Annotated in this window: 111 protein-coding genes and 1 tRNA gene (1 of these 112 running past the window's edge); 24 read left to right on the plus strand and 88 right to left on the minus strand. The window is 50.3% G+C overall.

Annotated features, from left to right (window positions below):
• Positions 1–238: 238 nt before the first annotated feature.
• From J2Z70_RS03285 to J2Z70_RS03335, 11 genes are all read right to left on the minus strand, one after another.
• Complete coding sequence (locus tag J2Z70_RS03285; protein WP_209869361.1) at positions 239–1,930, minus strand: YifB family Mg chelatase-like AAA ATPase; 1,692 nt, start codon at positions 1,928–1,930, stop codon at positions 239–241.
• 210 nt (positions 1,931–2,140) lie between these two features.
• A complete protein-coding gene (locus J2Z70_RS03290) occupies positions 2,141–2,650 on the minus strand; it encodes a metallophosphoesterase (protein ID WP_209869363.1) in 510 nt (169 codons plus the stop codon).
• Between the two features lie 34 nt (positions 2,651–2,684).
• Positions 2,685–2,966: a hypothetical protein gene (locus tag J2Z70_RS03295; RefSeq protein WP_083677976.1), complete on the minus strand. Its 282-nt coding sequence runs from the start codon at positions 2,964–2,966 to the stop codon at positions 2,685–2,687.
• Positions 2,967–3,234: 268 nt separating this feature from the next.
• Positions 3,235–3,621, minus strand: coding sequence for a YraN family protein (locus J2Z70_RS03300; RefSeq protein ID WP_342592983.1), 387 nt, complete (start codon positions 3,619–3,621; stop codon positions 3,235–3,237).
• On the minus strand, positions 3,618–3,920 hold the full coding sequence (locus J2Z70_RS03305) for an EscU/YscU/HrcU family type III secretion system export apparatus switch protein (protein ID WP_036724639.1): 303 nt from the start codon (positions 3,918–3,920) through the stop codon (positions 3,618–3,620). The genes J2Z70_RS03300 and J2Z70_RS03305 overlap by 4 nt, the downstream gene beginning before the upstream one ends.
• A complete protein-coding gene (locus J2Z70_RS03310) occupies positions 3,917–6,040 on the minus strand; it encodes a TrbL/VirB6 family protein (RefSeq protein WP_209869365.1) in 2,124 nt (707 codons plus the stop codon). The genes J2Z70_RS03305 and J2Z70_RS03310 overlap by 4 nt, the downstream gene beginning before the upstream one ends.
• A 167-nt stretch (positions 6,041–6,207) precedes the next feature.
• Positions 6,208–6,825, minus strand: coding sequence for a ribonuclease HII (locus J2Z70_RS03315; protein ID WP_209870183.1), 618 nt, complete (start codon positions 6,823–6,825; stop codon positions 6,208–6,210).
• A 419-nt stretch (positions 6,826–7,244) separates the two neighbouring features.
• Positions 7,245–8,108: a ribosome biogenesis GTPase YlqF gene (ylqF, locus tag J2Z70_RS03320; protein WP_036733575.1), complete on the minus strand. Its 864-nt coding sequence runs from the start codon at positions 8,106–8,108 to the stop codon at positions 7,245–7,247.
• 38 nt (positions 8,109–8,146) lie between these two features.
• Positions 8,147–8,767, minus strand: a complete 621-nt coding sequence (gene lepB, locus J2Z70_RS03325) for a signal peptidase I (RefSeq protein WP_036733573.1) — start codon at positions 8,765–8,767, stop codon at positions 8,147–8,149.
• Between the two features lie 256 nt (positions 8,768–9,023).
• Positions 9,024–9,368: a 50S ribosomal protein L19 gene (rplS, locus tag J2Z70_RS03330; protein ID WP_036701215.1), complete on the minus strand. Its 345-nt coding sequence runs from the start codon at positions 9,366–9,368 to the stop codon at positions 9,024–9,026.
• Between the two features lie 146 nt (positions 9,369–9,514).
• On the minus strand, positions 9,515–9,898 hold the full coding sequence (locus J2Z70_RS03335; protein ID WP_209869367.1) for a hypothetical protein: 384 nt from the start codon (positions 9,896–9,898) through the stop codon (positions 9,515–9,517).
• Positions 9,899–10,087: 189 nt separating this feature from the next.
• On the opposite strand from J2Z70_RS03335, the gene J2Z70_RS03340 reads away from it, so the two are divergent.
• Positions 10,088–11,035 carry a DUF4097 family beta strand repeat-containing protein gene (locus J2Z70_RS03340; RefSeq protein ID WP_209869370.1) on the plus strand — a complete coding sequence of 316 codons (948 nt, stop codon included), beginning with the start codon at positions 10,088–10,090 and terminating at the stop codon, positions 11,033–11,035.
• A 75-nt stretch (positions 11,036–11,110) separates the two neighbouring features.
• Here the strand turns inward: J2Z70_RS03340 and J2Z70_RS03345 are convergent, their stop codons facing one another.
• The gene (locus J2Z70_RS03345) at positions 11,111–11,368 is read right to left on the minus strand and encodes an LSm family protein (RefSeq protein WP_036733567.1); all 258 of its coding nucleotides are present in this window, start codon (positions 11,366–11,368) and stop codon (positions 11,111–11,113) included.
• Positions 11,369–11,596: 228 nt separating this feature from the next.
• Between J2Z70_RS03345 and J2Z70_RS03350 the strand changes: the two genes are divergently transcribed.
• On the plus strand, positions 11,597–11,791 hold the full coding sequence (locus J2Z70_RS03350) for a hypothetical protein (protein WP_036733564.1): 195 nt from the start codon (positions 11,597–11,599) through the stop codon (positions 11,789–11,791).
• Positions 11,792–11,892: 101 nt separating this feature from the next.
• Here the strand turns inward: J2Z70_RS03350 and J2Z70_RS03355 are convergent.
• The 10 genes from J2Z70_RS03355 to J2Z70_RS03395 form a co-directional block, all read right to left on the minus strand.
• Positions 11,893–11,966, minus strand: a tRNA-Pro gene (locus J2Z70_RS03355).
• A 547-nt stretch (positions 11,967–12,513) separates the two neighbouring features.
• Entirely contained in the window at positions 12,514–12,639 is a 126-nt protein-coding gene (locus tag J2Z70_RS33590; RefSeq protein ID WP_268748501.1) for a hypothetical protein, read from the minus strand.
• Positions 12,640–12,892: 253 nt separating this feature from the next.
• Complete coding sequence (gene trmD / locus J2Z70_RS03360) at positions 12,893–13,681, minus strand: tRNA (guanosine(37)-N1)-methyltransferase TrmD (protein WP_036733614.1); 789 nt, start codon at positions 13,679–13,681, stop codon at positions 12,893–12,895.
• Positions 13,681–14,205 (minus strand): ribosome maturation factor RimM, encoded by a 525-nt coding sequence (gene rimM, locus J2Z70_RS03365; protein WP_209869373.1) that lies wholly within the window; start codon positions 14,203–14,205, stop codon positions 13,681–13,683. The genes trmD and rimM overlap by 1 nt, the downstream gene beginning before the upstream one ends.
• 104 nt (positions 14,206–14,309) lie before the next feature.
• Positions 14,310–14,540 (minus strand): KH domain-containing protein, encoded by a 231-nt coding sequence (locus J2Z70_RS03370; RefSeq protein ID WP_020432321.1) that lies wholly within the window; start codon positions 14,538–14,540, stop codon positions 14,310–14,312.
• A 22-nt stretch (positions 14,541–14,562) separates the two neighbouring features.
• Positions 14,563–14,835: a 30S ribosomal protein S16 gene (gene rpsP / locus J2Z70_RS03375; protein ID WP_036701203.1), complete on the minus strand. Its 273-nt coding sequence runs from the start codon at positions 14,833–14,835 to the stop codon at positions 14,563–14,565.
• 373 nt (positions 14,836–15,208) lie between these two features.
• A complete protein-coding gene (ffh, locus tag J2Z70_RS03380; RefSeq protein WP_036701200.1) occupies positions 15,209–16,600 on the minus strand; it encodes a signal recognition particle protein in 1,392 nt (463 codons plus the stop codon).
• 21 nt (positions 16,601–16,621) lie between these two features.
• Positions 16,622–16,978: a putative DNA-binding protein gene (locus tag J2Z70_RS03385; RefSeq protein ID WP_209869376.1), complete on the minus strand. Its 357-nt coding sequence runs from the start codon at positions 16,976–16,978 to the stop codon at positions 16,622–16,624.
• A 170-nt stretch (positions 16,979–17,148) separates the two neighbouring features.
• The gene (trhA, locus tag J2Z70_RS03390) at positions 17,149–17,796 is read right to left on the minus strand and encodes a PAQR family membrane homeostasis protein TrhA (RefSeq protein ID WP_209869378.1); all 648 of its coding nucleotides are present in this window, start codon (positions 17,794–17,796) and stop codon (positions 17,149–17,151) included.
• A 145-nt stretch (positions 17,797–17,941) separates the two neighbouring features.
• A complete protein-coding gene (locus J2Z70_RS03395) occupies positions 17,942–19,459 on the minus strand; it encodes a carboxypeptidase M32 (RefSeq protein ID WP_209869382.1) in 1,518 nt (505 codons plus the stop codon).
• A 231-nt stretch (positions 19,460–19,690) separates the two neighbouring features.
• Between J2Z70_RS03395 and J2Z70_RS03400 the strand changes: the two genes are divergently transcribed.
• From J2Z70_RS03400 to J2Z70_RS03410, 3 genes are all read left to right on the plus strand, one after another.
• Positions 19,691–20,254 carry a beta-class carbonic anhydrase gene (locus J2Z70_RS03400; RefSeq protein WP_036733547.1) on the plus strand — a complete coding sequence of 188 codons (564 nt, stop codon included), beginning with the start codon at positions 19,691–19,693 and terminating at the stop codon, positions 20,252–20,254.
• Between the two features lie 213 nt (positions 20,255–20,467).
• Positions 20,468–20,902, plus strand: a complete 435-nt coding sequence (locus J2Z70_RS03405) for a hypothetical protein (protein ID WP_200869617.1) — start codon at positions 20,468–20,470, stop codon at positions 20,900–20,902.
• A complete protein-coding gene (locus tag J2Z70_RS03410; protein ID WP_036701193.1) occupies positions 20,902–21,189 on the plus strand; it encodes a YxcD family protein in 288 nt (95 codons plus the stop codon). The genes J2Z70_RS03405 and J2Z70_RS03410 overlap by 1 nt, the downstream gene beginning before the upstream one ends.
• 130 nt (positions 21,190–21,319) lie before the next feature.
• Here J2Z70_RS03410 and J2Z70_RS03415 read toward each other — a convergent pair whose 3' ends face one another.
• Genes J2Z70_RS03415 through J2Z70_RS03425 form a run of 3 tightly spaced genes read right to left on the minus strand, consistent with a single transcriptional unit; the run spans position 21,320 to position 24,732 of the window.
• Positions 21,320–22,276, minus strand: coding sequence for a pectinesterase family protein (locus tag J2Z70_RS03415; protein ID WP_209869384.1), 957 nt, complete (start codon positions 22,274–22,276; stop codon positions 21,320–21,322).
• A gap of 55 nt (positions 22,277–22,331) precedes the next feature.
• Positions 22,332–23,834, minus strand: coding sequence for an extracellular solute-binding protein (locus J2Z70_RS03420; protein WP_209869387.1), 1,503 nt, complete (start codon positions 23,832–23,834; stop codon positions 22,332–22,334).
• A 40-nt stretch (positions 23,835–23,874) separates the two neighbouring features.
• A complete protein-coding gene (locus tag J2Z70_RS03425) occupies positions 23,875–24,732 on the minus strand; it encodes an ABC transporter permease (RefSeq protein ID WP_209870186.1) in 858 nt (285 codons plus the stop codon).
• Between the two features lie 380 nt (positions 24,733–25,112).
• On the opposite strand from J2Z70_RS03425, the gene J2Z70_RS03430 reads away from it, so the two are divergent.
• Positions 25,113–25,997 carry a carbohydrate ABC transporter permease gene (locus tag J2Z70_RS03430; protein ID WP_209869390.1) on the plus strand — a complete coding sequence of 295 codons (885 nt, stop codon included), beginning with the start codon at positions 25,113–25,115 and terminating at the stop codon, positions 25,995–25,997.
• Positions 25,998–26,138: 141 nt separating this feature from the next.
• On the opposite strand, the gene J2Z70_RS03435 is transcribed toward J2Z70_RS03430, so the two are convergent.
• The 3 genes from J2Z70_RS03435 to J2Z70_RS03445 form a co-directional block, all read right to left on the minus strand.
• A complete protein-coding gene (locus J2Z70_RS03435) occupies positions 26,139–28,394 on the minus strand; it encodes an AraC family transcriptional regulator (protein ID WP_209869393.1) in 2,256 nt (751 codons plus the stop codon).
• 196 nt (positions 28,395–28,590) lie between these two features.
• A complete protein-coding gene (locus J2Z70_RS03440) occupies positions 28,591–28,959 on the minus strand; it encodes a hypothetical protein (protein ID WP_209869396.1) in 369 nt (122 codons plus the stop codon).
• A gap of 620 nt (positions 28,960–29,579) precedes the next feature.
• Positions 29,580–30,419 carry a DegV family protein gene (locus J2Z70_RS03445; protein WP_036733524.1) on the minus strand — a complete coding sequence of 280 codons (840 nt, stop codon included), beginning with the start codon at positions 30,417–30,419 and terminating at the stop codon, positions 29,580–29,582.
• A 151-nt stretch (positions 30,420–30,570) separates the two neighbouring features.
• On the opposite strand from J2Z70_RS03445, the gene J2Z70_RS03450 reads away from it, so the two are divergent.
• The gene (locus J2Z70_RS03450) at positions 30,571–30,798 is read left to right on the plus strand and encodes a hypothetical protein (protein ID WP_209869398.1); all 228 of its coding nucleotides are present in this window, start codon (positions 30,571–30,573) and stop codon (positions 30,796–30,798) included.
• 199 nt (positions 30,799–30,997) lie between these two features.
• On the opposite strand, the gene J2Z70_RS03455 is transcribed toward J2Z70_RS03450, so the two are convergent.
• Positions 30,998–31,867, minus strand: a complete 870-nt coding sequence (locus J2Z70_RS03455) for a phosphotransferase family protein (protein WP_209869401.1) — start codon at positions 31,865–31,867, stop codon at positions 30,998–31,000.
• A 143-nt stretch (positions 31,868–32,010) separates the two neighbouring features.
• Between J2Z70_RS03455 and J2Z70_RS03460 the strand changes: the two genes are divergently transcribed.
• Positions 32,011–32,820, plus strand: coding sequence for an alpha/beta fold hydrolase (locus J2Z70_RS03460; RefSeq protein WP_209869404.1), 810 nt, complete (start codon positions 32,011–32,013; stop codon positions 32,818–32,820).
• A 101-nt stretch (positions 32,821–32,921) separates the two neighbouring features.
• Here J2Z70_RS03460 and J2Z70_RS03465 read toward each other — a convergent pair whose 3' ends face one another.
• A complete protein-coding gene (locus tag J2Z70_RS03465) occupies positions 32,922–33,611 on the minus strand; it encodes a metal-dependent hydrolase (protein ID WP_209869408.1) in 690 nt (229 codons plus the stop codon).
• Between the two features lie 226 nt (positions 33,612–33,837).
• Between J2Z70_RS03465 and J2Z70_RS03470 the strand changes: the two genes are divergently transcribed.
• Positions 33,838–34,605: a PaaX family transcriptional regulator C-terminal domain-containing protein gene (locus J2Z70_RS03470; RefSeq protein ID WP_209869411.1), complete on the plus strand. Its 768-nt coding sequence runs from the start codon at positions 33,838–33,840 to the stop codon at positions 34,603–34,605.
• 48 nt (positions 34,606–34,653) lie between these two features.
• Here J2Z70_RS03470 and J2Z70_RS03475 read toward each other — a convergent pair whose 3' ends face one another.
• Positions 34,654–36,756, minus strand: coding sequence for a thioredoxin domain-containing protein (locus tag J2Z70_RS03475; RefSeq protein ID WP_425355094.1), 2,103 nt, complete (start codon positions 36,754–36,756; stop codon positions 34,654–34,656).
• A 171-nt stretch (positions 36,757–36,927) separates the two neighbouring features.
• Positions 36,928–38,736, minus strand: a complete 1,809-nt coding sequence (locus J2Z70_RS03480; protein ID WP_209869417.1) for a copper amine oxidase N-terminal domain-containing protein — start codon at positions 38,734–38,736, stop codon at positions 36,928–36,930.
• A 264-nt stretch (positions 38,737–39,000) separates the two neighbouring features.
• On the opposite strand from J2Z70_RS03480, the gene J2Z70_RS03485 reads away from it, so the two are divergent.
• The gene (locus tag J2Z70_RS03485; RefSeq protein WP_209869420.1) at positions 39,001–39,219 is read left to right on the plus strand and encodes a helix-turn-helix domain-containing protein; all 219 of its coding nucleotides are present in this window, start codon (positions 39,001–39,003) and stop codon (positions 39,217–39,219) included.
• A gap of 225 nt (positions 39,220–39,444) precedes the next feature.
• On the opposite strand, the gene J2Z70_RS03490 is transcribed toward J2Z70_RS03485, so the two are convergent.
• The 7 genes from J2Z70_RS03490 to J2Z70_RS03520 all read right to left on the minus strand — a co-directional run bounded on the left by J2Z70_RS03490 (position 39,445) and on the right by J2Z70_RS03520 (position 44,761).
• Positions 39,445–40,173: a GNAT family N-acetyltransferase gene (locus J2Z70_RS03490; protein ID WP_209869424.1), complete on the minus strand. Its 729-nt coding sequence runs from the start codon at positions 40,171–40,173 to the stop codon at positions 39,445–39,447.
• A 35-nt stretch (positions 40,174–40,208) separates the two neighbouring features.
• Entirely contained in the window at positions 40,209–41,603 is a 1,395-nt protein-coding gene (locus tag J2Z70_RS03495) for an ADP-ribosylglycohydrolase family protein (RefSeq protein ID WP_209869427.1), read from the minus strand.
• Positions 41,588–42,106: a hypothetical protein gene (locus J2Z70_RS03500; protein WP_209869430.1), complete on the minus strand. Its 519-nt coding sequence runs from the start codon at positions 42,104–42,106 to the stop codon at positions 41,588–41,590. Before J2Z70_RS03500 ends, J2Z70_RS03495 begins: the two co-directional genes overlap by 16 nt.
• 95 nt (positions 42,107–42,201) lie before the next feature.
• The gene (locus J2Z70_RS03505; protein ID WP_209869433.1) at positions 42,202–42,741 is read right to left on the minus strand and encodes a nucleoside/nucleotide kinase family protein; all 540 of its coding nucleotides are present in this window, start codon (positions 42,739–42,741) and stop codon (positions 42,202–42,204) included.
• A complete protein-coding gene (locus J2Z70_RS03510; RefSeq protein ID WP_209870188.1) occupies positions 42,738–43,061 on the minus strand; it encodes a hypothetical protein in 324 nt (107 codons plus the stop codon). Before J2Z70_RS03510 ends, J2Z70_RS03505 begins: the two co-directional genes overlap by 4 nt.
• 32 nt (positions 43,062–43,093) lie before the next feature.
• The gene (locus J2Z70_RS03515; RefSeq protein WP_209869435.1) at positions 43,094–43,759 is read right to left on the minus strand and encodes a hypothetical protein; all 666 of its coding nucleotides are present in this window, start codon (positions 43,757–43,759) and stop codon (positions 43,094–43,096) included.
• 75 nt (positions 43,760–43,834) lie between these two features.
• Positions 43,835–44,761, minus strand: coding sequence for a helix-turn-helix transcriptional regulator (locus tag J2Z70_RS03520; RefSeq protein ID WP_209869437.1), 927 nt, complete (start codon positions 44,759–44,761; stop codon positions 43,835–43,837).
• Positions 44,762–44,860: 99 nt separating this feature from the next.
• Between J2Z70_RS03520 and J2Z70_RS03525 the strand changes: the two genes are divergently transcribed.
• Positions 44,861–45,343 carry an effector binding domain-containing protein gene (locus tag J2Z70_RS03525; protein ID WP_209869439.1) on the plus strand — a complete coding sequence of 161 codons (483 nt, stop codon included), beginning with the start codon at positions 44,861–44,863 and terminating at the stop codon, positions 45,341–45,343.
• A gap of 136 nt (positions 45,344–45,479) precedes the next feature.
• On the opposite strand, the gene J2Z70_RS03530 is transcribed toward J2Z70_RS03525, so the two are convergent.
• From J2Z70_RS03530 to J2Z70_RS03560, 7 genes are all read right to left on the minus strand, one after another.
• The gene (locus J2Z70_RS03530; protein ID WP_209869442.1) at positions 45,480–45,992 is read right to left on the minus strand and encodes a DUF1648 domain-containing protein; all 513 of its coding nucleotides are present in this window, start codon (positions 45,990–45,992) and stop codon (positions 45,480–45,482) included.
• 530 nt (positions 45,993–46,522) lie between these two features.
• Positions 46,523–47,071 (minus strand): putative immunity protein, encoded by a 549-nt coding sequence (locus J2Z70_RS03535; protein WP_209869444.1) that lies wholly within the window; start codon positions 47,069–47,071, stop codon positions 46,523–46,525.
• Between the two features lie 96 nt (positions 47,072–47,167).
• Positions 47,168–48,094, minus strand: coding sequence for a hypothetical protein (locus J2Z70_RS03540; RefSeq protein WP_209869446.1), 927 nt, complete (start codon positions 48,092–48,094; stop codon positions 47,168–47,170).
• 172 nt (positions 48,095–48,266) lie between these two features.
• Positions 48,267–48,959 (minus strand): methyltransferase domain-containing protein, encoded by a 693-nt coding sequence (locus tag J2Z70_RS03545; RefSeq protein ID WP_209869448.1) that lies wholly within the window; start codon positions 48,957–48,959, stop codon positions 48,267–48,269.
• Between the two features lie 17 nt (positions 48,960–48,976).
• Complete coding sequence (locus tag J2Z70_RS03550) at positions 48,977–49,672, minus strand: metallophosphoesterase family protein (protein WP_209869450.1); 696 nt, start codon at positions 49,670–49,672, stop codon at positions 48,977–48,979.
• Between the two features lie 14 nt (positions 49,673–49,686).
• Positions 49,687–50,187 carry a hypothetical protein gene (locus J2Z70_RS03555; protein ID WP_209869452.1) on the minus strand — a complete coding sequence of 167 codons (501 nt, stop codon included), beginning with the start codon at positions 50,185–50,187 and terminating at the stop codon, positions 49,687–49,689.
• Positions 50,188–50,234: 47 nt separating this feature from the next.
• Positions 50,235–51,713, minus strand: a complete 1,479-nt coding sequence (locus J2Z70_RS03560; RefSeq protein ID WP_209869454.1) for a serine hydrolase domain-containing protein — start codon at positions 51,711–51,713, stop codon at positions 50,235–50,237.
• Between the two features lie 202 nt (positions 51,714–51,915).
• Here J2Z70_RS03560 and J2Z70_RS03565 point away from each other — a divergent pair, with 202 nt between their 5' ends.
• The 5 genes from J2Z70_RS03565 to J2Z70_RS03585 all read left to right on the plus strand — a co-directional run bounded on the left by J2Z70_RS03565 (position 51,916) and on the right by J2Z70_RS03585 (position 55,931).
• A complete protein-coding gene (locus tag J2Z70_RS03565; protein WP_209869456.1) occupies positions 51,916–53,766 on the plus strand; it encodes a M28 family peptidase in 1,851 nt (616 codons plus the stop codon).
• 139 nt (positions 53,767–53,905) lie between these two features.
• On the plus strand, positions 53,906–54,298 hold the full coding sequence (locus J2Z70_RS03570; RefSeq protein ID WP_209869458.1) for a hypothetical protein: 393 nt from the start codon (positions 53,906–53,908) through the stop codon (positions 54,296–54,298).
• A 186-nt stretch (positions 54,299–54,484) separates the two neighbouring features.
• The gene (locus tag J2Z70_RS03575; RefSeq protein WP_209869461.1) at positions 54,485–54,622 is read left to right on the plus strand and encodes a hypothetical protein; all 138 of its coding nucleotides are present in this window, start codon (positions 54,485–54,487) and stop codon (positions 54,620–54,622) included.
• Between the two features lie 79 nt (positions 54,623–54,701).
• The gene (locus tag J2Z70_RS03580) at positions 54,702–55,523 is read left to right on the plus strand and encodes an inositol monophosphatase family protein (RefSeq protein ID WP_209869463.1); all 822 of its coding nucleotides are present in this window, start codon (positions 54,702–54,704) and stop codon (positions 55,521–55,523) included.
• Between the two features lie 57 nt (positions 55,524–55,580).
• Entirely contained in the window at positions 55,581–55,931 is a 351-nt protein-coding gene (locus tag J2Z70_RS03585) for a VOC family protein (protein WP_209869466.1), read from the plus strand.
• Here the strand turns inward: J2Z70_RS03585 and J2Z70_RS03590 are convergent.
• The 4 genes from J2Z70_RS03590 to J2Z70_RS03605 form a co-directional block, all read right to left on the minus strand.
• Positions 55,906–56,313, minus strand: coding sequence for a VOC family protein (locus J2Z70_RS03590; RefSeq protein WP_209869469.1), 408 nt, complete (start codon positions 56,311–56,313; stop codon positions 55,906–55,908). The genes J2Z70_RS03585 and J2Z70_RS03590 overlap by 26 nt on opposite strands.
• Positions 56,314–56,332: 19 nt before the next feature.
• Entirely contained in the window at positions 56,333–56,509 is a 177-nt protein-coding gene (locus tag J2Z70_RS03595; RefSeq protein ID WP_155991703.1) for a hypothetical protein, read from the minus strand.
• Positions 56,510–56,708: 199 nt separating this feature from the next.
• Entirely contained in the window at positions 56,709–56,999 is a 291-nt protein-coding gene (locus J2Z70_RS03600) for a DUF6809 family protein (protein ID WP_209869472.1), read from the minus strand.
• A 276-nt stretch (positions 57,000–57,275) separates the two neighbouring features.
• Positions 57,276–58,562, minus strand: coding sequence for an amidohydrolase (locus J2Z70_RS03605; RefSeq protein ID WP_209869475.1), 1,287 nt, complete (start codon positions 58,560–58,562; stop codon positions 57,276–57,278).
• A gap of 78 nt (positions 58,563–58,640) precedes the next feature.
• Here J2Z70_RS03605 and J2Z70_RS03610 point away from each other — a divergent pair, with 78 nt between their 5' ends.
• Positions 58,641–59,636: a MerR family transcriptional regulator gene (locus tag J2Z70_RS03610; RefSeq protein ID WP_209869477.1), complete on the plus strand. Its 996-nt coding sequence runs from the start codon at positions 58,641–58,643 to the stop codon at positions 59,634–59,636.
• 28 nt (positions 59,637–59,664) lie between these two features.
• Here J2Z70_RS03610 and J2Z70_RS03615 read toward each other — a convergent pair whose 3' ends face one another.
• Together J2Z70_RS03615 and J2Z70_RS03620 are read right to left on the minus strand one after the other, a co-directional pair.
• Positions 59,665–60,393 (minus strand): SDR family oxidoreductase, encoded by a 729-nt coding sequence (locus J2Z70_RS03615; RefSeq protein ID WP_209869480.1) that lies wholly within the window; start codon positions 60,391–60,393, stop codon positions 59,665–59,667.
• A gap of 134 nt (positions 60,394–60,527) precedes the next feature.
• Positions 60,528–61,424 (minus strand): helix-turn-helix domain-containing protein, encoded by an 897-nt coding sequence (locus tag J2Z70_RS03620; protein WP_245367964.1) that lies wholly within the window; start codon positions 61,422–61,424, stop codon positions 60,528–60,530.
• A gap of 276 nt (positions 61,425–61,700) precedes the next feature.
• Here J2Z70_RS03620 and J2Z70_RS03625 point away from each other — a divergent pair, with 276 nt between their 5' ends.
• Complete coding sequence (locus J2Z70_RS03625) at positions 61,701–62,054, plus strand: hypothetical protein (RefSeq protein ID WP_209869488.1); 354 nt, start codon at positions 61,701–61,703, stop codon at positions 62,052–62,054.
• A gap of 303 nt (positions 62,055–62,357) precedes the next feature.
• Here the strand turns inward: J2Z70_RS03625 and J2Z70_RS03630 are convergent, their stop codons facing one another.
• Both J2Z70_RS03630 and J2Z70_RS03635 read right to left on the minus strand, forming a co-directional pair.
• Complete coding sequence (locus J2Z70_RS03630) at positions 62,358–63,683, minus strand: sensor histidine kinase (RefSeq protein WP_209869491.1); 1,326 nt, start codon at positions 63,681–63,683, stop codon at positions 62,358–62,360.
• A gap of 2 nt (positions 63,684–63,685) precedes the next feature.
• On the minus strand, positions 63,686–64,399 hold the full coding sequence (locus J2Z70_RS03635) for a response regulator transcription factor (protein ID WP_209869493.1): 714 nt from the start codon (positions 64,397–64,399) through the stop codon (positions 63,686–63,688).
• 196 nt (positions 64,400–64,595) lie between these two features.
• Between J2Z70_RS03635 and J2Z70_RS03640 the strand changes: the two genes are divergently transcribed.
• On the plus strand, positions 64,596–65,501 hold the full coding sequence (locus J2Z70_RS03640) for a S1 family peptidase (RefSeq protein ID WP_209869496.1): 906 nt from the start codon (positions 64,596–64,598) through the stop codon (positions 65,499–65,501).
• A gap of 89 nt (positions 65,502–65,590) precedes the next feature.
• Here the strand turns inward: J2Z70_RS03640 and J2Z70_RS03645 are convergent, their stop codons facing one another.
• Both J2Z70_RS03645 and J2Z70_RS03650 read right to left on the minus strand, forming a co-directional pair.
• The gene (locus tag J2Z70_RS03645) at positions 65,591–66,085 is read right to left on the minus strand and encodes a hypothetical protein (RefSeq protein WP_209869500.1); all 495 of its coding nucleotides are present in this window, start codon (positions 66,083–66,085) and stop codon (positions 65,591–65,593) included.
• Between the two features lie 111 nt (positions 66,086–66,196).
• Complete coding sequence (locus J2Z70_RS03650; RefSeq protein ID WP_209869502.1) at positions 66,197–66,775, minus strand: TetR/AcrR family transcriptional regulator; 579 nt, start codon at positions 66,773–66,775, stop codon at positions 66,197–66,199.
• A 169-nt stretch (positions 66,776–66,944) separates the two neighbouring features.
• Between J2Z70_RS03650 and J2Z70_RS03655 the strand changes: the two genes are divergently transcribed.
• Positions 66,945–67,931, plus strand: coding sequence for an NADP-dependent oxidoreductase (locus tag J2Z70_RS03655; RefSeq protein WP_209869503.1), 987 nt, complete (start codon positions 66,945–66,947; stop codon positions 67,929–67,931).
• A gap of 566 nt (positions 67,932–68,497) precedes the next feature.
• Here the strand turns inward: J2Z70_RS03655 and J2Z70_RS03660 are convergent.
• The 14 genes from J2Z70_RS03660 to J2Z70_RS03725 form a co-directional block, all read right to left on the minus strand.
• Positions 68,498–68,956 (minus strand): DUF6756 family protein, encoded by a 459-nt coding sequence (locus J2Z70_RS03660; protein ID WP_209869507.1) that lies wholly within the window; start codon positions 68,954–68,956, stop codon positions 68,498–68,500.
• Positions 68,957–69,012: 56 nt separating this feature from the next.
• Complete coding sequence (locus J2Z70_RS03665; protein WP_209869510.1) at positions 69,013–69,402, minus strand: GyrI-like domain-containing protein; 390 nt, start codon at positions 69,400–69,402, stop codon at positions 69,013–69,015.
• Between the two features lie 477 nt (positions 69,403–69,879).
• Positions 69,880–72,003 (minus strand): alpha-L-rhamnosidase-related protein, encoded by a 2,124-nt coding sequence (locus tag J2Z70_RS03670; protein ID WP_209869514.1) that lies wholly within the window; start codon positions 72,001–72,003, stop codon positions 69,880–69,882.
• Between the two features lie 17 nt (positions 72,004–72,020).
• Positions 72,021–72,848 carry a carbohydrate ABC transporter permease gene (locus J2Z70_RS03675; protein WP_209869517.1) on the minus strand — a complete coding sequence of 276 codons (828 nt, stop codon included), beginning with the start codon at positions 72,846–72,848 and terminating at the stop codon, positions 72,021–72,023.
• Positions 72,849–72,866: 18 nt separating this feature from the next.
• Complete coding sequence (locus J2Z70_RS03680; protein WP_209869520.1) at positions 72,867–74,783, minus strand: ABC transporter permease subunit; 1,917 nt, start codon at positions 74,781–74,783, stop codon at positions 72,867–72,869.
• A 102-nt stretch (positions 74,784–74,885) separates the two neighbouring features.
• A complete protein-coding gene (locus J2Z70_RS03685; RefSeq protein ID WP_209869523.1) occupies positions 74,886–76,538 on the minus strand; it encodes an ABC transporter substrate-binding protein in 1,653 nt (550 codons plus the stop codon).
• Between the two features lie 258 nt (positions 76,539–76,796).
• The gene (locus tag J2Z70_RS03690) at positions 76,797–77,906 is read right to left on the minus strand and encodes a GntR family transcriptional regulator (protein ID WP_209869525.1); all 1,110 of its coding nucleotides are present in this window, start codon (positions 77,904–77,906) and stop codon (positions 76,797–76,799) included.
• A 127-nt stretch (positions 77,907–78,033) separates the two neighbouring features.
• Positions 78,034–80,433, minus strand: a complete 2,400-nt coding sequence (locus tag J2Z70_RS03695) for a family 78 glycoside hydrolase catalytic domain (RefSeq protein ID WP_209869527.1) — start codon at positions 80,431–80,433, stop codon at positions 78,034–78,036.
• 206 nt (positions 80,434–80,639) lie between these two features.
• Positions 80,640–81,716, minus strand: coding sequence for an alpha/beta hydrolase family protein (locus J2Z70_RS03700; RefSeq protein WP_209869529.1), 1,077 nt, complete (start codon positions 81,714–81,716; stop codon positions 80,640–80,642).
• A gap of 43 nt (positions 81,717–81,759) precedes the next feature.
• Positions 81,760–83,859: an alpha-amylase family protein gene (locus J2Z70_RS03705; RefSeq protein ID WP_209869532.1), complete on the minus strand. Its 2,100-nt coding sequence runs from the start codon at positions 83,857–83,859 to the stop codon at positions 81,760–81,762.
• Positions 83,860–83,875: 16 nt separating this feature from the next.
• Entirely contained in the window at positions 83,876–85,420 is a 1,545-nt protein-coding gene (locus tag J2Z70_RS03710) for an extracellular solute-binding protein (RefSeq protein WP_245367988.1), read from the minus strand.
• A gap of 201 nt (positions 85,421–85,621) precedes the next feature.
• Positions 85,622–87,124, minus strand: coding sequence for a response regulator (locus J2Z70_RS03715; RefSeq protein ID WP_209869538.1), 1,503 nt, complete (start codon positions 87,122–87,124; stop codon positions 85,622–85,624).
• A complete protein-coding gene (locus J2Z70_RS03720; protein WP_209869540.1) occupies positions 87,102–88,961 on the minus strand; it encodes a cache domain-containing sensor histidine kinase in 1,860 nt (619 codons plus the stop codon). Before J2Z70_RS03720 ends, J2Z70_RS03715 begins: the two co-directional genes overlap by 23 nt.
• Before the next feature lie 80 nt (positions 88,962–89,041).
• Positions 89,042–89,932 carry an AraC family transcriptional regulator gene (locus tag J2Z70_RS03725; protein WP_209869543.1) on the minus strand — a complete coding sequence of 297 codons (891 nt, stop codon included), beginning with the start codon at positions 89,930–89,932 and terminating at the stop codon, positions 89,042–89,044.
• A gap of 133 nt (positions 89,933–90,065) precedes the next feature.
• Here J2Z70_RS03725 and J2Z70_RS03730 point away from each other — a divergent pair, with 133 nt between their 5' ends.
• A complete protein-coding gene (locus J2Z70_RS03730; RefSeq protein WP_209869546.1) occupies positions 90,066–92,315 on the plus strand; it encodes an alpha-L-rhamnosidase in 2,250 nt (749 codons plus the stop codon).
• Positions 92,316–92,500: 185 nt separating this feature from the next.
• On the opposite strand, the gene J2Z70_RS03735 is transcribed toward J2Z70_RS03730, so the two are convergent.
• The 10 genes from J2Z70_RS03735 to J2Z70_RS03780 form a co-directional block, all read right to left on the minus strand.
• Positions 92,501–93,727 carry a glycoside hydrolase family 5 protein gene (locus tag J2Z70_RS03735; RefSeq protein WP_209869550.1) on the minus strand — a complete coding sequence of 409 codons (1,227 nt, stop codon included), beginning with the start codon at positions 93,725–93,727 and terminating at the stop codon, positions 92,501–92,503.
• Positions 93,728–93,781: 54 nt separating this feature from the next.
• Positions 93,782–94,270, minus strand: a complete 489-nt coding sequence (locus tag J2Z70_RS03740; RefSeq protein ID WP_209869553.1) for a hypothetical protein — start codon at positions 94,268–94,270, stop codon at positions 93,782–93,784.
• Positions 94,271–94,359: 89 nt separating this feature from the next.
• On the minus strand, positions 94,360–96,942 hold the full coding sequence (locus J2Z70_RS03745; protein WP_209869556.1) for a glycosyl hydrolase: 2,583 nt from the start codon (positions 96,940–96,942) through the stop codon (positions 94,360–94,362).
• Positions 96,943–97,418: 476 nt separating this feature from the next.
• Positions 97,419–98,000: a hypothetical protein gene (locus J2Z70_RS03750; protein WP_245367965.1), complete on the minus strand. Its 582-nt coding sequence runs from the start codon at positions 97,998–98,000 to the stop codon at positions 97,419–97,421.
• A gap of 139 nt (positions 98,001–98,139) precedes the next feature.
• On the minus strand, positions 98,140–99,543 hold the full coding sequence (locus tag J2Z70_RS03755) for a M56 family metallopeptidase (protein WP_209869558.1): 1,404 nt from the start codon (positions 99,541–99,543) through the stop codon (positions 98,140–98,142).
• Positions 99,544–99,569: 26 nt separating this feature from the next.
• Positions 99,570–99,929 carry a BlaI/MecI/CopY family transcriptional regulator gene (locus J2Z70_RS03760; RefSeq protein WP_209869561.1) on the minus strand — a complete coding sequence of 120 codons (360 nt, stop codon included), beginning with the start codon at positions 99,927–99,929 and terminating at the stop codon, positions 99,570–99,572.
• Between the two features lie 107 nt (positions 99,930–100,036).
• Positions 100,037–101,797: an ABC transporter ATP-binding protein gene (locus tag J2Z70_RS03765; protein WP_209869564.1), complete on the minus strand. Its 1,761-nt coding sequence runs from the start codon at positions 101,795–101,797 to the stop codon at positions 100,037–100,039.
• On the minus strand, positions 101,794–103,536 hold the full coding sequence (locus tag J2Z70_RS03770) for an ABC transporter ATP-binding protein (protein ID WP_209869567.1): 1,743 nt from the start codon (positions 103,534–103,536) through the stop codon (positions 101,794–101,796). Before J2Z70_RS03770 ends, J2Z70_RS03765 begins: the two co-directional genes overlap by 4 nt.
• Before the next feature lie 281 nt (positions 103,537–103,817).
• Positions 103,818–104,912, minus strand: a complete 1,095-nt coding sequence (locus J2Z70_RS03775; RefSeq protein WP_209869570.1) for a radical SAM/SPASM domain-containing protein — start codon at positions 104,910–104,912, stop codon at positions 103,818–103,820.
• A gap of 9 nt (positions 104,913–104,921) precedes the next feature.
• Positions 104,922–105,200: a PqqD family protein gene (locus tag J2Z70_RS03780; RefSeq protein WP_209869574.1), complete on the minus strand. Its 279-nt coding sequence runs from the start codon at positions 105,198–105,200 to the stop codon at positions 104,922–104,924.
• Between the two features lie 243 nt (positions 105,201–105,443).
• Between J2Z70_RS03780 and J2Z70_RS03785 the strand changes: the two genes are divergently transcribed.
• Together J2Z70_RS03785 and J2Z70_RS03790 are read left to right on the plus strand one after the other, a co-directional pair.
• A complete protein-coding gene (locus tag J2Z70_RS03785; protein WP_209869577.1) occupies positions 105,444–106,196 on the plus strand; it encodes a LytR/AlgR family response regulator transcription factor in 753 nt (250 codons plus the stop codon).
• A gap of 2 nt (positions 106,197–106,198) precedes the next feature.
• On the plus strand, positions 106,199–106,897 hold the full coding sequence (locus tag J2Z70_RS03790) for a sensor histidine kinase (protein WP_209869580.1): 699 nt from the start codon (positions 106,199–106,201) through the stop codon (positions 106,895–106,897).
• 51 nt (positions 106,898–106,948) lie between these two features.
• On the opposite strand, the gene J2Z70_RS03795 is transcribed toward J2Z70_RS03790, so the two are convergent.
• Complete coding sequence (locus J2Z70_RS03795) at positions 106,949–108,112, minus strand: MFS transporter (protein ID WP_209869583.1); 1,164 nt, start codon at positions 108,110–108,112, stop codon at positions 106,949–106,951.
• Between the two features lie 130 nt (positions 108,113–108,242).
• Between J2Z70_RS03795 and J2Z70_RS03800 the strand changes: the two genes are divergently transcribed.
• Entirely contained in the window at positions 108,243–109,139 is an 897-nt protein-coding gene (locus J2Z70_RS03800; RefSeq protein WP_209869586.1) for a LysR family transcriptional regulator, read from the plus strand.
• Between the two features lie 194 nt (positions 109,140–109,333).
• Here J2Z70_RS03800 and J2Z70_RS03805 read toward each other — a convergent pair whose 3' ends face one another.
• The 7 genes from J2Z70_RS03805 to J2Z70_RS03835 form a co-directional block, all read right to left on the minus strand.
• On the minus strand, positions 109,334–110,185 hold the full coding sequence (locus J2Z70_RS03805; RefSeq protein WP_076083270.1) for a MurR/RpiR family transcriptional regulator: 852 nt from the start codon (positions 110,183–110,185) through the stop codon (positions 109,334–109,336).
• A gap of 61 nt (positions 110,186–110,246) precedes the next feature.
• Complete coding sequence (locus J2Z70_RS33840; protein WP_342592985.1) at positions 110,247–111,308, minus strand: DUF871 domain-containing protein; 1,062 nt, start codon at positions 111,306–111,308, stop codon at positions 110,247–110,249.
• Between the two features lie 19 nt (positions 111,309–111,327).
• Complete coding sequence (locus J2Z70_RS03815; RefSeq protein ID WP_036733397.1) at positions 111,328–112,746, minus strand: PTS transporter subunit EIIC; 1,419 nt, start codon at positions 112,744–112,746, stop codon at positions 111,328–111,330.
• Between the two features lie 26 nt (positions 112,747–112,772).
• On the minus strand, positions 112,773–113,660 hold the full coding sequence (murQ, locus tag J2Z70_RS03820) for an N-acetylmuramic acid 6-phosphate etherase (protein ID WP_036733394.1): 888 nt from the start codon (positions 113,658–113,660) through the stop codon (positions 112,773–112,775).
• Between the two features lie 428 nt (positions 113,661–114,088).
• Positions 114,089–114,523 (minus strand): beta/alpha barrel domain-containing protein, encoded by a 435-nt coding sequence (locus J2Z70_RS03825; RefSeq protein WP_209869589.1) that lies wholly within the window; start codon positions 114,521–114,523, stop codon positions 114,089–114,091.
• 39 nt (positions 114,524–114,562) lie between these two features.
• A complete protein-coding gene (locus J2Z70_RS33095; protein WP_245367966.1) occupies positions 114,563–114,889 on the minus strand; it encodes a tyrosine-type recombinase/integrase in 327 nt (108 codons plus the stop codon).
• 340 nt (positions 114,890–115,229) lie between these two features.
• On the minus strand, positions 115,230–115,343 hold the final stretch of the coding sequence (locus tag J2Z70_RS03835) for a hypothetical protein (RefSeq protein ID WP_209869592.1). 195 nt of this gene lie beyond the right edge of the window; the window shows 114 of its 309 coding nt (coding positions 196–309); its start codon lies off the right edge, out of view; it ends in the stop codon at positions 115,230–115,232.

Below are 115,343 nucleotides of genomic sequence, written 5' to 3' on the forward strand. Positions count from 1 at the left end.
GGAAACGGCATTGCCGTCCTTTTAAAGGACGATACCGTTTCAGCATGCCCTCCCCTGCCCGGCGGCCCCGGACGGGGGTTTTGGCGTGTCAGGCTACCCGTGGTAACATCGAAGTTGAATTGAACGTGCTGTAAGAATAGCTTCACAAGTGGAAACGGCATTGCCGTCCTTTTAAAGGACGATACCGTTTCAGCATGCCCTCCCCTGCCCGGCGGCCCCGGACGGGGGTTTTGGCGTGTCAGGCTTCTTCCTCCACCATGACCTGCCTGTCCAGATTGCGGTATTGGACCGCTTCGGCCAGATGCGCAGCGCCAATCTCCTCCGCCGCTTCCAGATCGGCTATCGTGCGGGCCAGCTTAATAATCCGGTCATGCGCCCGCATGCTGAGCCCGAGACTCTCGAGAATACTGTCCAGCAGCATCTCCTCTTCCGGCCGCAGCGCAGCATAACGGCGAAGCGCCGCCCCGGACAGCTCGCTGTTCCAGGAGATCGGCAGGATGCTATACCGCTCCGCCTGAATCGCCTGAGCCCGCAGAACCTGAGAGCGCATCTGTGCCGTCGAGACCGGAGGTACACTCCTGTCGCCTTCTCTTGGATGCGGCACATCAACCTGCATATCCATCCGGTCCAGCAGCGGGCCCGAGATTTTGCGCCGGTACTGGGCGATTTTGGCCGGACTGCAGCTGCACCGCTGATGCGTGTTGCCACTACCAAGAAATCCGCACATGCAGGGATTCATGGAGCAAGCGAGCAAGAACTGGGCTGGGAAAGTGAAGGATGCCCGCGCCCGGCTAATGGTGACAACCCCATCCTCCAGCGGCTGGCGGAGCACTTCAAGCACAGTACGGGAGAACTCGGGCAGCTCGTCCAGGAAGAGAATACCGCGGTGTGCGAGACTAACCTCACCCGGCTTCGGAATCCCGCCCCCGCCGATCAATCCGGCTGCCGAGATGGTATGATGCGGTGAACGAAACGGGCGGTCACGCAGCAACCCGCTCCCTCCGTCCCTAAGCTTCCCGGCAGCACTGAATATCTTCATCACCTCAAGCGATTCTTGATCGTTAAGATCGGGAAGAATTCCGGGTAACCGCTTAATCAGCATAGTCTTCCCCGTACCTGGAGGGCCGATCAGAATAATATTGTGCATTCCCGCTGCCGCAATCGTAAGGGCACGCTTCACATGATTCTGGCCGATAACATCGATGTAATCTTCATTCATTGGCTGCTTCACCGCAAGCAGGGATGGAATATTCTCCGCTGGCTCAGAATGGTATCTCAAATGGTCCAGGGACAGCGCCAGAACGGGCGGACGCTTCCTGGAGGCCGCATCAGCGCTTACAGATACCGATACCGGAAACGGTAAATCAGCCTGCGGCAGATCAGGCCCGGCCACTTCGGATTGTTCCACCAGATTCGGCGGAGGAAGCTGACCAGGCTGAGGCAGCTCCCGCAAATGCCCGGCAGTGTACACCTTCATTCCTGCGATCAACGCAGCTTCAGCCGCATTGCCGGGCGGTACCAGAACAGCATGAATCCCGGCTTGCCGCGCAGCCTGGGCCATGGATAATACCCCATTTACCGGCCGCAGACTTCCGTCGAGCGCAAGCTCACCAATCAGCAGCATCTGCCCGGCTTCCGGCATAACAAGCTGGCCGCTGGTCGTCAGTATCCCAAGGGCAATCGCCAGATCAAACGCCGTGCCCTCCTTGCGCAGGTCCGCCGGGGCCAGATTAATCGTCACCCGCTGTTGGGGATAGCTGTAACCGCAATTCTTGACGGCGGACCGTACTCGCTCCACCGCTTCCCTGACTGCCGAATCCGGCAGGCCGATAATATGGGTCTGCGGCAAGCCGTTAGCCAGATCCACCTCCACTCCGATCATTACACCTTCAATGCCATACAGGCATGCGCTATGCATTTTTCCGTACACAAATAAGCACCTCTTCTCCAGAAATACACCCTTAGCGGGCGTTCGTTTCCAGGAAAAAAGGTGCTTCCTCTTTTTCCGTAAGCTCAATTACACTCAGTATAACTAAAACCCTACACAACATGCAAGGTTATTGCGCATATAGTGCTGCACAAAAATCAGCTTTTAATCGTCTTGCATAAATATGCAACTATGACCAAAGAATCATTTTATTCAGCCTTCTTCGCTGGCTACCACCGAATCCCTTATCTGTTCAAAGGACAGCGGGGTGTAATTCCAGTGCTCCACACAAATATTAAAGTGATGATTGCCCTCATATTTCTGTCCATGAATATGACCATGCACATTCACGTAAGGCATATGCTTGTTCATATACATCGGCTCATGCGAGAGCAGAAAAAACTCCTTGTATATCAGCGGATACTCACTGACCTCATCAAATCCGGCTTCCAGCCACCAGCCTCGTCCGCGTCCACGGTCATGATTGCCAAGAATCAGTATTTTGTACCCGTTCAGGGCAGACACAATGCTACGGGTATCCTCTTGATTCCTGAAAGAAAAGTCACCCAGATGAAAAATCGTGTCCTCCTCTCTTACGACTGCATTCCAGTTCGCAACCATCACCTTGTCCATCTCTTCCGCACTGGCAAAAGGCCGCGATTCAAAATCAATGATCAGCTTGTGGCCAAAATGATGATCTGAGGTAAAAAATACGTTGGACAAGATCGCTCCCCGCTTTCGCTAAGTGCTGGATTGCTTATTCATTCCACTTCCGTTTGGCTCCGCGCCGGTTCACATCCATTTGTATTAATTCCGCCACCGGCGGAGCTTCCTCGTGTTCGATCAGCCATTTGCGCATTTCCTTAATGGCCTCCACTTGCCCGTTACCCTTGTCACGCCAGGTCAGCAGCTCAATCACATTGATGACCAGTGACAAGAGGCTGCTATTGCTGTCTTGGGTTTTCTCAGCACGCATCTTGTGGAATAACGCTTCATTCTCCCAGTCAATCAATATCTCTTCCGCTATTGCAGGCCGCATAACGGTAAATGTCTTATTACAATTACTGCAGCATACAACGGATAAGGGCTCTGCGCCAAGTTCCGCTACTATATTATGCTCACAATTTTGGCAAGTAAAGCTTACCTGTATATTCATTGATTGATTCCTCATTCCGGCAGCCCTCCTCATGGTGGCATTAAAAGTTACACTAATGTTTACCCACTTCTTTTGAGAAATGACCCATGAAGTCCGGCATCTGTCAAGGATAATTGTTAAATTTTACACGGTTTTTGCAAAACAGAGACAGCTAAAAGACTTCCCGGAGATGCCGCAGGGAGGCGATGCTTAAATCCGGCTGAAGCTGTACAGCAATCACATCGAAAGCAATTGCAGCCGGCTGCAGTCCCTGCATGTGCAGGTAGACCCGGGCTGTCTCTCTCACCTGACGGATTTTGCGTGCATCGACCGATTCCTCCGCAGTGCCCTGCACGGCTGAGCCGCTCCGGCTGCGCACCTCAATGAAGACCAGAACGCCTTCATACTCCGCGATAATATCCAGCTCTCCGCTACGGCAGCGCCAGTTATAATCCCGGATGAGGTAGCCCCGCGAAGTCAGATACATCCGGGCCGCCTGCTCGGCAGCAGCGCCTTTCTCCTGACGGGTGTAGGTTCTGCCGTCTCCGTTATGGCTCACTTCTGTCTCCGTTCACCAGCTGTCCGGTCACTCTGGTATACATAGCTGAGAATCTCTGCCACCAGCTGATAGAGCTGAGGCGGAATCTGCTGGTCCAGATCGAGCTTCGACAGCACCTCTACCAGCGCCGCATCCTCCTGCACCGCTACTCCGTTTTCCTTTGCCTTTTGCAGGATGATGTCCGCTACCGAGCCTTGCCCCTTAGCGACAACCACTGGCGCATCGCTCTGGCCCGGAATATATTTGAGCGCCACTGCCTTCTTGAGATTCTGCGGAACCTTCTGCTCAGACTCACTCATATGCGGTAATCTACTCCTTTGTACTCCTGCGGAGCATAATCGGACGGCTTCACCGCAGCAGCGGCCACGCTCCGTTCCGGCAATGCTTCCGTACGCAGGCTGGACAATTGATAGCCTATGCCTTCGACCGCTGCCTTCATCTCCTCGCGGCGGCCCTCCAGCAGCTCCAGTACCCAAGGTTCATCGTTATGCAGCTTCAGGCTGACGATGCGGTCGACCACCTGCACATCGACCATCGTCTGGCCGAGCTGCTTCATGTCCAGATCGAACCACAAGCGGCAATTCGCCGCGTCGAGCTCCCCTTTGCTGCCACGCCGCGACTGGATCTGGACAGAGGCCGTCTCCCGGCCATCCGGACCCTGCAGCGGCAGGAACATCGTCACCTGCGCGAACGGTGCGGTGCGGTCTGTATTCAGCAGCAGCTGCTGGCCTGTAAGCTGCTGCACCAGCTGGCCCGCGGCTTCCTTCACCGCGGGCGGGGCCTCGCTGCTGCCCAGTACCTGCAGCAGCACGCCCTTGAGCGTACCGGCGGCATCTTCTGCGCCGCCGGACGCTGCCTGCGCGGTGTGCGCCCCGCCGCCGCGCAGGATCTGCTGCTCGTGCTCCGCACCGAGCAGCTTCAAGATCCGCCCCACCCAGGGGTCTGTCCCCTGGGTGGCGGCGGGTCCCCCCTGCGGCGGCGCAGCCGCAGGGGTTGCACTGCCGCCCGCCGCGCCGGAGGCGGGCGGCGCTTCGGCGAGCTGCGGCAGAGTGCCGCGCAGCTCGGAGAGCACGCCCTGCAGCTTCGCGAGCAGGGCCGGCCCCGCAGCGCTCTGCGCCTGCGCGGCAACGCCCGCGCCCTCACGCACTCCAGCTGCAATTCCCGCACCTTCACGCGTTCCTGCCGCGTTCCCCGCGCTTTCTCGCACTCCAGCTGCGTTCCCCGCACCTTCACGCGTTCCTGCCGCGTTCCCCGCTCTTTCTCGCACTCCAGCTGCGTCCCCCGCACCTTCACGCGCTCCAGCCGCGTTCCCTGCGCTTTCTCGCACTCCAGCCACGTTCCCCGCTCCTTCACGCGCTCCGGCTCCACTTCCCGCGCCTTCGCTACGCACTCCAGCCGCATTTCCCGCACCCTCATGCGCTCCCGCTGTGTTCCCCACACCTTCTCGCGTTCCAGCTGCGTTCCCCGCACCCTCACGCGCTCCTGCTGCGATCCCCGCTCCTTCGCCGCGCGTTCCCGCTACAGCACCCGATCCAGCCGTATTCCCAGAACCTTCTCGCGCTCCAACCGCATTCCCGCTTCCTGCCGGCTCCGCATCTCCCGTCGGTACTAACGCAGCTTGTCCATTGGCACTGCCAGCAGCCTGCGAAGTCCCCGCATTAGCGGTTACTCCTGCCTGAGTAGTCACCCCGGCAGCTCCTCCCGGAAGAGCACCGGCTGCTGGAGTATTACCAGCCAGGCCGGCATTGGCTCCGCCTGCCAGCAGCCCACCCGCAGGTCTGCTATTCCCCGCAGCTTGACCTGATCCGTCGCCGTCTCCCCCTTGCTGCACCCAGACGTTCAGCGCAGTCTCCAGCTTCGCCAGCAGATCATGCAGCTTCGGTCCGAATACAGCCTGCTGCAGCCCCTTCACCGTCTCAGCCGTTACAGGCAAACCTCGCTTCACTGAGATTACAGCCGCCTCCAGCCACTCTGAGGCAGGGACACCGGGAGGTTTGGCGTTCATGACTGCGTCCAGCTTCGCTGCAGTCTCCTTGGTGAAGGCCAGCCCTCCGGCCTGCATCGCTTGAACAATCTCCCGTCCCGCCTTGGAATTGGCAAGTCCAAGCGACTCCAGTGCCTCGCCCATACTCTGCGGCGAGACCATAGCCGCCTCCCCCAGAGAGACCGGCTTAAGCACCGGCAATCCGCCTTCTCCTGGTGCACCCACCTGCAGGTTCAGCGTCTGACCGGCTGCCAGCGGTGTTTCCAGTTCAGCCCGTACAGGCGTTCCCTGAATCTGCACCACAGCTTCTTTTCCGGAATCGGATACGCTTAGCACAACGCCGCGAACAACCTGACCTTCCTTAAGCTCTACAGATTTGGCCTCCCCCGCCTTGCTGTCGCCAAGCAAACCGCGAACCAGTGATCCGATGTTCATGTTGTCCGCCTCCCTTCTTTCTATTTATATCGGTATTTCGCCTTCATTTGTGATTATCGGGATGATACGCCAAGTGGAAACTGCTATGCCATCCTTTTAGAGGACGGCACCGTTTCAGCGAGAAATAGAAGGATAATGTAGACGTGAAACCATACATTCTTATATTTTTAGAATAAAGACAACTGTTCCTGCTCGGCAAGAATATTGCCAATGAAGCTGCGCCGGTGCATCGGAGTTACACCCAGTGCCTTGATCTGTTCGCGGTGCAGCTTGGTAGCATATCCTTTATGTACTTTGATCCCGTAATCCGGGTATAATTCCTCCCACAAGCCCTCACAGAGCCGGTCACGTGTCACCTTGGCTACAATGGAGGCGGCAGCAATCGACTGGCTGTTGGCATCCCCTTTAATGATGGCACGCTGCGGCAAGGGCAGGTCCACCTTCTCCGCATCAATCAGCATATAGTCCGGCTGCTGGCTTAATCCCTCTACCGCCAGGCGCATCGCCAGACGCGAAGCCTGCTTAATATTGATTTCATCGATCACCGCCGCCTCCACATGCCCTAAGCTTACCGCTAGCGCCTGCTCAATAATGGTCTCATACAGAGCTTCCCGCTTTTTGGCCGTCAGCTTCTTGGAGTCATCCACACCCTCAATAATCAGCCCAGCCGGCAAAATTACCGCTGCGGCCACCACATCTCCGAACAAACAGCCCCGCCCCACTTCATCCACACCTGCGATGTGAAGGAAGGATTGTTCCCAGCCTTCTTTTTCATACCCAAGCATATCGATCTCACTCACTGTCTCTCCACCTGCCCATTAAAATTAAAGTAAGCCACATCTATGATCTTCCTACGAATATATGACAGAATTCGAATCCCATAAGAACTTCGAACTTGCACTCATTTCCATCCAATCCCAGTCTCAGAATCTTAAAATTCTGCACTGAATACAACAATCCCTTCATTAATACTGCGCAAATCCAAAAAAGTTGTATGAATAACAGCATTTCTCTTCCCTCAAGCTGCCCAAACGAGGACATTCCTGCATTTCATACAACACTTTTGCTACTCCGCCCCTTATCAATAGAGAAGAGTTGCTATTCTTACAACATTGCTTCGCACACCGCCCTATTCCCCATCTACACGCAAAAAAAGAACCACCCCACATTCACGGATGGCTCTTCCATTCCACATTACATTCTACTATTCAGGTGTCTCCAGCGTGAAACGTCCAAGCTTCCCTGCACGAAGCTCATGCAGCAGCGCGCGTGAAGCCTTCTCCAGATCTACTCGGCCACCGCTCATCAGACAACCGCGCTTACGCCCGACTGCTTCCATAACAGCCACGATTTCGTCCGGGTTCTCTAAGTCCTCCGGCAGCTTACTGATATCGAAGCGTTCCTGAAACCGGCTTCCGTAATCCTTCACCAGATACTTCACCGCATAATAAGCGATATCCTCAATATTCAGGATCTCTTCCTTAATGGCCCCGGTTACTGCCAGCTTATAGCCTACCGTCTGGTCCTCGAATTTCGGCCAGAGAATCCCTGGCGTATCCAGCAGTTCCAGACTGCCGCCGGTTTTAATCCATTGCTGACCCTTGGTAACCCCCGGACGGTCACCGGTAATCGCAATATTTTTTCCAGCCATCCGGTTAATGAGAGTCGATTTGCCTACGTTGGGAATGCCCACAATCAGTGCCCGCATCGCACGCGGATTCATGCCCTTGGCAATTTGCCGGTCGATCTTGTCCTTCAGCAGCAGCTTCACCTGCTCCGGAATTTCTTTGATCCCGGTGCCAGTAGAAGCATCTACCGGATAGGCAACATGACCCTGCGCCTTGAAGTAAGCCAGCCACTTGCGTGTAGCTTCCGGATCGGCCAGATCCGCTTTGTTCAGAATAATCAGCCTTGGCTTGTCCCGCAAAATATCGTCAATCATCGGATTGCGGCTCGAGATCGGCAGACGGGAATCAAGCAGTTCTATTGCAACATCAATTAGCTTCAGCTTATCCTCGATTTGCCGTCTAGCCCTCGTCATATGACCAGGAAACCATTGAATGGCCAATGCCGTCACCTCCTTTGACTTCTGTCAGCTTAAAATAATTAATGATTTATCAATGAGATATTCTTCACCGGCCAGAAAATAAGGTCTGCACGGCCGACAATATCCCCCAGCGGCACATAACCGATCATCCGGCTGTCCGTACTGTCAGAGCGGTTATCCCCCATTACGAACACATGGCCTTCCGGCACCTTGTTGTCCGTAAACTGCTCATTCGGGAAGTTCTTATTGTTGTACAAGATGTTGTTATTATGCGCATCATCAATCGCGCTCTGGATATACGTCTCGTTCACAGGCTCTCCGTTAACTGTAACGACATCCCCTTCAACTGTGACTGTATCGCCTGCCACACCAATGACACGTTTAATGAAATCCCGGCCCTCAGAGGGCACATGGAACACAATGACTTCCCCGCGCTCCGGCTTGCGGATATCGTAGAGAATTTCATTAACAATCACACGTTCTCCGGTATGGAAGTTAGGCTTCATGGAAGGGCCGTCTACGATAAACGGTTTGAACAAAAGCCAGCGTATTAGAATAACCAGAACCAATGCAATCGCTATCGCTTTAATCCATTCCAGGACTTCATTCTTTGGCTTCCGGGGGCTCTGGCCGTTAGAATCAATCACTTCGCCTTGCCCTTGCTGCAAATCCTGCTGCATAGTTCACCGTCCTCTCCATCAGTTGTTATCTCCACTATACAATACAAAAAAGCTCCTGCCAAAAACTCCCCCGCGATTACTCCTTCAGGAGGCCTTTTCGGAGAAGCTGTTCCTAAGGCACATATGTCTAAAAACCCCACAAAGTGATGCTTTAACTTCGGGCTTACTCAGGCACTTTGCGGGGATCCACAATTCTTTAATCACAAGAAATAAACGAAAGGGGCTTGAATTCAAGCCCCTTTCCTTTGTCACTATTCTAGCGACGAATTTCTTTAATTCTTGCAGCTTTACCGCGCAGGTCACGAAGATAATACAGCTTCGCACGACGCACTTTACCACGGCGAGCCACTTCGATTTTCTCGAGTTTAGGGGAGTTGACTGGGAATGTTCTTTCCACACCAACACCATAAGAGATTTTACGAACCGTAAAAGTCTCACCGATACCGCCGCCGCGACGTTTAATTACAACGCCTTCGAACAGCTGGATACGCTCACGAGTTCCTTCGATAACTTTTACATGCACCTTCAAAGTGTCACCCGGGCGAAAACTCGGGATATCTTTACGAAGTTGCTCTTGTGTAATTGCTTGTAGGATATTCATTAAGGACTTCCTCCTTCCGTACAGGTGTTCTTGCCTCTTCCGGAGAGCCATTGCTCTCCCTCATTATCCGCAGAGGACCACCGTATTCCACACAACAGAAGTAATATTATCATAAAAGACAGGCTCATGCAACATATATTTATTATTTAAAGCGGCAGCATATCCCGTTTCTTCGCCTTCACCTTGCAGTCCTTGCAGAGTCCGACCACACTTCCGTCATCCTGGGCATAAAAAATCAGCTTGCCGTTCTTCTTCTTACAGGAGGAGCACTGCTGATCCGCAGCATTCTGCTTGGCCTTACGGTGCCCTTCCATAGAAATCACATTACTGGCCTTCCCTTGCTTCGGCGCTTCAGACTGTTCTTGGCTTATCCGGCTGCGGTACACGGTATAGACAACTGCACCCACCAACACAACGATCAGGAATGCTGCATACTGCATTTGGCTCATCCGCCCCTCTGACTTGTTCAGTCCAAATAGTAAACAGACCGTCTCCTGGGTCTGCTTCCGTGCCGGCCCTCCAGCTGTCACATTTCATTCTTCCGGTCCTTCATCTAACGACAGTGTACCATAATGCCTCTCTAAAATGTAGTAGCTAAGCTTACTGGACTATAGTCCAGTAGAACAACCCGCCGCCAGGCTGTTATCCAGTGTTTTCCCATAATATATAATACTGAGTATACATAAGCAAATAATCATGCCTTTAGGAGGATATATATAATGAAGAAACATCACAGCACAGCAATTATTGCAGCAATGGCCGTATTTTCTATTGCACTTGCCGGCTGCCGGGAGCTTCCCGGCAAGGAAGCGGCAGATAACCAAATGGAGCAGACGATCTCCGGCAGCTTCAAGCAGGAGGCGGCAGAAGCCGTGAAGCAGAGTCTCAGCGATGCCAGTGCTGCTGTCGGTGACGCCATCCAGAACACAGCAGGTATGATTGAAGAGCAGATGAATACTAGCGGAGTCAGCCGGGAGTTCTCCACCTCCCTGCCGATTGCTTCGGCTTCCGTCCTTAAGCTAGATAATGCGGTGGGGGAAGTTGAAGTAGTACCCGCTTCAGGTGATGAGATCACAGTGCAGGCCACCGTCATTGTCCATGAGCAGACAGGCCACAAGCTGGTATCCGGAGTGCTGGATCATACGGAAGTCTCTATTGAACATAAAGGAGACGCGCTAATCGTCTCTGCTCATGGTGAAGGCAATTCGAAGAGAAACCTCTGGGAATGGGCGCAGCATGAGTATGGGGATTCCAACTTCAGCATTAATTATGTAATAGGGATTCCAGAGACCGTTGACCGGTTTGAGATTGATAATAATGTAGGCACCGTCCAGCTCCGCGGGCTTGAGGGAACTTTTGAGATTAACAGCAATGTCGGCAGCATCATCCTTCAAGACACCGTATTCACAGGCAAGTCCAGTGTGGAGTCAAATACGGGAAGTATTGAGCTTGGGGTATCCGGCATGACAAAGGGCAGCAGTCTCAAGGCCAAGAGCGATATTGGAAGAATCTCCGCCGATCTGTCAGCATCAACCGCATGTACGGTCAAAGCCCGCAGTGAGCTCGGCCATATCTCCGGCACCGACAACGGTACACCCAAGGATTATAACGGCGGCGGTCCGCTGGTATCGTTAACCACGCAGATCGGAGCCATATCTGTTAATTAGATCATCCTATAGTGACGCAAAAAGTGGGCCTTCCTGACTTCCAGGAGCCCACTTTTTGTGTTGTTCAGGCTATCGTCAGATTAACGCAATTGCCAGAAGCGTGAACAGGCTTAAGGTAAGGATCTGGCTGCCGTAGCCATAGTATCCGCCATAGTAGTTCCCTGCACCGCCCGGATAGAAGGCCGAAGTTTGCATTCTGCCATTGCCTTTTGTTTTCAGATACACATTATTCCGGTCCACATCCACAATAATTCCTTCATGGCGTTTGCCGTCAGTAGTCATAATGCGTACACGCTTATTCTTGCAATGGAGACAATTATAATAAGCTTCCATCTGCTGTTTCCTCCTTAATCGTGGTTCTGTATCTTATGAGGGGAGGGATAAGCCGGTAACGGCTATCGTCACGCAGCAATTGTCTATATGTAAAATAGTTGTGAATTGAAGAACTTGTGAACATTGTGTATCAATTTTGTGTAAAAAGGGGTAATATTAAAGTAACAAAATCAATGAACCGCTTACGGTTGTGAACAATCTTCTACAATCCATAAGGAGGCAGGAATCATGAGTACAGCAGGCAGACGTTTTATTAATGAAGGAGTACTGCGGATCGCCTGGTTTATCATCTTCGCTTCGCTCACCTACACGGTGCGCAATTATACTTGGGCCATTGTATTGCTCATGGTTGTTGGCTTGTATTCACTGGTCACGGGAGTCATCATGCTTACCCGCCGGGATGGTGACAGGGGCAGGTTCTAGCTTAACCTCACACACGGGCCTTAGTACCTAAATAAAAACACTTCCTACAGAGCGTAATGCGCTGACGGAAGTGTTTTTTGTTTTTAGCGAAAACGGAATAATCGGAGTAACAGGATTTGAACCTGCGACCTCACCCACCCCAAGGGTGCGCGCTACCAGGCTGCGCTATACCCCGACATTGCAAATCAATCCATTACTTCATCCTTACGTTTGCCGCATCCCTACGATTAACATACGTTCATCTAATGCATAATATGCCGGTAAGCGGTTACTTACTGTTATACTATAAATATACCTCACTAGTTCAGCAGTTTCAAATAGAGTTCAGTATTTTTATGGAGTTCAATATTTTTTCACATCTCATTAAAATTTAATGGATTTTCCGTAAAGGCTGTGCTATACTCTTGGCACAAGGAAAGGAGGTGCGTTCACATCAAGCATGACATGCTGAACGTATCCCTTACCCGGACCAACGGCTGAATGATTAAGTCTTGGTGGCGCGGGATACGGATCAAAGTTACAAACTAGCGCCTCGGGTAGAGAGACCGTCTTCGGACGGTCTTTTTTTGTTTGCCCGCCCTCTTCGCACCCAGCAAACAAATAACCGCCGAAGCCAGCGAACCTTGGGTTCGTCTGTCTTCAGCGGTTATTTGTGGAATTTGCTGTATTACTGAGCCTATTGAACCTGCTTCCAGGTCTAATTCATTTCTTCGATTATAAGATTACGATTTACGATTCTTATAAAAATCAATAATATCACTTACCGTGCGGAGCGGCTCCGCCTCCTTGTGGACAGTGTCCACGGCTGGCTTGAATGATTCATGCGTATTCGTAGTCACTTCAGTCATTCCTTTCGATAATTAAGCTAGCTGCGTCTATAGCTGCATGTCTACTTGCGGCACCTCTATTCATTACCCTAGAAAAAGGGTATTGACGCACATCTGCTCGTATTTATTTCGCTGGCAAAACTTCTTCTATGCCTATCCGTTCTAGTCGTAATTCCCGTTCCCGGTTCTCAGAACACAGCAAAAAACGCCTCCCTAACGTAATATACGTTAAAAAGACGCCAGCTATGACTCTATTTAAGCCCAATTTTATCATTTATTTCTGCTCCAGGCTTGCCTGCTCCTGCAGCCGCTTCAGCGTCTGCTTGTCCTTCGCTGTCAGCTCAGCGGTCTCAAGCAGATCCGGCCTGCGTTCGAGAGTACGCTGCAATGCCTGCTCGCGCCGCCATTCCACGATATTGGCATGATGTCCGCTGAGCAGCATGTCCGGCACCTTCCAGCCCCGGAACTCTGCCGGGCGGGTATAATGCGGGTACTCCAGCAGCCCGGTGCTGAAGGAGTCAGAGATTGCAGAGGTCTCATTGCCCAGTGCCCCCGGCTGCAGCCGCACTACCGAATCAATGACGGTCAAGGCCGGGAGCTCACCGCCGGTCAGTACATAGTCGCCAATCGACAGCTCGTCCGTCACCAGATGCTCACGGATTCGCTCGTCATAGCCCTCATAATGACCGCAGATGAAGATCAGATGCTGTTCCTGTGCCAGCTCTTCGGCGATCTGCTGATTATACGTCCGGCCCTGGGGGCACATCAGAATAATACGCGGCTTCACCGCCTCTGTATTGCCGTGTTCCCCTTGCTCCCCTCCAGCGCTACTCTGAGCCAGCACATGCTCCACCGCTGCGAAGATAGGGTCAGGCTTCAGCACCATGCCTCCCCCTCCGCCGTAAGGTGTATCATCCACGCTGTTATGCTTGTTGCCCGAGAAGTCGCGGAAGTTCACCGTGTTCAGTGAAGCAATGCCTTTCTCACGGGCCTTACCGAGAATGCTGGTGCCGAAGACGCCTTCACACATATCAGGGAACAGCGTCAGCACGTCGATACGGATCATGGGAGCAGCCCTTCCATAAGGTGCACAGTGATTTTTTTGGCTGCAATATCGACGTCCAGCACTACATCGTTAATAACCGGAATCAGAATATCCTGGCCCTTCTTCGGCTTCACTACCCAGACATCATTAGCCCCGGGCTGCAAAATCTCTGTAATCGTTCCCAGCGGCTGGCTGGCATCTTCATCCGTGTAAACCTCGCAGCCTACAATCTGGTGGAAGTAATACTCGTTCTCCGGCAACTCAACCAGATTATCACTAGGCACCTTGAGCAGGCTGCCTTTGTATTTCTCGATCTCATTAATGTTCGTATACCCCTTAAGCTTGGCAATATACATCCCTTTGTGCTCTCTCGCCGATTCGATCGTAACCTCGAATTTCGGGCTTCCGTCTGCGGGAATCAGCAGCAGCTTGTTGCCAGGTGCGAACCGCACTTTCGGGAAATCGGTATGCGACAGGATTTTGATCTCCCCGCGAATGCCGTGCGTGTTCACCAGCCTGCCTACGGTTAACTCTTCTGTCATGTGTTCATCTCCTTCACGTTGATTGCGTACGGCCTATAAATTCTTATATTTTCAACAAAAAGGAGCCGGGATATACTATCCCTAGCCCCTCCTTGTGCGCATCCTTAAGATAAAATATCCACGGTAACGCGTTTATCACTTTTGACTGCTGCAGATGTGACTACGGTACGAAGCGCTTTGGCGATCCGTCCCTGCTTGCCGATGACCTTACCGACATCATCAGGATGCACGGAGAGCTCATAGACAATCAGGTGATCCTTCTCCACGGTCCGTACGGCCACATCCTCCGGATGATCCACTAAAGCCTTAGCAATAACACCAACTAATTCTTCCATAGAGGACCCTCGCAATCAGTCATTATTTCTGAAGCTTTGACTCATGGAACTTCTTCATCACGCCAGCTTTGGAAAGCAGGTTGCGGACGGTATCAGATGCTTGTGCACCTGTCTGAAGCCATTTAAGAGCCTTCTCTTCGTCAATCTTAACGACTGCCGGTACTTCGATCGGATTATAATAACCGATTTCCTCGATAAAACGGCCGTCACGAGGAGACCGGGAATCGGAAACCACTACACGGTAGAAAGGCGCTTTATGTGCTCCCATTCTTTTCAAACGAATACGTACTGCCACGAAATTCACCTCCTTAAAAGAATATCGTTTTCGATCCCTCCCAAACCCTCCCTTCCCGAAGGGAGGGCCCCAAGGGCTCTGCCCTCTGGACACCCGCTAAGTGCAACTAGCGTAGGCGTTCAGACTGGCGGGACTTTGGTGAGTTCGGGGAAAGACCGCTTTTCCTCCCTGCGGGATACACTTGACTGGCGGCGTTCCCTGGTAACGAGGGGAAGAGATTTAAACATTAAGATCAAGATCAAAAGATTAAGGTCAAAAGATTAAGGTCAAAAGACTACTCGATCTTCTGATGTTGTACTATATCAGATCTAGGGGGAAACTTAAAACTTAAAGCTAAACCTTAAACCTAAACATTAAACCGTAAAGATTAAGATTAACGGAACGGGAACTTCATTCCGCCTTTACCGGCAAGGCCCTTGAGCTGCTTCATGGCGTTCTTCTTGCCGCCCTTGCCGCCTCCGCCGCCCATCATGCCGGAGAACTGCTTCATCATCTTGCGCATTTCATCGAATTGCTTGATGAGCCGGTTCACCTCAGCGACATTGGTACCGCTGCCTGCCGCAATACGCTTGCGGCGGTTGTGGTTGATAATCTCAGGCTGGGCTTTCTCGGCCTTGGTCATGGAATGAACAATGGCTTCAACGCGGCCCATCTGCTTATCGTCCACCTTCAGGTCCTTCATGCCCTTGGCCTTATTCATGCCGGGCAGCATATCAAGAATCTGGTCGATCGGGCCAAGCTTCTTCACTTGATCCATCTGCTCCAGGAAATCATCGAACGTGAATTCTGCATTACGCATCTTACGTTCCATTTCCTTGGCTTTCTCGGTATCGATATTGGCCTGAGCCTTCTCGATCAGCGACAGCATGTCGCCCATGCCGAGGATCCGCGAAGCCATCCGCTCCGGATGGAAAGGCTCCAGCGCATCGATCTTCTCGCCGAGAGCGGCGAATTTAATCGGGCAGCCGGTGACCGCCTTGACGGATAATGCAGCACCACCACGGGTGTCGCCGTCAAGCTTCGTAAGCACTACGCCGGTAAGCTCCAGCTGCTTGTTGAAGCTGTCCGCCACATTCACGGCATCCTGACCGGTCATCGCATCGACTACCAGGAGCACTTCATCCGGAGTTACAACGTTATGGATCTGCTTCAGCTCTTCCATCAGCTCTTCATCAATATGCAGGCGGCCTGCCGTATCAATAATCACATAATCCAGGTTATTGTCCTTCGCATGCTGAACACCTTGTCTGGCAATCTCTACCGGACTCGTCTGATCACCCAGCGAGAAGACAGGAACCTTAATCTGTTCTCCGAGCACCTGCAGCTGCTTGATCGCAGCCGGACGGTAGATATCAGCGGCTACGAGCAGCGGGCGGTGGTTGCCCTTCTGCAGCAGCTTCGCCAGCTTACCGGAAGTGGTCGTCTTCCCTGCGCCCTGCAGACCCGTCATCATGATGACCGTCGGCGGCTTGTTCGACTTCGCCAGCTTCGCCTGGCTTCCGCCCATCAGCTCCGTCAGTTCCTTGTTAACAATATCGATGATAACCATGCCTGGCGTGAAGCTGTCCATCACTTCCGTACCAACAGACTTCTCTTTCACCTTGGACACGAAGTCCTTGACGACCTTGAAGTTAACATCGGCTTCCAGAAGGGCCAGCCGCACTTCACGCATCGCTTCGTTTACGTCATCTTCGGATACTTTCCCTTTGCCGCGCAGTTTGCTGAACACATTCTGCAATCTTCCGGTTAATCCTTCAAATGCCATAGGCGGCTCGCTCCCTTCTTCCTACTCTAACCTCTGCAGCCGGTCCATGAGTTCCATGAATTGCTGCTTATATTGCTCCGGCAGCATTCCACTGTCAGGGAATCTGCGCAGTTCTTCTAAGTACTTAGTGCGGTCTTCATGCTTGGACAGGAGTCCAAGCTTCTCTTCATAATTCTCAAGCACTTGCTCCGCCCGCTTGATATGCTCGTACACAGCCTGGCGGCTAATTTCAAATTCCGCTGCAATCTCCCCCAGGGAGAAATCATCATGGAAATAATATTTGAGAAACGTCTGTTGCTTGTCAGTAAGCAGCCGTTCATAGAAAGCAAATAACAGGTTGATCCGGTTGGTTTTCTCGAGCCTATTCTCCTGACTCATTAAGGGCACTCCCTTCGTCAAGGAAAAACACTTTACAGCTTCACAACGTCCCTTATGATACCGAAAACAAAGAAAGATGTCAAGTCTTTTTACTTGTCATCTTTTTCTTTGCCCAAAACCGGCATTCCCGCCCTGAAATCCTGCACCAGTACGGCACTATGCCTTCCGCATTAATGAATAGGGAGAATGTATAACAATACAACGAAGAAGTGCAGGACGGTTCCCGCAAGCACGAATAAATGCCAGATCGCATGATGGTACGGGAAGCCGCGCCATACATAAAACACGGTGCCCAGAGTGTACAGCAGTCCGCCAATCATCAGCAGAGTCATCCCGCCGCTGGCGACGGCCTGGGACAGAGGTTTCCAGGCGATTACGATCATCCAGCCCATCGCAATGTAGAAGACGGTGGACATGAACAGGAATTTTTTGACGAAAAAAGCCTTAAAGAAAACACCGAATACCGCCACTCCCCAAGCGATACCGAATAATGTCCAGCCCAGCGGTCCGCGGATCGCCACCAGCATAAACGGGGTGTACGTTCCGGCAATGAATAAGTAAATCGAAGCGTGGTCAAGGAATTCAAAGAAGTCCTTCGCCTTGCCGTCTCTGAGACTATGCACCATCGTTGAATTAAAATACAGGATCAGCATAGTAGCGCCGTAAATGGAGAAACTGACTACATGCCAGGCTGTGCCGTTCTGAACAGCATATACGATCAGCAGGACCAGCGCAGCAATACTTAATAGAGCGCCGATCCCGTGTGTAACCGCATTTGCTACTTCTTCCTTGCGGCTGTAAGTGTGAGTATTTGCCATACCACGATTCCTTCCGTTTGCGGTTTCCTTCTATTATAGCCATTTCTCCGAAGTCCTTCCAGCTTACGGACGCCTCAGGGCAGGCTGCTGCTGCAACATTCAATCGCTTAAGAAGTCATCATTTGCTGTTACAGCAACTCAAGTCTTATAGCTTGTAGAGCTCGGTATACTTCGCTTCCAGATAATCCGCCAGATAATCGGGATTCAGCGGTTCGCCTGTGACTTGCTCGATAATCTGCGAAGGGGTCAGGCTCTGGCCGTAGCGGTACACCTTGTCAGTAAGCCATTCTTTGATCGGCAGCAGGTTACCAGTGGCAATCAGCTCCTCGAATTCCGGCAGTTCCTTACGCAGGGTGTTCAGCATTTGGGCCGCATACATGTTACCCAGGGAATAGGAAGCGAAATAGCCGAAGTCTCCGCCAGACCAATGAACGTCCTGCAGTACGCCAAGTGCATCCGTAGGCGGTGTAATCCCTAAGTATTCCTGATACTTCGCGTTCCAGGTCTCAGGCAAATCCTTGACTTCAAGCCCTTCGTTGAAAATCAGCTTCTCAATCTCATAGCGCACAATAATATGCAGGTTATATGTCAGCTCATCAGCTTCGATCCGGATGAAGGAATTGCCTACACTGTTGATTGCCCGGTAAAAGTCTTCCATCTCCACGTTCGCAAGCTGCTCCGGGAAATGCTGCTGCAGATCGCCGTAATAACGCTGCCAGAAGGCCCGGCTGCGGCCGATCATATTCTCCCACAGTCTGGACTGGGATTCATGAATTCCCATGGAGGCCCCCTGTGCCAGAGGTGTACCGATCAGCTCTTCACCGAAATTCTGCTCGTACAGGGCATGTCCGCCCTCATGCAGCGAGCTGAAGATGGAGCTGGTCACATTGTCCAGCAGATAGTTCGTGGTTATGCGGACATCGCCGGGGTTCAGCCCTGTAGCGAACGGATGCACACTTTCATCCAGACGTCCTGCCTCGAAATCATAGCCCATCTGTTCGAGTAAGAAGAGGCCGAATTTCTCCTGCTGCTCCTTAGGGAAGATCTGGCTCAGGAATTCGGTGTCCGGCTTGTTCGGCGAAGCATTGATCGCTTCGGCCAGCGGCACAAGACGGCTGCGCAGACGGGTGAAGATCGCATCCACCTTCTCAACGGTCAAATCCGGCTCGTACATATCCAGCAAAGTGTCATAACGCGAGCCTTGCACACCCCAATAATCAATGAACTCTTGTTTGAAGGCCACAATCTTGGTCAGATAAGGCTCGAAGGAGGCGAAATCATTATCATCCTTAGCCTCTTCCCAGATCGTCTGCGCATGGGCGGTGAGCACCGAATATTCCTCGAAGGTCTTGGAGGGAATGCTTTTGCTGCGCTGATACTCCTTGCGGGTATCCTTCACAATTTTATTCTGATTGCTGTCCAGCTGCTCCGCTACTTCCGGACGGCTGAAATACGCTGTGAACACTCCGATCTCCTCTGATACCTGGAGTCTGAATGCTTCTGCACTCAGCATACCCAGCGTGGCGGAACGGATCTCTACACCTTTGCGGGGCGCGCCTGTACGCAGATCCCAGCCCAGAAGTCCAATTGCTTCATAATAGCCTTTGATTTTAGATAATAGCTCACTGAATTTATCCCATTCTTCCTGGATCTGCTTTTCCATGTTTTGAGCACCTGCCTTGTTTTTTTATCTACTCCTATTGATGATACTTTTTTAAATAGTTATAATCAAATTCGGGCTGTATCTCTTCAAATTTGAAGTAGTTAACAGCTCAAAGGCGCGGAGACAGACTCCGCTTAGATTTTGCAATATTTGATTGCAGGAAGCCCTTTATGTTCGCGGCAAGACGCAGTACAATGAATTACAGTTTAATCTTAAGGAGGCACATGGCTTATGAGTCAGGTTACAGACATTTTAGAGTTCAACAAGCATTTTGTAGAGGAAAAAGCATATGAGAGCTATCTGACCAGCCGCTTCCCGGATAAAAAAATGCTGATCATCACCTGTATGGACACACGGCTTGTTGAGCTTCTGCCCAAAGCAATGAATTTCAAGAACGGTGATGTCAAAATCATCAAAAATGCCGGAGCCATCATCTCCCAGCCGTTCGGGAGCGTCATGCGCAGCGTAATGGTTGCGCTATACGAATTGGACGCGGACGAAGTAATTGTCGTCGGCCATTATGAATGCGGCATGGCTTCCCTGAATGCTGACCATATGATTAACTCCATCAAGGAACGCGGCGTGTCCGAGGAAGTACTCAGTACCCTGGAGAATTCAGGGATTAAGCTGACCAAATGGCTGCGCGGGTTTGACAACGTCGAGGAAGGGGTAATTCAGACTGTGGAGCTGATTAAGCGCCATCCCTTACTCCCCCCAAACGTACCTATTCACGGCATGATCATCGATCCGGCTACCGGAGCGCTTGAGCTTGTCTCGGACGGATACGCGGACTAAGGCAACTCTCTGATACTGCTGTTTGCGCGGGTCCCGGACCCGCGCTTTTTTTGTGTCCAAGTATCCGGGCCAATGCCGGGTGAAAGTTATCGTGTGAAACATATAAATTCTTATATTTTAAAAATTGAAACCTTAGCCTCCGCCATGCGTATTACCGGGCAACAGCCAGGTAAACTGGGTGTTACCAATACTTCTAGGAGGTTCTCGTACTCAATGAAACCAATGAAACGTGTAATGATGATCGTCATGGCCTTCACACTGTTCTTCGCTGTCACTGTTCCTGACTTCGCAGATGCCCGCCGCGGCGGGGGCTTTAAATCAGGAAGCCGGGGATTCACAACGACCCCGAAGAAATCGACCACCGATAATGTGAAAAAAAGCGATAGCACTAAAAGCAACACCAACGGAACTGCAGCGAATGCGAACCGCGGCTTCTTCAGCGGCGGCAGCCTGATGAAAGGCCTGATGATCGGCGGGATCGCCGGGTTCCTCTTCGGCGGAATGTTCGCCGGTATGGGCGCTTTTGGAAATATCATCGGATTCCTGATTAACATGCTGGCCATCTACTTCGTAATTACGCTGATTATGTCCTTCTTCAAGCGCAGACAGGAACGACGGCGGCTGGAAGAAAGGGACGGACGCTACTAATGGGTGTTACCGTTCTCAGCATGGACGAGATTATCAATGCGATCTGCCTGCATATGGCGGAACGCAAGGCTGTGCGGGTGGAGGAAGTCCAGGTGGAGCTCAGCTGGGACGAGGACACCGGCTACACCGCAGAGGTCTGGATACAGGGAAGAAGCCAGTATCTGGTGGAGTCCAACATGATTGAATCCATTCTTCGCTACGTACACAGCGAATACGGCATCCGTGCCTACCGTGAAGATGTACGGCTGGAGCTGGATGAAGAGATTACAGCGGTTGTGAACACGTAAGCAGCCTGCTGACAGGCTGCGGTGAACGAAGTTTCAATTACAATTGCACCAAACTAAGGGAGGACCCGTCAGCCGGGTCCTCCCTTTATTGTGCCTATAGCCGGCAGATTAGCTCCTACAGCGCCTTGTCCTATCCCGGAAACTGGAATCCGTCCAGTACATCGTCCCTGCCCGCCCGCGCAGTGCCGCTTCCGTGCAGCTCAGCCCAAGGCACACGCTGCTGCCGCAGAATCGCCGCTGTTCCTTCAGAAGTGTACTCCGCATACCTGACCGTCTGCTCATTAGCGGGCTGACCCCAGTTATCCCAGCCCTGAGGGTGGATATGCTGGCCCATCCGGCAATCCACAAAGGCAGTCTTGGCATGCTCCCGCCATGGGCGGCCCAGGAATACCGGCGCTGTTCCCGGCTCAGCACTCAGATAACATTGATTGAACACGTAGCCGTAGGCCTGCCCTTCAGGAGTGGAGGCAGCTGTGATGTAGCCTGCATGGCCTCCGCTATTCCGCAGGCTGTGCAGCGTACAATGCTCGAAGTAGGCCGTTGCTCCGCCAAAGATATAATCTACCGTTCCCTCAATGTGACAGTGTTGGTACAACTGGCGGTACTGCGCATGATGCTCCCGCAGCGGAACGCCGCCGAACAGCAGGCGCTCTCTGGGGGCTGGAGGCAGCGGACCGGTGAACAGCGTGTCCTGATGACCCTTGAATGTACAATTTCGGAATACCGTCTCATCACAATGGGCGTACACCGCCACTGCCTGCCCCACCTCACTGCCTTGTCCGGCTGTATTGGAGACGGTCAGATTCTCCAGCACCAGCTTCCTGCCGCCCAGGAACAGGGTGGGAGTAGCAAAGGTCCCGATCTCTTCCCCCTGCTCATCCAGCTCCCGGGCATAGCGGTTCATCGTGATCTCCACTTGTCCGATGCCGATGATACGGAGACAGGAGCGGTAGACCCGCACCTCCTCCTTGTACACTCCCGGCATAATGTAGAGCGTGGCCTCTGTGTCCGGGTCCAGCCCTTCCAGGGCATCGACTGCCGCCTGAATAGTAGAGTAATCGCAAAAGCCCTCTTTGCCCACCAGCATCCCTTTTCCCATCCCCTCTCAGACTCTGGCCTTCACTTAAAGCTTGCCTGCTTGCTTACTTCTGTGTCAGTTTGTATGCAGCTTCGTATTCCTCGGTGATCTTGGTTCCGCCCGAATCCTTCCAGGTCTGTACGGCTTTCTTGAAGGCCGCCTCATCCGATTGGCCCATGATATATTTGAAGGTAGCATCTGTGATGATCTTTTGCAATTCCGTTCCTTGCTCATTATTGGTAGCCGAATCCAGCGGAACGGTGGGGTCAAGCACAGCGAACTTGTCATTCTCGCGGATCAGCTCATTGGCCAGCTGCTTCTCAGGGTTCGCGTCCTTAAGTGTATAGGCAATCTCACTAGGTCTGCTGGAGGAGAAAGGCTGCACATCCGCCTGCCACAGCTCAGTGTTCAGAATCTTGAAGGCGCCGTTCTCATCATATTCATAATGGGTGCCTTCAATCCCGCCGGTCATCAGCATGAACGCCTTCTCATCGATCAGGTCATTGACGAACTTCAGCAGCCGCTTGAGCTCTGCTTCGGTCTTCACCTCGGATTTCGGAAAAGCCATCAATCCGCCGATCCCGCTGCCCTCGGACCAGATATGATACTGGCCGTCTCCATTAGAGATCTTGTTCACCGGCACCAGCTCCATGCCCGGCTGCAGATCCTGTGCCAGTGTTCTCAGACTGGAGATGTCCACCATACCGGTATAGATCCCGGTTTTACCCTGCGCAAATTGCTGCTGCTGGTCCGTTTTGGCTGTAACTGCGAAATCCTGCGCCAGGTATCCGTTCTCGTAGAGCTTTCTGGAGAAATTCATCGTGTCGATATACTCTTGAGTATCGAATTCAGGGATAAACTTGCCGCTATCCTCCACCTTCCAGCCATTGGGCGTGCCAAAATAGGAGCTTAGTGTTTTGAAGCTGCTGTATTTCAGCTCTGATCTGTCTCCGAAGCCTGTCGTGTCCTTCACACCGTTGCCATCCGGGTCATCCTCTGTGAAGGCTCTGGCCACTTCATACACCTCATCCAGCGTCTTCGGAACCGGCAGACCCAGCTTATCCAGCCAGTCCTTGCGGAAGATCAGGCCGGAACGCGCCAGATTCTTCTGGAAGGGAACGCCGTAGAGGACGCCTTCAATCGAAGCCGCTTCCTTCAGCTCAGGAGCAATCTTCGCCAGATTACTGAACTCTGAGAGATAAGGGCCCACATCCCAGAACAGCCCAGATTTCAGTGAGCTTCTAACCGATGAATTGGTCATCATGGTCAGGGTGACAATGTCTGCAAGCTCCCCCGAGGCCAGCGCCGTAGTGATCCGCTCTTCCTTGGAAGCATCAGGTACCCAGTTGAAGGTGATTTTACTGTTGGTATATTCCTCAAGCAGCGATTTGATCGTATCGGTCGGCGGCGAAGCTGTGTGCAGAATATTCAGCCAGCTTACTTCCAGCTTCGAGTTCAGATCCTCTGGTGCGGCATTCTTCTTCTCTTCCTTGTCTCCGCCGCATGCCGAGAGCATAGTGGTAGCCATTGTAGCGATTGCCATTAGAGTGACCCATCTTTTGTTCATAACACTTCTCCTTTGGTAGATGAAATAGGTAGCCTTAGCCTTAATACACGCCGTCTTCGCCCATTCTTTTGGCCAGCTTATTGGAGAGCATCACGAGAATTAACCCGACAACGCCCTTGAACAAGCCTATCGTGGTGCTGAAGCTTAATTGCCCGTTCTTGAGGCCCGCCGTATAGATATAGGTATCGAAAATCTCGGCGACACTGCGGTTCAGCGAATTCAGCAGCAGATACATATGTTCGAAGCCGAGATCCAGCGTGCTGCCGATTTTGAGAATCAGCAGAGTAATAATCACGGGACGGATCGCAGGCAGTGTAACATGCCAGGTCTTGCGCAGACGGCTTGCCCCGTCCATCTCGGAGGCTTCATAGAGCTGCGGGTCCACTACAGTAATAGCTGCCAGATAGATAATGGTCGACCACCCCAGCTCCTTCCAGATAATCTGCAGGATATAGATCGTCCGCAGCCACTCCGAAGAGGTGAGGAAGCTGATTTTGTTGCCGCCGAGACTTGCAATCAGCTCATTGATGACCCCGCCATCCACCGTCAGGAACACATACGTAATAGAGACAATAATAACCCAGGACATGAAGTGCGGGATGTAGATAATCGTCTGAATCCAGTTCTTGAGATAGCGTCCCTTCAACTCGTTCAGCATCAAGGCTACAATAATCGGCAGCGGGAAGAAGATCACAATGTTCATGGCAAACAGAATCAGGGTGTTGCGCAGCAGTTGCATGAACGTAGGCTCCGTAAATAGACGGATGAAATGCTTCAGGCCGACCCACTCACTCCCGGTAATTCCCTGGAACGGCTGATAATTCTGGAATGCAATGATCAGCCCGCCCATGGGCAGATATTTGAAGATGATGAAATACAGCAGCCCGGGCAGGATCATCAGATACAGCAGCTTGTATTTGTTCAGAGCCGTAAGTGCGCGTGCGCCTTTCCCCTTTTCGATAGTCAGATTTGGTGTTGCGGTGATGCTTGTTGCTTTCACATGTCAGCCTCCTTTGCTCGTTCCTGTTACGGTCTCAGCGTAAGAAATTTCTTACATTACGTATATAATCATTATGTGATAGCGTTTACAGAACCCGCGTGGCTGCGGGGTTAAGGACGATCAGATCTCCTCTGAGGATTACCTGCCTAGGCTAATGATTATCTCCGGAGAGGGGGCTGCACAAGGCAAGTCTGCGAACACCTCATGCCCGGATTATATACGTAATTTCTGCTCCTTGTTACAGTGAAGAGGTACTGAAAACCGAGGAGGATCACAGAATGAACCATAGCTCACGTAGAAAAGAATCGGTCGGCGGAAGGATCTTCACCTTCGTTAATACAGCCATACTCGTTCTGATTGCGCTTGTCTGCTTATTGCCCTTCATCAATATCATTGCCAGCTCCTTCGCTACCACCCAGGAGGTCATGGCCAAGCGGTTCATCTTATTCCCGACCACCTTCTCCCTGGATGCGTACCGCTACATTCTCTCAACGCCTACCATCTTCCGGGGACTCGGGGTATCCGTTGGTGTCACCGTAGCAGGAACCTTAGTCAGTATGCTGCTTACTGCGCTGATGGCCTACGGCTTGTCCAGGAGATACCTGCCTGCCCGCAATACCATTAATTTCATCGTCGTCTTCTCCATGCTGTTCAGCGGCGGAATGATCCCCACCTTCCTGGTCGTCAAAAGCGTCGGCCTGATCAACTCGTACGGGTCCCTGATCTTCCCGGTTGCCGTCAATGCCTTCAACATGATTATCATGCGCAACTTCTTCCAGGCGCTGCCTGACAGTCTGGAGGAGTCGGCCAAGATCGACGGAAGCAATGACTTCGGGATCTTCATGCGGATCATGCTTCCGCTGGCCCTGCCTTCCATCGCCACCATCTCCCTGTTCTATGCGGTTGCTTACTGGAATACGTACATGAACGCGATCCTCTATATGAATGATTCGGCCAAATGGCCGATCCAGGTGCTGCTGCGCCAGATCGTCATTGTCTCCAGCGGGATGCAGGCCGAGGGAACCTCGGTCGATATTGTGCCGCCGGCCCAGACGATCAAAATGGCGGTCATTGTCATCGCCACGGTGCCGATGCTGGCCGCTTATCCTTTTGTCCAGAAGCATTTCACCAAGGGCGCCCTGCTCGGAGCAGTCAAAGGCTGACGGCCCGCCGTTCAGCATCCATCCGAAACTACCGGAACTTTAGAACATATACAGAAACGGTACCGCCTTGAAGCAAGGACGGTACCGTTTGTGCATGAACCCCTGATCCAAGCTCTCTCCTGAACCAAGCCCCTATTCCTGCTAAAATATCTGCTGCTCCCCCTGCTTCAGCTTCCGGTAAGCACCAGGCGTAACCTGCTCCTTCTTGCGGAAGGAGCGGATGAAATTCTGCGGATTATGATACTGCAGCCGCTCGGCAATCTCCCTGATCGTCATATCCGTCTCCGTCAGCCACCGTTTGGCCATCTCCAGGCGGTAGTTCATGAGGTATTCGCTGAAGGCGGTGCCGTACTCTTTTTTGAAGATGCTGCTTAGATAATTCGGATTGTAATGAAGCCGCTCGCCGATCCCCTCCAGCGTAAGCTCACGGTCATATTCCGCATGCACAATGTCGGTGATCTTATCCGAGAGACAGCGGAACTGCTGGCTGGTCTTGTCCTTCATGCTGTACATCATGGGGTAAATAACCTCCTGCACCAGCATCCGCTCCATCTCTTCGGGATTGCGAATATCTAGCAGGCGGTGATACAGCTTATTGTTATCCTGAGTCAACAGGACACTAACTCCCAAATGCTGCTCCAGCTGGATCAGATTATTCACGAGCCGCACCAGCATGACCTCGAATTTCAGGGTGCTCTTATTCTTGCCCATCAGCTCCGCCAGGAACGGATAGAGCGCAGCCGTAACCTGCTCCTTGTCCCCCAGCCGGATGGCATTGAACAATTGCGTCTCCAGCTCTGCCGGATAATGCAGCGACACCGGACCGGAGACGACCATGGAGATATCCTCATAAAAAATAATCGATTCCTTACCCAGATTCAGCCGCTGATGCAGTGCCTGCTTGCTCATCTCCCCGGCTTCCTTACTCTCTAACAGATTGCTGTAAAAGTTGCTGATGCCGATGCTGATCGACACCTCCAGATAATCGCGCACCGCCTTCAGGAGTGTCGTGGCATAATCCAGCACTTCTTTATTCATTGTGGCATCGTTGGACCCGGCGAAGGTCAGGATCGTAGCCTGGGTATCATCGTTCAGGATAATAGGCTGTAATCGCTGCTGTGCTGGGATAAGTTCCTCCACCATCTTATTGACGGCAAGCAGCAGGACATCCTTGTCCGAGGCCTCCCGGCCGCCCAGACTGTCCAGCTGAATCAGCATCGCAGCATAACGGTGCTTCTCTGACAGGTTATACCCGAACCGGAGCAGACTCTGCTCCAGCTCCTCCGCCGAGACGCGGCTGCGGAACAGATTAAGGATCAGCTGCGTCTCCAGCCGGGGCATTTCCGATTCGATCAGACTCTCAAGCGAAGCCTTCTCCGAGATAATTGTGTCAATTGAATGCCGGATATATTCCAGCTCATTCCTGGAGTTCACCTGCGGAATAACGGGCAGACTGCGCTTAAGCTGCTCAATCGGCTTGGTGAAATATTGGGAGATCATATACGCCACCACCCAGATCAGGAGAATCAACAGCAGCCCCATCGCGGAGATCCCGAACTTGGTCATCTCCAGAGAGCGGGTAATCTCCGCCTGATCCAGCACGGTCAGATAGATCCAGTTATTATACGAGGACTTGGCATAGATAAGCTTCACACTGTCGCGGCCGGAGATCTCCTGCTGGACCGTCCCCTTGTCCTCCATGGAATTGATCGTTCCGGCAAGCTGGCCGAATTGCTCCGGGGCTAACAGCCCTTTGCCAGGATCGGATTCATACATCAATTCACCATGCTTGTTCAAAATGTATACGGCTGCGTCTTCCCCGCTGCTTATCGTGGCATTAAGGGTATGTAATGAAATGTCGGATAAGGCAATCGCCTGCTTCTTACTGGAGAACACCGGCAGTGTATTCACGAACCGGATGCCTTTGTCCGTCTTCATCCAGAAGAGGCTCTGCTCCTGATTCTCAATATATTGCTCCCGGAGCTGCTGAACCTCCCCGGCACTGAGATTGCTGAGCTTCTCATTCAGGATCTGCCAGTTCTGCACCAGACTGATCAGCGAATATTCCGTCCCTTCAGCCGCCATGGAGGCGATATAATTCAGCTGTGAGTTCACATTCCGGTAGGCGATGAAGTCTTGCTCGGTAATGGGATGGGTCACGACCTCCTGAAAAGAGCTGGTGGTGCTATAGGTATTGAACGCGTATTCTATCGTTTGGATTTTGTGCTCCAGATTGTTCTTGATCTGCTCGATATAGCTCTGCTTGCTGCTGGAGAACCGCCCGACCACTGAATCGATGGTACTGATGTAGATATAGCTTCCGAAGCCGACCACCAGTCCCACGCCAAGGATTAATATAGGAATAAAGATGCCGTAGAACATTCTTCCTTTGCTCATTGTGTTTCCCCTTTGATTTGATAGACTCCATTAAATTATAGCGCTTTCATGAATGCGGTTCCATGATTATTTTCACGTGTGCAATTGGCCAAAGGTCTCGTTGAAGCCGTTCAGCCCTCTCCTTGAGCGCAGTAGATCATGCAAAACAACCCCACAATGTGGGGCTGTAGCTTCGATAATGACCCAGTAGCCTGGCTTAGAGTAACGAAATCGTCAGCAGCTCGAACAAGACCAGCGGCATAATCACATTGCTGTTCACCGTACCGGGATATGGGTAGCCCGGGCCCGGATACCCCGGACCTGGATAAGGCTTATAGTACGGATTGTAATATCCGCGGCCCATATCCGTGACCATGGTTACAGCCAGGTACATATGCTTACTGTCCATACCGGCAATCGTACCCTCATGCATCTGACCGTCAAGGGTCTGCACCTGCACTTTATGATTCAGATACGGCTTACAGGACTGGTGAAGCGAATCGCGGACCCCGTTCAGATGCTGGACCACCGCCGGGTCTGCCTGATAGATCACCGGCGATTGCGTGCCGGAAGAAGTTGTCGACATAAGTGCATGACCTCCGTGTAATTGGATTTGCTTCATACTATGCACCTGCCCAGTCCGGTGTGCCTAGCCTGCTTGCCGCTGTATCGGCTATCCGTAGACACAGATCAAAAAGCCGTACACCGGAAAGTCCGGTATACGGCTTAGTTATTAATACTCTACAAGTGCTGTGCTCTGGGAATAAGAACAAAATCACCCTGCGGGGAATAAGATTACCTTCGCGCGAGCACAATGTATGCTGTTTTTAACATACACTCAGGCCGCATGCCTGCTTACGAGCACAATGAATGCTGTTTTTGACATACATTCAGGCCGCATGCCTGCTGGCGAGCACAATGTATGCTGTTTTTGACATACATTCAGGCCGCATGCCTGCTGGCGAGCACAATGTATGCTGTTTTTGACATACATTCAGGCCGCATGCTTGCTGGCGAGCACAATGTATGCTGTTTTTGACATACATTCAGGCCGCATGCCTGCTGGCGAGCACAATGTATGCTGTTTTTGACATACATTCAGGCCGCATGCTTGCTGGCGAGCACAATGTATGCTGTTTTTGATATACATTTGGTTCAACACACACCTTTTCCACAGCAGCATGAAACTATAGTTTCCAAATATAATTAAAAAGCCACTCCGATTCCGCCCTGCCCGGCATAGGTTCCCATCACGGGTCCCATCGTGGACAGCAGAACCTCCTTGAAGGGATGCTTCTCCAGAATACGCCGCTTGATCTCCAGCGCCAGCGTCTCACAATTGCTATGCACAATGGCGATTACCGCCTGCTCATAATCATGCTGCTTCTGATCCAGCTTGGCCAGCAGATGAGTCAGCGCCTTGGGCAGTCCGCGCGTCTTCTCGACCACTTCAACAATACCCTCGTCGCTAATCTTCAGCAGCAGCTTGATGTTCAGCACGGAAGCCACAGCGCCGGAGATCCGGCTCAGCCGTCCGCCCTTGATCACATTCTCCAGGGTATCCAGCGTGAAGTACGCAGTCGTCTCTTCGACCTTCTTCAACACTCTGTCCTTCAACTCAGCCAGACTTGCTGCGGTAAGTGACCATTTGGCCGCCATAGCGACAATCAGGGTCAAGCCGCCGGAGAACAGCTTGGAATCTATAATTTCAATCGCATTCGGATGTCCTTCTTCCTCGTACATCTCCTTGGCGATCATTGCGGTCTGATAAGTACTGCTAATATTGGAGGACATGCAGATGACCAGAATGTCAGTGCCTGCTTCTACTTGCTTGAAGCTATCCAGGAAGGTCTGCGGACTCGGGCTTGCAGTCGTCGGCAGCTCCTTCGATTCATGCATTTTGTCATAGAAATCCTTGGCATTCATATCATCCGGCATCAGCTCATGGCCGAAATGGACCGGCAAATGAACAATGGAGATGTCATACTGCTTCGTGTATTCAGGGGGTAGATCCGAACCGCTATCCGTAATTATCTTGATGGGCATCAGAATGCTCTCCTTTCAATTCTATACCATTATAGTTACCCTTTCCGGAGATCAATAGTACAATTTATAACTTGTCAAAATCGGACTTTTATGCTTAGTCCTACTTATGTTATGGTTGAAGCATAAGCATACAGAAATGGAGTGTACCAGGATGAGCAAGAATAGAGTATGGAACCGGGGTAAGCATAATGGTGCCGGCCTGTCCAAGAAAGCCCCGGCTGCCGTTGAATCCGAGGGTGTTGCCGAGACCGCTGCGTCAGAGGACCACAGCGCCGAGGTAATTAACGAGCGGATTGATACCGTCAAGCCGATGAACCGCAGCAACTGGGTCACCCGGCCCGCCCGCGTGAAGCCGCAGAACCCGGAACGTAAGAATTAAGCAGCTTAACGACTGACATGCTTCGCATTCTATGGAAGCACATTTCTCCCAGCTAGCGGGTTCCCGCAACCTTTGTTATCATGCAGAAACAAACGGCTACGCCGTCCTTAAGAGGATGGCGTAGCCGTTTCTGCTTGCACTAGTTGGCCGGAGAACGGTGAGCTTGTTAGGACTGGTAATATCCAAGCGGGGTATCCCGCTACAAGGATTCAGTCAGACTATCCGGCACATAACGGTTCTCCCGCATTAGCGCCCGGATTGCCTTCAGAGTATTCCGCTGAATCGGGACACCCGTAGTCCGGTGCAGCTGAAGCCAGCGAAGGGCAGCCAATGCCTCGAACAGCTCCAGCTCTGCCGGGCTATACCTGCTGTTGGCGGCAAAGGCTGACTGGTACAGGCTGGCATTGCGCTCGGACAAATATACTCTAAAGAGCAGAATAGACCACGCTATATCATACCTTGGATCGCCAAGCTGAACATTCGTCCAGTCTATGATGGTAAATGCCCCTGCGGCCTCCAGAATATTGCCCAGATGATAATCACCATGAATCAACTGGTGTGCGGTAAGCTTCCCCCGCTCCGCCAGCTCCTGCGCCAGCGTTCGGATCTCCGGCTGCTCCGCCCAGGCAGGGAAGAAGTAATCTGCGAAATCATAAGCTGGTACCTTCAAGCCGCTGGATGAATTGATCTCTAGCTTATGTACATCAAGCAGATTAGCCGCTATAGCTGTAAGGCTATCCGCATTTACCTTCTTGACAGGCATACCATCGAAGCTGGTTAACAGCACCTGATGGTCCTCAGCGTCGAGCCCCCAGGCATACGGCTGTGAGACCGCGCAGCCCTGCCGGAACAGCTGCTCCAGCACTTGATACTGGATCGAGATGTCCGGCCGGGACTCGCGGTTCCAGATTTTCAGCACAAGCTTCGTATCCGGCAGTGTAATGCCGCACACCTCAGCTTCCAGTCCCCCCTTCATCGGGGTAACGACCGCCTCTTCCAGCCTTGCCAGCAGCCGCTCACTCTCTGTACTCTGCTCTTGCCAGCGGATACCGCTCAGAACATTATTCATAGTTATGATTCTCCTCTCCAAGGAACGATCTGCTGCTCATTAGGCTGCTGCGAATCCCTCAGACCATATTCTAGGCATTTTCCCTATTCCAATGAATAACATATTTCAACTATACCAATCAACAGTGAATTGAGGGATGCGAAATGGAACATTGGATTAGAGTAGAACCGAATGTGAAGGTGTATGTGAATGATCTTAACCCGCTAGGCACCAAAACAATACTCTTCATTCACGGCTGGCCAGCAAATCACCAGATGTTCGAATACCAGTACAATCAGCTGGTGCCCATGGGTTACCGCTGCATTGGAATGGATATGAGAGGCTTCGGCCGGTCTGACAAACCGCTTGACGGGTACGATTACAACCGTCTCGCAGATGATATCCGCTGTGTGATCGGCGCCTTGGGACTGCACAATATTACACTCGGCGGGCACTCTACCGGCGGAGCTGTAGCGATCCGGTATATGGCCCGGCACAAGGGATATGGTGTCTCCAAGCTGGCCTTATTCGCTTCGGCAGCCCCCAGTCTGATTCAGCGGCCGGGCTTCCCTTATGGCACGACCAGAGAAGCTATAGAGCAGATTATCCAGTCTACCTACAAGGACCGGCCCAAGATGCTGCATGATTTCGGCGATATTTTCTTCTATCAGCCGGTATCACAGCCGTTCTCGGACTGGTTCTTCCTGTTAGGGCTGGAGGCGGCAAGCTGGTCCACCATCGCAGTCTCCGAGGCTTGGCTGGCCGAAGAGCTGTTCAACGATCTCCCCCGTGTACAGGTGCCTACGCTGATTATGCACGGGGTTCATGATCAGGTGTGCTTCTTCCCGCTCGCAGAGGCGCAGCATCAAGGGATTAGGAATTCGGTCCTTATTCCCTTTGAGAACAGCGGCCACGGATTATTCTATGACGAGCGGGAACGGTTCAACCGGGAGCTGGCGGGGTTCGCCGGGTAGATTTTCCGCACAGCCAGAACAGGACTGCCCGAGAAGAAATAGCTTCATGGGGCAGTCCTATGTTGATTCGCAGGCGTAGGTGCGTGTGCGAATGAGAAGCTCTACAGCTCCAGCGTCTCACCATATGCAAGTGCCGAGCCTCTGATCCCCGCCTCCTCCAGCGCCTGAACGAAGGCCCCGGCATCCTGCTTGATCGGCGGGAAGGTATTATAGTGAACCGGAAGCACCTGTCTTGCGCCCAGCCACTTCGCTGCGATAAGCGCATGCTCCGGTCCCATGGTGAAATGTCCGCCGATTGGCAGGATCGCGAGGTCGATCTCATACAGCTCCCCGAACATTTTCAAGTCACCGAACAGCCCTGTATCCCCTGCATGCAGCACCGTGTGTCCGTCCGCCTCAATAATGAAGCCCGCCGGGGTTCCGCCATAGATCCTCTGTCCATCCTCCAGCGTGATGCTTGAGGTGTGGAAGGCATGAATCATCGTCGCCTTGGCAAAACCAAGGTCCACCGTCCCTCCAATGTTCATCCCGATGGTCTTTTTCGCTCCCTGGCCCCCCAGATGGCCTGCCAGTTCCACGTTGGCTACAACCACCGCCTGATTCTGCTCGGCAATCGGCAGAGCGTCCAGGATATGATCCATATGGGCATGAGTCAGCAGAACAGCATCTGTCTTAATATCCTCTACCTTCGTCACCGCCGCAGAGTTACCGCTAATGAATGGGTCGATGATCAGCGATTTGCCGTTCACCTCAATTTGAACACAGGAATGGCCGTGGTAGGTAATTTTCATAGAATTCCTCTCCTCTTCTTGATTAGATTTCAATAGGTCCTAAGGAATGCATCGTGCAAAAACCCAAGGTTTACGATACAATGACAGCAAGTTGCTCTAAATCCAAATCCAGCAGTGCGATTGACGAATATAACATAAATAATTACGTTCGTTGGTTTTTATGATATATCTATTCCTGCCAGCTGTCAAGAGAGGTGTGAAGAAGTTGCTGTCCGTTGAGAAAACAATGCTGTTTCTGTTATCTAAGGTGAAGCAGATGGGCGCCCAGCAGATTGTCGAGATCTATGAGCACAGGGGGTACACCTCCACCTATATCCGCAATGCCCTGTCCCGCTTGAAAAAAGAGGGCTATATCGCTTCTCCGGCACGCTCCTGGTATAACGTCACTGCCGAGGGCCTCGCCTACATTAAGGCGATTAACAGCAAGCCTGCCCGTTATCAGGAGCAGTGGGATCATACCTGGGATGTGGTGATGCTGGAGGTTCCCGAATCCGAACGCAAGAAGCGCGACCTGTTCCGCTCAGCACTCGGGCAGCTGGGTTACGGGCTTTTATATAACAGTGTGTACATCTCACCGTGGAACTATCAGGATGAAGTCGCAGCCCAGATCCAGAAGCTGGAGCTGGATGGCAAGGTGTCGATCCTCCAAGGCCAATTTCAGGAAGGCACCATTACACCGCTCAAAGCGCAGACCATCTGGCACCTGGACGACATCGAAGCCTTATACCGGAAGAAAGCAGTCTGGCTGAAGGAAGAATTCGCTCCGCGATTAGCGGATACCCTTCAGGCGGGGCAACCGTTACAGCTGTTCCTGCTATATTTGCAAATGGGCGAGGAATTAAGCGGACTGTTCATGGCCGACCCCTATCTCCCGGATGAGCTGCTGCCGGACCACTGGCCAGGCAAACAGGTCCTCTCAGACATGAGAGAATACATGGTTAAAGCCGCGCAGGCGATACCTGCGGATTCGTTCTATGCACCCTTCGTCCAATAAGGTATGGCAAAGAGCAGCCCGGACTCCGGGCTGCTCTTCGTATATAAACTACTCCGAATGGCTGCCGGAAGCCAGCAGCTCCCGGACCGCTTCCTTATTCGTAAGCGGGGCCCGGCAGGCAAAGTTGCGGCAGACATAGGCCGTCGCTTCACCGCGGATCGCCGGTTTGTCCGCCAGATGCGGCAGCAGGCGGAGCATCTCTCCGCTGTCCCCTTCCCAGTTGACGATAAGCGCTGTGTCCGGCAGATAGGTCTGCTGAACCTGGGAGAGCATGGCGTGCAGCGCGGGATCTTCTTTTTTGCCGGAGAGGACCCATTCTCTGCCGCCGGAGACCATCCCCAGATGGGCCTGCAAATACATCGCATACCCTGGCGGATACTCTGAAGCAGCGGAAGCAAGCACCGCAGCGGTGCGCTCCGCAATCTCTTTTAACTCCATATCCTGGGTAATAACCGACAGCTTCCACAAAAGCTTCGCCGCCACCGAATTCCCGGACGGAATCGCCCCGTCATACAATTCCTTCGAGCGGACTGGCAGCTTCTCCCCGTCATGCCCGGTGAAGAAGAACCCGCCTCCTTCGGTATCTAGGAACAGCTCCAGCATCCCATCCTTAAGCGTCAGCGCCCGCTCCAGATAGACCGCTTGACCTGTAGCTTCATATAATTCGCTGAGACCCCAGGTCAGGAAGGCATAATCATCCACATACGCCGGGATCGCCGACTCCCCGTCACGGTAACGGGCCAGCAGCCGTCCATCTTCACGCCGCAGCTTGTCCCAGATGAAGTCCGCTGCACGTTCGGCGGCCTTGGCGTATTCCGGCTTCTGGAGGGCTTTGGCTCCCAGGGCCAGCGCAGCAATCATCAACCCGTTCCACGAGGTCAGCACCTTGTCATCCTTAAGCGGATGAATGCGCTGCTCCCGGTACTCGAACAGCTTCGTACGCCATTCCTCCATCCGGGTCCGCAGACCAAGCGGATTCATGCCCATACGCTCCGCAATCTCTTCCGGCAGACCGTGAAGGAGATTCGGAATATTTTCCCCTTCGAAGTTGCCCTCCGGCGTAATCCCGTACACATTGCAGTAGGAATGCATATCCTCCAGCCCAAGCGCTTCCTCAATCTCCTCACGGGAGAAGACATAGAACTTGCCTTCCACCCCTTCGGAATCGGCATCCTCCGCAGAGTAGAATGCACCTTCCGGTGAAGTCATATCGCGCAGCACATACGTGAAGATCTGCTCGGCAATCTCCGCATACAGCGGCTTCCCCGTAAGCTGGAAGGCTTCCAGATAGACATTCGCGAGGAGAGCGTTATCGTAGAGCATTTTCTCAAAATGCGGCACCAGCCACTCCCGGTCTGTCGAATACCGGGCGAAGCCATAGCCCACATGGTCGTACATGCCGCCCTTATACATCGACTCCAGCGTATGCTCCACCATCCGCAGCGCTTCCGGCTGATCATGCAGCTGGCTGTACGCCAGCAGGAAAGACAAATTATGCGGCGAAGGGAACTTCGGCGCATTGCCGAACCCGCCGTACTCCTCATCGAACTGCCGCCGGTACAGCTCATACGCTTCATGCAGCAGCTCCGCGCCGGGAATGCCGCCTGCGGCTTCCGGGTTATACGCATTCTTGCGGTCAAGCGTATGCAGCTCCGCCAGCAGGTCGTCGCCCAGCTTATCCAGCGCTGCTCCATCCTGCTCCCACTTCGTATGGATCTGCTCCAGCACATCCATTAGTCCGATCCGCCCGAACATCTGCCGCTTCGGGAAATACGTCCCGGCATAGAACGGCTTCTTCTCCGGCGTCAGCAGCACCGTCAGCGGCCATCCCCCGCTCCCCGTCAGCGCCTGACACACCGACATATACAGCGCATCAATATCCGGCCGCTCCTCGCGGTCTACTTTGATGGCTACGTAGTGATTGTTGAGGAGCTGTGCGACCTCGGCGTCCTCGAAGGATTCTCGTTCCATTACGTGGCACCAGTGGCAAGTCGAATAGCCGACAGATAAGAAGATCGGTTTATTCTCCGCCTGCGCCTTGGCAAAGGCTTCCTCTCCCCATGGATACCAATCCACAGGGTTGTGGGCGTGTTGTAGCAGGTAGGGCGATTTTTCGTTCGCTAATCTATTGGATGATTTGTGAGTTGTCACGGGGCGTCCCCTCATTTCGGATGATTTGGGTAAAGTGTTGTCTAGAGATAGTTTACCCAATTTGGTGGGGGTGGGCACAAGATATGAAAAAGACTACAAACAACAGAGAAGTATTTATTAATAAGCCGGAAATTCATGCTCATTAGGTTTTGGGACTGCATCGACATAAACCTATATATCGAAATCACTGATCTTCCATTGTCCGTCTTTCATCCGATTAATTGTAAAATGATTTGTCATTACTTTATCAAATATTGCTTGATTCTTCTGAAAATATTGTTGATTTCTTTGTACTGTTTCCACAATCATTTCATCTTTACTAACGGCTTTAACAGAGATTGATTTAAGATCATATATTTGTTTAAAACTTTGATGAGTTCCAAGAAGTTTTGCAACTTTCAAATTCAAATTATTACTTTTAACTAAGGAATTCTTTATCTTTACCTCATCCCCCTGTTCAACTTGAAGCAAGAATCGTTCAACTGCGTTTTGAGCCAGACTGGTTGCTGTGCCTAATCGCGCTTCTTTTATACTTGGATCCCATTCCATTTCCAACCCTGATACTTCAGCAATGAGTTGAAGTGGAATATAAGTGGTTCCATTGTGACTCTCAGCCCCGACCGTAAGTTTCCGCTGTTTACCATTAAGATATACAGTGCTATCCTCTGGCTTAAATCGAATTTCCTTACTTTCCAATTTCCCTGTGATTTCGTGTGTTTTCTGGTTCTCTACTACTTTGAACCCCAATCTTTCAAGTACATTGCGATAGGGTACTAATACAACTCCACTTTTCACAACAGGCAGTTTAGCGAGCTTGAATAACTCTCCATTAATACGCATTGAAGCTTTCCGCAGACCTATCTTAAACATGCCTATATTATCTGTAATTCCGATTAAGTCGCCCTCATTGTCCACAAGTAATTCAGTGAGGGTCAACGCTGAATTATTACGTAATAAACAGAACATTTCGTTTCCCATCTCATCTAATCCATAAATATTACCGTTAACATCCGAAAAAAACACATGTCCTTTTGAATTCGCAACAATATTTTCAGGTGGTCCATATTTCCTCAATTTATAGTTCCATTTTATTTTTCCCGATAAATTTTTTGCAATGAGATTTGCACCTTCACCAGTTTCATAAGAGCCTCCTTTCCATTTATTGAAATCATCATAATCTATAAATGAGCTTTGTAAGTTCCCCGCTATTTTCTCGCCATTTACCAGTTTGCCTTGATCATCCAACAAAATCTTCTTGTTGCCTATTTCAACAATGAGATACCCGTTTAAATCAGAAAAATAAATATCGTCTACATTTGTTGTGGTGCCCAAAAGACGATCCTCCGAAACCAAAACATCTGTTCCATACGTCCAATTTTTCTGTCCGGTTTTATTGTAAGAAACTATTCCTGTTTGTTCCAATACAATTATATTCTCATTATTATCCAACCAATAAATGTCTGAGAAAGGACTATTAGGCTTTACAAAGTTTAGAGTTGCCCGAACTGTTTCATCTGAATTGTATATTTTCAAATATCCATGCTGAGTAATAGTTGTTGGTTCTTCATCTATAATCTGAAGGGTGCTTGATTGATCATAAAATGTAGAAATAAGCGTCCCCCGCGCAGTGCGAGATACATTTGCCCGTTCATCAAAAAACATCCACTTTCTCTTTCCCTCGCCATCAACTGCAGTATAAATATCATTAAAGTCCGTATAATAAACCATTTTGTCCGAAAATTTATCAAAGCTAAATTGATGTGCACTGCGAATCGTCCATTTCCATTCATATGTACCGTTGGTCAGAAAATTCAACGATGTGTTATTCTGCTCTCCATAACTATCATAAAATGTTACTGGGGGTACGATACTCTGTTCCTTTGTTAAATATTTTGATTTTGGGCTGGCTTCTGAAATTCCCATCTCTGAAAAACTAATAAATATCATGCAAAAAATAAGCAATCCTATTACTTTTCTCATAACAATCGTCCCTTCAAAATGCTTCTTATCACTTTATCTGACCGCTAAAACAATTTGAGCCGCTTTCAAGCCTTATGTATCACTAATTTCCAGATACTCTCCTCCCTATATAATTGGGTATTCCTTCCTACGAAGGATAGCATAAATCTATTTGTCAGCGGTATATAATTTACTCTATTGTCATGTTTTGTTTTATTAGATGTTTCAAAAGTCAAAACTAGCGAATAATTCGCTAAGATATGCTTGCGTTGGAGGTGTTCAATTATGTATCAACGTATCCGGGATTTACGCGAAGATAAGGATTTGAGGCAAACTCAAATGGCGGAGTATTTGCAATGCAGCCAGCGGATTTATAGTAATTATGAACGCGGTGATATCGATATTCCCACGGCGATTCTGATCAAGCTGGCAGATTTTCATATGACGAGTACTGACTATCTACTTAACCGAACAAACCAAAAGAAACCTTATCCCAAAAGTTAAATAAGTATAATGCTTAGATACTATAAGATTTAAGATTATCTTCTTTACACCCGTTGGGCTATGAGCATTATACGCATAAATCCGCGAGTTGCGTGAAGAACAAGAACAGACACAGCACAAAAAAGCTCATTGGCGGACCCCATGAGCTTTTTTGTTCGTTGGCGCCATTGCTTCATAAAAGATAACCTTATGCGCATTCCCGCACATTACAAAGGAGTATCTGTTTCAGCTGCAAAAAAGCATATACACTTCTTTGCCATAAATTTTTTCAAAACCAAAACTTACATATAAGCTGCTGGCCGGAATATTATCCGCATCGGTGTCAAGCTGTATACGGGTTGCCTTTTTTTCATTTGCCAAATCAATTACATGGTTCATTAATGCTTTTGCAATTCCTTTATTTCTAAATTCAGATGCTACATATAATCCATCTATTCGTAATATCGGGTGCCCATTCGAAACTGAAATCCCCCAGGAGCAAATAATAAATCCCGCATAATGTGACTCAAATTTAGCCAAATAGCAAATTGCTAGATCAGTATCCAGAATCCTTTTTATGACCTGACCACTCTGCTCCAGCTCCTCGATTGAAGCTGCCTTTGTGTCGACACCATTAGACGAAGAATTGTTAAAGCCACACAATAAATTTCTAGAATGGTATGCGTTTTCGTGAGTTAAAGAAACAATTTCAATATTTGCAGGTAAGCTTTTATCTTCAATTGAATACTCCCATATCTTTTTAGCCGCAATAAAGCATCCTTCATACCGAAAGGGTTCACCAAAATTGGAAGAGAATATTTCTTGTATGCTTTTTGCCAGTTCTTCGACAGTAGAAGCAACTGTTAGGGATTGGACGACTTTTTCAATTTCAGAATCAAACTCATCTATAGGTGCTTCTGGTAATAAGCCGTATGGATTCCATTCATGAATAACTTGCCGCACAATATTCCCCATATATACCTCTCGCCCTCCCTAAGCTATAGCCATGTTCAAATCCCCAATCTCTCATTCACATACAGCTCGCTGGGCTGAATACGTTGCTGACCTGTGTGCAGCAGCTCTGGCAAACGTCCTATGCGCTCAGCCAAACGGGAGAGTTGTTGCTCATGAAAATAAGATAAGCCCGTATGAATCCGGTCCTGGAAAGGCTCAAGCCATCTCGTATCCAAGCTGTCCGGACCGAAATACACACCGAGCAGCGAGCCTGCTGTTGCTCCGAAGCTGTCGGTATCATTGCCTTGCATGACCTGCATGCATATTCCGTCTCCGGCATTGTCAGCAAATCGAAATGTATTTATCAAGGTGCCGATTTCCTGATACACATGACAGTGGCAGTAATTCGTGTACTTCTGATGAATGCCCTGATACGCTTCCAGCCAGTTATCTGCATTCGCTACGATCTGGAGACAATCCGCAGTAATTTCATAGAATCGGCTCCTTCTAGGGACGAATTGCAGTGCAGTTCTTATGATTTCAAGCCGATCGCTCAGCACATGTGCGGCAGCAATTGCAGCGGCAATGAACATCGTGGCATAGATTCCCGTCCGCCGATGTGTAAAACTGGCATCACGCCAAGCCAGCTCGGCCGCAAGCGCAGGTTGACCAGGGCAGGCATAGCCGTAAGCATCTGCACGAATCGCCGCCCCGCATAATTCTGTATCTTGCACCAGGAAGTCGGGCCAAGCCTCTATTTCCGAATGATTGAATAATTCCCGGTCATGCTCCAAATAGCTAATCCCCGACCGAACCAGGATGGCCCTCTCCGGCCCCCAAGTTGTACTTATCGGAAGATGATTTATCCATAAATCTCTTAGGTTTCTTTTCGTAAAACCCTTACCGAATTGCTCTAACGCCATCATTCCCATTAAGGTGTAATTGATATCATCATCAGGCGCCACATAGCGAATCCGCCCCCGCGCCGTCTCGAACCAGGACCAATGACGACGATCCAACGCATGGAGAGCTTCTTCCGAAATATAATCATTCAGCGGCCATTCCCCTACAGCGGTTAACGCTTGACGTAATTCCGACAAGGTGGGATTGACCTCGATCGGCTTGCCCAGCATTGAACCACAGACTGAAGCGAGGAAGCCTGCCTCCACACGCTTGGAGCTGTCTTTCAGATTCAACACTCCGATCTGGCCTAGAGGTCTACCCGGGTCGCATTCCCGCCATATCTCCTCCAATTCGTCCGGCTCATAGTAAGGCCAGTTGTCCCGCATTGGAATGTCAGCCAAGCTATGGGCGAATTCCAGATAAGCATCATAGCTTGCCGGAAGCTGTTCCAACCGGGCCAAAAAACCGGAGGTTTGATGCCCCTGTGCAAATTTATTACGCAGAATTCCCTCTAATTGATGTTTTAGAAACGTTAGTGATGGCAGCATGTTGTATCTCCTTTATTATGATTGTCACAAAACCCCAACAACTTAGAAAAATAAACGGATTTCAAAAGTTCACTGTTTATCGCTTGAATCTCCTTATTAAATTCAATAATTTTAGTTCTTATCTCATTTATAAATTCACTTTTGTGTACTCTAATATTCGAGAATGACCCATATGGGGCATCTATTAATAGGAACTTATCCGTTTGAATTAAATATCTATAGGGTATTTCATGGTTTAACTCGCTTAAGATTAAAACCTCATCATCAACTTGTATTTCTAACCAGGTCCAGCAATTTTCAACATACTTCAAAGCTAAGTATTTATGCGAATTTAAGTAGTTGCAGGCATCAACAAGCAGATCTAAATTGGTTAGAATGAGTTCAGAATACAGATCTTTTGCTGATAAAGGCATGTCTGGAGGCGGATATGGAATAAATTCATGTCCGTCTACAATCACGGTAAATGGCCCATAGATCTGATGCCACTCTTTATCAAATGTCACTGTATCCACCGCCCTCAGTTACTCTACCTGATCTTCAAGCAACTCATACTTGATCTCAAATACTGGGTGCTTAGACACTATTACTTTCACCTCTTCTAGGATTTCTCCCAATACTCTATCGTCACATCTGAATATTCATCCTCGCTCAGAACAAATCCAAAGCCCAATTCCTCCGATACCACAATCAAGTCATTGTGCATTTCAGACATTAACTTCATAATCATTTCTCTACAATCCCGCAGTGGAACTGCTACAGCAAGCGGAAAATTTAAATAGAGCTGATCGCCAGTCCTTAGATTTGAACCAACCGTAAAGATAGACGGGTAAAAAAGTATTGTTGTATCCTCGTATTTCATAAAGTAATTGAATATAAAATCACTCTTCGACGGAAGCACTTCTTGATCGTACGGGAATTTCAAAATTTGCACCTTATCTGCTCTAATACGCTCATACACTTTCCTACGGACTTCCTCAGATTGTTGATAATCAACGAAGTCCTGTTCTGGAAAATCAATGTCATGGTATTTTTTCATATCACGCACAAGCTGCACCTTTGCTTGTTTTATTTTGTTGTTCTTAATTAATCCCTCTAACTTTACTCGTCTATCATCAGCCATAACATCACCTTCATTCACTCTAAACTATCCTCTTCACACCTGCTAAACATCATTTCAAAGTCACCGCTAGTGATAAAATGTGCAATCACCTCTTCAATCCGCCTACGGCTGCACTCGTCCACAAGCACCATATCACTTCCCCGAAAATACTTGCCGTGCAAGCACTCACCCGTTTGTTTATTCTTATCAGCCAGTGTCTGAATGTTCTGGTATGTAAAAAATGAAGCCACCCACCTTGATCCGTCTTCAAAGGTTACTATAGCATCCGTGTTACCATCAAAGATGTTCCATTCCCCTTCAGCCCATTCTTCAGCTTCAATCCAAATAGAATAATTCATTTCATTCACCCTAGCCCCTCCCCAATCCTGCCTCACAAAATAAACACAACCGCAATCACCACATACGAATACCGCACATTCTTTCTCAACATTATGTATATCGTTCCGTAAAGTAGTGACATGAAGAACGCATAAATCCCCGTCGGTCCGCCCTGGAGCAGAATGTGGATCAGGCCCCAAGTGAGTGCGAGGAACATCCCGCCGTAGGGCAGACCGTCTCTTTTGAAAAGCGTCTCACCGAATTTCTGTCCAAACGCAATCGTCAGCAGAATCAAGCCCGCTTCGAACAAGTAATAAACATTCTGAAAAACGAATCTTACCACGTCCTTGTACTCCTGAACCGGCTTGAAGCCTTCCCATACGACAGTAGTCGTTGCAATGGCGATCACCGAAACCACAATCGCGAGCAACCATCCCCGGGAGTCCGGTGTAGCGTTCAACCTCATGATGTCAAAATCGTGTTTCCGCTTGGAGAGCTGGATCAGAAATACGGCCATACTCCCCCACAACAAGCAGGTAATTCCCCAATGAATACATTGATGAAGGAGCGTATAATCAGAACTTTTCACCCCCAAGACGGATGGTAATATCATCAACAATACCACTTCAAGACCAAACCCTGCAAACGCATACAATGCTAAAGACAGATAATCGCTCGCTCCAACCTTCTTCTCCACCATCCCGGCATCCCCCATCATCCGCATCCTCCAGTTCAACTTAATTCACCTTCATGTGGAAAAATCTCATCCCGCCACGCTCACCAATCTACACCGCTAATCCCCCTCATACTTCCTCATAATCCCCCGCACATATGCCTTGAACCCATTCCGTATCTCTGGCGGCCCCAGCACTTCACACTTATCTCCAAAAGCAAGCAGCCGGTCGTAGCCATAGTCATTTGCAATAATAGGATACTTGGCCCAGCAGTGGTGTTCATCCACCCGCAGGATATGGTCGGCGCCGAACCGTTCGATCACCCGATCCATGACAGAGCGGTCCAGCCGGACCGTAACCTCCACCCATCCCTGGTTCAGCCAATCTCCTCCGTCCATGGGGAGAGGGGTGAACGCTCTCGGAACGAACTGCTCCTTCGTCACCTGGAGACCGCTCATTCTGGCCAGCTTGAAGATACGGTAGTCCTGCTTGACCAGACAATAGGCTTGCAAGTACCAGCTCCTCTCCTTGAAAACCACCTGATACGGCTCCACCCGCCGTTCACTGCTCTGCCCCCGCGCATCCGTATACGCAAAAGCCAGCACAGCGTGCTCATTCATCGCCGTCTCGATCATCCCGAACAGGCTGCGCAGCGACTCGTTTCCTTGATTCAAGGACAGATCCATGACGAACGGCGCATTCGGCTGGCCCTCTGCATTGTCCGGGTAGAGAGCGTTCAACTTCTCCGCTACATACACCATTTCCCTTCTTCCAAAAAGCTGCTTGTAGCTGTGCAATCCATTCTGCAGGTTCTGAATTTCTTGCGAGGTGAACAGGGTTTTGCCCACTTTGTAGGATTTCATCAAGCCGACACCGCCCCACGCTCCCATAAGCGTATAGATGGGCAGGCCGGCTCTATTCAGCGTTTCAATATCCCGGTAAATCGTTCGTCTGCTGACTTCGAGACGCTCTGCTAACTCGCGCGCACTAATCTGCTCATGCTCCAGCAGGATCATAATTAGCGCAATCAAGCGATCCATTTTCATGATGACCACCTCTAATCAAGTATGCCATACAGGTGTCACAGTTGGTAGATTATGCTTGCTTGGAATACACCAATCCCACTATCCAGGAGGTACATTGTCATGATTTCGACCAGAATTGAAACGAAGGAAGCATTCCGCATCATTGGGTTCAAGACGGCTATAAGTGAAGGTGGGGCGGTCCACGATCCTGCGTATTCACAGCTCAAAACGGCTTTTTTCAAAAGCACGCTGGAGAACGGCTCTATGGCCTCCCTGCGTCCCTTATCTGAGAGTCCCTACGGCTTCGCCGCCATTGCCCAGGAAGATGGAAAGATCCTGTATGTTGCAGGAGTTCAGTCGCCCAGGCCCCAGCCGGATGCAGCGGTTGAAGTGCTTTTTCCGGGAGGAGAGTATTTGGTGTTGTCAGGTCAGGGCGGGTTGTCGCGCCTTGCGTTTGACCGGCTGGAGGATGAGGCATTCGGTGCCATCCTGAACGATAATTATGAGTATGTGTATACCGGACACCCGATCGCGGAGGTACTAACCAATGGCAACTCAATGGATGCCGAAGTTGAAGTATGGGTGCCGGTGAAGAAGCGGTAGGCAAATTGAGGATTAAGCTTGAGGAAATAACATTGGGCTGTAGGTAGAAGCAACTTCGTTGCGTTGGAGCGTGTTGGATCAGCGGTACTCAGAATTTGAGGTGTGGCTGATCCAGCGCTCAACCATCTGCTCATGTCTAGCGGCTTTCGCGCTGACCAGCCCAGTACGTTAAGGTGTAGGCGTATAGGATGATAAAGGCAATTATGCTTAGGACAACGGGGATAACAAAATTAATATTAAGCAGAGACGTCATATTTAGCTGCACTACGGATAACAGGATAACGAACAAGAAGCTTGCTGTAATCATAAAATTCGACCAGGCACGGCGGTAAGTTAAGTCTTCCCTAACCTGCTGCTTCCCTCTGCGCATTCTCCAATATTCATATATGAACAGAAGGATTCCTAACACCTGCATGATCGTAGGTATAAACACGATACTATAAGATTTATCTACATAGCGGTCTACGGTCCAACTGCCGTTGAAATGGACCGGAAGCTGGTCAGGAATCAGATCATAGTTGCGCAGCACTGTTACAATACTAACCACAATAATAACAGCATGAATGAGGAACCAATGACTGGGCAGGCCAACATTTCCTTTCCGCAATCCTGGTTCCATGACCGATGATTCGAGAGCAGCAGGCAGCATAGGCAGTACGCTTTTCATTTTCAAATGATACCTGATGTTAATGACCAGAGAGATTACGAGCATAGCGAGTGCATAAGTAATAATGACCCAACTGATTTGCCTCGAATGTTCATCGCTGTAGATTAGGCATAAGATGCCAACAATGAATAGGATGGTATGTAAAATTGCACTAATCCTAGCATACGACTTCCGCATCTGACGTAGCGGCTCACTGTGGAATTGGACAGCGCTGACGGTGACTCCGAAACTAATCGTCTCTTTTGTTAAATACGGCATACTCACGATGAGTACAATGGAAGGTACAAATACCAGGATAAATATTATAACAGGCAGTATCGTCATATCATTCACCTCATTCTACATACGTATTATTTTACATAGTCCTCGAAAGCGATCTTATACTCAATAGAAGTTGAAGCCCTCAATTTCCGCACAATGCAATCCCCCTACCATCTTATGGTGTACGTATCACATGCTAAGAAAGTTTCATCCGAGGCCTATCGGCAGCATACCTTCTTCGATGTAATGCTTCAAGCTTGAAGATCTGGAGGCGTTAAAATTACTTCATGTATTAAATTCAATTGTCTTTCCCTCTCCTTTGTTGAAGAATCTGTGGAGTTATCAGTTAATACATTTGTTGCCTTTATTGCGTAATCACTGCTAACTAAAGCATGTCCTCTCATATGTCCTGTTGCAATGGCTTGGGCAAATGAACGTGCAGAATACTTGCTAATGTCTGATTTGGATTCTTTCGCCAATTCATTAACTACAAATCCAACTTTCCGTAAATCGGAGGCTCTAATGCTTCCGTCTATTCGTTTTTGTAAAGTTTCTATCCCTAAATGTATTCGTGAGTCATCTTTTAAATGGTCATCTAAGTAATCCAAGTACGGAGTTGCTACTTTTAAAGTCCACTCAGCAACTAACTTCTGCGGTATTTTTTCAAGAGCCTCTTCAATTTTATTGCGCAATTCGGTGTTATCTATAATTTTTATTTTAGGGTTACTATGCTTGAATTCTGTTTGTTCTTCTTTTAATTTTTGCTCATGTTTATTCCATGCGTAATCTTCTAATTTCACTGAATTCACTCCTATTAAACTACAAAAGATTTGATTAGAAAACGAAACCATAGCCTCAATTCCTTATCGTATTACAATCATAAGGTCCCCGCAGCGTCACAGCAATTCACTAACCGATACCTGATACAACATATCATCTGCACAGAACAGCACGAGATCTTCCCGAAAATCTTGCGTGACTGGCACAAGCGGCTCGGATTTTTCATTCAGAAACTGTATCTTATGCCCTTTGGTCATGCTTGCTTTTTCATGTTTTTTGATAACATATTCTCCGTGTTTGCCGTAACCGCCATCGAACAAGAAGTGACAACCATCCGTGCAGAACCCGGCCGAACCGGAAATCTCAGGATTGATAAATGTGACCTTGGGCTGAGTGGGTCCGCCTGAGATGCAGCCGAGCAAAAAATCCGTATAATAGTAAAACCAGACCTCCTCTTCACGGACCACATTCAAAGCGTAACAATCGGCAATATCCGACACATGATCTTCGTACAATTTGTTCCCATGCTCATCCCAGGCCACCAGGCCGTGTTCACCGACAGGCTGATCCCACCCGTTGTTCCCGAACACACCTTCGTCAAAATAACTGGTCCAGATGGTACCTTTCTCCGTCACTTGAACATTCTGAATCCCGTCTCCAAGCAGGAACTCACGAACGGTAACTCCTGTATAATCACACACTTTGGCGTTCAGATCATATCTGCCTGCACCATAATACGAGCAGCGCGCTCCAACCAGCAGGAGATGTCTGCGAAGGGGCTGAACATAATGATAATTGAAATGCTGATCCTCAATTATTATCTCATCGATATAATCTTTACTTTCTACCATCAGGACCTTGTAGGTATGTGGTTGCTTCAAAGCAGGTTGGACGAACATTCCTCGTTTCCGTTCCGGGATCTGGTTAATCAGCAGGACATATACGCAGCCATCTCCACCTAATTGAGCCGAGACGATCTTGAACCCTTCAGTATACTCCGAAATATCTGCAAAAGGCTGCAACGTCACTGTTTTATGAAACATGCCAATTCCTCCTTAAGAGCTGGTGTAAAACCATCCTCTGTTCTATTACCGTATTATGTCAGAGTAGATGGAACCAGAACATGGCGGAAGTATGGCGAAGCTTAGGAATAAATGAAAAGACACTAACATGGAGTTAGCGCCTTTATCGATTTAACTCAGTTTATACCATAATCTAAAGAGTGATCTTCAACCTGCTGTTTGCTCCCTTTTGAAACTCGTATCCGGCCGTTATTTCTTCAGTTGAACAACCCTGTTGATGTAAGAAGGTGAGCAGCTCATCCAATTGACGATATCTCTCTCCTGTAAGGCTGACTAAAGGAAAAATCCGGATTTCCTGTTTGGTTACCCGAAGTAACTCTTGGATCGCCTGCCTATGGAAATCAAAATCCAGCCGGTCTGAATACATAAACAAAAAGTGTGCAGACAGTGTCATATCAAATTGCTTATCCTTGAATGGGAGCGAGGGCAATGCGGATGCAATGTAACGCCCAGGATGGTTTTTCATATCCTCTGCACAATCAGTTAAGGCGCGGGATCGATGCTGTTTCAGTTCGTCAACGGATTGGAAATAATCCCATACGTAGTTGGTTTGGGCACTTTCCATTTTGGTCATGGCGTGTTCCAAGTCTTTCAGGCCTTTTGTGTGAAGATCCTCATAATCATGAAAATAAGCGATATCCGTTGCCGTTACATCGGCACCCTGTTTATTCGCGTGCGCCGTGAACGAACATGCTCCAGCGGGGCAATCCAGAATGGACCGTCCCTTCAATTCCCTCTGTGTTAAATTAAACATGGACTTATACTCTTCAAATGTACGTCCAATAAACACGATACGGCTTAAATCCAATTTAATCTCTCTGCTCATCTCAGCTCACCTTTCCTCTACTCATCTAATCTTACCCGATCTTCATACAATAACACCTGATCATCCGGCAGCTCTGCATTATGATGAAAATGCCCAAAGAACCATTTCCCATAGTCCAGTCTGAACTTAATTTCGTTGAAATACGTGTGCATGGGGTCAACTTCCACATTCGTACGATAGCGCCCTTTGATCCACTGAAGCGCATCATAGGAGCAAGTGTGCGTCAACACATAGTCCACTCTCCACTGGTTCTTTTCCAGATTGCGGATGCCTTCCTGGTATTCTTCCGGGCTTGGCATTTCGCGCTCCCACCAGGATACGCCAACCTTCCTGTACTCCTTATCATGTGAAGCCGCCCCGCCAAAGGCGAAAAAGCTTTTCCCTTCGAGCTCAAAGACTTGGCCGCGCATTAAATGAATGATACTAGGGGTAATGTGATGCACCCGACCGCCGTTCCATTCGGATATGGGATAGGATTCAAGCAGATCAAAGTTCTCATGATTCCCGTCAATGAACAGGGTGGTCCATGGTTTCTCAGTAAGCCATTTTAGCCAAAAGCGATCCTCCGCGTCATCTGCCCACAACAAGCCGAAATCCCCTACGATTATGACATAATCCTGCTTCGTCAGCGTCCTGCCTTCAGGGAAATTCCTTGAATTAAAACGGCTGGCCACACTGATGGAACCGTGAATGTCGCCTGTTATGTAGATCATAGAATGTGCCCCTTTCAGAGAGCGTTTGATTGGATCGCAAAAGCATATTTCTTCTCCTGCTTCTCCCAGCTTGCATATATGATAAAACCTCTAAATTCCTTTTGATCTTTTTCATAGTAAGAGCTTAAAGCAGAAGCGATGTGCGTGTCTAATTTGAAGCTATACACACCTTTCTTTGTAACATAGGGAACATCGGTGATTTCTTTGGATGTATATAAATAATTTCCATTAGCATCAAGTAATCCATCGCTTATGGAAAGTGTATCTGGCGGATTCGATCCAAAAGCAATTGAAATCTCTTCGCCATTTTTCAAATATTGAATGTCTGAAGTGTTCTCTTCCGCGAACGCAAAGGAAAACGGTGAAGCCTTCTGATCGGATAAAGAAGCCTTTTGCTCACTATTAAGAGTCGCATATTTAATATTTTCTTTTCCGCCAAGAATGGTAACGCTACTCTTAGGACTACCATCACAGCCGGTAAATGCTACAAGTAATGAACTTAAAAGCATACTCAATATTATTTTTTTACAGCGATTAATAAGGATCATCTCCTTCTTTATAGTCAACGCCAATGTCTGCCTGCCAGAATCATAGACAACACGCAGCTAAGCGAAGCCAGCCCCATCCACAGCAATACGGAATAGGACATCCATACACTAATCATAGTGTAATTGTAGTTTACCAAAAAAGGCCAGCCTAGCACCAATAGTAACAACAGCGCTCTGATAAACAGGGTAACACGGGCCTTGATCTTTTGGCGGCGGATTCCCTTCTCTGTGGCAAAATCGCTTCTCCCTCCTGCCAGCCGGATGAGCTTAAACGTAATCCCAATCACAGTTAACACTACTAAAAGCGAACCTATTCCGTCCATTAGGATATAGGTGTCGTCATACTTGAAGGTCTTCATCGGCTGCCCTTGCATGTTGTCATAGATATTCTGGGCAATCAGCGTAGGTGCGGTAGAGTTTAGATTAGCCAGAACGAATACCCCCTCCTTCCGTTCGGGATCGATGATCGCCTGGGAAGAATAATTCGGGTTACTGCCGCTATGACGGATCACCCTCGTCTCCCGGTCTTGGCTCCAGCCGAAGGCATAGAATTGGTTCTCAGCTTCATGCCCCGTTGTAAGAAGGTCAGGCTCATGGGATTGTTGAATGGCCTTTCTTAGATTATCCGGCACCTCGCCGCTTCCCATCTGAGCGTTGACCCAGTGCTGCAAATCCTTCAGATTGGTCACCAGATACCCTGCGGCTATATTTCCGTAGTATCTGGGAGCATCGTAAGCCATGCTTTTGCCAAAAAACACCCGATAACCCTGTGCAAGAGGCTCCGGCTTCCATTCCTGTCCTGTCGAGAAATAGCTGTCGTTCATCCCCAGCGGCTTAAGAATGTGCTCCGTCACATATTCCTGATAACTCCGCCCTGTAACCCGCTCAATGACCGCTGCCAGGATATCGTAATTCACTGTTGCATACTGATAGGCACTGCCTGGATTAGTATCCAGCGCAAGGCTGGACATTTTATGTATGGTCGCTGCAAGCTGCTCCTGACCTGAACCTTCAGGGATCAGGCGAATGCTCCACGATGGTATTCCGCTGGTATGAGCCAGTAGCTGGTTAATGGTGATTTTAACCTTGTCCCCTTTGTAGGTCGGAGCGAACTCTGGCAGATATTGCGAGACATCATCGGTATACGCCAAGTCCCCCTGATCCTGTAGCATAATCACAGCCAGAGCCGTAAACGCCTTGGTCGTTGATCCTATCTCAAAAAGCGAGTCCGCTGTGACCTCCTTCCCCTGCGCCTTATCGGCGTAGCCGTAGGTTTTGAATTCTGTTTTGCCGCCTGTGGCGGATAGAATTGCTACCCCTGGAGTCGCTGTTTTGTCCATGATGCTCTGTACCATAGCGGACTCACTGTCAACCTTCCCCGAGGTCAAAAGCGTTCCAATCTCATGCCAACATACAGCCGTAGCAAGGATTACGCTCAGCAGCATCGCAATGCCTTTCAGCAGCATTTCTTTTCTCCGCGGTGTCTTCTTCATGATTAAGCTCCTTTAAGATCTGTCGTCTGGTTCAAGATGTACTTAATTAGTAAGACGTATTGACGCAGCCGTTCCCTGCACAACGAGGGTAAATCTCAAAGCTTGCCTTGACCTTGCAGTATACTTCAACCCTTATAGTGAAATATAGTTAATGGTACACTTAAAAAACGGGCAAATATGCTTATAACGAGAGAGGTATATTATGAGAAGTCAATTAAATCGAGAATTGTCGGGGATTCTATTCCTGATTCTAGCGCTTGGTGCTTCTGTATTGATCGGGAAAGAAATGTTGTTCGCTGTAGTAGCAATAATCGTGCTATTGGCACAATTAGGAATTTATACTTTTCACTTCAAAAAAAGAGGTAAACTGTTTTGGCTCTATGCTGTTGCCCTGGTAACCGAGATTTTATTCTTGGCCACTAAGGAGTTTTGGATATTCGCATTTGCTATTCTACTGCTAATAGTAGCAGGGGTGTGGAATGTGTATTTTGCTGGTGAAGTGCGTAAGAGCGGGAAGGTTTTTCTAGTGGTTCGGAGAGTGTTGTTCGGAATTGTAGCTTTAGTTGCCAGTGTGGTTTGGATCGTTAACCTATATGTTCAGCCTATTACGGGGTCTGTTACTCTGCCAGCTGAATTAACTGCTGAAATCAACAATGACCAGCTTGATTCTTCAACCACCATGTTGGACAATATTGAAAAAATGAATTCCTTTGGCAGCCGTACAACGGGATCTGAAGGTCACAATCAATTCATTGCATGGTTACAGCAGCAGGTGACGGATATGGGCCTTACTGTGTACCGTGATAAGTATACTTTTGATCGCTGGGAAGAGAAGAAAAGCTCTGTGATCGTTGACAACCAGGAAATTCATGTATCCTCTGCGTTTCCTTACTCTGGCGAGACCGATACAAATGGAGTTACCGGAGAGTTTGTTTACACCAAACCTGGTAAATATGATGAAGCCAACGGCAAAATAGCCGTCGTTGAAATCAAGAACTTTAAGAATTTCCCCATGGCACTGGTGATGAATATACGCGAAAAATTTCGGGCACCGGGCGGTATTCCTTCAGATGAGGGCGATCTGGTCCTTACCACAGCTTTGAAGCATGCTAAATTGGACGAAGCCAAGGAACAGGGCGTGAAAGCAGTCATTATCGTCTGGGATGGCGTTTCAGATGACAAGGCTGAGAAGCAATACCTCCCCTTCACCGAGCATTATTTCGGAATCCCGGCAGTTTGGGTCAACAAAACAGCTGGACAGAAGGTAATCAACGCAGCTAAGGCACATAAGGCGGGCACAGTGATTTTAGAGGCAGAAACACAGGAGCATGCGCCGACCGAATCTTTTTATGTGAAAATTGAAGGAAAGAATAAAAAGGAATCGATCATTGTAAATACGCATACCGATGGTGTGAATGTGGTAGAAGAAGACGGTGCGATTGGCATGCTCTCCATGATTCGTTACCTGCAGCAGCAGGAGCAGCCAGAACGGACGATGATCTTCACCTTCGTAACAGGACATTTCAGATTGCCCGAATTCAAAGGTACCTCGCAGGCAACCTCAACCTGGATGCAGGCTCATCCTGAGCTGTGGGATGGTAAAGATGGACACCTGAAAGCCGTGGCAGGACTCACTGTAGAGCATCTAGGCAGCTTAGAATGGAAGGACGATGCTTCCGGACAATATGGACCGACTGGCAAAATAAGCACAGAATTCACCTATGCAGGGAATGAAATAATGGAAGCTATTTGGATGAAAGCTGTTGAAGATAGAAATAACACCCGGACCGTTATCCTGCGCGGACATAATAAGTTTCAATTCGGTGAGAGTCAGCCACTGTTCAATGCCGGGATTCCAATGATTGGACTGATCCCCATGCCAGATTATCTCCTGGTAGATAGCACAAATAGAGAAATGGATAAATTCGATGTGAACCTGATGCACGAACAAGTCGGGTCTCTATTGAAAGCATTACAGCTTGTGGATCGTACAGAGAGTACTGAGTTGGGTACAGCAGATCGGTATTCGTTTTTCTTTGGACGGAGTAAGTAGTTGAATAATAGCAACTGTAAAATATACACAAATCATTGAAGTTCGGAAGGGTAGTGTAAACATCAGAATCATTATTACCTTACTATCTTTACTATCTTTGGCTTTAGTGATTGGCTGCCAGAAGGAAAGTACAAATAACATGAATGAAGCAATAACAATTCCTGCAAAAGAACTATTAGCTCAAATAGCTCAAACCGGGTCAATGCAATTTAATAATGAAATAGATCCATCTGAAGGATTTGAGTTTTTTAATCCTGAGACTAATAGCGGGTTCAGCTCATTAATTACTGAAGATTTAGATTTGTTTAGTATTGATTTTTTAAATCCTCAGAATGAATCGATAGCAACTCTTTCAGAGGTTCTAAAGGCATATAATCTGCCCTCAAATTACTTGAGCCGTGACATAGAAACAATATTATCAGGGACTGAAGAGCTAAATACAGATTATAATAACCACTGGGTAACTTACAAAATGGATAAAAATGAAAAGAATTTAGTATTAATACGGTACAGAGCGTTTGGTAAAGAGTGATCGTACATGAAATACCTTACTACCCAACTTTCCTCATAAAACTAAACCGCGCCCCGCCCAGCTCCGAGCTGGAATAGATCAGTTCGCCGTTCAATCGTGCCGAAATCTGGCGGTAGATGGCCAGGCCGGGGCCGGTGACGCCGGACCGTTATCTTCAGTGAGCTTCAGGTCCCGTCGGCGGGCCTTGTGCATGAGCAGCATGGCGGCTTCTTCAGCCATGGTCCACAGGTCAACGGTGGCAGCGGGCCAATGCTTGTCAACGGCTTCCAGCGGGAAGAGCTGGAGTTAGTTCCAACCAGTAAGAAAATTAAAGTAATTCCTTAAGAAGGGATGTGATACCCAGTCACGAATATGATCTATGTCTGAAAATAAGATTACGCACTGTAAGGAGGAATGGGAACGAATGAAGTTCGACCTTCGAGAATTAGCGTTGTTTGCAGAAAAGACCGTTACCAAAGCAGGTGAGAGAATTTCTGATTTACGCAGCCGGGAAAAAATCGAAGTGAATTACAAGGATGCAGGTGAACTCATAACATCAGCTGATTTGCTGTCGGAAAGAATGATCCAAGAAGCCATTAAGAGTAAATTTCAAGATCATCGAATTCTTTCGGAGGAAGATGGAGTACATAACTGGGATAATTTCAAGTTTGACGGTCCGGTGTGGGTGGTTGATCCTTTAGATGGAACAGTTAATTTTGCCCGGAACCTGCCGCATTACGGCATTTCATTGGCTTTTGCCCTTGATGGCATAGTGCTGGCAGGAGCTGTGTATGCGCCAGATTTGAACTGTACCTATGTAGGAATAAAAGGTGAAGGCTCCTATTGCAATGGTGAGCGTTTAAGAATCCGTGAATGTACTTCACTACTAGATGCTGTCATTGGTACGGGTTTTCCACACGATCCAGCACTAGTGCAGCCAGCAATCGAGAGAGTGAACCGGCTCAGAAGAAACTGTCGTGACATTAGGCGTTTTGCTGCACCAACAATAGACATTTGTTATGTGGCCTCAGGAAAATTAGATGCTCATACAGAAAGTCTTTCACCTTGGGACGTAGCCGCTGCAGGTTTGATTGCACGGGAGGCGGGAGCACTGAGTTGCCATGTACAAGCGGTGCCAGATAACATCCCTGTAGAACTTTATGGTGAAGAGGTTGTATTCACGACACCTGGAATCAGCGACGATCTCTTGACATTATTGCGAATGGAATCTAAGAGCAATGCATGAATAACTTATGATAATGAGCGTAACCTGTCTCCCCAAAAATAAGAAAGAGGTATACATATGAAACTTTGTGGAGTCTGCATCCTCACTGACAATGCGCCGCGCCTATCTGCTTTTTATGAAATCGTGCTCAAAGAGTCTCCGGTTGTTGAAGGGCAGCATTATGGATTCGACAGCGCTCAGCTCGCGGTCTACAATCCAGGCCAAGTGAACGTGGTCAATGACAAGAATATGTCTATAATGTTCTATGTCCATGATGTCTTGGCTGAATATGAACGTCTAACACAAGCCATCCCCGGCATCGGGATTACCTCTCCACCTGAGCGCAGACCGTGGGGCGCCTACTCCTTCTGGTTCCTTGATCCCGACGGCAATACAGTGAGCTTCATTGAGAAGAAGGATCTACCGTGATATACCAGTAAACACCGTACTTATCGACGACTTCAGCACAGAAGGAGCTCCAGGGAAGGGCGCCCAACGGAAATAACACCGTGCCGCCCTTCGCTAGCATTTCGTATGCCTTGTTCACTTCTTCTTCACGCTCAAAGTTAATCCCATAACTCATAGTTGGACGTGATCCCTCTAGTGATGATGAGAGCATAATTCTAACCAAGTTATCATTGTGTGATTCGCTGACAGCAAATACTTCTTGTCCATCTCTAAGTAATGATGCGTGCATAAATGTGCCATCCGGGAATCTCTCATGATAGCCCAGGGTAAGTCCAAAGGCTTCTGAATAAAACGCTACAGCTTCAGTGGTATTTTTAATGTATAAGGTTGCTCCTAGTTTCATGGTGTGGACTCCTTATAAATCATTTCTTTCTTGCAATCTCAAAAACTTGGCCGCGAATTAAGCAGTTCGAAAACTCTTCTGTCCAAGATACATGTTCAGGATTATTTCGATCTAATACAATCTTCCCGCCTTTTCTAGGTAATCTTTTAGCAGTTTTAAGGAAAGACATACTAATACCTTCAGGTGTTTTATTCATTTAAGTCGACCTCCACTAAAAATCTATCACTATGATTAAGTTTACTTATAATTGTTCAGTATTATAACACGTAAGACTATGAAATACCATAAATTCCCACATGCTATTGGTATGTCCATTTAGGAATGAATAATGAAATTTTAACTTGATATTTCCCAATAAAAAACCGAAGCCCCCCTACGCCCCGCTTCCTTCACTGCTAATTTATGCCTTCGAGATTAGACTCCTTCTCCCCACCAAACACCTCAATCATCATTAACGCACCTATTTTGTAGCCTTGGATAAAAGATAGTTCCGAATGCAGCGAGCAAGATTCACTATGTAGCTCCAGCAGTTCCTCGACCTGATCAAAATCTTCTTTTGGTAGTCTCTCTTTAAGCATCTCTAATGAATCAATAATCCGCTGATTAATCCTTCGAGATTCCGGATCGTTTGGCTTCATCCGCTCATTGGGACGCAAACTCCCATAATACAAATCCTCCAAAATCATGATTATCAGGCCTCCCTTTGAATGTGATCCGTATACTTGTGGACAATAGTGATCCCTACCAAATCAAGTTTAACTGATAAAGTGGGTATTTATTGTTTTTTATGCAGTATTCGCATAGAATCACAACCTCAACAAAAACAAGACCATATGCCGATGTTTAAAGGAAATTAAATATATAGCTAGTGCGGCGCTTCATTAAGCTAACGGGCAGTTTAACGCAAAATTAATCAATGAAAAACGCGGACATGATCTGCCCGCGCTTCTAGTATTCAGGAATTAGATGCCTTCAACGATACGCTTAGAGCGCAGTGATACTTGCTCCAATAACTCGTCTTCATCAATAGTGAGCAGTTGACGGCCTTGCATTAACACTTTTCCGTTAACGATGGTGGTGTCCACGTCCGCACCGTTAGCGCAGTATGCGAGCAGTGAATGGAGGTTGTGTATCGGCTGCAAGTGGGGTTTTCTCATATCAATCAAGATGATATCTGCCTTCTTCCCGATTTCGAGTGTGCCCACCTCATGGGCGATGCGGAGCAACTGCGCACTTCCAGCCGTCGCCATGCGAAGAGCATCCATTGCGGGAAGCTTCGTGGGGTCCCCGTAATCCAACTTTTGCAGCCATGTTGCTGCCCGGATCTCCTCGAACATGTCTAACGTGGTGGCGCTGCCCGCCCCATCCGTGCCTAAACCAATGGTAATCCCTTGGTCAGCCATATCCTTGATCGGCGCTATGCCGCAGCCAAGTTTGAGATTGCTTACTGGATTATGGGACACTCCGCCCCGCATACTCTTCAGATAACCGATATCACGGCGATTTAGATGCACGCTATGTGCGAGGAGCACATGCGCCTGTTCAAACAGACCGAGGTGATACAAATATTCGGTTGGGGTCTGATTATACTTTTCCCGAATCTGAATGACTTCCTCTTTCGTTTCGGCTAAATGAGTATGTAACGGTATGTCCTCCTGCTCCGCTAATTCGATAAGCTCTCTAAATGGCTGCGGAGGAACAGTGTAAGGGGAATGCGGACCTAGCATGGTCGTGATTCTGCCTTCCGCTGCACCGCTCCAGTGACGAACAAGATCAAGCGCCTCGGACATTCGCCGCCCTCCGTCATTTTCGAGGAAGGTGAGCCCCCGTGTTAAAGAAGCCCGCATACCGGCCTCTTCTACCGCTGCCGCGATTTCATTCATGTGGATGTACATGTCTGCGAAGGCAGTCGTACCCGATTTAATCATCTCCGCCATCGCGAGCTTTGCTCCCCAATAAATATCCTCTGGAGTCATGCGTGCTTCAGCAGGGAGCATTTTCTGGTTCAACCAATCCATAAGCTTCAAATCGTCGGAAAACCCCCGCAACAAGCTCATAGGTGTGTGTTGGTGGGCGTTAATTAGCCCTGGCATTGCTGCCATACCCCCGCCATGAATGATCACATCTGCCCCAGTAGATATAATGGACTGAATGTCCGCTATGCGGTCCCCATCGATGAGAATATCCCCGATATAGGGTTCCTCGTTTCCCATGGTTAAGATGGTCGAGCCTTTGATTAACGTCTTCATCGTGACAGCCTCCTTTTCTAGGGTTTATACTAAACCTTGACGTTAAGTGAGGGTCAAGAACATAAAGGGGTCTAGCTCATGAAAATAAAAGAAGTCGCTGATATGCTGAAAATATCGCAGCGCGCGATTCGGTTTTACGAAGCCAAAGGTCTCATTGCTCCTTCTAAACAAGCTGACAATCAGTATCGGAGGTTTGACGAAGAAGATATTTGGCGCTTGCAGACGATCATTGCACTCAGGGAATCAGGAATGCCGGTTAGTGAGATTCGGACTGCACTATTGGATATTGAAGCCAAAGGAAACAGTCAATTACGATATTTGTTGGAACTCCAGCGATCCGTCATGTTCACCAAGTGGGTCGAAATGCAGCAGATTATCGAGACAACAGACCAAATGATTGACACCCTCAAGAATGACCATACCCTTCCGCTTGACGACATTTACATTCTGGCGGAGGGTTCGAGAAGACTGAGAGAACAACGGACATGGAAGGATAAGTGGGGGTATGACCGCTTAGCCGGCGTTCACGATCAATTGGTTCAAGAGGACACACGGAAATATGGGGACTATGATGAGGCGCTGCGGCTCGTTGTGAAATGGGTCTCAGCAATGCGTGGAGAACGTGGATTGGATATTGGAACGGGGACAGGGAATTTGGCTGGCCGACTGATCCATGAAGGCGCGGTGATGGCTGGGGTGGATCAGTCCAATGAAATGTTAAAGGAGTGTCAGCGCAAATTTCCCGAGATGGAGACCAAGCTTGGCAATTTCCTGGCACTTCCGTACCTTGACGGGAAATTTGATTTTATTGTTTCAAGCTTTGCCCTGCATCATCTGACGAGCGGCCAAATGCTACTCTCTATTCAGGAGATGCGCAGGGTATTAAAACCTCACGGACGGATCTGCATCGCCGATTTGATGATTGCCGGGGAAGGCAGCACAGCGCATGAAGGTGATGAGGATTCTGTTCTGCTCCCCAAGCTCATTGATTTATTAGAGGATAGCGGATGCATCACGAAGCACGTTAAAGTAAATAAACTGTTGCATGTTGTTTTAGCAGTACCTATCCGGTAAGCCAAAAAGCTTACCCCTGCGTCAAGGTTCACCAAGCCACAACTCCCTGCTCATCAAAAAAGCCGCCAGTTGGACCATCACTAGCTATTGTGGCAAGCTCCACTACAACGGAAGCTGCTTGTTCGACTGAACGATAGCCACTATGACCATTTAAATCGGTAGCTGTAAATCCAGGGCAAACGGAGTTGATTTTAATAGGAGAATCGCTTAATTCTTTAGCAAAGGAAACGGTTAAAGCATTTACAGCCGTTTTAGAACTATTGTAGGCGAGCGAATTCGCATTATAAAATTCCGACGTTGCGTCTGAATTCAAGGTTAAGGAGCCTAATGCGCTGGAAAGATTAACGATTCTTCCGGCAGAAGAATTTCTGAGCAGTGGAAGCATTGCTTTAGTGACAGAAAATACACCGAAAACGTTTGTCTCATAGGTACTCTTGAGAACAGACAATTCCAGTTCACTTGGAGAGGTATTTCCTTCGAAAAACACGCCTGCATTATTAATCAAGATATCAAGCCATCCATACTCTTGCTCAATCCATTCTGCTGCGGAGAGAACGGAGTGGGGGTCCGTGACATCAAGAACCACAGTTTTAGCTGTAATATTCTCCTTTTCCAATAACGTTACGGCCTCATGTCCTTTATTTTCGCTTCTTGCTCCTATTAAAATCTCATACCCCATATTTCCCAATTGTCTTGCTGTCTCAAAACCGATACCTTTGTTTCCACCTGTAATTAATACGATCTTAGATTTATTCATGAAATTGCCTCCCTACATTCTTGTTTTAATACGGCCGCGTTTACCGCATGAGATAAGAATATCAAGGAGACGAATACATTTCTTTGCCTACAAGCTCATTCTATTTGTTTATTTAGCTCATTTTTAAGCACCCTTTAGGCATCCTTCTTCAACCTCAGCTGCCGCCTAAACGCTGACGGTGGAAGTCCGAATCTTTCCTTGAATACTTTGGAAAAGTGAGCGATATTTTCGAATCCGGTCGAAAAACAGATATCCGTAACAGATAACGCTGTTTCCGCTAACAGCTCCTTGGCTTTATCCAGCCTTCGATTGCGAACCCATTTGAGCGGGGAGGTGTTGTATATTGCTTGACAATCCCTTTTGAACGCCGCCAGGCTTCTGCCAGACAAATAGGGTAAGTCGTTAAGGGAAACTGGATTCATGAAGTTCTCCTCCATGATCTTTGTGATGCTGCCTCTGTCCTTGCTTATGGGTTGCATCATTTGATGCAACAAACGATCATTCGAATCTGCTATGTGAAACAGCAATTCCATCAGTTTCACACGAACCAGTCCTTCTTGGACTTCGTCAGGGTGCTCGAAATAGGGTTTTAACGACTCGATATAGCTTCCAATGCGGTCATTGATCGGAAAGACTGTTATTGGAACAACATCATTCACGGGACAAATCGGTTTTAAACCGGCGAATTTGAGGAATTCATCTACAATCTTCTCGTTCAGGAAAAACATCATATAGTCGAGGATGTAATCGGAATCGGGTTCACCCGCTTTCTCGTACTCGACTCCCATTGATTTATGAATAAACATCATTTCGTTGCTCCGCATCGTATATTCTTGATCACCGAAGCGAACGGTATAGACACCCGACTTGACGATTAGCAGAAGATGATCTTGCAAAAAAAAGGTTCCTTTTATGCCTTGCGTGTAAAAGCAGATTTCGATAACGGACATCCCATCCAGCTTCAAGCTCCCTTTTTTATTCGGAAACTTTACCAGTTCATTAGGCACCTTGACCATTTTGCTTGATCTCATAGTCATGGACGCCCCGCCCTGCTTGTACCTGCGATTGCTCTAGTTTCCATTTCTTAATCATCCTTTCGGTTATGCCAGTCTGCGCTTACGTTTCAACACTTATCCTTTTAGTATAACTGGAACCCGGCGAGAATACTTTGCTGAAAAGCTCAAACGACTTGTTCATTTAGCTCCAAACGAGCAAGTGCTATAATAGAATGAAAATAAAGGATTAGACTGTGAAAATGTGGGTATGTATTGTTATCACTAACCAGCACAAAAGGGGAGAAATAAAACATGGGAGTTTCTGTCTATTACACTTGTACGAGAAATCATAACCTTACGGGCAGTGAGGAGCAGGAGATCAGGGCCATCATTGATAAATACAATGCGGGTTTTGAAATGAAGGATATTGGAGAAACATTTTATGTTTATGACTATGATCAGGATGAACCAACGGTGATCTTTGCAGGTTCAACAAAGCTGCCCCTTTCAGACAATTTTGAAGATACATTGCAGGCGTTGTTTTATTGGTTGGCCTGTTTGACGGATATTAGAAGAAGTATTTCTAGTGGGGATTGGCATGTGCATCTAGATGATACGGATGCTGTTTGGGATGAGGAAACGGGTTGGAAAATGCCGGAAGGTTAGTATTCTAAGGTGGAATATGGTGTTATTCCATTTACATTGTTTTCCTTTGATGATATTAGAAGACACTAAGAAATTTTTCCCTGATTTTGTTTATTTTATAGCTCCAACCTTTTCAAATCTTTTACAGGATACTATTCAAAATCTTGAAGACCATTGGTAGGAAGAATGCCGATGAAAAACAAAAAACGCAAGTTGAACGAAAACAGCAGCAGTCTAAGACTTATCCAGTCTTATTCTGCTGCTGTTCCTTTTGATGACTTGTTTTGGGTTAAACTACCGCCCCGCGTCTACACACATAGCACCTCATTCCCCAACCTTCTTCCTAAAACTAAACCGCGCCCCGCCCAGCTCCGAGCGGGAATAGGTCAGCTCTCCGTTCAATCGTGCCGCAATCTGGCGGCAGATAGCTAGCCCGAGACCTGTTACTCCGTTCGCTCCGGTATAGAAACGCTCGAAGACCGCTTCCCGCTCCTCCTCGGCCAGCCCCGGACCGTTATCTTCAATATGGATCGCCCATGCAGCTCCCGGAACCTCCGGGTCCACCCGGATGACCACCTGATCTGTGGTATGTCTAACCGCATTCTGTAACAGATTGACCAGGATACGGAATAGCTGCTCGCCGGGAATCGTAGCTTGCAGGCTCTCGCCTTCCACGGTGAGCTTCAGGTCCCGCCGGTTGGCCTCGGGCATGAGCAGCATGGCGGCTTCTTCGGCCATGGTCCGCAGGTCAACGGTGGCGGCAGGCCAATGCTCGTCTACGGCTTCCAGCCGGGAGAGCTGGAGCAGCTTGTCCACCATATCAATCAAACGCTGCGATTGGTTAGTAATGACCTCAAGCCCCTCCTCCTGCGTAACCACCTGATCCTGAATGGCGAACACGAAGCCGTGGATGGACATCAGGGGGGTTTTGAGCTCATGGGAGATATTCTGGAGGAATTCAATCTGGTTCCGCTGATGCTGCTGGATGCGCCCCGACATGGACTGGAAGGTGGTCATCAGCTCCCCGATCTCCGTCCGGTCCCCCTGCGGAAAAGGATTGCCCTGTGCATAGGAAGGCTCATATCGCCCAACGGCTTCCTTCAACCGGTTCAGCGGCCGCACCACCCGCGACACGGCGAACAGCCCGATCGCAAGAATCACCACAAAGCTGGCTCCTATGGACAGCAAAGTGGTTCTCATTAATGAGCCGTATAAGGCTCGAAGCGAGGACAGCGGCGAATAGATGAAGATTTCATCGGACAGCCCTCTCAGCTTTTCTTGCGCATATAATACCTTCCTGCCGTGCAGGAGGGCAATTCCCTTTTTCCCCGTAGGCGTGTAGTGCAGCTGCTTGCCTTCCTCCTTCTCATCGCTGGCGTCTATGATCTTCTGATCCGCATCCAGAATCATATAGTCTGCGTTCATCATCAGTCCCTTGACGACATACTTAAACTGCGTGCTGTTCAGATTGTTGAGGTCACCATCGCTGAGCAGCTTCTGCGCCTTCCCCACCTGTCCGTGTAGCTCAGCCTTCACCTGATTCATCAGAATGTCGTCGATCAGACGCACGAATAGCATCACCGTGATCGCAACAGTGACGAGCATGGCAATGCAGAGCGAGAACAGCATTTTACCGCGAATGGTCCGCATGGCTACACCTTCCGCACGGATGCCCGGTATCCGAAGCCCCACACCGTATCAATCAGGAGCGTGGAGTGGTGCTCGGCGAGCTTTTTGCGGATTCTTTTGACCACATCATCTACCACCCGGACATCCCCGAAAAAATCATATTCCCACACCTGCTGGATCAGATGCTCACGCCCGAAGGGCCGTTCCAGATGGGAGGCCAGGAAGAGCAGCAGATCGAATTCGCGGGAGGTCAAGCTCACTTCGTCCGTATTCACCTTCACTGTCCGGTAATCCGCGTCAATCTCCACGTTCCCGGACTTGCAGACTTGCTTCGCAGTCACCGCCTTGGAGGTCTCCTCCGCAGCAGTATTGCCCGCTCTAGCCAGACGCAGCATAGACTTCACCCGGCCCACCAGCTCACGCGGATTGAAAGGCTTGCTCAGGAAGTCACTGCAGCCCAGCTCCAGCCCCTGAATCCGGTCACTCTCCTCGCCGCGTGCAGAGATCATAATAATGGGAAGCTCAGTGAAGGTGCGCAGTTCGGTGAGCAACGCCAGACCGTCAATCCCTGGCATCATAATATCGAGAATCAGGCAATCCGGGTGCTCCGAACGGACATGCTCGACCAGCGTGCGGCCATTCGAGAACGAAGTCACCTCGTACCCTTCCTTGCGCAAATATTCTGAGAGCAGCTGTAAAATGAACAGATCGTCGTCTACGACTACAATTTTGGCCATCACGTAATCCCCTCTACCGTCCTTAATTTAGCTCTATCATACAGGGTTATCTATGTAGATAAAAGACAGGACTCGTCATAACCCCCGTCTTCCTCTTCTTCGAAAAAGATGTAGAGCTCTGTTCTTACATATCCGCAGACTGACCGTCACAACATGTCTCACTCTTCAATAGTATAAAACTAAAGGAGGAGTGATTATGACTCGATGGGTTAGCAGATTCCTCTCATGCTTACTGGCTGTTGCGGTTCTAACATTGGGCATCCATATAGCTGCTGCTTTTGCCGTCAGCAAGGTGTCCATTACATCCACGACTGTCACCAAGTCCGGCATTACGGTTAGTCCGTATAACAGTAACCCTGCATTATCCAAGGAGCAGCAAGACAAAGCATATCGTAATTACAAAAATCTGACACGTGTCGTGATGATAGAAAAGTATGTACTGTCCGGTCAAGGGACCAAAACAAAGATTGGCATTGGTGCAGGCTTCATGTTACCTGGCGGATACATTGTCACTAACAATCACGTTGCCCCCGCCAGCTATAATGGGAAGAAATTACGCTTCCAAATTACTTTTTATGTGCAAAAATCGGACGGGTATCTGCTTGGCTCACTAGTGGCAACAGATCTCAAGGAAGACCTCTCCCTGCTGAAAATTGACGCTACAAAAATCCCCAAGACCTATCAAGACAGCTATTTCAAGGAGTTCAATCTTCAGCCGGCGGCAGGCGAAAAGGTGACGGTTATCGGGCACCCTACCAAGCCAACAGGAAATTTAGACACTGTGACTACCAAGAGGTCCCCCTGGACACCACTCTACGGAACATTCATCGCCGATGATGTGGCCGTTATCCGGAAATCGAAAAATACATCAACACCCGATGTGTACACCCACTCCATGGAATTCAAGGTGCAGACCTGGCCCGGAAATAGCGGCAGTGCTGTCATAGATTCGAGCGATAAAATAGTAGGCGTAATCTCCTCCACGATCCTTGGTGAACCCCGGTCCTTTGCCACCAGTTCGAAGCTTATCTTGCAGTTCATAGAGAACAACCATTTGTCTGAAGCCATTTTTGGACACGCCGCTGATGGAGGTCAGAGTTAGTTAGATGTATAGATCAAAAGCGGGACTCTTCATGAGCCCCGCCTTCTATGATTATAAGTATGTGGCTGCGGAAGATTGCAATAACTGCATTATTTTTTCTTTGGTGTCACGATGATCTTGCTGGCCGATTTGGAAGCTGTCACAGCTTTGGCTGCCGTTTTGTGTTTAGCATGTGCTGCTGTTCTCACTGCGGTTTTGTGCTTGGCATGTGCGGCTACTGTTTTTACTGTTGCTTTGTGTTTGGCAGCTACGGCTGTTTTTGCAGCAACTTTGTGTTTAACGGTTACGGCTGTCTTTGCTGCCACTTTGTGCTTGGCTGGGGTTGTAGCCTTGACCGGACTTTTGGTAGCAGCTGTACTCTTCACTGAAGTTACTGCTTTTGCAGGAGTTGAACCTTTTACAGGAGTGGAAGCTTTTACTGAAGTTACCTTGGCTGGGGTTGAAGATTTCACCACTGGTGCAGTCACCTTCACCTCTTTCACTGATTTTACAACAGGGGCCGTTGCTGCGAATGCGCTCGTTGAGCCGCCCACTACACTCACTACTGCCAACACTGCGATTACTCTTCTTGTCCATTTGATCATCTCAATCACCTCTTCTTTGAAAGTATCTTCATCTTAGCAGGCGATTGCGGGAATTCTGTGGAACAAGTATGAGTAAAGTATATGAAAATGCTTGTGCGTGTCTAATGTCGTTCATGGGTTTTCCAGCCCCAAACCCTTCATTACATAGGGTCGAGCAACGTCTACGAGCACATCGGGCCGATTATTCTCCCCGGCATTTAACCAATAATGTGCAGCGCCATAGATGGCTGAACCGGTCATGGCCGCCATGATTTTGATATGATGAATGTCTGCCCCATGGCAGGTATCCCCCTTCATAAAAATGCTTTCTATGGTTTGCTGCAGCATTTTCTTGATTTTGTCATCGACCAGCTTAGCCATCGGATTGGAATCTATTCTGCAGATTTGGTAAAAATCTATGATGTATTGGTGCGTCATTATGATCAGCTGGTCACAAATATCATTCGTAAACTCCTCTGCATTCACCACTTGCTCTGGAATCCTCTCATGAAAAGCCTGTTCTGTGACTTCGTCCAGCAAAGCATATTTATCTTCAAAATGGGCATAAAAGGTGGCACGGTTAATGGTTGCCTCCTGAGCGATGTCCTTGATGGTGATTGCATCAAAGCCTTTTCTCTGCAGCAAATCTCTGAACGCTGTTCGAATTAACTGTCGTGTGCGCAATACCCTCGGATCTTCCTGATTTACCATCCCTATATCTCCTTGTTAAACATCAATATTCACAATATGTTGCCTATGCAACTTCCCTCTAACTCTGCCGGTTGAACTCTCAAGTCCGGAATATTATCATCTTATCAAACAGGTGTTGCTTAAACAATCTGTGAATTATTATTCTGTTTAATTTTAGAGGAGGATCATCATGAAAGCTATTGCTTTGACAAGCTTTGGAATTCCCGAAGCGCTAGAAGAACTGGAAGTACCCGTTCCAGCAATCACCGACACACAAGTTCTCGTCGAAATGCGCGCCTCATCCATCAATCCCGCAGATGTTCTATTTCGCAGTGGCGCAATTCTTGAGGGTCCGGTGGCCGATAAATTTGCGGATCAATTTCAATTGCCGTTTGTTCTTGGTAATGAAGTAGCCGGCATCGTTACAGAGGTTGGCGGAAAAGTCCGTCATTTCAAGCCGGGGGATCGTGTCATGGGCATGATTCCGAGAGGTTCCTACATGGACTATGTTGCCGTGGAGGAGGATCTCCTGGCCGTTATTCCTGAGAGTCTCTCCTTCGAAGAGGCTGGCGCCGCGCCTGCCGTTGCCCTGCCAGCATGGCAAGCGCTGTTTGAGCATGGTCATCTTCAACCGGGACAACGCATCCTTATTCAAGCTGGCGCTGGAGGAGTCGGACATGCAGCAGTCCAGTTGGCCAAGCAACATGGAGCATATGTTATCGCGACTGCGAGGGATTATAATCACGATTTCGTCAAAAGACTCGGTGCTGACGAGGTGATCGATTATACGAAAACCGACTTCGCCACCCAAATCACAGAGCCTGTTGATTTCGTATTGGATGCCGCTATGGACCCCGCCACCTTCGGTACCGGGTTACCGGGAGACATCGGAAGGAAGAACTACTCGGTCATCAAGGATGGCGGGACCTATATTTCAGTGGTGGCATTCGCGCTCAATGAATACCCGAAGGTCCGCGGCATTAACGCCTATTTCTTCCAGGCAAGAGCTAACCGTACTGATTTTGAATCCATTGTCCGCCAGATGCAAGAGAATAAATTGAAAATCCATATCCATGAGGCCTACCCCTTCACTGCCCAAGGCCTTCTTCAGGCGTATCGCAAAAGTGACGAGCCTACCAAACGGGGGAAAATCATCATATCGAAAAATCTTGGATAAATGCCATGCCTGCCGGGATGGGAATTTGTAATCTGCATGAAGAAAAAAGCTGTCCCAGAAGCCATGAAACGGCTGCTTGGGATAGCTCTTTATGCTGGAGTAGATTGGGTGTGAGCACTTGGGGGATGGGGAACGCTCCTATTCAGGCGTCAGGCCTACGTATGTGCAAATGTATGCTGTTTTCCACATACATTTGGCCCACGCGCCTTCAGCGAACCTATTGTATGCTGTTTTCCACATACATTCCCCCCACGCGCCTTCAGCGAACCTATTGTATGCTGTTTTCCACATACATTCGCCCCACGCGCCTTCAGCGAGTCCATTGTATGCTGTTTTCCACATACATTTGGCCCACGCGCCTTCAGCGAGTCCATTGTATGCTGTTTTCCACATACATTCGCCCCACGCGCCTTCAGCGAGCCCATTGTATGCTGTTTTCCACATACATTCGCCCCACGCGCCTTCAGCGAGCCCATTGTATGCTGTTTTCCACATACATTCAGGCCTCAGGCCTGCGCGTCAGCAAATGTATAAAAGGAGCTGTCACTTTTGGGACAGCTTCTTTCCTATCTCATCCATCGGTCAATGATCGGCTGGCCGCTCAGGTGCAGCATGTCATGGTGATCTTCGCAGAGGAGCCATTGAAGCTTTTTGGAGATCAGGTAATATTCATTGAGGTGGCATAATTCAGGGATCACCTGGAGAACCGTCGCCCTCTTCCCCTCATACAGCCACAGCTTATCATAACAGTCCTCCGCAATGAACCAGATGGATTCATCTTGGATGATGTCTCTTAGTTTGCCATAGTCTTTGTCTGCGAAGCTGGCGCTATGCCGGGGTTCCTGCAGCCGGTTCCAGCCCCAGTGTAATCCCTGCGTGTGATGGGTCTTCACCAGAAACCGTTCTTCAATCTCTCTCAAAATGCGTATCCACTTGTCTTTGCCGACTTCAAATAATCCGCTCCGGTCCAGCTTCAGCGTCTTGATTAGTTCTTCGATCTCTGTTCGGACAGATAGGGAGTCCATAGTAACACCTCTTTCTTGCAAGGACGGGCTTCGCCTCTTGGCTTCAGGCAGGAACACTATTTTAACGCAATAAACATCTCAATCTCATTATACAAATAATCATAGGAGCGGCTAATTTCGGATTCGAGGCCCTTATGGGTGTAGGTCACATATCTGCTCTCAGGAACGGCATGGCTCACCATATCCAGCGGAATCTCGTCGGGATGAGAGACGGCATACCCAAGCATATGAACGAAACGGTCTGCCTGTGGATCGAACTCCGGGGTCAGCGGATACAATTGCATCAGAATCACATGGTCATTGAGCTTGTTCAGCAGCTGGTCTCTGCCTGCGGTTAACGTCTGATAGGTCTGCTTGCCTAGCCCCGACTCGAATGCGGCGACATCCGCTTCTACCTGATAACCGACGACATAGAATGCGGGCAATGTGATGACTTTGGCTTCCATGCTTTTAACTGTTTTCCCCTCTCATACGAATCCTTTAATCTTACAATTCCAGGATAACATATCAGAGATACTACTTCCCATCCTGCTAGTAGACCATCAGACTTAAAAGGATGGATAAGCCTTTGAAACCCAGTGGTTCGTGTAGCGGCGAAAACCTATCCATCCCAAAATCTAACGGACCGGAGAGACTTTATCCCCTCGAAAACGTCACTTTTTGCAGCGTAACGGACTCAGGCGGCCTTATCCTCTCTCTCCGAGACGTTTTGGAGCCTAAGTGCAAAGGATAAAGCCTGTGGAGTCCGTTACTCGCCCCACTGAAAGCTTTCGACCTGAATAAGAGCGCCTCAGTCCGTTACACTAAGGCAAACGCCTCTGAAGAACGCCCCCGCTTAGAAAAGATGTCATTTGAAAGGGAATTGCGTCTGTCCCACTATTTTAAATCTGATAAGGTACTAGGCTGCCCGGATGTAAAACCTGCTATAGACCGTCAACCTGAACGCCTTCCGGCACTTGAAGCATAAACGGCTCGGCGGCGGTCTTATCCCATCCTGCAGTGATCGTTCCATATGGCGTAGGTAGGGTCCCCCAACATGTTGAGATGCCTTCGATCGGCTGCGGGTGGAAAGCGATGGTGCGGTAGCCAGGCTCCACCGGAACAACGCCCAGCACGCGTGAGACGATCCAGTGAACCGGCGTTCCCGCCCAACTGTGGCACAGGCTGATCCGGTAAGAATCATAGGCCGTGTAGGTGGTCAGCGCATCATGGAAATCACCGTCATACTCCAGCGTGACACTCTCCCAGCATGTTGTTGCGCCTTCCTTCAGCATGGTCCCCCATACCCGGGAGATAGCCTCCCAGGCTTTGTCCTGATACCCCAGCCGGGAACAGCATTCCGCCAGCCAATAGGCGGATAATGGCGTAATCGGATCAGCAAGAGTGTAGCCCCCCAGGAACCGCTCCGCTTCCGCCTTGCTTACATAACCGCTAAGGATTCCAAGCAGCGGTGTAATGAGCTGCTCTCCCTGCAGAAACTGCTCCCCCGCAATGTCGGGATATTGCCATTCCGGGAGGTTCGCCAGCCCCGGTATGTAGTTCTTCAGCTTGCCTATGTTCTCCCCCGTCAGACGCAGGAGTGCCTGCATACCCAAGCTGGCTTCCCCAGCATCCATCGGGACCCATTCCATAAGCGTAAAGCTGAAGCCTGCAAGCTTACCCGTCTGTGCATCGATATTTCCGGCCACCTGAAGACTATGCCGCATCAGTTCATCCTGAAGCGACAAGACGAACGCTTCGTCACCCGTATGCAAATAATACTCCCATATATTATTGATCCACCACAAGGTATACGCAGGAATATCGTTCATCCAGGAGCCTTCCGGGGTTCCCCGGCCCAGCTCCTCGATTGAACGGCGAAGCACAGCCAGATCATCCCAGAGAACATAATCTGCTTTGGCCGCCATGTAAAAGTCATACGTCCAGTTCAGCCTGTCACGCTTGATCCCGTCCCACAATCCAATCTGATGACAGATACGGTTCGTATGCAGCGAAATATCATAGATGCGCTGCAGCAGCTCTGAGTCCGTATTAATAGTACCCGCTTGATTCAGCGGGACAGCCGCTTCCTCCGCACACCACTCCACCTCATACGGTTCCCCTTCCGCTGCCAGAATCGTCAGGCGCAAATACCTCAGCCCTTGCGGCAGCGTCACCCGCGTCTGTCCAGGCTCCAGCCGGATCACCTCCGTCATCAGTCCGGCATAATGCTCCAGCTCCTCCAGGGATTCTGCGCCGTTCCATATCACAATCAGTGCTGCTTGGGAAGGGTTGTGAAGCTGGAACCGCGCGTTATATTCCTTCCCCAGGTCTATGACACAAGAAGGCAAGGCGCTTCTGTCCATACTCCGCCACCATTGGTTCATTTCAAGCCATTCGGCCTGCTTGCGCACATGATAGAATATCTGAAGCTCCTGACGGGCCGGAACCGGAACGTGGCAAATGCCTCGTCCGGTCCCCGTGACCCCAAGCTTCTCCCCAGAACTGCTTACTTCCATATGGATTGGCATAGAGACCGCACAACCGGAAATCGGACTCACTGCGATATCACCGAAGCCGCCCGCAACGAACCAGTCCAGTCCGTCCTCCAAATCACCGAACGGCTCTTCGCCGAGCAGACATACCTTAAAGGCCCTCTCTCCGTTCGCCGACCAGCTCTCATCTGTACGCAGCCAAAATTCATTGGCCGCCAAATAAGCCACACATCCAGCCGTCCGTTCATGCAGGTGAATGTTCACTGGCGCTGTCGGCATGAATACAGAGCAGGCAATCCGCAGGCGGATCGTATGCGCGCCTGCGTCCAGACGCTCCGGGAACGAGGCGATCCGCCGGAAGGCACAGACATTGGCTGCGCTCTCTTCTACCCGCCCTGCGATCACGCCGTCTATCTCCACCTCGGCTGATCCCGTCAGCGCAATGCGGAACTCCACTTCCGTGATTGCTTCAGCTAACAGAAATGTACGGGTAAGCTCAATGTGGGAGGCGCCGTGACGGTCTGCATGCCATATCCACTGGGGAATTCTCTCTGCTATCTGTGATATCTCCATACTGTAATCCCCTTCCTTTATAGCTTCAATGCGCCTTGCGTCATCCCTTGAATGTAATACTTCATGCCGAAGGTGAAAATCGCCAGCAGAGGCAGCGATGATATGGCATAGGCTGCGAATTGGGGCCCCATATCCGTAATGCCGAACTGCTTGGTGAACAGGGTCAGTCCGACGGAAATGACCTGCAGACTGCTGTCCTGAATCGTCAAGAGCGGCCAGATATAATCATTGTAGACGCCGACGGATTGCATGATGAACAGCGTTGCCAGAATCGGCAGCGAGAGCGGCAGCACGATGCGCGCAAATACGCGCAGCTCTGAGGCACCGTCCATTCGTGCCGCCTCGAACAATTCACCCGGCAGACCGGCCATATACATACGGCAGAGAAACGTGCCGAAGACCTGACCGCCGGCTGCACTGGAGATAATCATCGCCCAGGGCGAATTGGTAAGGCCCATATTTTTGTACAAGACATAAGAGGGAATCAGCGTCAGTACGCTAGGGACCATCATCATAGCCAGCATCATGAGGAATAGAACGTTTTTGCCGGGGAACGATTTCTTGGCGAACAGGTATCCGGACACCGCAGACAGCAGCATCACGCTCACGCTGCCGGTCACCGCGTAGAATACCGTATTAAGAATATACCGCCAAATGCTGGTGAACGCTTCTGCGTAATTGGACCATCTTGCCGGGGAAGGCAACGCCCAGAAGTTGCCCAGGATTTGGGCATTGCTCTTCAGAGAGCTTAAGATCATGAACAGAATCGGCACCAGCGTCAGGAAGACAAGCAGCGCCAGCAGTGCGATGCTGACGAGCTGCCGGGTCTTGCCGCTATGCAACATAGGCCAGCTCTCCTTTCCTTACTCATCCGATTGCTTGATGAATTTCAAATTGATGATGGTAATGACCAGTATCACCGCAAACATGCTGACGCCAAGCGCAGATGCGTAGCCCAGATCGTTGAATTTCGTAGCGGCATAATACATCTGCAGGGCGGGAACGTATGTAGAGTCCATCGGTCCGCCGCCGGTTACAATGAGAATGCCGTTGAAATCCTGTATGATGCCGATCAGGCCCATAATAATCAGGAACTTGAACTGGCCGGCCAACAAAGGCAGATGAATCGAACGGATGATCCTTGGCAGTCCTGCACCATCCATACGCGCCGACTCCATCAATTCAAGCGGAATCGACAGCAGACCCGCATACAGAACCAGCAATTGCAGGATGCCGACAAAAGGGAATCCTATGAAAATCAGGGACCACAGCGCCGTCTGCGGATCTCCGAGCCAGCCGTGAGTCCACGAGCCAAGCCCGATTAATTGAAGAAAATGATTAAACAATCCCATATTCGGGTCATAGAAGTTCTGCCAGATGAGCAGGCCGGCTACACCGGGAATCACCATTGAGGCGGTGAACGCAGTACGGAATCCGTACTGCAGCTTCTTGCTGCGCAAATGGTAGATCAGCTCTGCTACAATCAGCGGGGGAATTAACGCCTTAACAAGTCCGGTAACAATCAGAAGAATCAGATTGCCGAGCCCCTTGGAGACATAAGGGTCATGGATCATACGCTCGAAATTAGCAAGGCCGATGAAGGTTGTTTTGCCTCCGGGCTGCCACTGGTACAGCGAATGGAACAAGCCCGAGAAGGCAGGAAAATACATGAACGTGAACAGAAGCGCAAAGCTCGGAAGAAGACCAAGGTATACCCATCTGGAATGCCAAATGCTCTTGAATACCACCAGCCGCTTCTGCTTCTTCAAATAGAACAGCCATCCGGTAAGGAGAAGGCCTATGGCCAACGCGCCTGCGGTCCAATACGCCGTTCTCATGCGAGTCTGGCTCTTCCCCTCGGCAATCACGCTTCCGACATCAAGTGGACGGATGCTTCCGTCCGTCTGGCCGGCGTAGAGAATGGTTCCATCCGGTGAGAAAGCCAGTGCGCGTCCCACCTGCCCACCCCCCGATTCCCAGAGCTTGCTGCCGTTAGAGTCGAATAAATAGAAGAAACCGGATAAATCCGCTACCCCCAGCAGCTTCCCGTCCTTCGAAAATGCAACCGCAGACACATGGTCACGCGTGCTCAGCGACTGAATTCTCGTCCCTTCCTTGTTGAACAGCTCCACTTGCCTGGTGTCCGTGCCGACGGCTACATCGCCTTCTCCGGTTACGGCGAGGGACTGGACTTGTCCGCCCGCACCGAACCGGCTGTGAGGCTGTCCGTCTTTGTCCAGCAGGAATATGAACTGATCGGCTCCGGCCGCTGCGATCCATGAACCGTCCGCAGATACTTCAGCTGTCTTAAGTATCGTATCACCGGGGAACGACCCTGTCTGTTCGCCGGTTGCGGCATCCACCTGTATAACCGCTTTGCCCCGCTGCACCACGGCAGTGACCAGCGCTCCATCTGAAGAGGCGGATACGCTTTTTACCTGATGCTTGAAATCTCGGTCCCAGAGCAGATGCCCGTCCGGCCCGTAGGCGTAGAGATGTCTGTCGTCCGATGCGGCAAGCAGCGTTCCGTCTTCCAGCAGATCAACGGCGTTCACTACATTGCCGGCCTCTACTTCAAAAAGTACACGGCCCTCCTGATCGAAGACCGCCGCCTTCGACCCGTGGCTCCCCATCGCCACGCGGCTTCCATCCGCCGATACGGCAATCGAAGTAATCTCCTCCGCGCCTTCACTGGACCATGGAGCCTGCGCCGAGACATTCAGCGGAGCAAGTCCCAGCAGCAACAGGACCGCCAATAGAATCCATGATGTTCTCCTCATATGCCCTTCCTACCCTTCTGCAAAATCCACACTGATCTTGGGGCTCGCCGCCGTATAGCTTAATCTGCACCAGCCGCAAAAGACCGGTGCAGATGAGAAGGCTTAATTTCTTGCCGGCGGCCGTTTTTCCGGCGTATCCAGGTCAGAGCGTTCCATCTTTCTCTCCTTCAAGGCAACATCAAAGTATTTGTCTATGTTCGCTTGCAGCTCATTGAGATATTGATCGGTCGAGATTTTTCCGGCGAAATACTTCTGTACACTGCCAACCCAGTCTTGTATGGAAGGCTGATAATCCCAGAGACCGCGCGCCAGTACGTTGGCTGCACTGTCGTAGCCCTCCGTATTCCCGATGGGAGCGAAGTCGGCGAATGCAGCCGTCATTTCATCGGGAAGTGTGATGTCCTTAAGAGCCGGGGCACCGTCCAGGGAGGCGTCGGGACTCTTTTGAATAGCTTCAACGTATACTTTATACCCTTCAGGGCTTGTCAGGAACATCATAAAGTCCATGTTCAGCGCGTTCTGCTCGGCCGATTTGTTCACAATCCCATAAGAGCCTACCGGAATCTGAATCGTACGGGCCGCTCCCTGCACCTGCGGTCCTTCCATCGACGGCATATTGAAGAATCCGTATTCAAACGGCTTCACGCCGCCTTGGGCGCCGGTCTTTTCCTCATCGGAGAAGTCCTTCGGCAGCTTCCAATAGGACCCCGGGGTTGACAGCATGGTCGCGGCTTTGCCGGTTAAGAACAACTGGTAAGCCTGCGTGTCCTTCACTCCAAAGAATCCGTCAGGGGTGTAGGAGAACAGCTTCTTCAGATTCTCCGAGTAAGCAGCCCAGGCCGGATTGCCTGCCACTTTGAACGGTCCGCTCTTATCCTTGATCGCCTTCCAGGCGCGCAGGGGATTTTTGGTTACTTTGCTGTTGGAATCATTGTAAGGATCTTTGGGCTCAAATGCCCATTTATCGTCCACCTCCGGCAAAAACGTATAGTCCTGCGGCTGGGAACGGGTAATATTGACGAAATCGCGCATGTACTGGTCAGCGTAGATCCGCACCAGCCAGCCCGCTGTGCTGCTCCACATGGAGTTGGAATCGCCGGCCAGTCCGAGCGGGATATAACCGGCTGCCTTAATCTTGTCGAATGCGGCGGTCAAATCGCTGAACGTCTTCGGTGTCTCGGTGACACCGGCTTGCCGGAAGATCTCCTTGTTGTAGACCCAGACAATCTGAACCGATTCAAAATTCAGGTTCCAGAGATGATCCTCCACCCCGATACCGTCGAGGTTAATGCCCATGGCGCCCAGATCGAAGGAATCCTTCCAGTCTTTTCCGGTGTACGGATTATTCTTATCAAAATAAGGATAGTAATCAACGAATTTCTTATCTCCCGCCAGGTTCAGAATTTCGTTGTTGGTAATGAGGTCCACTTCCGGGGTCCCCGCCGCAAATTGGGCATTCAGCCATTCTTTGTAGCCTTCCTGCGGCTTGTGGTCTACTTTAACCTTTACGCCCGGATTGATAGCCATGTACGCTTGTGCCACTGCGTTCCAGACAGAAGCGGACGCATTGGGCAGAGAGATTTGAATCTCGCCCTGCCATTTCGCTGAGGACGGCTGCGGACCTGCTGATGCGCCAGGCTCCGGGGCTGCCGTACCGGGTTCCGGCGATTTGCCGCTATTCTTGCTGCAAGCAGACAGCAGCGCCGAAATCATCAGCACGCTGATCAAGAGGAACAGTACTTTCTTCTTCCGCATGTTGTTTTCCCCCCATGTTAAAATGTGGATAAGGCGCTTACCATTTCAATCGTCCTTCTTTTAAATAAGTGCGTAAAGTATGCTTTATCCTTTATGTATACTTTACAATGAAAAGTATACTCTATACCACCCTACGGTGCAACCACTTTTTTGCCGGCTGCTGCAACAAAAAACATAGGCTGCCGGAATATCCGGCAGCCTATGACTTTTCCAATTCACTTCTTCCGCCTTAATAAGCAGCAACAACGGCCGTACAGTTCACTGTGGAGCCGGTCCCGTGCTTGCTCGGGGGATCAGTGTTGGCACAATCTCGTCCTTGATGAGCTGCTGTCCCGCTCCTGCCAGCTCGAACAGCAGAATCTCGGCGGCACGCTCCCCCACCTTCCTCGTATTCTGGTTCACAGTGGATAAGGAGGGATAGGCTATCTCACCGAGCTTCATATCATCGTAACCCATGATGCTGATATCCTGCGGCACTCTCATGCCAGCCGCCCTGGCTGCATTCATGGCCCCGATCGCTTTGTAATCGCTGGTTGCAAAGATCGCTGTCGGAGGGTCCTCCAGCTCCATCAGCTTCTCGAAGCCCTCTGCCCCCAGCTTCACCGACTCCTGCTCCTCATCCATGAACGCAACAAGCTGCGGATCAAAAGGAATCTGATGCTGCGTGAGTGCAAGCCGGTAACCCTGCAGCCGAAGCGAGAATTCCTGATTGATCTCCATAATGGACTTCCCTGTAACGATGATCCCAATTCTGCGGTGGCCAAGCGAGATCAGGTGCTGCGTCGCCAGATAGCCCCCGGTCAGGTTGTCCACAATAACATAGGGAATTCCCAAATGCGGATAGTAGAAATGCACAGTGACCATCCTCCGCTCCTCTTGCCGCCATGCGGTGAGCCGTTCAATGTCGAAGGAATCGGCAGCCGTAGTCGTCAGCAGGATAATTCCGGCATTCGGATCTTCAGGCAACTGATAATCAGTACCCATGTCCCACAGATGGAAGGCAACTCCATTCTCGCCGCACACTTCCCTGATGCCGTCGAACATTTCACTGAAGAACGGATGGCTGAAATTGTTCAGCTCCAGATTCAAATGTGCGAAAAAAAGAGTGCTGATCGGCTTCGCCTCCGCAGCCGCCGTCTTCTCCTGAATAAAGCTCCCCTTCCCGCGGATTCGGTATACGTATCCCTCCTGCACCAGATCGGAGAGCGCCCGCCGTGAGGTGATTTCACTCGTATTGTATTCCTTCGCCAGATCAATCTGAGTCGGCAAAGGATCATGCGGCCTCAGCTCGCCGGTTTCAATCTTATGCTTGATATCGTTCATGATGTATTGGTACATCGGCGTTTTATCGGATTTGTCCACATTCATTGCTGATCACTCCTATCGAATGGCATAAGTATACTTTAGAGGGTACGTTTTCGCAATGAAAAGAGGCGAAACCGGGCTGCTCAGGCCGCTGTTTCGCCGGATTGTATTGCCGCTGTTGCCGTGTTCGTCAGAGGATAGTGACATCTGCTCCCACGCCGCATTCCTCTTGAATTTCAGGTACCCTTATGATGCCGGTGAGGCAGGTACCACTGTCAGCATTTACAAGGGTCATCTGCTCCATATCGGCTTCTATGACCGAGAACGCGGAGGGAATCAGCGCCTTCAGATGCAGCCTACCGTCCTGCTCTCTCGCCCACCTGATCTGAAGCTCTCCATGCTGCGTCGGAATGACGCCTTCTGCCCAATCCAGGCCCTCAACGGGAGTGGGACGGATCAAGACTCTGCCACTGCCCGCCTCCGATACATCTGCGCCCAGAACCTCACGGCTCAGCAGATAAGTAGGAGAAGCTCCCCAGCCGTGCGACAGGCTGACCGGAATGGAATCCTGCAAATAAGTCGGCGTGTGCCCCAGATAGGGGCTTGGGGTGGTGGGGAACGGCAGCGATAAATCGAACGTTTCCCACCAGGTCGTGGCTCCCCGGTCCAGCATCGCTCCCCAGTACCCGCGGATGATGGAGACCGCTTCTTCCGCGAAGCCGTAGCGGAACAAGGTCTCAAGCACGATGTGATAGAAGAAGGCTCCACGGATCGGAGGCAGCCGCTCTGCAAGATACTCCTCCCGGATGAAAGCGACCGCTTCCGCTTCCTCCATAATACCCGACCAGGCTGCAGCAAAATTCGTCTGAGCAGTCACACTGGAGGACAGTCCCTCATCCGTCAGACAATCGGCATAGAGGGAGGTACCTGGGACGCGCTGCCGTGTCCGGATGGCTTCGCGCAAGCGCTTCGCCTTGCGCAAGAACTCTGCCGCACGGCCGTCTTCCTGCAATTCCTGTGCCATGAGGGAGAGGGTCAGCAGGAACTTGTAGTAATAGCAGGACACCGCAGTGACCCGGTCTTTGCGCTCTATATCATCCGACCAGTCAATGAAGCACCACCATCCGCTGCGGTCCGCCTTAGCGAACAGCCCGGCTTCGTCTTCCTGCCGCCCGAACCAGTCCGCCAGCAAGGCGGCATGCGGCCAGATCTCTTGGATAAACTGGAGGTCCCCAGAATACGAGTAGTACTCCCAGGCGCCCAGCAGCCAGAATGCACAGAAATCCGGCAGCAGAAACCGGTTCCGCTGTGGCCCGGTGCCGGGAATCGAACCGTCTTCATTCTGGATTCTTGCTCCCTGCAGCAGTGATTTACGGACAAGCTCCGGGTTGCTGTAGGTCTGGTAGACCACTTTACCCATCACAACAGCGTCGGCAACCCACAAGGCGGCTTCGCGGTAGGGGCAGTCCTCCAAATGATGCTGGCTGTTCACAACGGTCGTATAACGCCCCGTTTCCCATATCCGGTTCAGCTTCTCGTCACTGCAGCGGAACACCGGCTCTCCTTCATACGGATAGTGGACAAAACGGACACCCAGCGAGCGGACCCGGAGCGCGGAGGGGGTTGCCATCCCTGTTATCTTAAGATAGCGGAACGCCCGGCGGCCAAATGGTTCCAGCTTGTTCGCACCCTTGCGAAGCAGAAAGGTATCGGTGAGCACCAGCTCCAATGATTCCCCGTAGAATAGCTGTACAACCCCGCCTTCGGCCGCTTCGACTTCTATTTCAGGATAGCCCACAATCTCTGTTCCGAAGTCATAAGTAATTTGCGGAAGCGAACCCGGGGCCGAAGCGTCCAGCACCGCCGCTTCTCCTTCCCCATAATCACGCAGCAAGCCTTCGGCACTCTCCAGCCTGCCAAGATAGGATTCCGCAGCAACAACTGAGACAGGCTGCACCAAGGTCTCCCGCAGCGGCGGAATTTCGCGGGGCAACAGGCGGGGCCAAGGCGAATCCGGCTGCTCCGCCCGGGCGGCAACGGCGGCAGCCGGCCAAGCGGAATCGTCATAATCCGCCCGTTCCCAGCCATCCTCCGCCTTCAAATCGGCAATCTCCCGGTATCCTCCCCACAGGTGCAGCCGACTGGCCTTCGTTGTCCACTTCGGCGACCGCCGGCACTTCCAGTCCGCCCCGCTGGCAATGGAGCCTAAGGGTGTGTCGGCATTCTCCTGCGAGCCGAACAGATCAAGCTGGCAGATGATGCCGCCGGGCCCCTGGAGCTGCTCTGTCACAATCGGCTCCCGGCCGAAGTTATGAGCCACAACCGCCAGGACATTCGTACCGGCTTGCAGACGTTCCCCGATATCATAGCTGTCATACGACATCCATGACAAATCTGCAGGCGCCGGTCCTCTTCCAATCTCATTCCCGTTCAAGTACAGCTTGTAGTGCTGATTGGCGGAAATATGCACCGTGGCCCGTTTCGGCTGCACCGTCAGCTCAAAACGCCTGCGTGCCTCCACGTATACGTTATTCTCTTCTGATACCCCGGCCGCCCATATCCAATCCGCCCGCCAGTTCACACTGTTCATATATAATTCCCTCCCGCTCCAAGCATTCCAAAGAAGATAAATGTATACTTACAAATATCATAATATACTTTTATTTCTTTTCCCGCAACAATATATGCGTTGCAGCTTATCATATGCAGAGCAGAGGGTTTCGCTTTAATGCTGAGAGCACACTAATTAAAAAGCGGTTGGGCAGTTTTTCTGCCCAACCGCTTTTTAATTGCATTTCATTCGTTAAGCCACCTGTCCACAAACTTATAGGTCTGTCCGCCGTTCCAGACATGTCCACCGGCAAAAATGTGGTGTGCAAAGCGGTCCTCAGCCCCGGTTAACCGGTAAGCGCCGGCCGTAATTTCAACCTGCTCCCTCACATTGTCCACTCCCCGTTCACCGTTCAGGGGGTCCTGATCGCCCGTCTCAATCAGCAAGGCGCGCGGGGCAATTAAGGCTGCGATATCTCCCATATCCACAGCCTCCCATAACCGGGGCACATAATTGCACGAACAATTATACAGATTGAGCAGAGCATCCTTATATCCGTAAAAGTACCCGCTGACCACAGCGCAGCTCACCCGCTCATCAAGAGCGGCCAGCCACAGGGTTTGCAGGCCGCCTCCTGACAATCCGCAGCAGCCTATCCGTTCCTGTGCAATCTCTTGCCGGGTCCCGATGTAGTCAAGCAGACGTGTCAAATCCCAAGTCCACATCCCTGTCAGTGATAATCCCAGGCTAATCGCCATCATATTCAACTGATTGCAAGTACTGCCCAAGAACACAGACTCTTCATCGCCCTGCCCCGACGATTCCCGCCGCTCTCCGAATCCCCGGGCGTCCGGGCACAGGACGATATATCCCCTCTGAACAAATGATACACCGTAATCCAGATGAGCGCCGGCAATCGGCTCCCGCAAGGCTGGAATATCCGTCCGTCCGGCCGGAGACAGCTTCCCTCCGGTACCATGTCCATGGGCTGCAATCATGCAAGGTCTCTTCTCCCCCGGCTGCAGCCCGTCCGGCATCAGCAGGTAGAAGGGCATCCACACGTCCGGCTCCACCTGAATGAGCCATTTCTCACGGCGGTAATTCTCCTGCTGGACGGATTCCAGCAGCTCCGGCCGTAGATCGCACATGTCCATTCTTGTCATGCCGATGAGTTCGCCCAGTCTGGCCCGGGTGCTTGTCTTCCAAGCTTCGTATTCCTCCAGGCTGGCAGCCTGGAAGCCCCATTGTCCGGCTGTTCTGTTGAACCTGTCCGCTAAACCGGGAATTGACGTATAGTATTTGGCAATATGCTCTGTGTTCAAGGAACTCACCTCAGATGAATTAGTATAATCGGGATTACAGTACTTAAGGCAGAACGTATAACCGCCCCTCGCCCGGAGCGAGCGATGAAGACAGCTTCCCGGTTGCAGCATTATAATCGGTACCCGTCTCCGTTCCGGTCGATTTGGATACTTCACTCACGCCGGCCGGCTTCGGGGATAAGCTGAACCGGGCGGTTACCGCGTTCACTGTATCCTTGTTGACGACCATTACATACTCCCTTCCGCTCCCGTTCTTGAAGTAACCGATAATCAGAGGCTGCGCCGCATCATCCGGCTTCCAGAAGAAGCCGGAGGGCACCCCTGATGTCCCGGACGGCAGCGAACCTGTGTGATATACCGCCTGTGAAGTAAGCGTCCTCAGCGTAGGGCCGATCTGGAGCAGGTCTGCATTCACCTTTTGTGCGGAAGCATACAGCGGTCCCTTGGAGCCGCCCGGAAGAATAATTCCGTCGTGGAATGTTTCTCCTTCCCCGCTCGGCGTTTCATAGGTGAAATAGTTAATGCCTTTTGCCCCGTAAACCAGGCTGCTGTAGACATTATACCTTAGCTCGTTCTCGGTTGGCGGACGCAGTCCGTCAGTTACTCCTACAGATTGAATATACGCCCAGAAGTTTAGCGAAGCGGCCTGAGCCTGCCGCCGGATGATTTCCAGATTCGCAAAATACTCACTGCTGAAGCCGCCTCCGGCACTGTAAGGATAATGATCGAACAGAAGAAAGTCCGGCTTCTTGCTGGCCCAGCGGTACACATAATCTTCATAGGAGAAGGAAACCAGGCTCTGATTCAGTGCAAACCAGTAATCTCCATTGACCGGTGCCCCGGCTACATAGGCGGTCCCGTCCTTTTCAAGCTTCACTCCGCCCGTAGACCGGATGACCCAGCCGACCTGGTTGTCGCCGCCCCCGCCATGTGTCAATTCCCAGTAATAGTCCGTATTCGGACTTACCGCTGCATTGATCTCAAATACAGGAAAGCTGGTAGACGATCCCGATAACGTCTTCTGTCCGAGAAGAGCTGACTTGGCCGGGGAGTTCCAGAGCTTAAGCGTCAGCGGTTCATTGCTGCCCCATTGATTCTTGTCGATGTACAGTTGAAGGGAGGAAATGTGCGAGGTCCCGGAATTCGTCCTGAATGTCTGGCCCAAGGCGGAACCGGGGGTTACATACTCTCCGGACTGGGGACCAAAGCCGAGATTCTGAGCATAGTTCGGCAGCAGATTCACATATGTCAAATGGTTCGGATCAGCCGCCCTGAACTTCTCCATGGTCCCCTGCAGCCCGGTCATGGCCGCTGCGCCTGGCTCGTCCATAAGGTTGTAACCCAGAAGGCCCGGGTTCCCGGCATAATGGGAAGCCATGTCGTTAATAACAGAGGCCGGGGGCTGTGCGCCGCCGCTGTACATTTTCTGCCCGTAATTGAGCTTAAACCAGAAATCGTAATCACTCAGTGCCGTACCGTTCTGGTACGCTGTTCCTCCGGCAAAAACATTGGGTGAATGGCCTACCACCCAGCCGATATCCGCGGCACTGCCGCTTGTCAGCTCAAAATAGTAACTGCTGCCGGAATTAAGCCATTTATGCAATTTAAAAACAGGATAATCATCGGCTACAGGACCTGTAATGGAATACGATCCGATCAGATTCTCTTTACCGGGCGAGGAGTACAGGCTAAGGGTAAGCTTCCTGCCCGCCGTCCACTGGGTTCTGTCAATATAGAGCTGAATGGTATCAATGGCGATGTCCGGCTCGGCAGGTGTCGTAAAGGTCTGTCCCAGTGAACTGCCGGCCGACACATACTTGCCGTCATTGCCTGCCGTCTGGTCAACCGTGAACTTATGCGAGCCCAGCCGGTCATCCTGCACGATGCAGCTCAGACCTTTATCCGCACATTGGGCAAGTGCAGCATCATTCTGCGCGTAGGTATAAATGCCGTTGGACAGCAGCACGAAGGTCGCGTTCAGTTCTTTGATCTCCTGATACTTGGCGCTGGTTGTTTCCTCCGGGCCGGGCGACCAAAAGATTCCGACAGGAAACGGCTCCACATTCGGTATTGCAGCCTGAACAGAGGCTCCCCCCATCAGGCTTGCCAGGACTACGGATATTAAAGCGATCTTCTTTTTCATCCGGTCATTTCTCCCCTCAGTTGTCAAAGTGGAATCTTACTCTTAGCTGACTTGACGCTTCCTCCAGCAGTTGCCGCCCGCCTGCCTGCAGCCATTCTTGCTTGAACCGCTCATAATCGCTGTCCTCGCCCAGTATATACTTCAGGTCGAACTCCTGCGTCAGCTTCTTCAGATCCGAGGAGATCTGCGGGTCCAGATGCAGCAATTCATGATAATTGGTGTAGCTGTCCATGCTCATCGCCTTGTTGTCCAGTTCCAGCTGCTTGATGTCCGCCGGCCCGGGGCTGTCCCTGAGGCTCTCTAGCACCCGGTCCTGGCTGGTCGCCACCCATGTCCCCCAGTCATTCGCCCCTTTGACCTCTTGACGGTACGGGTCCTCCTTCAGACTGATGAACTTGGCTTCCCGGCCGAAATCGGTGACCTTCTGCCCGTTCACCCCCACTCCCCAGCGGAGTGCCCAATATCCTTCGGTCGGGTAGACGGTAGAGTCAATAAAGCGGAGAATCCGCTCCATCTTCTCAGCATCTCCGGCCGCCTGTGCAGATACCGCCAGCAGACCCCCGGCAATCGGTGCAGGCGGACGCCTGCCGCCGAATTCTGCACCCTTGGGAACCTGCAGCGCATCCCACCAGTTGACTGTGCGGCCGGTTGCTCCGTTCATTCTCTCCCCTTCCTGCACGATGGCGCCAGGATAGTGGACGATACCGATGTGTCCTCCGAACAGCTTCGGCTTGCGCTGTTCCCAGCTCTGCGTATACCAGTCCGGGTCAATCAGCTTCTCCTTAACAATTGTCCGCATGAACGCAAGAAATTTCAGATGCGTACCATTTACTACCGAATGCTGCACAGTTCCATCCGGGCCGATATGGAAGCCGGAAGGGCCGTACATGGATTCCAGAATGCTGAGCTCGCCGACATCGCTGCCGGAGCCTGCGGAGCTGATGCCCCATGTGTCGTCTTTCCCGTTCTGGTCAGGATCACCATACGTGAATTTCCGGAGCACTTCCAGCAGTTCGGTGTCCGTAGCCGGCGGGGATAGCTGGAGCGCGTCCAGCCAGTCCTTGCGGATCATAAGCGCCCAGGTGAACGCCTCCGGCAGCTTCGGCAAGCCGATGATTCTGCCCTCCACAGTAGCGTGTGCTCTCATCTGGCTGTTCCAAGTCTGCATGACATGCGGAAGCTTAGACAGATATGGCGTCCAGTCGTCCAGGAGGACCTCCTGCTTGTGCAATTTCATGATCAGATTACGGTCCCAGGAGAAGATGAGGTCCGGCGGCTGGCTGGAGGAGAAGCGGAGAAGCAGCTTGGCTTCCAGTTCTCCCGGCGGCACAGCGTCCATCGTCATTTCGATATTGAACCGGTCTTTGATCCACTTTCTCCAAGGGTCCGCTTCATCAGTCGGCGTATTAGACCATCCGTTCTCCATCATGTCCAGCTTCACTGTACTTAGCGCAGAAGCCCCTTCCGCCGGATGGCCGGTATCCGCAGAAGGCGGGTTCGGTGCACCAGAGGTTCCCGAGGTCCCCGTTTGTTCTTCCCGGCCGGGGCAACCGTAGATCATAACTGTCAAGAATAATGCTCCTGCGGCCAAGGATATCCTTCGCTTCTTGTTCATCACTTAACCTCATTGTGTTTGGGATGGTCATTTGATGGCGTTACCCTTGAATAGCTTTATTATACAAAGAGAGGGAAGGCCGCTAAATGACAGGTCCTTGCGATTAGGGAACGGATCTTGCGAATAATGTCGAAATCTCAATTGTTATTATCTGGAATTTCTGCGGTATTCCGCCGGCCCGATCCCGGCAAACTCTTTGAACACACGGCTAAAATGCTTCCAGCTTTTATAACCGATCTGCTCGGCAACCTCATAGATTTTGGCGCCTGGTTCCTTCAGCATCCGGTTGGCTTCCTCCATACGCAGCGCAGTTACGTATTCCAGAAAAGTCATGCCTGTCCGTTCCCGGAAGAGATGGCTTAAATGATGCGGACTCACGTATATGGCCCCAGCCACCTCTGACAGCGTGAGGGAAGCCGTGAGATGACTGCGGATATACAGCTTGGCTGCGACAAGCACATGTCCCTCCAGTTCTCCTCCGGAGAACTCTTGTGCCATGTGCTGAACCTGCTGAAGCACCCTGCTTCTCAGCTCAGCCGCATTCCTTGCCTGTATTAGCTCCGATATCAAATCGGCGGTTCTTTGCGCGCGAAACGCCGGGATTGAGGATTGGCACGCTTCCAGCCGCTCATAGATCATCAGGAACAGCGTCTCCAGTCCCCGGACCAGCCGTCCAAGATCTGCCCGCTCCAGCCATACGTCCAGCTTCTGCGCAGTTTCGGAGGCAAGCGATTCTTCATTCGCCGTCTCCAGCGCCGCACGGACCAGATGTAATTCATCGCCTGCCCGCTTGCTGCCCGTCTGCCCTTGTGTCTCCTTATGCCGGTAAATGCCCGTGCCATGATACAGGCGGCCAAACAAAGCCATAAATGCCTGATTATACGGTGATGCCTCTGAGCTCAGCCCGGAGAATGAAGCAGATATTCCTACACTGGCAGACAGCTTCATGCCCTCCAGCCAAAAGGCTGTGAACTGCTCGGAGAAGCTTCGTGCAATCCCTTCTCCGGCTGCTTGCGAATCGGCAAACACACCGATCACGAGAACGGGACTGCCGGACCGTAGGGCATCCGAGAGGTAACAGAGATGGCCAAGCTCATCCGCAATCTCCTCAAATATCTTCATCATCAGCCAAGAAACCGTCTGTCCCCCTCCCAGCTCGGTCACTCTTGGGTTCTGCATATCGTCGATGTCCGCTGCGAGCACAAGCTTGCACGATTGCTCCAAGGCCTCAAATGCCGCTCTTGTCATGGCGCGGTTTCGCCGCAGCTTATGATTGCTGTGCTGAGGAACGCGCTTCAGGGCCTCTGTCAGCTCAGTCTCATCGACCGGCTTCAGCAAATAATCCATCGTGCCAAGCCGCAGCGCCTGTTGCATATAGGTGAAATCCCCATGTCCGCTGAGCACAATAATCCGGGTGGCCGGATAATGGCAGCGGATCGCTTCCGACAGCCCAAGCCCGTCCATCCCCGGCATTCTTATGTCGGTAATAACAACATCGGCCTCGGACTCCTGCAGCCATTCGAGCGCTGCCGCCGCATCAGGAGCGGTCCCGACTACTTCAATGCGGACCTCCTCTGCCGGTAGCGAACGAAGCATGTGACACAGTCCTTCCCTGATCTCCTGTTCGTCATCCACAATCAGCACTTTCATGATGACACTCCTCCTTCGCTGTAGACCGTTCTCCTTCAAGCGGGATGGAGAACCCTACGATCGTTCCTGCCCCGTCCATACTCTCCATATGGAATTCAGCTTGGTCTCCGTAGATCAGTTGAATTCGCTGATAGACGTTCTCCAGCCCGATTCGCTTCCCGGCTGCACCCGTCTCCTGCCGGAGAGATGCAAGCAAGGCATCCAGCCGATCCGGCGGAATTCCCGGACCTTCGTCAATCACGGAACAGATCATGTATCCGCCCTGCCGCTTCAAACGCACTGTGATGCGGATCCGCTGGTCAACCGGCGAGACGCCATGGATAATCGCATTCTCCACAAGCGGCTGCAGCAACAAGCCGGGAAGATGGACCTCCCCCAGCTCTTCATCAACATCCAGCTTGAAGCTTAACCTGTCACCGTACCGGAAGCGTTGAATGCTTAAATAGCTGTGAATAAATTGAATCTCCGCCTGCACTTGGACGGTTTCTTGCAGGCTTGACGCATGGTAACGGAGCAACTGGCCGAGTTCAACCAGCCCTTGTTCTCCCCGCTCACTGTTGCCTGTACGGATGGTCATGCGGATGGTCTCCAGGGTATTGTGCAGGAAATGGGGATGAATCTGGCTTTGAAGAGTACGTATTTCAGCTTCCCGGTAGATCAGCTTCTCCTTAAGCATCTCGTTCAGCAGCGTCTGCACCCGCCTCATCATATGCCGGAAGGTCTGCCCAAGCTGGCCGACTTCATCGTCCCCTCCGGGTTCAGGGGATAATGGCGAGGCGGATAAATGGACCTGCCGACGGGTTGTCCGGGCCAGCCGGCGGAGCGGATCAGTCATGCGGACGGAGAGCAGCGAGGATAGCAGAATGACAGCAGCTACACCTGCCGTTATCCAGATCCCTATCCATTCTTTGACCTGCTCAACTTCTTGCATGATATTGCCCAGCGGAATCACACTAACCACTCTCCAGCCGCTCGCGGATGAACGGTTGTAGCTGACCAGCACGCTCTCTCCATCCAAGGTGACTCTGCTTGAGCCGGAGGTGGCGCTTTCAGCCCCCTGCATACCGTAAGCGCTCTCTTCGATTGCGCCGGCAAGGCTATCGTCAGAGGCATATACGATCTGGTTCCGGTCATCGAATACATATTGCCTGGTGCCGGTGCCGAAATTAATGCCGCGCATGATCTCCCGGATCGGCTCAAGCGTCCCGACAATTTGTATGATTCCTTTCAGCGCCTTTCTATTCTTCTGACGGAGGGGCTGAACCACGGAGAATGCCTTCCACTCGCCGATATACGGATTGTCGCCAAACAGCCTGAAGGGAATCGTTCCGAGGACTGTCGGCGTATATTGATCCAGATCCAGATTACGGAACCAGGGCTGATCCCTATAGGACGCGTCCAGCCACAGGCCTCCGGCGGATTGACGGATATAGACTTGACCCGAGCCAGTATAGAACAGTACAGCGACATAGTCTTTGTTCGGATTCAAACTGATAAATGACAAGGCCCGGTGAAGGGAAAGGGTATCAGCAAGCCCGGGTTCCGGACCGGATCGCCCGAAGCCGCTGAAGGCTTCTTCAAGCAGCCCGTTATACGGCTCAACCATAACCGCTCTGGAGAGAAATTTCACATCGTTCACGTAATCATCCAGCCTGACATTCACCTGATCCAGCACTTGAGGGATATAATGATTGATCTGCCGCTCCATCGCCCGGCGGGCCATCTGGTAGGACAACCCTCCGACCACGGCGATTATCACCGTAAGCAGCACCGAGAACACAATCGCCAGCTTGCAGGCCATCGGCCAATGCCTGAATTGCCGCCTCTTCCATCGCACGTAGCCATGCCTCCCCTGCCTTATCCCGCTTTAAAGTGCCATCATTATTTCAATTCCTTCTGTGAACCTACACCGCCAAATCATGCCTGGTGATTATCCGGGCCAGCCGGCGGCTTGAGCCAATGAGCGCGGTATTGGGCCGGTGAGTATCCGGTTTTCTTCTTGAACAAGGCATGGAAAAATTTCAAATCGCGGTAGCCTGCAAGGCCGGCAATCTCCTTAATGGAATACGCCGGATACTGCAGCAGCTCTATGCTTTTTTTGATCCGCACGTTCTGGATGTATTCTGTAAAAGTCTGGCCGGTGGCCTGCTTGAATCTCTTCTGCATATAGCTGGGACTGGTCGAAATCAGCCGGGCGGCTTGGGCCAGTGTGACCGGCTGATCATAATGCTGGTCAATATAGGCCAGAACGGCACCGATTCCAGAAGCGGCAGGCAGATCATGCGGCTGGCTGGTCTCCATGCGGTAAATACAGACAAGCAGCCGGGTTAACTGGGCATACAGAACCGCCTCGAAGCCGATGGATCGGGTACAATACTCCTGATACATCTGTTCAACAATCCGGCGGGCTGTGCCCTGATCATCTCTGACATGGGAATAGCGGCCGCTTCCGGCAGCAAGCAACGGATAGAGCCCTTCAGGAAGCGGATAGGCCCGCGCCAGTTGCCGGGGGAGTTGTTCGTCAAAAATACAATTGTAGACAATAAGCTCATCCTTCGCAGAAGGCGAAGAAGGCCGGTACACATGCTCCGTTCCTACGGGAATAATAAACAGGTCGCCTTGCTCCGCTACAATCCGATCATCGCCGATATAGTGAAATCCTTTGCCCTCAGCCACGTACTGAAGCTCTGTGAAGGTATGAAGGTGCAGCGGCAGGGTGAACGCCTCGCGTTCTCTGGTAAGATGCAGGGGAAATTGATCCACCCAATAATCCCGGCCCTCCAAGACGAGCCGCTTGCGAGCTATCATTCTTCCACCCCTCCCCATCTTAACTAGATAAGATAGACCTATTCATAGCACAGATCGCCCCCTATTAACAAGTGAAATGGCTATGATATGCTCAGAGCAAGAACATCAGAATGAACGCGGGGAGAGGATCGTTATGCGGTGGGAAGGGCAATGGATCTGGCGGTCGAGGGAAGTTCAGATCAATGATTTTGCATATTTCCGGAAGGAATTTCAGCTTGCGGAACAGCCGGATTCAGCACAGTTATATATGTCCTGCCACCATTATGCGCACGTCTATGTGAACGGCATCAGACTTGGCGGATATGGTACCCCGGCTCCAACGAATCCTCTCAAAAGAAAGCTGTATACCGTCCATGAAGTAGCCGGCCTATTGCATAGGGGAATGAACTGTATAACGGCTGATGCGCACTATCTGGGAGGAGATGGTCAGAACTCGGTCAATGGACTCCCCGGATTCCGGCTGGAATTGCACGGGCAGGGGGCCGGAGGCCAAGGCTTCAAAGTGCTGTCGGACTCAAGCTGGCAGGTACTGGCCGACATGCCGCATCAGGCAGGCACCCCTTATCAGCAGGAAAGAAGAATCTCGGCAGTCGAGGCCTATGATGCCAGGAAGCTGGACCCGCTCTGGCGTTATGCAGGAGGGGAATTCCGCTCGCTATGTACCTCCGCGCACCCCGCACTTATAAGCAATGACGCGTGGCCCATGCAATTACAGACCATACCGGAGGGACAGATCGAAGAGGAGCTCCGGTTGACAAGCGTTGCAGTGCTGCAGGAGCCAGACCAGTCTTCTTACATCCAAATCTTCGACGCCGGCAGAGTCGTCACCGGCTGGCCCTGCATCAGGCTGAGAGGGTACGCCGGAGCTGTGATCCGGATGCGCTATTCCGAGAATTTGGATGAGCAGGGCCGAACCGGTCATAATGTCGCCAATGAGGAGTCCGAGACCTATTATGATGAATACACGATGCGCGGGGATGAACTAGAGGACTGGCAGCCGGACTTCTCTTACAAGTCCTTCCGGTATGTTGAGCTGACCGGGTATCCCGATATGATTGCCCCCGCTTCCGGGATTGTAGTCTGTTCAGCGCATACTGCTCTTCCTTACAGGGGGCATTACCGCTGTTCTAACGAGATGTTGAATCAGCTATATGACGCCGCTGTCCGGACGCAAAAAAATAATATGCTGGGCCAATTGGTCGATTGTCCGCACCGGGAACAAGCGCAGTATTTGGCCGATACCGAATTGCAGGCGGAATTGCTGCTGTATAATTTCGATGCGGTCGATATGCTTGAGAAGACATTGTCTGACTTCGCCGACGCCCAGTTGGAAGACGGGACCTTTCCTTTCGTCGCACCGACAACCTTCGAGCACCCGTCGTTTCATATCCAGATTCCGGAATGGGATTTGCATTACGCCACCTTGTTATGGAAATTATACGAAGCCACCGGAGAGTCTGGGCGAATTACAGCCTACTATGAACCACTAACCCGAATGATTGGTTATTATGTTGAAAAGATTGATTCGGCTATGGGACTGGTGCCCATCGGTAAGGGCTGGCATATCAGTGACTGGCCGTACCCGTCAGTGGAGCATGAAGGCTTGTTTTTGACCGTCCAGCAAATTAAGTTCATTCAAGCTTTGGACATCGCGGGATACGCGGCTGCCCTGCTCGGCAAAAGCGAAGATCAGCAGAGATATGAACAGCAAGCCGCTGCGATGCGTAAACACCTGAATGCCCGCCTTTATCTGCCGGAGTCAGGGGCTTACAAGGACAGTATCGGTGCTTCCCGGGCGCATCAGGGAGTGAGCGCGCTTGCCCTTTTTGCCAATGTTGTTCCGTTAGAAGAGCGGGCACGCACATTAGCTTATGTCCGGAAGAAGGAATGGGAATGCAGCACGGTCCTAGCCCTGCCGCTAATCCGCACATTATTCGACAATGGCTGTGAAGCCGAAGCTTATGCCATACTGAGCCGGCGGGAATATCCCGGCTGGGGATATATGATAGAGCAAGGTGCTTTGACGCTTTGGGAGGGCTGGCAGGATATAGAGAGTCATTCCCACGCCTGGAACGGCTATCCCGGCAGACTGCTGCAGGAATATATTGTGGGAATTCGCCCAGCGGCACCCGGATTCACTCAAGCAGTCATTCGTCCCTATCTGGCCGCTGATCTGGAATTTGCCGAGGCCGCCGTCTGGACGGTACAAGGCACTATACAGGTACGCTGGGAGAAGACGGCTTGCCGCAAGCTTCTTATAACCGCCCATCTCCCGGCAGGCATATCTGCAAGGCTGGAGCTGGTTTGTGGCAATCAATACATTGAACAGGCGCTTCATGCAGGCTTGAACGAACTAGCTTTTGAAGGCATTCTGGAGGAGTAGACGGGCTGGGGGCGGCATGGGTTGAATGATCCATGACTTCCTCTCTTGTCCTCTTCTTGGACGACTATGTAAGTTACAATCTTCAAAAGCAAAGATCTTCTTCAGCACAAAAAGCTCCCGTGAACGCCACAGGAGCTTTCCTCATCTTTTGCAGACCATATGATCCGCCGCTTCACGCCGAATACTTATTGCATCCCCTGCATAATGGCATTGATAATGCCTTGCTGGGTGACAGTGTTGTTATAACGGTTGAACAGGGCGAAGCCGTGCTGGCCGTTATAGCCATTGTCCCAATAGACGGGCACGGCCTTGTACTTCTTGGCGGTTGCGGTTACGGCTTTGGCATAGGCGGCGCGGTAGATATTATTGCTTGAATCGTAGGATGATTTGTCAATGGAACCGAATTCTCCGATCACCACCGGGTAGCCTTGGGTCGTGAATTTGTTGTACATGGATTGGAGCTGCGAGTTCAGGTAATCCTCCTGTCCCCAGGTGGATTTCTTGGCAGGGTTCGTCGCCGACGCTCCCCACTGCGTGATATTCCCTGATTCCTCACCGGCAAAATCCCAAGGGGAATAGTAGTGGGCGGAGATCATGATTCTTTTTTCTGAGCTGGGGATGGTGGAGGATCTGTAGGTGTCGGTTGGGAGTACGAATCCGTAATTGCCGGCCGTATAGTCGATGTTCGTATTCCAGCCCGGAATCAGCAGCCATCTGGCGCTATTGTTGCCGCCTGTCTGTCTGACCGTATCCACAAAGATCTGATTGTAGGCATTCAGGTTGGCGTAGTACGCCGGATTCGGATTGCCATAGTTACCGTCAAACACCTCGTTCATCGACTCCAAAATAAGCCGCTCCCCATAACCAGCGAACTTATTCGCAATCTGCTGCCAGACCTTCTGGTACTTCTGCTTAATGGCCGTCTGGTTGCCGCTGTTCACCAGGAGCCAGCTTCCCTGAACGGAATTGAAGCCGTCCCCGTGAATATTAATGACGACATACAGTCCTTCATTGTAGGCGTAATCCACGACTGCCTTCACACGGTCCAGCCATACCGAGTTGATCGTATAGCCGGGAGCGCTCCCGATATAATTCAGGTAGGAGACCGGGATACGGATGGTTTTGAAGCCTGCTGCCTTGACCTTCTGGATCAACTGCGGCGTAATGGTAGGGTTATTCCAGGCGGTCTCACTGGGGATCCCGTTCACCGAAGCTTCGAGCGAGTTGCCCAGATTCCATCCGGCCCCCATCTCGCTGACGATCTGCGAAGCCTGCAACGATCTGAAGTCCGAGGTCAGCGCAGCTGACGCCTCTGCCGCAGATGCGCGGGAACCCGTGCTGCCGAGCAAGGTTGAAGCTAGTAATACTAGTGCTAGGCTGTAAACTCCGCATTTTTTTATTTTGGTTAACATATTAGTACCTCCTCTTATAGTAATTGCGTCACACGAAAACGGTTACATGTTTATTCATTGACGATGAAGTGGCTTGGATTGCATTCTAACTATAAGGCAAGACAGAAGCATCGCTATGGAAATCCCGAACATCAAAATGTATCCATTATAAAACAGAGTATTTGTATATTGATTAATCCAGCCGAAACGAAAGACTACGGAATCTTCATCATTTGTGAAGCCGTTTAAGCTTTGTTCTAATGCACTGATTGTGTTTAGTTGACCAAAAATCATGAGAACTAAAGAGACAAGCGAAAGAGCTGGAATGACTATCGTTGAGATTGTTGGGGGCAGCTTTCTTAAATATTCAATAGATTTTAAAACCAAGTGAATGAGGAAAATCGCAAGCAATATCAGGCTAAGAATCAAAACTACTATTCCGGGATTCCCGTTACCAGATGTCCCTTTTCCAAGTCTATACTTAATAGTCGAAATATCGACCGCAAAAATACAAAGTACATTTAACGCCAGCAGTATTATTGTTGACCTATACCTTCTTATCAAAAGAACACCTCCGGTATAATGAATTCCCCGCTAAATAGATAATTTTATTACTTAGCGGAGAATGGGTCAACAACTACGGTTGAGGGCGTTTAAGGCTCCATCCCCCACACCAGCTGCCCGTTCACATATCCCGTAACCTGCTCATGATCGGCGAACTGGGTACCGGCGGCGCGGAAGGAGTAGTCATTGGCCTGATTGTAGTTAGACCAGTTGACCTTAGCGAAGCGGGTCTGGATCTCGGCACTCTGGCCGGGATTCAAGGTTCCCGCAGCGCTGGTGAAGCCAATCTCCAGAGCATAATCGGCACCGGCGGCTGGGGTATCCAGCTTCACGAAGGTCCCGGTGACGTTCGCATTTCCGATGCTGGACCAGTCGGTCCAGAAGCTCTGCTGCTGCTCGCCGTCAATCGTGTAGTAATACCGGAGCTTCACATCGCTGAGCTGGACCGGTGTACTCCCGGTGTTAATTACTTTGAACTTGGGTGCGATTCCATTGGTCGAAGCACCGGTGCTGCCGTTGTAGGCCTGAATGGTCAAGTCGCCTGAAGGCAGCGGAACGCTGCTATCCTCTACGTTCACAGTAAACACAACCTCTGCTCCGCCGCTAAAATGAAAAGCGATCGCATGCTGGCCGAGCGGCAGCGTGGAGAGATAAGCTTTTTTCAGAACAACCGCAGTGTCAGTGGCCGTGTAATCCTGGCCGGAGACAAGGCTGTAACTGCCTCTCTTCAGGCTTGTCAGCTGATGCCCCTGTAAGGTAAGCGCTACAGAAATATCCTGTGCAAGATTCGCCGCCCGGTCAAACACCGCATGGTCTGGTGAGATGGCAGCACCTGGCGTTGTATCGATGACTTTTACTTTTAACACGGGATCTTGGCCCTGATTGAAATCCAGGACGATAGAATGCTCGCCAACCGGCAGCGTTGCAAGGAACGCCTTAGTGAGCAGCAGTATGTTCCCGCTTACGGTATAATCCTCGTTCTCAGTCAAAATGGCGGTACCGGATCGAAGAGCCGTTAACGTGTTGCCGTTCAGGTTCATGGTGACGGTCTGGTCGGTCTGATGAGCCGGAGCTTTGTCAAATTCGACCATGGATGGTGTAATGGTTGCGCCCGGATGAGGATTATTCCCCTTTAGATCAGGCAGCTCGTCCAGCGTAATGACATAATCACTCTGGTACAGGGTGGTCAGCGTAGCCGGATAATTGAAGGCCGTACTCATCAGATGCTCACCGTACCATGGGAGGAAGTAGAGCCAGCCTGCTTTTTCATCGGTCAGATTCTGCACGCTTGGAACGGTGTCGTTCTCGGTCATGGCTACCATCTTCTTGCCGCCAGTCAGATCCACCAGCTGATAAAAGGTCGAGCTAATCGCGTCCTCATTCGGCACGCCGGACAGTCCGTCATAGCGGTTGTAGATAGTATTGTATTTGTCGTAGCCGACAATATCCACCTGATCATCCCCTGGATACCAGGCCGGAGAAGTGCTGTACACATAACTGTTATAGGTCCAGATCAGATTGTGCAGGCCGTAGGTCTCCGTAAGCTCGGTATAGAGCTGATCCCAGAGCTGCTTGTACACCTCCGCACCTGCCGAAGCCCACCAGAACCAAGCGCCTTCCCCATTTAGCCCGCCGTTGCCTTCTGCCTCATGGTAAGGACGGAAGATTACGGGAACATTGTTGTCCTGCAGAATCTGCAGTTGCTCCGCCAGATCCTCGATCGCCAGTTGCAGGTACTGATACTCTTTGGTCCCCGGAATGACAGCATTTGCGGTATTGAAGTTTGTCTCTGTTGGCTTGTAGGTGGCTTCCTTCCAATCGACAAACTCCCCAAGCTGATAGGCGGTGAAGTTACGGGGAACGGTAAGATGCCAGCTATTGGTCGCAATCCCGCCCTTGTTATTCACCCAGTCGATCATGCGGGCGGTAGTGCCGTCCTCCCAGCCATACAGCGGATTATAGTTCATGAGGTCGAACCCGCGGACTGCCGGATATTTGCCGGTTAGGTTGTGAATCCAGTCGAATTCCAGCTCGGAGTTGCCGTCATTCCCTCCGCCGTAGATCTCCTGCTGGCCCGAGAGCATGTGCTTCCCGTACACCTCCGTCAAATAATTCATCAGGAGCTGGGTTTCGGGCGTGGCCTGAGCGTCAGAGAGAACGGGCTGCACAATCAGGGGGTCCAGGTTCGCATGATCCACCGTTAAGGCGTCGAAATAAGCGAATCCCCAGCCTGCTTTGACCTGAATGGTATTGCTGCCTTGATTCAGCTTGTGATAGCCGAAGTTGAAATCCTTCCATGTAGTGGTGTAGGGCAGCATATACGAACCCTTCGCAGCACCGTTAACGATTAATGCCTGCTGTCTGCCATCCGGGCTCAGTTCCTGCATATACCGGGTCGAGATCGTATACATGCCGGTTGCCGGGACAGTTACGGTGTAGGTTAGCGTACCGGAGTTCTGCATCCAGACAAAACCGCTTCCAGAATAGCCGGGCTTCGGCGTTCCGTAAATCTGGGTCGTCACTTGCAAATCCGGGGTGAGCTGGGCATTCTCGCTTTCGATGGTGATCAGTGCGGGGTCAGCGTGGGCGGTACGCGGCGGTGCCGTCAAGCCTCCAAGCAGCAGTGTGCAAGCGAGCAGCATGGTTCCTGTTCTTTTGAGCCATTTCTTCATTTTCTTCCTTCCTCCCCATGAACAAAATGGTAAAACCTTGGTTAACCTATCAGATAATGGTTGCGCTTTCATAGCAAAGATAGCATGTATCCCATAATTTGTAAATACAAATTAGCAAGTGTGCTCAATGGGATGAATTGCAGGAGGAATGGAAGGTTAAGTTCATCGTGCGGTGAGAGAATGGGGAGGGAATCTAGTGGAAAAAGTACAACTAATCGAGCTCTAACGGGGTACTTATGGGTAGCAGTTGGATAAACAACACTTAATTTGTCCAGATTCAGCGAATATCATAGAATACGTGGAACTAAGTGCCTTTTTTCCAACTGCTTCTTGAAAAGGGAGCGGTTCGGCCGAAACAAGTGCTCTTTATCCAACTGCTATGTTCTCTAGTGTGTCGGTTGCAGGGAGGGCAGCTCTCCGGCAGCTCTCCGCGATTCTAACGAAAGCTTGTCCTACCAGAATCAGCCCTCCCCTGCTCATGGTGCAAAAACCTCCGGGTTATCGCTCCGCCAAGCGCCGATGCAGCCGATTAGGCAGGCGATATAGGTTCGTAGCACTCTACCTTCCCTGCTGTACTCGTATTCTAATGCGATGTTTATGCCCTCGCCCCGCCAGGCGATAATGCGGCCGGAAAATCCGGGCCATTCACATTCTTCATCCAGCTGCGGAGGGCCATAGGCCGCGATCGCTTCCTCAGGCGAAGAGTTCATCGTAATGTCCTCAGGTAAAATGACGGGATAAGGCACTTCGTTCTGCTTGCCCGAACCAGGGGGAAGGAAGTGAATAGCGCCAATGATCCAATCATCGGGCTTCGTATACTGTAGTCCGGTCAGCTCATTGATTTTGGGTATACGGTAGAGATCTATCCTTAGAGATGCTTTGGCGCACGGGATCATGGTATCGTTGAAATAGCTCTTCGGAGCCGGCATGCGCTTAACGCCATAGGGCTTAAGCACGGCTTGGACCCTCTTGGGGTCATACGGCTGGCCCAGCATGCCGATAAGCTGAACGGGCGGCTCTTCCACCCTATCCACATCCACATTCATATTCATATTCATATTCATGTCCTCCTCTTCACCTGGCTTGTACTCTGGTCACCCGTTCCCATTATAGCAAATAACGCACTCCCCGACATATCTCAAGAAGTGCGTTAACGTTTCATTTTCTGTTCTTTAACACTCAGCATCCGGTGAACAGTTACTTGGCATTCTGGAATTTCAGGCCGTCGGCATTCAGCTCGAAGCCGTACTCTTTACCCAAGGCCTTAAGCTCACTGTCATTCACCACTTGAATCTCTTGGATCTTGTTGTCCTTGTCCCGGACGACCTTGAAATCAGCCGAGCCGTTCCCGTCATAGTAGAATTTGTTGAACTTCCCTTCATGCTTGAGATCCTGGTCCAGGAACAGGCGGATAGGCTTGCCGTTGTAAGAGAATCTGTCCTGGGCTTTGTCGTACGTCAGTCCATAGGTCATGTAATCCTTCAGTGCATCATAGTTAAAATCGGTTACCGCCGCTCCATCCTCCGAGGAGGCTGCCGCTGCCGCCGAATCACCCCCGCTGTTGTCGTCGCTCTCCAGTGCATTCATTTCCGCAGAATTCACGGTATTGGCACTGCTTACCGCATCGCTAGACTGCTCTGCGAACGCGGACACCGCTCCTGCGATCAGAATGAGTGAAATGGCCGCCGTCAACACCGTCAATTTTTGTAATTTCATGATCGACACGATCCTTTCCTTGGTCGCATTTTTACTGAAGCCTGTATACAGGGGCGTGAATCCCCTCTGTTGCTCCGCCACCTCCAAGAGACATAACGCATAATCCGCCTTGTGCTCTGCACCCAGCTTACGGATGACTCTGGCATCACAGACCATCTCCAGCTCCCGGTTCAGATAGAAGACCATCAGCCAGACCAGCGGATTGAACCAGTGCAGGCACAGGGCCACGGAGGCAGCCAGCTTCCACACTGTATCGAAATACCGGATATGCATATATTCATGGGTGAGAATATATTCCATGGCTGGTGCATTACCGGTATTCAGGGTCGTGGGCAGAATAATCTTCGGACGCCAGATTCCGCACGTAACCGGCGTATCCATCCGGTCAAATGTCAAGATGGTAAGCTTGCGCCGCAAGGGATGCCGGGCACGCCAGGCCTCGATTACAGGCTCCTGCCTCTGCAGAGGCAGTGCTGTCCGCAGCTCTCTCTTGCTTCTGTAGAAGATCACCGCAAGGGTCATAAGCAGCAGCGCCGCGCCCCCAAGCCATATGGCACCGAGAAGCTCCGGCTTCAGAAACGGCTGCTCCGGCTCCCCGCCCGTAAAGGCTGTGAACGCTATATCCCGGGCGAACATCCCTGTGTGCAGGGCTGATCGTTCCGGCAACTGCACTACGGCTGCTGTGTGCGTGTTAACCTGATTGATTGCAGCAGCAACCTCAACCTGTGGCGATAACTGCGGAAGAACCGGCACAGAACCCGGAATCAGCAGTCTGGCGATGACAATTCCCCACAGGACCAGAAACAGCTGTCTGGGTAATTTGTGCAGGGTCACAGAGCGCAGAACGATCACAAGAACGATCAGCACGCTTGCTGAAAAACTCATCTGTAAGATATCCATCATCCCTCGCCTCAGCGCAAGCTTTCCACGATTTGCCTCAGCTTGTCGATATCCGCTTTGCTGAGGTTCTTCTCATTGAGAAATGCCGAAAAAAACATCTCCGCCGAACCGCCGTACATTTTGTTAATCAGCTCTTTGGTCTCATATGTCTGCACCTGCTCCTTGGCAATCAGGGGAGTGCAGACAAACCCTGGGTCTGTCCGCTCTACAGCATCCTTGGCAATCAGCTTCTTGATCACTGTATAGGTCGTGTTTCTGTTCCAGCCAGTCTCCTGATTCAGAATAGCAGCCAGATCCCCTGCGGGCAGCTTGCCTTCCCTCCATAGAATCTCCATGACCTTCAGCTCGGAATCATACAGCTTAATCTCCATGCACCAGCCTCCCTTCGTTTGACTACTGCAGTAGTCATATCCCAATACTACTCCAGTAGTCACCTAATGTCAATTATATCCTTTTACTACTTGTTTATTCCATGTCATTAAGCATACAAATAGCTCTGGGCCGTATACATCTGATAATATTTCCCCCGCCGGTTCATCAGTTCTGTGTGCGAGCCCGATTCACAGATCTCCCCCTGGTCAAAAACATAGATAATATCACAGAGCCGCGTTACGCCCAGACGGTGTGAGATCATTATGGTCGTCTTGTTCTCACACAACGCCGAGAACTCTTCGTAGATCTGCGTCTCCACCTTGGGGTCCAGGCTGGCTGTCGGCTCGTCCATGATCAGAATCTCGCTGTCCGCCCGGCTGAGCGCTCTGGCAATCGCCAGCCGCTGCCATTGTCCGCCCGATAGCTCCAGATCATTGTTCTCCAGCTGGCCTAGCTGGGTATCCAGGCCTTGCGGCAGCTGATCTATGAAGGCATCCATATTAAAGATATGCAAGGACTGCTTCTGGAACGCTTGTCCGAAATTCCCCGCCCGGATATTATCCGCGACCGAGAACTGGTATTTAATGAAATTCTGAAATACACAGACCGTCTTCCTCCTGAACGGATCAATGACATTAGCGAGCGGTTCTCCTCCGATTAATACTTCGCCTGAAGTCGGCTTGTACAAGCCAAGCAGCACATGAATGAAGGTTGTTTTACCACTGCCGTTTTCGCCCACTAAGGCAATTTTCTCGCCTTTATGGATGGTTAGTTCAATATTTTTCAGTGTAAGGTTCCCGCTGCCAGGGTATTTGAAATCCACCTGCTTGAACTGAATCGTTGATGCATCTGCAAGCGTCTTATGACCGCCACCAGCATCCTCAGGAAGATCCAGGAAATTCAGCATATCTTCCATATATAGTGTGTAATTGTTCATGGAACTGATTTTAATCACCATACTGCTCAGAGCGCCTGTTATGGCCTGCATCGCAGTAATCACTAACATAACATCGCCTATACTCATTCGATTATCTATAACGCCTAGACAAGTAATGAGCAGACAGATACCCAGCGCAATGTTCCGCAATAGATCGACAAGCGCTCCGCCCAGTGTATAATGCAGCAGCAGCTTGAACTTCTCTCTCCATACCTCGCTTCGGATCTCTTCCGTGCGGTCATTGAAATAATCAATCAATCCGAACATACGGATCTCCTTGGCATATCTTCTGCTTGTCAGCACATCGTACATATAGTTCAACCGCCGCAGCGGCTTGCTCTGTTCAACTGCCTGGAAGTAGCTCCGCTTGCCCTGTGCATTCATCAGCAACAGATAAGGAATGGTGGCAAGCACCGCAATTACGGGGAAATACCATTTAATATTCAACAGCAGCACTATAAAAGAGAACATGGAGAAGACAGGGAGCACGACAGACAATGAGTTGTTGACGTAAGCCAGAATCCCCTTATTCACATTGGACTGGACCCGCTCCAGCAGATCATAGACGGCCGGGTTCTCCAGCTCTTCCATATCAATAACAGACAGCTTCTTGTTCACCTGTCTGATGAATTCACGGTTAATGTTATACTTCAGACGATTATTAACATGCGCAGTAATATGCTCTATCCCTTCCAGTGCAATCTTCAGCATGGTATATCCAGCGATAAGGATCAGCAGCTTGTGCGTTACGGCAGATGCGGACTGGACGATAGCGAGGCCATTGATCAGGAGCTTATAGAGCCAGGCTCCAAGCGGGGCCAGCAATGCGCTGAGCGCCATAAGCGCCAGTGACAGGTACAGATCTTTGGTGCAGAACAGCTTAATGATCAGCTTGAGGTTACGGACATGAACCAGCATTTTCGTTGTCATATGACCTGATCTCCCGTATCGTACCATTTGGCCTGATTCTTGAAGAAGCTGCAATATTCCCCCTTCAGCTGCATCAGCTCAGCATGGGTGCCCGCTTCCACGATCTCCCCCTGCTTCATAAATACGATTCTGTCGGCGAGCTTGGCAATCCCGATCCGGTGGGAGATGAGCACAACACTTTTGCCGCGAAAATATTTGCCGATATTGCGGAACTGCTGAATCTCCGACAACGCATCCAGGGAAGCAGACGGTTCATCGAAGATAATAAAATCGGCCTCGGGCATGAACGCCCGGCTGATCGCCACCTTCTGCCACTGGCCCTCCGACATCTCGATTCCGTCCGCATCGAACTTTTTGCCCAGAATCGTGTCGAGTCCCTTGGGGTATTGCTGGATGACCTGGTGAATCTGGCCTTTCACCGTTGCTTCTGTGATTCTATCGTTGTCGTTGATACTCGCTACATCGCCCAGACCGACATTATCCCGGACCGAGAATTCGAATTTGGCATAATCCTGAAAAGCTGCGGTCGATGTCTTACAGTAACTGTGGACTCTGCCTTCCGTCGGCTTCAGCAGACCGGCCATAATCTTGGCCAGAGTGCTCTTGCCGCTGCCGTTCTCACCGACAAGGACAATGCTCTCCCCTCTGCCGATGTGCAGATTAATATTCTTCAAGACTGCGGGGGAATTGCCGTATGAGTAAGAGACATCGTGCAGCTCCATCGCCATCCTGTTTCTGGTTAAGACCGAAGAAGGCTGGTGAGGAGTCTCTGCTGCTTGTGTCTCCGGTGTAATCAAATCTCTGAATTCCTTGATGTAGATGGTATTCTTGCGGGCTTCGGAGAAGAACTCGGCGAAGGAATTGACCCCCTCGATGATCTGACCCTGCCCCTGAGTTAACACGATCAGCTGATCCAGGCTCAGTGTTGTCAGCGCCACAGCATAACACATGAACAGCAGTGTGCTGTTCTCCAGGCCCAGCATCAGCCCCGACCATATGCAGCCAATCACCGTCCATTTCAGACTGAAGGCCATATTCAGGTCTCTGATCTCATCGAATTTGGAGAGCCGCTTCGACTCCAGCCACTCATAAATCTGAAAACTCCTAATCTCCTTCTGGTTGCTCCGGTCTTGCATGAGACGGCTTAAATAGTTCAGCTTGCGGTCCTCATGCTCCTGCCGCTTCATCACAGCAATATGTTCCTCCGTGTTGCGCTTCACAAAATAGTTATAGAGCAGCCCCAGCACAATAAAAGCGACCACATACAGAACCCCCAGCCTGGCAATAATCCATACTGACATGCAGAAGCCGGCAATGGACCCGAGGAAATGGAATACATCGTTAACGGCATTCGTGAGTTTGTACCATAAAGTGTCCTTCGCCCGCTCAATTTGCAGCAGATAATCCGCCTGATCCAGCTTGTCTAAATCTGCTTTGGCAATAGCGGTGAACATCTGTCTTTGCAGCAGTGCACCGACCTTATTCTCCAGCAATTCTATGAACAGCAGCGAAAAGGAGTATTGAATATTCTTCAGGGAGTACACGAGGATATAGGCAATAATGAGGATGGCAATAGACATCACCCCGGACGGATGCCCCAGGCTGACGATGATCCGCCCCATCAGAAGCAGCTCCAAGGGCTGCAGGGCGTACATTAAGATATAGAGCAGGAGGATGGATACCATGGTTACCGGCTGTTGTCTGAAAAAGATGGACAGAACCCATTTATATTCCTTCAAGCGCTCCCCCTCCCTTTCTTAGAAAAGAACATGATTATAGGAAATAACCATGTTCTTGTCGGGTCATATGGAACTTATTAAGTATGCCGCGGATCAGGGTTTACCAGTTTCCGCATTTAAAGTTTTTCTTACAGGAGTAGCTTCCGCAGTTAAATGTTTTCGGACAGCTGAAACCATTCGTACAAGCTGCAGGAGTGATCATAGAATCAGTGCTTGCTTTTTCAATCATAGGTCTGATATAGCTCATGTTCTCACCTCCCTTCAAGTCGCTGTGTAACGAATTACTGCGGCACTAGAGCCTTTCTGTTCTTCTTCAGCTCAGAGACATAATATTTCGTTCTTACCTTGCAGCAGCCGTCCGTATCCTGAATCGAGCCTCCATTGGCTACAGCGAGCGCCACGCACCCCTTGCCGCAAGTTCCATTCCATATACAGCTCTGGCATTGGTTCATATAATTCTGTCCCACCTGCATGAACTTGACGAGGTTCACGATTTGCTGAGACTCAAGCATGGAGGACAGGCTGGTCTCATTCACATTACCGATCGCATACTGGACATCCGTGAATAATTGGCACAGGAACACATTACCGGAAGAATCTATTCTCGGTGTTAACGGAATCCGGTCAGCATCTTCGGTCACTCCACTTAACAACGGACAGGCTCCTGTAAAATCATCGGGCAGTGTGATCTTCATACCGCTGTCCATCAGTTCCACAACCTCCGGTTGTTGCTCCAGACGCTCCACCAGCGCAGACTTCTCCAGAATGTCCAGGTATAAATTGTTCCGGTTGTCTTCACTCCGGCCCAGGTTACTGAGGCTCGCAATCTCAGCCTGGGGAATCTCAAGCTCAGCAACCATCTTCAGCAGAGGAACGATGTCATCCTTATTGAAGCCTGTAAGCACGCTGCGGATCAGAATCCGTTCGCTCATACCGGCATCGATTAGATGCTTCAGGCCCCGCATCGTTTGGTTGAAGCTGCCGCGTCCGCATAACTGATCATGAATCTCCGCTCGCGAACCATTCACACTCAGCTGTATGGCCACTTTGCAGGCAGCGAACTTCTCGGCAACCTCCCGGGTGATATAAGTGCCGTTCGTGATCACCAGCACCATACCGAACTGCTTCTTCTGCAGCGCCTCCATGAAATCCCAGAACAAAGGATGCGAAGTCGGTTCTCCCCCGGAGATGGTAATGCTTGTATCGGGATGATCCGGCAGATCATTAATGATGCTCATGAAGGTAGGCATATCAATCTGATCCTGCAGAACGCCGGATTCGTTATAGCAATGCAGGCAGCGCAGGTTACAGTTTGAAGTGATCTCCAGATAACAACCGCCTAATCTAAAGCTCTTGGCTGGGGATAACAATTCCACACTAGCACCTCATTTCCTTATTTTCACGAAACCTCTCTGCTCCAGCTCTTCAAATGCACCAATACAGTCTGTAATAATATCGCTTAACTCAAGCTGGTCCTTCTCCAGACACTGGTCATGGAGCATACCGGCAACCTCGGATACTGTTCGTCCATTGCAGTGTTCCCACAAATATTTGGCGGTCTGATTCAAGAAGAACATCTCATGATTACGGTCCATCACCAGTGATTCCTCACCTAAATCCTCATGGATCACATTAACTTTGGACAATAACGTGCTTGCGTTCATTCACTCACATCCTTACGGGAAATTACAGATTGTTGTTGCTTGATACCACGGTATAACGTGATTTGTTTCACATTTTAATCTATCATTGATCTCTTGCATCTCTTCTGAATTCAATATAACGCATTCTTTCACTTTATGGAACATTATGTATGTTAATGGTATAATAAGGCATGCAAACGCATTCCCTGATCCATTTTATTGCCAATCTATGAGGAATGAAGCCACTTAAAAGGAGAGATAGAATTGTTTCATGTAGGCGTGTGCGATGATGATGCCAATGTTCTAGACAAGGTGAAGCAATACTTCAAGCTGCTGTCGCTGTCGACCAACTATTCATTTGATGTCCACTGCTTCTCTTCCGGCGAACAGCTGCTGCAGCATTACAAGGCCATGCAGGGAGAATACACCTATCACCTGTTGATTCTGGATGTCGAAATGGCCGGAATCAGCGGAATTGAGACCGCCCAGGCGATCCGCTCTTTGCCCGACCGCGATGTGCAAATTATCTTCCTGAGCAGCTATCCTGAATACATGATGGACAGCTTTGACGTTCAGACCTTCCAATACCTGCTCAAGCCAGTCCCCTATGAATTATTCCAAGACAAAATACTTAAGCTGTGCAGCTATATTCATTCCAGCCCGAACCGCTTCTTCACCATTAAGGTAGAGGATGATCAGGTAGTGCTGCGGAGGCCCGATATTATTGCTATTGTCAAAATCAAGCATTCCCTCGCCCAAAACAAGCTGAAGCTCATTACTGTCTCCCGGGAATACCTCATCAATGGCACCTTGCAGAGCTATTCGGACAAGCTGGGCAATCCGTTCCTGCTGATTCACCGTTCCATTATTGTCAATCTGGAGCATGTCCGCAGATTCAACGCGAACTCCGTAATCATGTCCAGTGATGAAGAATATCCGATTGGACGTTCCCAATCGAAGGCCTTCAAGGATGTCTATGCTGGGTATGTGCTGGAAGAAATTCAAGGGAGAGGATAACGATGGTCTTATGGTTCAGGAGGAGGAATGAGGCTGCCCGGCTGGCGGAGTTGAATGGCCGTCTGCACAGACAGCTTGAAGCCCAGGAGCTCAGCTATCAGAATACCTTACATTCCTTCATGGACATCAAGCGAATCATTCATGATATCAACAAGCAACTGGTATACATACGCGCCTGTATTGAAGCAGGTCATGCAGCAGAAGGCGCAGATCATATTAACGGGATTTTGCAACAGATTGAGGCCTCCTGCAACACTATCACTACCGGCAACCTGGCGGTGGATGCCTTGGTCAGCCATGCGATTAACATCGCCTCTGACCTGAATATTGCCATGCAGCATAAGGTACAGCTCTCCGGTGCACCTGTTGACATAGAACGCTACGATCTGTGTATAGTACTTGGCAACCTTCTGGATAACGCCATAGATGCTGCGAGACAGGTCCGGCCGGCACAGAACAGATCCATTCAGCTTCATATCCATTCGAACAACAATGCCCTCGTTATCTATATTGGCAACTCCATTGCCGCTCCCGCCAGCACAGCAGCGCCATGCCGCCGGGCCCATCCAGAACTTCACGGAATCGGCTTAAGTAATATTCAGAAGGTTACGGGCAAATACGGCGGGCATCTGAGGACCACAGTCAAGCCCGGGAAGTACGAGACGGTTGTTGTTCTGCCTTATGCGAAGACCGGAAGCTAAACACAGGTTGCCGTGCCGACTCGTATGGATCAAGAAGCCCGCACCGTCAACCTAACCGTTCCTTAGGGCGGTGGCCTCGCGGGAGCTTCTGCCTATCATCAGTTGTACCGCGATCATAAGTACAGTGATCACAGCCATGCCGATCAGCGCGGGCTGGAATGAACCCGAGGCATCGTAGATACGGCCAACCGCGAGCGGTCCCAAAGCTCCGAGAAAATACCCGCCCCCCTGATTAAGCGACGACCAGGAGCTGGCCTCTTCCGCCCGCTCCGTCATTAAGAGCGGCAGCATTAGAGCCAGCGGGAATAATCCGCCAGCGCCAATGCCGAGCAGCACTGCGCTCAGCAGAGGTGAGGCTGAGCCCAGAAGGAGCAGCAGTCCGCTTAGCTCGAACAGACTGCACAGCACAAGCCATAACGTGCGCCGCTGGAATCTGGCAACAAGGATCGGCACAAGGATGCTTACCGGAATCTGTATCAAGGTGAACAGTGTGAGCAGATTGCCCGCTTCATGCTTGCTATACCCCATGGATGCTGCCATCGGGGCCAGCCAGGCAGTCAGCGAATAGAAGATGCTCGCCATAAGACCGAAGAACACAGTCAGCAGCCAGGCTCTGCCGTTGGTCACGGGCAGCCGAGCATGTGCAGCCTGCTCCTTCAGCGGCATGGACCGTGCCGCAATCCTCCACCAGACAGGGAGTGCGGCAAGCGACAAGACTGCCCATACCGCCAGGGACAGCTGCCAGGAATTGTCCAGCCAGGTATAGACCGGAACAGCCAGCCCGGCAGCCAGTGAAGCACCCACCACCATTGAGGCGGAATACACACTGACCATAGCCGAGCGGCCGGGAAAATGACGCTTAATGAAGCCGGACAGCAGCGGTCCGGCAATTCCGATCCCTACGCCTGCTGCCAGCGCCGTCAGAATGAGACCGGCGGATGAAGACAGGAACCCGCGTGCGGCTGTCGCCGCCCCGATCAGCACCATAGCTCCAAAGATCGTGCGCTCCAGACCGAAGCGCCGGCTGATGCTCACGGCAAGGGGTGCAAATATCCCCATACACAGGACAGGCAGTGTTGTCATCAGACTGGCCTGCAGGCTGTTCATCCCCAGATCACTCTGAATGTTACCCAGCAGCGGTGAGACCGAAGTGATTACCGGACGCATATTTAATGAGGCTGCCAGCAAGGCAACGAATAATAGTAAGAAAGGCATTTCCATCACTCCATATCAGTATTTTGTATTTAGCCTGAGTATACGGCGATGTCATATATTGATCAATACTATTGTTTATATTATTATAATAGTAATTGACTATGATCTTATCCTGAAAGAAGTGAATTTCATGGAAACCCGCCACCTGCACTATTTCATGGCCGTCTGCGAAGAACTGCATTTCACACGCGCCGCTGAGGGACTGGGCATCAGCCAACCGACACTAAGCCAGCAGATTAAAGTACTGGAAGGTGAAATAGGCATGCCCCTGTTCGACCGGATCGGCAAAAAGATTGCCCTTACCGAAGCTGGTGCCCTCCTGAAGGACTACGCAGCCCGGATGATTCAGAATGAGCAGAATGCCAAGGCAGCGATTAATGAGCTGCGCTCCGACAACCGCGGCATGATCCGGCTTGGGGTGCTGCCCTCTGACCTGGACTACCGTCTAACGCCGATGCTGGTCAAATTCCATGCCGATTTTCCGAATATCCGGCTCCAGGTCTTCGCTTCAACGCTTATTCAGCAGGAGGTGCTGGAGAACAAGTTGGACATCGGCATCTGCCTTCCGGGTCCGCATGATTCCATGCTGACTCAAGTGGACCTGGGCTGGGAGCCTTATCATCTGATTGTCCGTGAGGATCATCCTTATGCCGCCATGAGCCACATTGAGCTGTCATCACTTCAGCAGATCCAGCTTGTAATGTACCCGCGCACCTACATCGGCAGAGAGCTGGTGGAGAATACCTGCCGGGAGGCAGGCTTCGGACTGGAGCCGATCATGGAGACCGGATCAGCCACCTCGCTGCTTCAGCTAGTCAAGGCCGGGATTGGCGGCACCATACAACCGCGCGGACTGCTTGAGGGCATGGAGAACAGCGGACTTTGCTCCATTCCGATCCTGAATACTGCCCCCTGCCGCAACCTCAGACTGATCTACCGGGCCGACCGCTACATCAGCCATGCCACCCATACCTTCATCAGCAGCCTGCGCCGGTTCCTGATCGACAATCTCCGGCTTGAGGAATGAGCCGGGATTAGAGAAGGCGATGGGCACCCTGCAATATCTGAGTCAGGATTCAGAGGCCAGACGATTGTATGAATTCTTTAAGAAAGTAAAGAATCTGGGAGCATCCTATAGGCGGGTGGCACAAAATAAAGAGCTGTCCCAAGCAGCCATTGCATGGCCTTTAGGACAGCCCCTTTTTATGCAGAGGTTCAACATTAATCATTCAAAACTTCAATCATCTGCCTTGTCTTCGCCAGCTGCTCCACAGTTAAATCATGCTGGGCAGAAGCATATACGCTAAAGACAATATCAAGCACAAATAATTGGGCGAATCTTGAGCTGGTTGCCGCACTGCGAAGTGTGGCTTCCGGGGCACGTGATGTAAATAAAGAAACATCCGCCAGCTGGGAAAGCTTGTTATTTCCAGGTCGGGTAAGGCTGATTGTTCTGATCCCATGCTCCTTGGCCCGTTTGGTTAATTGAATGACCTCGCCCGTTTCCCCGCTATACGAAATCCCCCAGAAGACAGCATTCTCTGATTTCGTAGCCATAGCTGCCGCCAATAAATGACGGTCAGAAATAGCATATACATTTTTGCCGAGCCGCAGCCATTTCTGTGCCGCATCCTCTGCAATAATGAAAGACGCCCCTATCCCATACACATAAATAACCTCTGCCTGCTGTAACAGGCTCACGGCCTGCTCAATCGAATGCGCGTCCAGTTGACTGGCCGTATTCTGAAAGGTCAATATGGTATTGGACAACATTTTATCAATGATAGAATGCACCGTCTCATTAGATTCAACATCAAAGTAGCCGACATAACTCGTGTTCTCTACTTCAGCGGATAAGCGGATTTTGAGCGCGGGGAAGCCCTCAATGCCCAGCGACCGGCAAAAACGGACAACCGCCGCACTGCTCGCCTCCGCTTTAGCCGCTAACTCATGTATGCTCATATGCATCACTTCTTTAGCATTGGCAAGAATGTACTCCGCTACTTTTTTTTCGGATTCCGGCAGTTCATTTAAGACCAGTTCAATTTGAGAAATCATACTCCCTGCTGCCAAGTTCTAAACTCCTCTCCTCAGTCTATTCTCCTTATTGTAACAAAATAGAAGGGAGTAATCATTAAGTAGCAGCCGTGAAGCTAAACCGCCTTCCGCCTTGTCTGACGTAGTCCAATAGAGGAAGGTCCTCTTCTATCACATGACCAATCACATTAACCGCTTCATGTGCCGGCAGATCTCTTAGTGTGATCTGTAGCTCATGTTCATAACGGCCATACAAATAATTATCTACAGTAATCGTTCCTCTGGGCCGCTCGTTCGTATGCATAGGCGCAATACTTGGGCTTATTCCATAACGTTCCTGATCTGACCGTGCACTCTCAGAGCGAATCACATCACGGGCAGCGTCCAAGCGGTTCCGGTGGACCTTATCCCATAAGGCATAAGGTAATTCTTGGGTTACCCGCAAAGGAATAACCCCTTCCTCATACCGCTGAAATTGAATCTGAGACCCTTCTGAGAGGGTTAAATCGCCAACGAAAATTTTGTCCACGGCACAATCTTGCTCTAATTCCAGGTAGGCCAGAAAAGAAGAATGATTCCGGTGCTTCTCTAAGGAAGGCAGACTTTGAAATAACGGTTTTCTCTTCAGCCCGTCTCCCGGAATAAAGGCCATCGTCGTAATCCCTTCGGCTTGCAGCCACCTGTTCTTCGCTATGAACGATTCTTTATCCAGACCTGTCTCCGGGCGGGGATAATAATTATGCCAGGCTTCAATGTTCTCAAGACAAATATGATGCTCTTTTAAGTCAGCCAAGAACTCTGGGGTTAAGGTGCTGGCATTTAAGGCAATTTTCAGTTGTTGTGAGTAGGCTGCAATTTCATCGGCGCTAAATCCAAAATCCATCCGCAAACCTGTAACACCAGCATCCAACAGAAAGGGAAATGAAAATTTCTCCAATGCTTTTCCGGAAATATCCGCCATCAGGTCCATTCCTAACCGCCGGGCAGCCTTTGCGATCTCCAGCAGCTTCTCCTTCAATGCTCCGAACTCATCTTCCGGCATATGAAGAGAGGTGAATATTTCGGTACAGCCTGCAGCCTTCATGTGTTCCATATACTCCACGTTGTCTTCTAACGTGCGGTCCGCCGCAAAAATTGAAATTCCGAGCACTGGAATCACCTCAATATCTCAGGGTCGCTTAATCCTGTTCTGCCATAGCCTCTTTGGGTGTACCGAAGAGATAAGTCGCGATAAATCCGCCAGCGTAAGCTGCAATTAAGCCTATTACGTATTTCAGCCATAATCCATTCGCAATCAAGGGAATTAACGCAACTCCGGAAGGACCAATAGCAATGGCTCCAACGTTGCCGAATAATCCAATGACCGCACCACCAATCCCGCCGCCAATACAAGCTGTAACAAACGGACGGCCCAGCGGTAAAGTAACCCCGTAAATCAATGGCTCGCCGATTCCCAGAATACCGACCGGAAGAGCGCCTTTAATCATGTTCGTCAATGATTTATTCTTCTTGCAGCGAATCCATAAGGCGATGGAAGCCCCAACCTGACCTGCCCCGGCCATAGCCAGCATCGGAAGCAGCAGCGTCATCCCTGAATCATTGATCATCTCAATGTGAATCGGCGTCAATACCTGATGCAGCCCTAACATCACAAGCGGCAGGAACGCTGTTCCTAATACAAAGCCTGAGAATGCTCCGCCCACTTCTAACGTCCAGTTAATCGCTCCGATTAGATTACTGGAGATGAATCCGGCGAACGGCATGATGAAAAAGATTGTAATCAGTCCTACGGCCAGCAAGGCAATTGTAGGTGTAACGATAATATCAACCGCATCAGGAATCACTTTACGCAAATATCTCTCCACGATGGACAGAATCCATACAGCGATGAGAACGCCAATAACCCCGCCTTGACCCGGTGTCAGAGGTGTACCCGTAAATATATTAGTAATGGTCAGGTCCGCTGTAACCCCTGTTAACAGTGTTACCCCGCCGATTACTCCCCCGAGAGCAGGCGTAGCTCCGAATTCTTTGGCAGCGTTAATACCGACATAAATCACCAGGTAACTGAAAATCGCATTTTTGATGACATTTAAGATCGTCACATATTGCTGCCAGGTTGCTGTGTCTAAATTACCCGCTGTCATATTGTTCGTCAGAATGGAGCCAATACCGGCAATTAATCCGGCTCCCACGAACGCAGGGATAAGCGGGATGAATATATTTCCGATCTTCCGCAAAAAGTTTTTGAACGGCGTATCATTCTTCTTTTTTAGCTGCGCTTTCATTTGTGCGCCTTTGGCCTGTAATTGTTCAGCCGAAGTTGACGGATCGCCCTCAGGACTGCTTGCTTCCAACACTTTACCGAATTCTTCAGCGACCTTGGTTACGATTCCCGGTCCGAGAATGACTTGATAGGTTTCATCATCCACTACTCCCAGAACCCCGTCGATTTGCTTCAAGTCCGCTTCAGCGATCCGGCTGCGGTCCACAACGGTTACACGAAGACGAGTCATGCAATGGGTGTACTCGGATACATTTGCACGGCCGCCGATGGCCCCTAATATGTTGACCGCTAAATCATGATATTTACTCATGTTGTAGCCCCCTTCTTCTTATCGTATTATTGAATCGCCTGACGGACGAAGCCTTGTGATGCTTCCAGCCGCTGCACAGCTTCTTCCTTAGTTAGCCCCGCAAGGATCATCACAATGGCAATCTTCGGCTTCTGATCCGCCTGCTTCAGAACACGCTCTGCCGTTTCAGCATCACACTCAGTCGCATCCATCACAATCCGTTTGGCACGTTCTACAAGCTTTTCATTGGTCAGCTGTACATCCACCATTAAATTTCCATATACTTTGCCCGTACGAATCATCGAAGCGGTGGAAAGCATATTGCAGATTAATTTCTGCGAACTCCCCGCCTTCAAACGTGTTGACCCGGTTAACACTTCCGGTCCGTTTACGACTTCAATCGCAATCCCGGCAATTCTGCCAATCGCTGAATCTTTGTTGCAGCTCACAGCTACAGTGGGTGTTCCAATAGAATTCGCATATTCTAATCCGCCGATCACATAGGGTGTGCGTCCGCTGGCGGCAATGCCGACGACAACATCTTTGGCTGTCAGCTTAATATCCTGTAGATCCTGAACCCCTAATTGTTCATTGTCCTCCGCACCTTCGACGGCTTTGATAAACGCTCTCTCTCCCCCGGCAATTAGACCGATGACCTCCTCAGGTGCTGTTCCAAAGGTTGGCGGACATTCAACAGCATCCAGCAGGCCGATACGTCCGCTTGTTCCAGCCCCCATATAAATTAAGCGTCCACCTTGTCTGATCGCCATTGTAATCACTTCCACAGCTTCGGCAATCTGCGGAATGACTTGTTTCACAGCTTGTGCGACCTTGTGATCTTCTTCATTCATCACTTCCAAAAGCTCAAGCGGTGTTAACTCATCCAGGTTCATGGTCTTCTTATTGCGGGTCTCCGTTGTCAAATGCTCTAACATGATTTCCATCATCCTTTTCCGTTTATGAAATCGCTCTCTAAATGCAGAATACCATTACTGAAATATTATTTCAATATAATTATTATTTTATTAAAATTAAATATCAATAAGAAATTGAACACATACAAAAACAAACCCCTGCGATGCACACAGGAGCTTGTTTCTGTATCCTTCTTCTCCTTCTTCCTACCGGTGAACTCAAACCGCAGTTCTGATTCACCCTCACTACTCCCTGCGAATGTAAGGCCATCGGATTTTAATGCGGTTCTTGAATAGAAGAATCGTTAGCTTTTGAAAAATAAGTTTTAGAGTGATCCATTAATAAAAGCAGCGGCAGTCTAAGACTTGATAAATAAAATCTTGGACTGCCGCTGTGTTCGTTCAACTAACGTTTCCCGTTCGTTCAATAAACAGTACATCAAAAATTATCACTTCACTCGTTCGGAAATATTTTTACTTATTTCTTCAGGATTTTCAACACCAATGATCAACTTTGATATTTTGAACTTACCAACTTTAAAGCTATTTAAATCTAAATGAAGAGTTTCAAGCTCATTTTCAAAAAAGTGCAGTTGATAACCACCGTTTGATCTAAATAACCCATTTCTCATTTCTCCTAATAAAGCACCATATAGTTTAAAAGCATTTGGTATCGGTCTACCTGTTGTTATTCCTGTGATTGAAGAGTATGGAATTTGCAACCCTTTATCTAATTTTAAAAAGGGTGAGTTTCCAAAGTCGATATTTACGTAGGTTTCCATTAGTTGAATTTTACGGTCCATATTTTGATTCCCCCAATCAAATAATCCATTTATTTCATAACCCATAATTACATTTAATACCACAACACCTCTTTTCTTCATAAAGGTCTTAACTTCTCTTTAGTTGAATGGCGAAAGATTCTAAAGCTGATCCGTCGCGTATATTTGAGTGGTCGATGCCTTCTCATGACCGAGCATTCCTTGAATGAAGTCTAAGGGAGCACCATTATTAAGGAGTTGGCATGCATATGTATGTCGAAAGCGATATCCTTTGCCATTTACGATTGCTGAGCAGTTCTCCCAGTTTAGATCTTCGATGTTGATCTTTTCTAACTTGGGTTTTCTCAATTTCAAAGAAGGATTTGAAGTCAGATACGTCTCTTCATAAGCATAGCGGAAAAGAGAACGAACAAAACGAATTCGATGACCACGGCCGTTTGGCTTCAAACGAACTGCTTGCTTTGCCAAGTACTCCTTCAGTGTACTCAACGTTACCTCTGTGATATCGAGATAGCCTAGCGCCAGTACTGCATCTTGTGCTGTAAAGCGTATGCTTTTAATGTTTTTGGGCTGAACCCTTGAATGTATTTGTCAGCCTCATACAAATTCCACAACTCATTAAGTTCATAAGAAAACCTCCCTTTAGAAACTATTAAATCTAGTTTGCTTCTAGAGAGAGGTTTTAATCTGCCTGCTCTATTAAACTAACGTTTCCCGTTAGCTCAAGCTACTATAATACTTCTTTGGATTAAACTTCACTCTAATTATAACTATATAAAGAGGCTCTATGCCATGGAGCAGTAAATACTTAATAAGTGTCGTAATTATCAAAAACACGAAGCAACTTATGGTTTAATTTCCCAAATTCAGCCATGAGATCTGAGGTGTTTTTAGAATATTGACTTTGTATATAGAACCTACT

The organism is Paenibacillus silagei (assembly GCF_017874735.1).
GTDB classification, from domain to species: Bacteria; Bacillota; Bacilli; order Paenibacillales; family Paenibacillaceae; genus Paenibacillus_AQ; species Paenibacillus_AQ silagei.

What these genes read in the sequence shown, in the direction of transcription:
- J2Z70_RS03295 (WP_083677976.1), bottom strand. Translation starts at nt 2,966, where the DNA reads ATGCGGCCTGCAATAGCGGAAGAGATATTGATTGACTGGGAGAATGAA.
- J2Z70_RS03305 (WP_036724639.1), bottom strand. Translation starts at nt 3,920, where the DNA reads ATGAGTGAGTCTGAGCAGAAGGTTCCGCAGAATCTCAAGAAGGCAGTG.
- J2Z70_RS03310 (WP_209869365.1), bottom strand. Translation starts at nt 6,040, where the DNA reads ATGAACATCGGATCACTGGTTCGCGGTTTGCTTGGCGACAGCAAGGCG.
- J2Z70_RS03315 (WP_209870183.1), bottom strand. Translation starts at nt 6,825, where the DNA reads ATGCTTGGGTATGAAAAAGAAGGCTGGGAACAATCCTTCCTTCACATC.
- lepB (WP_036733573.1), bottom strand. Translation starts at nt 8,767, where the DNA reads ATGCAGCAGGATTTGCAGCAAGGGCAAGGCGAAGTGATTGATTCTAAC.
- rplS (WP_036701215.1), bottom strand. Translation starts at nt 9,368, where the DNA reads ATGAATATCCTACAAGCAATTACACAAGAGCAACTTCGTAAAGATATC.
- J2Z70_RS03340 (WP_209869370.1), top strand. Translation starts at nt 10,088, where the DNA reads ATGAAGAAACATCACAGCACAGCAATTATTGCAGCAATGGCCGTATTT.
- J2Z70_RS03345 (WP_036733567.1), bottom strand. Translation starts at nt 11,368, where the DNA reads ATGGAAGCTTATTATAATTGTCTCCATTGCAAGAATAAGCGTGTACGC.
- J2Z70_RS03350 (WP_036733564.1), top strand. Translation starts at nt 11,597, where the DNA reads ATGAGTACAGCAGGCAGACGTTTTATTAATGAAGGAGTACTGCGGATC.
- J2Z70_RS33590 (WP_268748501.1), bottom strand. Translation starts at nt 12,639, where the DNA reads ATGACTGAAGTGACTACGAATACGCATGAATCATTCAAGCCAGCCGTG.
- rimM (WP_209869373.1), bottom strand. Translation starts at nt 14,205, where the DNA reads ATGACAGAAGAGTTAACCGTAGGCAGGCTGGTGAACACGCACGGCATT.
- J2Z70_RS03370 (WP_020432321.1), bottom strand. Translation starts at nt 14,540, where the DNA reads ATGGAAGAATTAGTTGGTGTTATTGCTAAGGCTTTAGTGGATCATCCG.
- ffh (WP_036701200.1), bottom strand. Translation starts at nt 16,600, where the DNA reads ATGGCATTTGAAGGATTAACCGGAAGATTGCAGAATGTGTTCAGCAAA.
- J2Z70_RS03385 (WP_209869376.1), bottom strand. Translation starts at nt 16,978, where the DNA reads ATGAGTCAGGAGAATAGGCTCGAGAAAACCAACCGGATCAACCTGTTA.
- trhA (WP_209869378.1), bottom strand. Translation starts at nt 17,796, where the DNA reads ATGGCAAATACTCACACTTACAGCCGCAAGGAAGAAGTAGCAAATGCG.
- J2Z70_RS03395 (WP_209869382.1), bottom strand. Translation starts at nt 19,459, where the DNA reads ATGGAAAAGCAGATCCAGGAAGAATGGGATAAATTCAGTGAGCTATTA.
- J2Z70_RS03400 (WP_036733547.1), top strand. Translation starts at nt 19,691, where the DNA reads ATGAGTCAGGTTACAGACATTTTAGAGTTCAACAAGCATTTTGTAGAG.
- J2Z70_RS03405 (WP_200869617.1), top strand. Translation starts at nt 20,468, where the DNA reads ATGAAACCAATGAAACGTGTAATGATGATCGTCATGGCCTTCACACTG.
- J2Z70_RS03410 (WP_036701193.1), top strand. Translation starts at nt 20,902, where the DNA reads ATGGGTGTTACCGTTCTCAGCATGGACGAGATTATCAATGCGATCTGC.
- J2Z70_RS03415 (WP_209869384.1), bottom strand. Translation starts at nt 22,276, where the DNA reads ATGCTGGTGGGCAAAGAGGGCTTTTGCGATTACTCTACTATTCAGGCG.
- J2Z70_RS03420 (WP_209869387.1), bottom strand. Translation starts at nt 23,834, where the DNA reads ATGAACAAAAGATGGGTCACTCTAATGGCAATCGCTACAATGGCTACC.
- J2Z70_RS03425 (WP_209870186.1), bottom strand. Translation starts at nt 24,732, where the DNA reads ATGATCCTGCCCGGGCTGCTGTATTTCATCATCTTCAAATATCTGCCC.
- J2Z70_RS03430 (WP_209869390.1), top strand. Translation starts at nt 25,113, where the DNA reads ATGAACCATAGCTCACGTAGAAAAGAATCGGTCGGCGGAAGGATCTTC.
- J2Z70_RS03435 (WP_209869393.1), bottom strand. Translation starts at nt 28,394, where the DNA reads ATGAGCAAAGGAAGAATGTTCTACGGCATCTTTATTCCTATATTAATC.
- J2Z70_RS03440 (WP_209869396.1), bottom strand. Translation starts at nt 28,959, where the DNA reads ATGTCGACAACTTCTTCCGGCACGCAATCGCCGGTGATCTATCAGGCA.
- J2Z70_RS03445 (WP_036733524.1), bottom strand. Translation starts at nt 30,419, where the DNA reads ATGCCCATCAAGATAATTACGGATAGCGGTTCGGATCTACCCCCTGAA.
- J2Z70_RS03450 (WP_209869398.1), top strand. Translation starts at nt 30,571, where the DNA reads ATGAGCAAGAATAGAGTATGGAACCGGGGTAAGCATAATGGTGCCGGC.
- J2Z70_RS03455 (WP_209869401.1), bottom strand. Translation starts at nt 31,867, where the DNA reads ATGAATAATGTTCTGAGCGGTATCCGCTGGCAAGAGCAGAGTACAGAG.
- J2Z70_RS03460 (WP_209869404.1), top strand. Translation starts at nt 32,011, where the DNA reads ATGGAACATTGGATTAGAGTAGAACCGAATGTGAAGGTGTATGTGAAT.
- J2Z70_RS03465 (WP_209869408.1), bottom strand. Translation starts at nt 33,611, where the DNA reads ATGAAAATTACCTACCACGGCCATTCCTGTGTTCAAATTGAGGTGAAC.
- J2Z70_RS03470 (WP_209869411.1), top strand. Translation starts at nt 33,838, where the DNA reads ATGCTGTTTCTGTTATCTAAGGTGAAGCAGATGGGCGCCCAGCAGATT.
- J2Z70_RS03480 (WP_209869417.1), bottom strand. Translation starts at nt 38,736, where the DNA reads ATGAGAAAAGTAATAGGATTGCTTATTTTTTGCATGATATTTATTAGT.
- J2Z70_RS03485 (WP_209869420.1), top strand. Translation starts at nt 39,001, where the DNA reads ATGTATCAACGTATCCGGGATTTACGCGAAGATAAGGATTTGAGGCAA.
- J2Z70_RS03490 (WP_209869424.1), bottom strand. Translation starts at nt 40,173, where the DNA reads ATGGGGAATATTGTGCGGCAAGTTATTCATGAATGGAATCCATACGGC.
- J2Z70_RS03495 (WP_209869427.1), bottom strand. Translation starts at nt 41,603, where the DNA reads ATGCTGCCATCACTAACGTTTCTAAAACATCAATTAGAGGGAATTCTG.
- J2Z70_RS03510 (WP_209870188.1), bottom strand. Translation starts at nt 43,061, where the DNA reads ATGAATTATTCTATTTGGATTGAAGCTGAAGAATGGGCTGAAGGGGAA.
- J2Z70_RS03515 (WP_209869435.1), bottom strand. Translation starts at nt 43,759, where the DNA reads ATGATGGGGGATGCCGGGATGGTGGAGAAGAAGGTTGGAGCGAGCGAT.
- J2Z70_RS03520 (WP_209869437.1), bottom strand. Translation starts at nt 44,761, where the DNA reads ATGAAAATGGATCGCTTGATTGCGCTAATTATGATCCTGCTGGAGCAT.
- J2Z70_RS03525 (WP_209869439.1), top strand. Translation starts at nt 44,861, where the DNA reads ATGATTTCGACCAGAATTGAAACGAAGGAAGCATTCCGCATCATTGGG.
- J2Z70_RS03530 (WP_209869442.1), bottom strand. Translation starts at nt 45,992, where the DNA reads ATGCTGCCTGCTGCTCTCGAATCATCGGTCATGGAACCAGGATTGCGG.
- J2Z70_RS03540 (WP_209869446.1), bottom strand. Translation starts at nt 48,094, where the DNA reads ATGTTTCATAAAACAGTGACGTTGCAGCCTTTTGCAGATATTTCGGAG.
- J2Z70_RS03545 (WP_209869448.1), bottom strand. Translation starts at nt 48,959, where the DNA reads ATGAGCAGAGAGATTAAATTGGATTTAAGCCGTATCGTGTTTATTGGA.
- J2Z70_RS03550 (WP_209869450.1), bottom strand. Translation starts at nt 49,672, where the DNA reads ATGATCTACATAACAGGCGACATTCACGGTTCCATCAGTGTGGCCAGC.
- J2Z70_RS03560 (WP_209869454.1), bottom strand. Translation starts at nt 51,713, where the DNA reads ATGAAGAAGACACCGCGGAGAAAAGAAATGCTGCTGAAAGGCATTGCG.
- J2Z70_RS03565 (WP_209869456.1), top strand. Translation starts at nt 51,916, where the DNA reads ATGAGAAGTCAATTAAATCGAGAATTGTCGGGGATTCTATTCCTGATT.
- J2Z70_RS03570 (WP_209869458.1), top strand. Translation starts at nt 53,906, where the DNA reads ATGAATGAAGCAATAACAATTCCTGCAAAAGAACTATTAGCTCAAATA.
- J2Z70_RS03580 (WP_209869463.1), top strand. Translation starts at nt 54,702, where the DNA reads ATGAAGTTCGACCTTCGAGAATTAGCGTTGTTTGCAGAAAAGACCGTT.
- J2Z70_RS03585 (WP_209869466.1), top strand. Translation starts at nt 55,581, where the DNA reads ATGAAACTTTGTGGAGTCTGCATCCTCACTGACAATGCGCCGCGCCTA.
- J2Z70_RS03590 (WP_209869469.1), bottom strand. Translation starts at nt 56,313, where the DNA reads ATGAAACTAGGAGCAACCTTATACATTAAAAATACCACTGAAGCTGTA.
- J2Z70_RS03595 (WP_155991703.1), bottom strand. Translation starts at nt 56,509, where the DNA reads ATGAATAAAACACCTGAAGGTATTAGTATGTCTTTCCTTAAAACTGCT.
- J2Z70_RS03600 (WP_209869472.1), bottom strand. Translation starts at nt 56,999, where the DNA reads ATGATTTTGGAGGATTTGTATTATGGGAGTTTGCGTCCCAATGAGCGG.
- J2Z70_RS03605 (WP_209869475.1), bottom strand. Translation starts at nt 58,562, where the DNA reads ATGAAGACGTTAATCAAAGGCTCGACCATCTTAACCATGGGAAACGAG.
- J2Z70_RS03610 (WP_209869477.1), top strand. Translation starts at nt 58,641, where the DNA reads ATGAAAATAAAAGAAGTCGCTGATATGCTGAAAATATCGCAGCGCGCG.
- J2Z70_RS03615 (WP_209869480.1), bottom strand. Translation starts at nt 60,393, where the DNA reads ATGAATAAATCTAAGATCGTATTAATTACAGGTGGAAACAAAGGTATC.
- J2Z70_RS03620 (WP_245367964.1), bottom strand. Translation starts at nt 61,424, where the DNA reads ATGAGATCAAGCAAAATGGTCAAGGTGCCTAATGAACTGGTAAAGTTT.
- J2Z70_RS03625 (WP_209869488.1), top strand. Translation starts at nt 61,701, where the DNA reads ATGGGAGTTTCTGTCTATTACACTTGTACGAGAAATCATAACCTTACG.
- J2Z70_RS03630 (WP_209869491.1), bottom strand. Translation starts at nt 63,683, where the DNA reads ATGCGGACCATTCGCGGTAAAATGCTGTTCTCGCTCTGCATTGCCATG.
- J2Z70_RS03635 (WP_209869493.1), bottom strand. Translation starts at nt 64,399, where the DNA reads ATGGCCAAAATTGTAGTCGTAGACGACGATCTGTTCATTTTACAGCTG.
- J2Z70_RS03640 (WP_209869496.1), top strand. Translation starts at nt 64,596, where the DNA reads ATGACTCGATGGGTTAGCAGATTCCTCTCATGCTTACTGGCTGTTGCG.
- J2Z70_RS03645 (WP_209869500.1), bottom strand. Translation starts at nt 66,085, where the DNA reads ATGATCAAATGGACAAGAAGAGTAATCGCAGTGTTGGCAGTAGTGAGT.
- J2Z70_RS03650 (WP_209869502.1), bottom strand. Translation starts at nt 66,775, where the DNA reads ATGGTAAATCAGGAAGATCCGAGGGTATTGCGCACACGACAGTTAATT.
- J2Z70_RS03655 (WP_209869503.1), top strand. Translation starts at nt 66,945, where the DNA reads ATGAAAGCTATTGCTTTGACAAGCTTTGGAATTCCCGAAGCGCTAGAA.
- J2Z70_RS03660 (WP_209869507.1), bottom strand. Translation starts at nt 68,956, where the DNA reads ATGGACTCCCTATCTGTCCGAACAGAGATCGAAGAACTAATCAAGACG.
- J2Z70_RS03665 (WP_209869510.1), bottom strand. Translation starts at nt 69,402, where the DNA reads ATGGAAGCCAAAGTCATCACATTGCCCGCATTCTATGTCGTCGGTTAT.
- J2Z70_RS03670 (WP_209869514.1), bottom strand. Translation starts at nt 72,003, where the DNA reads ATGGAGATATCACAGATAGCAGAGAGAATTCCCCAGTGGATATGGCAT.
- J2Z70_RS03675 (WP_209869517.1), bottom strand. Translation starts at nt 72,848, where the DNA reads ATGTTGCATAGCGGCAAGACCCGGCAGCTCGTCAGCATCGCACTGCTG.
- J2Z70_RS03680 (WP_209869520.1), bottom strand. Translation starts at nt 74,783, where the DNA reads ATGAGGAGAACATCATGGATTCTATTGGCGGTCCTGTTGCTGCTGGGA.
- J2Z70_RS03685 (WP_209869523.1), bottom strand. Translation starts at nt 76,538, where the DNA reads ATGCGGAAGAAGAAAGTACTGTTCCTCTTGATCAGCGTGCTGATGATT.
- J2Z70_RS03690 (WP_209869525.1), bottom strand. Translation starts at nt 77,906, where the DNA reads ATGAATGTGGACAAATCCGATAAAACGCCGATGTACCAATACATCATG.
- J2Z70_RS03695 (WP_209869527.1), bottom strand. Translation starts at nt 80,433, where the DNA reads ATGAACAGTGTGAACTGGCGGGCGGATTGGATATGGGCGGCCGGGGTA.
- J2Z70_RS03705 (WP_209869532.1), bottom strand. Translation starts at nt 83,859, where the DNA reads ATGAAAAAGAAGATCGCTTTAATATCCGTAGTCCTGGCAAGCCTGATG.
- J2Z70_RS03710 (WP_245367988.1), bottom strand. Translation starts at nt 85,420, where the DNA reads ATGATCTACGGTTGCCCCGGCCGGGAAGAACAAACGGGGACCTCGGGA.
- J2Z70_RS03715 (WP_209869538.1), bottom strand. Translation starts at nt 87,124, where the DNA reads ATGAAAGTGCTGATTGTGGATGACGAACAGGAGATCAGGGAAGGACTG.
- J2Z70_RS03725 (WP_209869543.1), bottom strand. Translation starts at nt 89,932, where the DNA reads ATGATAGCTCGCAAGCGGCTCGTCTTGGAGGGCCGGGATTATTGGGTG.
- J2Z70_RS03730 (WP_209869546.1), top strand. Translation starts at nt 90,066, where the DNA reads ATGCGGTGGGAAGGGCAATGGATCTGGCGGTCGAGGGAAGTTCAGATC.
- J2Z70_RS03735 (WP_209869550.1), bottom strand. Translation starts at nt 93,727, where the DNA reads ATGTTAACCAAAATAAAAAAATGCGGAGTTTACAGCCTAGCACTAGTA.
- J2Z70_RS03745 (WP_209869556.1), bottom strand. Translation starts at nt 96,942, where the DNA reads ATGAAGAAATGGCTCAAAAGAACAGGAACCATGCTGCTCGCTTGCACA.
- J2Z70_RS03750 (WP_245367965.1), bottom strand. Translation starts at nt 98,000, where the DNA reads ATGAATATGAATATGAATGTGGATGTGGATAGGGTGGAAGAGCCGCCC.
- J2Z70_RS03755 (WP_209869558.1), bottom strand. Translation starts at nt 99,543, where the DNA reads ATGAGTTTTTCAGCAAGCGTGCTGATCGTTCTTGTGATCGTTCTGCGC.
- J2Z70_RS03760 (WP_209869561.1), bottom strand. Translation starts at nt 99,929, where the DNA reads ATGGAGATTAAGCTGTATGATTCCGAGCTGAAGGTCATGGAGATTCTA.
- J2Z70_RS03765 (WP_209869564.1), bottom strand. Translation starts at nt 101,797, where the DNA reads ATGACAACGAAAATGCTGGTTCATGTCCGTAACCTCAAGCTGATCATT.
- J2Z70_RS03780 (WP_209869574.1), bottom strand. Translation starts at nt 105,200, where the DNA reads ATGAACGCAAGCACGTTATTGTCCAAAGTTAATGTGATCCATGAGGAT.
- J2Z70_RS03790 (WP_209869580.1), top strand. Translation starts at nt 106,199, where the DNA reads ATGGTCTTATGGTTCAGGAGGAGGAATGAGGCTGCCCGGCTGGCGGAG.
- J2Z70_RS03795 (WP_209869583.1), bottom strand. Translation starts at nt 108,112, where the DNA reads ATGCCTTTCTTACTATTATTCGTTGCCTTGCTGGCAGCCTCATTAAAT.
- J2Z70_RS03800 (WP_209869586.1), top strand. Translation starts at nt 108,243, where the DNA reads ATGGAAACCCGCCACCTGCACTATTTCATGGCCGTCTGCGAAGAACTG.
- J2Z70_RS03815 (WP_036733397.1), bottom strand. Translation starts at nt 112,746, where the DNA reads ATGAGTAAATATCATGATTTAGCGGTCAACATATTAGGGGCCATCGGC.
- murQ (WP_036733394.1), bottom strand. Translation starts at nt 113,660, where the DNA reads ATGTTAGAGCATTTGACAACGGAGACCCGCAATAAGAAGACCATGAAC.
- J2Z70_RS03825 (WP_209869589.1), bottom strand. Translation starts at nt 114,523, where the DNA reads ATGAAGAAAAGAGGTGTTGTGGTATTAAATGTAATTATGGGTTATGAA.